At 60.2% G+C, this 114,069-nt stretch carries 106 protein-coding genes and 1 tRNA gene (1 of these 107 cut by a window edge); 60 read left to right on the top strand and 47 right to left on the bottom strand.

Translation table 11 applies throughout. The features are described from left to right. Positions 1 to 18: 18 nt before the first annotated feature. Positions 19 to 1,131 (bottom strand): site-2 protease family protein, encoded by a 1,113-nt coding sequence (locus KCG45_RS04825; protein ID WP_218315945.1) that lies wholly within the window; start codon positions 1,129 to 1,131, stop codon positions 19 to 21. A 7-nt stretch (positions 1,132 to 1,138) separates the two neighbouring features. Next, entirely contained in the window at positions 1,139 to 1,399 is a 261-nt protein-coding gene (locus KCG45_RS04820) for a hypothetical protein (protein WP_218315944.1), read from the bottom strand. Here KCG45_RS04820 and KCG45_RS04815 point away from each other — a divergent pair. After that, positions 1,398 to 1,991, top strand: a complete 594-nt coding sequence (locus tag KCG45_RS04815) for a hypothetical protein (RefSeq protein ID WP_218315943.1) — start codon at positions 1,398 to 1,400, stop codon at positions 1,989 to 1,991. The two genes, KCG45_RS04820 and KCG45_RS04815, sit on opposite strands and share 2 nt — an antisense overlap. A 6-nt stretch (positions 1,992 to 1,997) precedes the next feature. Here KCG45_RS04815 and KCG45_RS04810 read toward each other — a convergent pair whose 3' ends face one another. Together KCG45_RS04810 and KCG45_RS04805 are read right to left on the bottom strand one after the other, a co-directional pair. After that, positions 1,998 to 2,666, bottom strand: coding sequence for a response regulator transcription factor (locus KCG45_RS04810; RefSeq protein ID WP_218315942.1), 669 nt, complete (start codon positions 2,664 to 2,666; stop codon positions 1,998 to 2,000). Next, positions 2,659 to 3,816 (bottom strand): sensor histidine kinase, encoded by a 1,158-nt coding sequence (locus KCG45_RS04805; RefSeq protein WP_218315941.1) that lies wholly within the window; start codon positions 3,814 to 3,816, stop codon positions 2,659 to 2,661. The genes KCG45_RS04810 and KCG45_RS04805 overlap by 8 nt, the downstream gene beginning before the upstream one ends. A gap of 99 nt (positions 3,817 to 3,915) precedes the next feature. On the opposite strand from KCG45_RS04805, the gene KCG45_RS04800 reads away from it, so the two are divergent. The 12 genes from KCG45_RS04800 (at position 3,916) to KCG45_RS04745 (ending at position 15,443) form a co-directional block, all read left to right on the top strand. Further along, complete coding sequence (locus tag KCG45_RS04800) at positions 3,916 to 4,491, top strand: NAD(P)H-dependent oxidoreductase (RefSeq protein WP_218315940.1); 576 nt, start codon at positions 3,916 to 3,918, stop codon at positions 4,489 to 4,491. A 62-nt stretch (positions 4,492 to 4,553) separates the two neighbouring features. Next, positions 4,554 to 5,504 (top strand): zinc-dependent alcohol dehydrogenase family protein, encoded by a 951-nt coding sequence (locus KCG45_RS04795; RefSeq protein ID WP_255547950.1) that lies wholly within the window; start codon positions 4,554 to 4,556, stop codon positions 5,502 to 5,504. Further along, positions 5,501 to 6,718: a L,D-transpeptidase family protein gene (locus KCG45_RS04790; RefSeq protein WP_218315939.1), complete on the top strand. Its 1,218-nt coding sequence runs from the start codon at positions 5,501 to 5,503 to the stop codon at positions 6,716 to 6,718. Before KCG45_RS04795 ends, KCG45_RS04790 begins: the two co-directional genes overlap by 4 nt. Then, on the top strand, positions 6,706 to 7,281 hold the full coding sequence (locus KCG45_RS04785) for a GNAT family N-acetyltransferase (RefSeq protein ID WP_218315938.1): 576 nt from the start codon (positions 6,706 to 6,708) through the stop codon (positions 7,279 to 7,281). The genes KCG45_RS04790 and KCG45_RS04785 overlap by 13 nt, the downstream gene beginning before the upstream one ends. A gap of 15 nt (positions 7,282 to 7,296) precedes the next feature. Then, the gene (locus KCG45_RS04780; protein ID WP_218315937.1) at positions 7,297 to 9,936 is read left to right on the top strand and encodes a cation-translocating P-type ATPase; all 2,640 of its coding nucleotides are present in this window, start codon (positions 7,297 to 7,299) and stop codon (positions 9,934 to 9,936) included. 168 nt (positions 9,937 to 10,104) lie between these two features. After that, positions 10,105 to 10,608 carry an Hsp20/alpha crystallin family protein gene (locus KCG45_RS04775; protein WP_218315936.1) on the top strand — a complete coding sequence of 168 codons (504 nt, stop codon included), beginning with the start codon at positions 10,105 to 10,107 and terminating at the stop codon, positions 10,606 to 10,608. A 136-nt stretch (positions 10,609 to 10,744) separates the two neighbouring features. Next, a complete protein-coding gene (locus KCG45_RS04770) occupies positions 10,745 to 11,080 on the top strand; it encodes an ArsR/SmtB family transcription factor (protein WP_218315935.1) in 336 nt (111 codons plus the stop codon). 72 nt (positions 11,081 to 11,152) lie between these two features. Further along, complete coding sequence (locus tag KCG45_RS04765; protein ID WP_500793902.1) at positions 11,153 to 12,082, top strand: MBL fold metallo-hydrolase; 930 nt, start codon at positions 11,153 to 11,155, stop codon at positions 12,080 to 12,082. Between the two features lie 14 nt (positions 12,083 to 12,096). Next, positions 12,097 to 12,537 (top strand): YeeE/YedE family protein, encoded by a 441-nt coding sequence (locus tag KCG45_RS04760; protein ID WP_218315933.1) that lies wholly within the window; start codon positions 12,097 to 12,099, stop codon positions 12,535 to 12,537. Between the two features lie 4 nt (positions 12,538 to 12,541). Next, positions 12,542 to 12,979 carry a DUF6691 family protein gene (locus KCG45_RS04755; RefSeq protein WP_218315932.1) on the top strand — a complete coding sequence of 146 codons (438 nt, stop codon included), beginning with the start codon at positions 12,542 to 12,544 and terminating at the stop codon, positions 12,977 to 12,979. A gap of 9 nt (positions 12,980 to 12,988) precedes the next feature. Then, the gene (locus KCG45_RS04750) at positions 12,989 to 14,761 is read left to right on the top strand and encodes a SulP family inorganic anion transporter (RefSeq protein ID WP_218315931.1); all 1,773 of its coding nucleotides are present in this window, start codon (positions 12,989 to 12,991) and stop codon (positions 14,759 to 14,761) included. 91 nt (positions 14,762 to 14,852) lie between these two features. After that, positions 14,853 to 15,443 carry a CC0125/CC1285 family lipoprotein gene (locus KCG45_RS04745; protein WP_218315930.1) on the top strand — a complete coding sequence of 197 codons (591 nt, stop codon included), beginning with the start codon at positions 14,853 to 14,855 and terminating at the stop codon, positions 15,441 to 15,443. 2 nt (positions 15,444 to 15,445) lie between these two features. On the opposite strand, the gene KCG45_RS04740 is transcribed toward KCG45_RS04745, so the two are convergent. The 4 genes from KCG45_RS04740 to KCG45_RS04725 are packed head-to-tail and all read right to left on the bottom strand — an operon-like array spanning position 15,446 to position 20,784. Then, a complete protein-coding gene (locus KCG45_RS04740) occupies positions 15,446 to 16,603 on the bottom strand; it encodes an efflux RND transporter periplasmic adaptor subunit (protein WP_218315929.1) in 1,158 nt (385 codons plus the stop codon). Further along, the gene (locus KCG45_RS04735) at positions 16,603 to 18,966 is read right to left on the bottom strand and encodes an ABC transporter permease (protein WP_218315928.1); all 2,364 of its coding nucleotides are present in this window, start codon (positions 18,964 to 18,966) and stop codon (positions 16,603 to 16,605) included. Before KCG45_RS04735 ends, KCG45_RS04740 begins: the two co-directional genes overlap by 1 nt. After that, a complete protein-coding gene (locus KCG45_RS04730) occupies positions 18,963 to 19,730 on the bottom strand; it encodes an ABC transporter ATP-binding protein (protein ID WP_439648904.1) in 768 nt (255 codons plus the stop codon). The genes KCG45_RS04735 and KCG45_RS04730 overlap by 4 nt, the downstream gene beginning before the upstream one ends. 34 nt (positions 19,731 to 19,764) lie before the next feature. Beyond that, the gene (locus KCG45_RS04725) at positions 19,765 to 20,784 is read right to left on the bottom strand and encodes a sodium:calcium antiporter (protein ID WP_218315927.1); all 1,020 of its coding nucleotides are present in this window, start codon (positions 20,782 to 20,784) and stop codon (positions 19,765 to 19,767) included. Between the two features lie 227 nt (positions 20,785 to 21,011). Here KCG45_RS04725 and KCG45_RS04720 point away from each other — a divergent pair, with 227 nt between their 5' ends. From KCG45_RS04720 to KCG45_RS04705, 4 genes are all read left to right on the top strand, one after another. Continuing rightward, entirely contained in the window at positions 21,012 to 21,452 is a 441-nt protein-coding gene (locus KCG45_RS04720; protein WP_218315926.1) for a DUF2267 domain-containing protein, read from the top strand. Next, positions 21,453 to 23,870 (top strand): phosphoenolpyruvate synthase, encoded by a 2,418-nt coding sequence (gene ppsA, locus KCG45_RS04715; protein ID WP_218315925.1) that lies wholly within the window; start codon positions 21,453 to 21,455, stop codon positions 23,868 to 23,870. Then, complete coding sequence (locus KCG45_RS04710; protein ID WP_218315924.1) at positions 23,870 to 24,802, top strand: 1-phosphofructokinase family hexose kinase; 933 nt, start codon at positions 23,870 to 23,872, stop codon at positions 24,800 to 24,802. The genes ppsA and KCG45_RS04710 overlap by 1 nt, the downstream gene beginning before the upstream one ends. A 90-nt stretch (positions 24,803 to 24,892) precedes the next feature. After that, complete coding sequence (locus KCG45_RS04705; protein ID WP_218315923.1) at positions 24,893 to 25,969, top strand: NAD(P)-dependent alcohol dehydrogenase; 1,077 nt, start codon at positions 24,893 to 24,895, stop codon at positions 25,967 to 25,969. Here KCG45_RS04705 and KCG45_RS04700 read toward each other — a convergent pair. Beyond that, positions 25,959 to 27,185 carry a DUF8173 domain-containing protein gene (locus KCG45_RS04700; RefSeq protein WP_218315922.1) on the bottom strand — a complete coding sequence of 409 codons (1,227 nt, stop codon included), beginning with the start codon at positions 27,183 to 27,185 and terminating at the stop codon, positions 25,959 to 25,961. The genes KCG45_RS04705 and KCG45_RS04700 overlap by 11 nt on opposite strands. A gap of 274 nt (positions 27,186 to 27,459) precedes the next feature. Then, positions 27,460 to 27,777, bottom strand: a complete 318-nt coding sequence (locus tag KCG45_RS04695; RefSeq protein ID WP_218315921.1) for a TraR/DksA family transcriptional regulator — start codon at positions 27,775 to 27,777, stop codon at positions 27,460 to 27,462. Between the two features lie 117 nt (positions 27,778 to 27,894). Between KCG45_RS04695 and KCG45_RS04690 the strand changes: the two genes are divergently transcribed. Both KCG45_RS04690 and KCG45_RS04685 read left to right on the top strand, forming a co-directional pair. Continuing rightward, positions 27,895 to 28,302: a DUF6544 family protein gene (locus KCG45_RS04690; protein ID WP_218315920.1), complete on the top strand. Its 408-nt coding sequence runs from the start codon at positions 27,895 to 27,897 to the stop codon at positions 28,300 to 28,302. Between the two features lie 22 nt (positions 28,303 to 28,324). Next, the gene (locus KCG45_RS04685) at positions 28,325 to 28,681 is read left to right on the top strand and encodes a hypothetical protein (protein ID WP_218315919.1); all 357 of its coding nucleotides are present in this window, start codon (positions 28,325 to 28,327) and stop codon (positions 28,679 to 28,681) included. A gap of 9 nt (positions 28,682 to 28,690) precedes the next feature. Here KCG45_RS04685 and KCG45_RS04680 read toward each other — a convergent pair whose 3' ends face one another. From KCG45_RS04680 to KCG45_RS04660, 5 genes are all read right to left on the bottom strand, one after another. After that, complete coding sequence (locus KCG45_RS04680) at positions 28,691 to 29,395, bottom strand: endonuclease/exonuclease/phosphatase family protein (protein ID WP_218315918.1); 705 nt, start codon at positions 29,393 to 29,395, stop codon at positions 28,691 to 28,693. Positions 29,396 to 29,416: 21 nt separating this feature from the next. Continuing rightward, entirely contained in the window at positions 29,417 to 30,865 is a 1,449-nt protein-coding gene (gene cls, locus KCG45_RS04675) for a cardiolipin synthase (protein WP_218315917.1), read from the bottom strand. A gap of 256 nt (positions 30,866 to 31,121) precedes the next feature. Then, positions 31,122 to 31,385 carry a hypothetical protein gene (locus KCG45_RS04670; protein WP_218315916.1) on the bottom strand — a complete coding sequence of 88 codons (264 nt, stop codon included), beginning with the start codon at positions 31,383 to 31,385 and terminating at the stop codon, positions 31,122 to 31,124. A 29-nt stretch (positions 31,386 to 31,414) separates the two neighbouring features. Next, positions 31,415 to 32,164 carry a VIT1/CCC1 transporter family protein gene (locus KCG45_RS04665; protein ID WP_218315915.1) on the bottom strand — a complete coding sequence of 250 codons (750 nt, stop codon included), beginning with the start codon at positions 32,162 to 32,164 and terminating at the stop codon, positions 31,415 to 31,417. Positions 32,165 to 32,169: 5 nt separating this feature from the next. Beyond that, positions 32,170 to 32,511, bottom strand: coding sequence for a hypothetical protein (locus tag KCG45_RS04660; RefSeq protein ID WP_218315914.1), 342 nt, complete (start codon positions 32,509 to 32,511; stop codon positions 32,170 to 32,172). A 229-nt stretch (positions 32,512 to 32,740) separates the two neighbouring features. On the opposite strand from KCG45_RS04660, the gene KCG45_RS04655 reads away from it, so the two are divergent. The 4 genes from KCG45_RS04655 (at position 32,741) to KCG45_RS04640 (ending at position 37,888) form a co-directional block, all read left to right on the top strand. Beyond that, a complete protein-coding gene (locus KCG45_RS04655; RefSeq protein WP_218315913.1) occupies positions 32,741 to 33,412 on the top strand; it encodes a sensor histidine kinase in 672 nt (223 codons plus the stop codon). A gap of 186 nt (positions 33,413 to 33,598) precedes the next feature. Then, complete coding sequence (locus KCG45_RS04650; protein WP_218315912.1) at positions 33,599 to 34,483, top strand: AraC family transcriptional regulator; 885 nt, start codon at positions 33,599 to 33,601, stop codon at positions 34,481 to 34,483. Between the two features lie 34 nt (positions 34,484 to 34,517). After that, positions 34,518 to 35,402 carry an AraC family transcriptional regulator gene (locus tag KCG45_RS15595; RefSeq protein ID WP_218315911.1) on the top strand — a complete coding sequence of 295 codons (885 nt, stop codon included), beginning with the start codon at positions 34,518 to 34,520 and terminating at the stop codon, positions 35,400 to 35,402. Between the two features lie 347 nt (positions 35,403 to 35,749). Beyond that, the gene (locus tag KCG45_RS04640) at positions 35,750 to 37,888 is read left to right on the top strand and encodes a tetratricopeptide repeat-containing sensor histidine kinase (RefSeq protein ID WP_218315910.1); all 2,139 of its coding nucleotides are present in this window, start codon (positions 35,750 to 35,752) and stop codon (positions 37,886 to 37,888) included. Between the two features lie 91 nt (positions 37,889 to 37,979). On the opposite strand, the gene KCG45_RS04635 is transcribed toward KCG45_RS04640, so the two are convergent. The 4 genes from KCG45_RS04635 to KCG45_RS04620 form a co-directional block, all read right to left on the bottom strand. Beyond that, positions 37,980 to 38,861 (bottom strand): helix-turn-helix transcriptional regulator, encoded by an 882-nt coding sequence (locus KCG45_RS04635; protein WP_218315909.1) that lies wholly within the window; start codon positions 38,859 to 38,861, stop codon positions 37,980 to 37,982. 887 nt (positions 38,862 to 39,748) lie between these two features. Next, positions 39,749 to 40,465: a DUF6270 domain-containing protein gene (locus KCG45_RS04630; RefSeq protein WP_255547949.1), complete on the bottom strand. Its 717-nt coding sequence runs from the start codon at positions 40,463 to 40,465 to the stop codon at positions 39,749 to 39,751. Between the two features lie 360 nt (positions 40,466 to 40,825). Next, positions 40,826 to 41,758, bottom strand: coding sequence for a DUF5996 family protein (locus KCG45_RS04625; protein ID WP_218315907.1), 933 nt, complete (start codon positions 41,756 to 41,758; stop codon positions 40,826 to 40,828). Between the two features lie 38 nt (positions 41,759 to 41,796). Then, positions 41,797 to 43,002 carry a M20 metallopeptidase family protein gene (locus tag KCG45_RS04620; protein WP_218315906.1) on the bottom strand — a complete coding sequence of 402 codons (1,206 nt, stop codon included), beginning with the start codon at positions 43,000 to 43,002 and terminating at the stop codon, positions 41,797 to 41,799. Positions 43,003 to 43,242: 240 nt separating this feature from the next. On the opposite strand from KCG45_RS04620, the gene KCG45_RS04615 reads away from it, so the two are divergent. Both KCG45_RS04615 and KCG45_RS04610 read left to right on the top strand, forming a co-directional pair. Further along, entirely contained in the window at positions 43,243 to 44,283 is a 1,041-nt protein-coding gene (locus tag KCG45_RS04615) for a diacylglycerol/lipid kinase family protein (protein WP_255547948.1), read from the top strand. Positions 44,284 to 44,308: 25 nt separating this feature from the next. After that, complete coding sequence (locus KCG45_RS04610) at positions 44,309 to 45,226, top strand: hypothetical protein (RefSeq protein WP_218315905.1); 918 nt, start codon at positions 44,309 to 44,311, stop codon at positions 45,224 to 45,226. A gap of 7 nt (positions 45,227 to 45,233) precedes the next feature. Here the strand turns inward: KCG45_RS04610 and KCG45_RS04605 are convergent, their stop codons facing one another. Further along, the gene (locus KCG45_RS04605; protein ID WP_218315904.1) at positions 45,234 to 45,752 is read right to left on the bottom strand and encodes a DUF2141 domain-containing protein; all 519 of its coding nucleotides are present in this window, start codon (positions 45,750 to 45,752) and stop codon (positions 45,234 to 45,236) included. Between the two features lie 230 nt (positions 45,753 to 45,982). Here KCG45_RS04605 and rpe point away from each other — a divergent pair, with 230 nt between their 5' ends. The 7 genes from rpe to dxs all read left to right on the top strand — a co-directional run bounded on the left by rpe (position 45,983) and on the right by dxs (position 53,943). Beyond that, positions 45,983 to 46,645 (top strand): ribulose-phosphate 3-epimerase, encoded by a 663-nt coding sequence (gene rpe / locus KCG45_RS04600; RefSeq protein WP_218315903.1) that lies wholly within the window; start codon positions 45,983 to 45,985, stop codon positions 46,643 to 46,645. Further along, positions 46,642 to 48,546 carry a heparinase II/III family protein gene (locus KCG45_RS04595; protein WP_255547947.1) on the top strand — a complete coding sequence of 635 codons (1,905 nt, stop codon included), beginning with the start codon at positions 46,642 to 46,644 and terminating at the stop codon, positions 48,544 to 48,546. Before rpe ends, KCG45_RS04595 begins: the two co-directional genes overlap by 4 nt. A 21-nt stretch (positions 48,547 to 48,567) precedes the next feature. Then, entirely contained in the window at positions 48,568 to 50,190 is a 1,623-nt protein-coding gene (purH, locus tag KCG45_RS04590) for a bifunctional phosphoribosylaminoimidazolecarboxamide formyltransferase/IMP cyclohydrolase (RefSeq protein WP_218315902.1), read from the top strand. A gap of 283 nt (positions 50,191 to 50,473) precedes the next feature. Next, entirely contained in the window at positions 50,474 to 50,653 is a 180-nt protein-coding gene (locus KCG45_RS04585) for a hypothetical protein (RefSeq protein WP_218315901.1), read from the top strand. Beyond that, positions 50,650 to 51,348 carry a peptide-methionine (S)-S-oxide reductase MsrA gene (gene msrA, locus KCG45_RS04580; protein WP_218315900.1) on the top strand — a complete coding sequence of 233 codons (699 nt, stop codon included), beginning with the start codon at positions 50,650 to 50,652 and terminating at the stop codon, positions 51,346 to 51,348. Before KCG45_RS04585 ends, msrA begins: the two co-directional genes overlap by 4 nt. Before the next feature lie 59 nt (positions 51,349 to 51,407). Next, entirely contained in the window at positions 51,408 to 51,875 is a 468-nt protein-coding gene (locus KCG45_RS04575; RefSeq protein ID WP_218315899.1) for a Fur family transcriptional regulator, read from the top strand. A gap of 142 nt (positions 51,876 to 52,017) precedes the next feature. Then, positions 52,018 to 53,943: a 1-deoxy-D-xylulose-5-phosphate synthase gene (dxs, locus tag KCG45_RS04570; protein WP_218315898.1), complete on the top strand. Its 1,926-nt coding sequence runs from the start codon at positions 52,018 to 52,020 to the stop codon at positions 53,941 to 53,943. A 48-nt stretch (positions 53,944 to 53,991) separates the two neighbouring features. Here dxs and KCG45_RS04565 read toward each other — a convergent pair whose 3' ends face one another. After that, positions 53,992 to 55,119, bottom strand: coding sequence for an MlaA family lipoprotein (locus tag KCG45_RS04565; protein WP_218315897.1), 1,128 nt, complete (start codon positions 55,117 to 55,119; stop codon positions 53,992 to 53,994). A gap of 217 nt (positions 55,120 to 55,336) precedes the next feature. Between KCG45_RS04565 and KCG45_RS04560 the strand changes: the two genes are divergently transcribed. Further along, positions 55,337 to 56,374: a serine hydrolase domain-containing protein gene (locus KCG45_RS04560; RefSeq protein ID WP_218315896.1), complete on the top strand. Its 1,038-nt coding sequence runs from the start codon at positions 55,337 to 55,339 to the stop codon at positions 56,372 to 56,374. Between the two features lie 19 nt (positions 56,375 to 56,393). Here the strand turns inward: KCG45_RS04560 and KCG45_RS04555 are convergent, their stop codons facing one another. Next, positions 56,394 to 56,852 (bottom strand): PaaI family thioesterase, encoded by a 459-nt coding sequence (locus KCG45_RS04555; protein ID WP_218315895.1) that lies wholly within the window; start codon positions 56,850 to 56,852, stop codon positions 56,394 to 56,396. Positions 56,853 to 56,933: 81 nt separating this feature from the next. Between KCG45_RS04555 and KCG45_RS04550 the strand changes: the two genes are divergently transcribed. The 3 genes from KCG45_RS04550 to KCG45_RS04540 are packed head-to-tail and all read left to right on the top strand — an operon-like array spanning position 56,934 to position 58,879. Beyond that, on the top strand, positions 56,934 to 57,266 hold the full coding sequence (locus KCG45_RS04550; protein WP_218315894.1) for a winged helix-turn-helix transcriptional regulator: 333 nt from the start codon (positions 56,934 to 56,936) through the stop codon (positions 57,264 to 57,266). A gap of 10 nt (positions 57,267 to 57,276) precedes the next feature. Further along, entirely contained in the window at positions 57,277 to 58,074 is a 798-nt protein-coding gene (locus KCG45_RS04545; protein WP_218315893.1) for a crotonase/enoyl-CoA hydratase family protein, read from the top strand. A 7-nt stretch (positions 58,075 to 58,081) separates the two neighbouring features. Continuing rightward, positions 58,082 to 58,879, top strand: a complete 798-nt coding sequence (locus tag KCG45_RS04540) for an alpha/beta hydrolase (protein WP_218315892.1) — start codon at positions 58,082 to 58,084, stop codon at positions 58,877 to 58,879. Positions 58,880 to 59,026: 147 nt separating this feature from the next. On the opposite strand, the gene KCG45_RS04535 is transcribed toward KCG45_RS04540, so the two are convergent. Genes KCG45_RS04535 through KCG45_RS04520 form a run of 4 tightly spaced genes read right to left on the bottom strand, consistent with a single transcriptional unit; the run spans position 59,027 to position 64,297 of the window. After that, positions 59,027 to 59,701: an NnrU family protein gene (locus KCG45_RS04535; protein ID WP_218315891.1), complete on the bottom strand. Its 675-nt coding sequence runs from the start codon at positions 59,699 to 59,701 to the stop codon at positions 59,027 to 59,029. Positions 59,702 to 59,749: 48 nt separating this feature from the next. Beyond that, on the bottom strand, positions 59,750 to 61,123 hold the full coding sequence (locus tag KCG45_RS04530) for an amidohydrolase family protein (protein ID WP_218315890.1): 1,374 nt from the start codon (positions 61,121 to 61,123) through the stop codon (positions 59,750 to 59,752). Then, positions 61,120 to 62,511 carry an amidohydrolase gene (locus KCG45_RS04525; protein ID WP_218315889.1) on the bottom strand — a complete coding sequence of 464 codons (1,392 nt, stop codon included), beginning with the start codon at positions 62,509 to 62,511 and terminating at the stop codon, positions 61,120 to 61,122. Before KCG45_RS04525 ends, KCG45_RS04530 begins: the two co-directional genes overlap by 4 nt. 28 nt (positions 62,512 to 62,539) lie before the next feature. Continuing rightward, a complete protein-coding gene (locus KCG45_RS04520; RefSeq protein ID WP_218315888.1) occupies positions 62,540 to 64,297 on the bottom strand; it encodes a peptide MFS transporter in 1,758 nt (585 codons plus the stop codon). A gap of 178 nt (positions 64,298 to 64,475) precedes the next feature. On the opposite strand from KCG45_RS04520, the gene KCG45_RS04515 reads away from it, so the two are divergent. Together KCG45_RS04515 and KCG45_RS04510 are read left to right on the top strand one after the other, a co-directional pair. Beyond that, a complete protein-coding gene (locus tag KCG45_RS04515; RefSeq protein WP_218315887.1) occupies positions 64,476 to 64,814 on the top strand; it encodes a GntR family transcriptional regulator in 339 nt (112 codons plus the stop codon). 215 nt (positions 64,815 to 65,029) lie between these two features. Then, complete coding sequence (locus KCG45_RS04510; protein ID WP_218315886.1) at positions 65,030 to 65,311, top strand: integration host factor subunit beta; 282 nt, start codon at positions 65,030 to 65,032, stop codon at positions 65,309 to 65,311. Between the two features lie 31 nt (positions 65,312 to 65,342). On the opposite strand, the gene KCG45_RS04505 is transcribed toward KCG45_RS04510, so the two are convergent. Further along, the gene (locus tag KCG45_RS04505; protein ID WP_218315885.1) at positions 65,343 to 67,025 is read right to left on the bottom strand and encodes a cation:proton antiporter; all 1,683 of its coding nucleotides are present in this window, start codon (positions 67,023 to 67,025) and stop codon (positions 65,343 to 65,345) included. A 143-nt stretch (positions 67,026 to 67,168) separates the two neighbouring features. Between KCG45_RS04505 and KCG45_RS04500 the strand changes: the two genes are divergently transcribed. The 5 genes from KCG45_RS04500 to KCG45_RS04480 all read left to right on the top strand — a co-directional run bounded on the left by KCG45_RS04500 (position 67,169) and on the right by KCG45_RS04480 (position 72,038). Further along, positions 67,169 to 67,253: transfer RNA gene (locus KCG45_RS04500), tRNA-Leu, on the top strand. Between the two features lie 122 nt (positions 67,254 to 67,375). Further along, positions 67,376 to 68,002: a PilZ domain-containing protein gene (locus KCG45_RS04495; protein WP_218315884.1), complete on the top strand. Its 627-nt coding sequence runs from the start codon at positions 67,376 to 67,378 to the stop codon at positions 68,000 to 68,002. A gap of 148 nt (positions 68,003 to 68,150) precedes the next feature. Then, a complete protein-coding gene (locus KCG45_RS04490; RefSeq protein WP_218315883.1) occupies positions 68,151 to 69,767 on the top strand; it encodes an NAD(P)/FAD-dependent oxidoreductase in 1,617 nt (538 codons plus the stop codon). A 26-nt stretch (positions 69,768 to 69,793) separates the two neighbouring features. Continuing rightward, positions 69,794 to 70,234, top strand: coding sequence for a GtrA family protein (locus KCG45_RS04485; protein WP_218315882.1), 441 nt, complete (start codon positions 69,794 to 69,796; stop codon positions 70,232 to 70,234). A gap of 4 nt (positions 70,235 to 70,238) precedes the next feature. Further along, entirely contained in the window at positions 70,239 to 72,038 is a 1,800-nt protein-coding gene (locus KCG45_RS04480) for a hypothetical protein (RefSeq protein ID WP_218315881.1), read from the top strand. Positions 72,039 to 72,052: 14 nt separating this feature from the next. Here the strand turns inward: KCG45_RS04480 and msrB are convergent, their stop codons facing one another. From msrB to KCG45_RS04460, 4 genes are all read right to left on the bottom strand, one after another. Continuing rightward, on the bottom strand, positions 72,053 to 72,553 hold the full coding sequence (msrB, locus tag KCG45_RS04475) for a peptide-methionine (R)-S-oxide reductase MsrB (protein WP_218315880.1): 501 nt from the start codon (positions 72,551 to 72,553) through the stop codon (positions 72,053 to 72,055). 92 nt (positions 72,554 to 72,645) lie between these two features. Next, on the bottom strand, positions 72,646 to 73,983 hold the full coding sequence (locus tag KCG45_RS04470; RefSeq protein WP_218315879.1) for a cytochrome P450: 1,338 nt from the start codon (positions 73,981 to 73,983) through the stop codon (positions 72,646 to 72,648). Positions 73,984 to 74,076: 93 nt separating this feature from the next. Then, entirely contained in the window at positions 74,077 to 75,381 is a 1,305-nt protein-coding gene (locus tag KCG45_RS04465) for an ABC transporter permease (protein ID WP_218315878.1), read from the bottom strand. After that, positions 75,378 to 76,376 carry an ABC transporter ATP-binding protein gene (locus KCG45_RS04460; protein ID WP_439648903.1) on the bottom strand — a complete coding sequence of 333 codons (999 nt, stop codon included), beginning with the start codon at positions 76,374 to 76,376 and terminating at the stop codon, positions 75,378 to 75,380. Before KCG45_RS04460 ends, KCG45_RS04465 begins: the two co-directional genes overlap by 4 nt. Positions 76,377 to 76,422: 46 nt before the next feature. Here KCG45_RS04460 and queG point away from each other — a divergent pair, with 46 nt between their 5' ends. Further along, entirely contained in the window at positions 76,423 to 77,484 is a 1,062-nt protein-coding gene (gene queG / locus KCG45_RS04455) for a tRNA epoxyqueuosine(34) reductase QueG (RefSeq protein WP_218315877.1), read from the top strand. On the opposite strand, the gene KCG45_RS04450 is transcribed toward queG, so the two are convergent. The 5 genes from KCG45_RS04450 to KCG45_RS04430 all read right to left on the bottom strand — a co-directional run bounded on the left by KCG45_RS04450 (position 77,468) and on the right by KCG45_RS04430 (position 86,334). Next, positions 77,468 to 78,718 carry an NAD(P)/FAD-dependent oxidoreductase gene (locus KCG45_RS04450; RefSeq protein ID WP_218315876.1) on the bottom strand — a complete coding sequence of 417 codons (1,251 nt, stop codon included), beginning with the start codon at positions 78,716 to 78,718 and terminating at the stop codon, positions 77,468 to 77,470. The two genes, queG and KCG45_RS04450, sit on opposite strands and share 17 nt — an antisense overlap. A 51-nt stretch (positions 78,719 to 78,769) precedes the next feature. Beyond that, complete coding sequence (locus KCG45_RS04445; protein WP_218315875.1) at positions 78,770 to 83,482, bottom strand: NAD-glutamate dehydrogenase domain-containing protein; 4,713 nt, start codon at positions 83,480 to 83,482, stop codon at positions 78,770 to 78,772. Positions 83,483 to 83,723: 241 nt separating this feature from the next. Then, positions 83,724 to 84,737, bottom strand: a complete 1,014-nt coding sequence (locus KCG45_RS04440) for an LLM class flavin-dependent oxidoreductase (RefSeq protein ID WP_218315874.1) — start codon at positions 84,735 to 84,737, stop codon at positions 83,724 to 83,726. Continuing rightward, a complete protein-coding gene (locus KCG45_RS04435) occupies positions 84,734 to 85,582 on the bottom strand; it encodes a tetratricopeptide repeat protein (RefSeq protein WP_255548027.1) in 849 nt (282 codons plus the stop codon). Before KCG45_RS04435 ends, KCG45_RS04440 begins: the two co-directional genes overlap by 4 nt. A gap of 20 nt (positions 85,583 to 85,602) precedes the next feature. Further along, positions 85,603 to 86,334, bottom strand: a complete 732-nt coding sequence (locus KCG45_RS04430; RefSeq protein WP_218315873.1) for an alpha/beta fold hydrolase — start codon at positions 86,332 to 86,334, stop codon at positions 85,603 to 85,605. Positions 86,335 to 86,414: 80 nt separating this feature from the next. On the opposite strand from KCG45_RS04430, the gene KCG45_RS04425 reads away from it, so the two are divergent. Beyond that, the gene (locus tag KCG45_RS04425) at positions 86,415 to 88,079 is read left to right on the top strand and encodes an alkaline phosphatase D family protein (RefSeq protein ID WP_218315872.1); all 1,665 of its coding nucleotides are present in this window, start codon (positions 86,415 to 86,417) and stop codon (positions 88,077 to 88,079) included. A gap of 116 nt (positions 88,080 to 88,195) precedes the next feature. After that, entirely contained in the window at positions 88,196 to 88,453 is a 258-nt protein-coding gene (locus KCG45_RS04420; protein WP_218315871.1) for a hypothetical protein, read from the top strand. Positions 88,454 to 88,520: 67 nt separating this feature from the next. On the opposite strand, the gene KCG45_RS04415 is transcribed toward KCG45_RS04420, so the two are convergent. From KCG45_RS04415 to KCG45_RS04405, 3 genes are all read right to left on the bottom strand, one after another. Next, positions 88,521 to 88,712, bottom strand: a complete 192-nt coding sequence (locus KCG45_RS04415) for a helix-turn-helix transcriptional regulator (protein ID WP_218315870.1) — start codon at positions 88,710 to 88,712, stop codon at positions 88,521 to 88,523. Continuing rightward, entirely contained in the window at positions 88,709 to 89,107 is a 399-nt protein-coding gene (locus tag KCG45_RS04410) for a hypothetical protein (protein WP_218315869.1), read from the bottom strand. Before KCG45_RS04410 ends, KCG45_RS04415 begins: the two co-directional genes overlap by 4 nt. Before the next feature lie 64 nt (positions 89,108 to 89,171). After that, a complete protein-coding gene (locus KCG45_RS04405; RefSeq protein WP_218315868.1) occupies positions 89,172 to 89,762 on the bottom strand; it encodes a hypothetical protein in 591 nt (196 codons plus the stop codon). Positions 89,763 to 90,294: 532 nt separating this feature from the next. Between KCG45_RS04405 and thrS the strand changes: the two genes are divergently transcribed. Then, positions 90,295 to 92,310: a threonine--tRNA ligase gene (thrS, locus tag KCG45_RS04400; protein WP_218315867.1), complete on the top strand. Its 2,016-nt coding sequence runs from the start codon at positions 90,295 to 90,297 to the stop codon at positions 92,308 to 92,310. 3 nt (positions 92,311 to 92,313) lie between these two features. Next, positions 92,314 to 93,057 (top strand): sulfite exporter TauE/SafE family protein, encoded by a 744-nt coding sequence (locus KCG45_RS04395; RefSeq protein WP_218315866.1) that lies wholly within the window; start codon positions 92,314 to 92,316, stop codon positions 93,055 to 93,057. A 3-nt stretch (positions 93,058 to 93,060) separates the two neighbouring features. Here KCG45_RS04395 and KCG45_RS04390 read toward each other — a convergent pair whose 3' ends face one another. The 3 genes from KCG45_RS04390 to KCG45_RS04380 form a co-directional block, all read right to left on the bottom strand. Then, positions 93,061 to 93,810: a DUF1223 domain-containing protein gene (locus KCG45_RS04390; protein ID WP_218315865.1), complete on the bottom strand. Its 750-nt coding sequence runs from the start codon at positions 93,808 to 93,810 to the stop codon at positions 93,061 to 93,063. A gap of 256 nt (positions 93,811 to 94,066) precedes the next feature. Continuing rightward, positions 94,067 to 95,053, bottom strand: coding sequence for an agmatine deiminase family protein (locus tag KCG45_RS04385; RefSeq protein ID WP_255547946.1), 987 nt, complete (start codon positions 95,051 to 95,053; stop codon positions 94,067 to 94,069). A gap of 31 nt (positions 95,054 to 95,084) precedes the next feature. Then, positions 95,085 to 96,791 (bottom strand): M28 family metallopeptidase, encoded by a 1,707-nt coding sequence (locus KCG45_RS04380; protein WP_439648902.1) that lies wholly within the window; start codon positions 96,789 to 96,791, stop codon positions 95,085 to 95,087. 87 nt (positions 96,792 to 96,878) lie between these two features. Between KCG45_RS04380 and glnE the strand changes: the two genes are divergently transcribed. From glnE to KCG45_RS04340, 8 genes are all read left to right on the top strand, one after another. After that, positions 96,879 to 99,602, top strand: a complete 2,724-nt coding sequence (glnE, locus tag KCG45_RS04375) for a bifunctional [glutamate--ammonia ligase]-adenylyl-L-tyrosine phosphorylase/[glutamate--ammonia-ligase] adenylyltransferase (protein ID WP_369410732.1) — start codon at positions 96,879 to 96,881, stop codon at positions 99,600 to 99,602. 45 nt (positions 99,603 to 99,647) lie between these two features. Next, positions 99,648 to 100,121, top strand: a complete 474-nt coding sequence (locus KCG45_RS04370) for a peroxiredoxin (protein WP_218315864.1) — start codon at positions 99,648 to 99,650, stop codon at positions 100,119 to 100,121. 12 nt (positions 100,122 to 100,133) lie between these two features. Continuing rightward, positions 100,134 to 100,925, top strand: coding sequence for a ferritin-like domain-containing protein (locus KCG45_RS04365; protein WP_218315863.1), 792 nt, complete (start codon positions 100,134 to 100,136; stop codon positions 100,923 to 100,925). 157 nt (positions 100,926 to 101,082) lie between these two features. Next, positions 101,083 to 101,781: a M23 family metallopeptidase gene (locus KCG45_RS04360; protein WP_218315862.1), complete on the top strand. Its 699-nt coding sequence runs from the start codon at positions 101,083 to 101,085 to the stop codon at positions 101,779 to 101,781. Positions 101,782 to 101,999: 218 nt separating this feature from the next. Next, positions 102,000 to 103,550, top strand: coding sequence for an acyl-CoA synthetase (locus KCG45_RS04355; protein ID WP_218315861.1), 1,551 nt, complete (start codon positions 102,000 to 102,002; stop codon positions 103,548 to 103,550). Then, on the top strand, positions 103,550 to 104,845 hold the full coding sequence (locus tag KCG45_RS04350) for a cytochrome P450 (protein ID WP_218315860.1): 1,296 nt from the start codon (positions 103,550 to 103,552) through the stop codon (positions 104,843 to 104,845). Before KCG45_RS04355 ends, KCG45_RS04350 begins: the two co-directional genes overlap by 1 nt. Positions 104,846 to 105,040: 195 nt before the next feature. Beyond that, entirely contained in the window at positions 105,041 to 105,691 is a 651-nt protein-coding gene (locus tag KCG45_RS04345) for an OB-fold-containig protein (RefSeq protein ID WP_218315859.1), read from the top strand. A 74-nt stretch (positions 105,692 to 105,765) separates the two neighbouring features. Beyond that, positions 105,766 to 107,520: a flotillin family protein gene (locus KCG45_RS04340; RefSeq protein WP_218315858.1), complete on the top strand. Its 1,755-nt coding sequence runs from the start codon at positions 105,766 to 105,768 to the stop codon at positions 107,518 to 107,520. A 64-nt stretch (positions 107,521 to 107,584) separates the two neighbouring features. Here KCG45_RS04340 and galU read toward each other — a convergent pair whose 3' ends face one another. Continuing rightward, positions 107,585 to 108,466: a UTP--glucose-1-phosphate uridylyltransferase GalU gene (gene galU, locus KCG45_RS04335; RefSeq protein ID WP_218315857.1), complete on the bottom strand. Its 882-nt coding sequence runs from the start codon at positions 108,464 to 108,466 to the stop codon at positions 107,585 to 107,587. A 130-nt stretch (positions 108,467 to 108,596) separates the two neighbouring features. On the opposite strand from galU, the gene murA reads away from it, so the two are divergent. Continuing rightward, complete coding sequence (murA, locus tag KCG45_RS04330; RefSeq protein WP_218315856.1) at positions 108,597 to 109,880, top strand: UDP-N-acetylglucosamine 1-carboxyvinyltransferase; 1,284 nt, start codon at positions 108,597 to 108,599, stop codon at positions 109,878 to 109,880. 15 nt (positions 109,881 to 109,895) lie between these two features. Here the strand turns inward: murA and KCG45_RS04325 are convergent, their stop codons facing one another. Together KCG45_RS04325 and KCG45_RS04320 are read right to left on the bottom strand one after the other, a co-directional pair. Then, on the bottom strand, positions 109,896 to 110,312 hold the full coding sequence (locus tag KCG45_RS04325) for a GNAT family acetyltransferase (protein WP_218315855.1): 417 nt from the start codon (positions 110,310 to 110,312) through the stop codon (positions 109,896 to 109,898). Continuing rightward, a complete protein-coding gene (locus KCG45_RS04320; RefSeq protein WP_218315854.1) occupies positions 110,305 to 110,547 on the bottom strand; it encodes a ribbon-helix-helix domain-containing protein in 243 nt (80 codons plus the stop codon). The genes KCG45_RS04325 and KCG45_RS04320 overlap by 8 nt, the downstream gene beginning before the upstream one ends. Before the next feature lie 337 nt (positions 110,548 to 110,884). Here KCG45_RS04320 and KCG45_RS04315 point away from each other — a divergent pair, with 337 nt between their 5' ends. Genes KCG45_RS04315 through KCG45_RS04305 form a run of 3 tightly spaced genes read left to right on the top strand, consistent with a single transcriptional unit; the run spans position 110,885 to position 112,920 of the window. Further along, positions 110,885 to 111,259, top strand: a complete 375-nt coding sequence (locus tag KCG45_RS04315) for a hypothetical protein (RefSeq protein ID WP_218315853.1) — start codon at positions 110,885 to 110,887, stop codon at positions 111,257 to 111,259. 5 nt (positions 111,260 to 111,264) lie between these two features. Further along, positions 111,265 to 112,350 carry an alpha/beta fold hydrolase gene (locus KCG45_RS04310; protein WP_218315852.1) on the top strand — a complete coding sequence of 362 codons (1,086 nt, stop codon included), beginning with the start codon at positions 111,265 to 111,267 and terminating at the stop codon, positions 112,348 to 112,350. After that, entirely contained in the window at positions 112,351 to 112,920 is a 570-nt protein-coding gene (locus KCG45_RS04305) for a GNAT family N-acetyltransferase (protein ID WP_255547945.1), read from the top strand. Between the two features lie 18 nt (positions 112,921 to 112,938). On the opposite strand, the gene phbB is transcribed toward KCG45_RS04305, so the two are convergent. Then, entirely contained in the window at positions 112,939 to 113,661 is a 723-nt protein-coding gene (gene phbB / locus KCG45_RS04300) for an acetoacetyl-CoA reductase (RefSeq protein ID WP_218315851.1), read from the bottom strand. A gap of 127 nt (positions 113,662 to 113,788) precedes the next feature. Then, positions 113,789 to 114,069 carry the 3' end of a hypothetical protein gene (locus KCG45_RS04295; protein ID WP_218315850.1) on the bottom strand. The gene runs 472 nt beyond the window's last position, so only the last 281 of its 753 coding nucleotides appear in the window; its start codon lies off the right edge, out of view; it ends in the stop codon at positions 113,789 to 113,791.

The following is a 114,069-nucleotide window of genomic DNA, read 5'->3' as shown; positions in this document are numbered from 1 at the left end:
GGAGCGTGGGTTCCACAGCTATAGTGGAAAGCGCGTTTGCCTATTTCGATGCTGCTGTCTCAGAGCTTCGTCGATCGCCAGCGCATCGAGCAGGTTTCGCCAATTCACCAATCCAGCGAATCGCCCCCGACTATCGATCACGCCAACAATCGGCGCTCCTCCTGCTATCGTCTCCGCCACTTTTTCTGCCCGGTGCTGCAAGGATACGACCGGCAGGTCTGTGCGCATGATCGTGCAGATGGAAGCCTCCGGACCGGCATCGCCTATACTTTCGAGGACGTCGGCACGCAGGACAAATCCCGCTAGCCTACCGTCGAGTTCGAGAACGGGAAATTCCTCATTGTCGGACGCGAGGATCGCGTCGGCGGCCTTGCCTATATGGTCCGTCACCAAGAACTGAGCCTGCCCCGTGACCATCACGTTGCGAACCGGCGTGCCGCCGATTGCATGCCGGATTTTTTCAAGGTTCGCCTCTGATGTGGCGGCCAGAAAAACGAATACCGCAATCGCGGCGAGCACAACGTTGCCGGCCATCAGCCCTACGACCCCGAGTACGACCGCTAATGCCTGACCCACACGAGCAGCGATACGCGTTGCTTTGTGATGGGGCATGGCAAAGGCCAGCAGCGCTCTAAAAATACGTCCGCCATCCATCGGGAATGCCGGCAGCAAGTTGAACAGCCCGACGACGAGGTTGAAGATCGCAAGCTGCTCCACAAAATTTATCTCACCTTGAGCGAGGCCTGCCAAAGTGCCCCAATCGGGCCAGCGACCAAGGAAGAGTATGAGCAGCGCAAACAGGGCGAAATTCACTGCCGGTCCTGCGATCGCGATCGCCAGTTCCTGTCTGGGATCGCTCGGAATTCGTTGGAGCTTTGCGAGCCCGCCCATGGGGAGCAAAATCACCTCCGGGGTTTCTATTCCGAACTGGCGGGCAACAGTGATGTGGCCAAACTCATGCAAAACCACACAGACAAAAACCAAGCTGACAAGCAGGAATACTTGGGCCGCTGCCAAGGCGCCGTTGGAAATGAGAACGATGAGCGTGATGAGCGCGAGCACCAGAACAAACGTCCAATGCAGTCGGACCGCCGTGCCTTTGATCGACGCGATCGGGAAAGACCGTGGCATGACCAGGCTATTCCTCGTCGTTCGATGCGTTTTCTGCGGGAGAATCGCTTTCGGGTCGGACAGCGCGGATCGGCGTTTCGGGAAGATTCACTTCGACGCCGCCTTCGGGTGCAGTGGTCCATTCGTCCGAAGGTGGTTGAACATCCTGCGATGCACGCTCGCCACCTGTCAGGACATCGCGAAACAACACCAGTGTTCCCAAGATGAGAAGAAGCACGATGACGATGATCCAAAAGGGGGTGTAATTGCGTTTATTGGCGTCGGCCATGGTTGCATCCTCTTTTCCTTACGACGCTGGATGTATCGCTGTTCGTGAGGATTGGTCTCATCCGGAAACCCCCGTAGTTCATGCGCGGCGCATCGCCATTCCATCTGCCCGATCGGAAACTACGGGGGTTTCCGGAACGATTTCTGACTTTTTCGTGCGATTGTTAATTGTGGATCAGGATATTCCGTCCGGGTCGATGCGGTTTGCAAGCAGGAGCCGGTTACAGACGATGCCGTGGCGACTCATCAGGTTAGAACATGCTCCGACAATTGAGCTGCCAACCGGCTCTCCCGTTCGAACCTACTTGTTGCGGCTCCCCTTGAAAGTGAGCGGCCATATCGACGCCGATATCCACTCTCTCAATCCGCTTCGTTCTACCATGCGACGGTTTTGGCCGAGCAAGCCGGATCGCTCCGGCTACGTGACGAGAGCGGCAACATGTTGGCAGCTCGTCACAAAGCTGAACGCGGGCTTTGAGGACACGATCGGGCGGTTTGAAGACTGCGCCTTCGTCCTTGCGGCGCCGGTCTCAATCACCGAACGCAGGAACGGCACGATTCCCTTCGAGGTTATCGACATCCGCCTCAACTGAAGAACTCTAGACTGTGGGCGGCTCATTCACGGAAGGTGCATCCGCCTCAGTCTGCCATTCCTCGCCAACTCCCGCAGCGAAGGCGATCCGCAGCAAATCCGATAGATTGTAAACATTAAGCTTCTTCATCAGGTTTGCTCGATGAATCTCGACCGTTCGTGGGCTGATATCGAGATCATAACCGATCGTTTTGTTCGGGTAGCCCTTGGTCAGTCCGACAAGCACTTCGTGCTCGCGGCGAGTAAGGCCTTTCACCAGCAATTCTGCCTCTTCGCGCCGCTTGCTCTTTTCGCCCGACCTGTCGAGCCGGTCGAACGCTTCGCCAATCGCCTCAAGCATCGTTTCCTTGGCGAAAGGTTTTTCGATGAAGTCGACTGCGCCCGCCTTCATCGCCCGCACTGCTACTTCGACATCTCCGTGACCGGTCATCACCACAACCGGGAACGGCACTCCGCGTTCGCGCAATTCGGATTGGACTTCCAGCCCGTCGATTTCGGGCATTTGAATATCGAGCAGCACACAGCCCGGCTCGCGCGAGCGAACCTCTTTCAGGAATTCGACCCCGTTGACATAGCTCTCGACATGGTGGCCGGAAGTCTTGAGCATGAATCCTACCGACCGACGGACAGAATCGTCGTCATCCACCAGATAGATCGGGTAATCACTGTTAGTCATTATCGGTCTCCGCGAGTGGAACGGTGAAATGGAAGGCGGTGCCTCCGAGCGAGGACGGTTCCACCCAGATCTTCCCCTCATGCGATTGCACGATCGAGTGGCATATCGACAGCCCAATGCCCATTCCGTCTGACTTGGTGCTGTTGAAGGGATGAAACAGCCGTTCAGCGATTTTCTGGTCGAGGCCCGGGCCGCTATCGATGATCGAAACCTGCGCGAAACCCGGATCTTTCCGCTGCGTGCGAACCCGCAATTGTTTATGACGGGATTCGAGCATGGCCTCCAACGCATTGCGGATCAGGTTGAAAACAACCTGCTGCAATTGGACAGGATCGACGATCACTTTGTCTGCGGCCGGGTCGAGCCCGGTTTCAAAGTCCACGCCTTTGCCGTCGCCATTCATCAGCGCGAGCGCGGAAGCCTCTTGAATTATCCGCCCGAGGCTGACGATTTGGCGCTCGGTTTCGCCGCGCTTGATGAAGTCGCGCAGCCGGTGGACGATCTGGCCCGCTCGCAGCGCCTCGGCTGCGCACTGGTCGAGCGCTTCGCGGACGAGCTCGAGTGTCTCGGGGCTGGGGTCGGCCAACAGATCTTGCGCCGAGTGCGCGTAGTTCGCAACAGCGGTCAGCGGTTGATTGAGCTCATGCGCCAATGAGGTGGCGAGCGAGCCCATCGAGGATATGCGCGAGACATGCGCGAGTTCGCTTTGCAGCGTATGCAATTCACGCTCGGTCTTGCGGCTTTCAGTCAGGTCGCGAATGAAACCGACGAAGCCCCGCTGCGCGCCCGAATTGAATTCTCCGATGTCCAGTTTGATCGGGAATGTGCTCCCGTCGCGGTGCCTTGCGGTCATCACTCGTCCGACGCCGATGATCTTAGCTTTGCCGGTCTTCAAATACTCTTGCATGTAGAGATCGTGTCGCTCACGATCCGGCGAAGTCATCAATATGCTGATATTTTCTCCGAGCAAATCTTCTTCGGCATAGTCGAACATTTCCGAAGCGCCTGAACTGAAAGACCTGATCCGGCCTTGTTGGTCGGTAATTACCATGGCGTCGGGCACTGTATCGATCAGCGCGTGCATTTGTTCTGCATCGTACAGAGAGATAAACTGCGGAGATGCGCCCGTCATCGTATCGATATCTTTCATCGTACTCTCCTACGCCAAGCGAAGGGCCGTCCGCGGGACCATTCCAGCTTAGGGTATTTACGCATATCTGACGAGTCGGGATTTGGGCATCTCGAGTCCATGGCACGCATCACTATCATCGATGGTCACCCCAGTGGGGAAGGAGACCATTACGTCCATGCGCTGGCAAGCGCATATCAACGGGCCGCAGAGGAACTGCACGAGGTCAGGCGACTGGATATTGGCAAACTCGAATTTGCCTTCGTGCGAGAACCGCGGGTGTGGACCCAGCTGGAGCCGGAAGAGGACATACTCAAGGCACAGGAAGCGATTGCATGGGCGGATCACCTTGTCATCGTCTACCCGCTCTGGCTGGGCGATGTCCCGGCACTGCTAAAAGCGTTTCTTGAGCAAGTCATGCGTCCGGGCTTTGCAATGGAGATCAAGGCCAACGCGAAATGGCGCCCACTGCTTAGGGGAAAATCGGCCCGCATCATCGTCACGATGGGTATGCCTGCGCCGATGTACAGGCTGTTCTTCCGCTCGCACAGCGTGAAGAGCCTTAAACGTAACATTCTGCATTTCGTCGGCATAAAACCGGTGCGCACGACAATAATCGGTCGTGTCGATAGCTGGCCGGGATACCGCAAGAAATGGCTGAGGCGCGTCGAAAGACTTGGGCGTTTTGCGCGATGAATATGGTCATGCCAAAAGCCAAGGCTCGGACGATGCGGGCGATGCAATTTGTTGAGCCTGGGATGCCACTCGAAGTTATCGAGCGCCCGATACCCTCGACCGACGCTGATCAGATATTGGTCGAAGTTTCTGCATGCGGTGTTTGCCGGACGGACCTCCACATTATCGATGGCGATATTCACGGACGGTTGCCGATAGTGCCAGGCCATGAGATCGTAGGCCGGGTCATTGCGAAAGGCGATAATGTCGCCCGTTTCGATTTGGGCGACCGGGTCGGGATCCCTTGGCTTGGCTCGACATGTGGCCGTTGTCGTTATTGCAGAAAACGGCAGGAGAACCTCTGTGACGATCCGACGTTCACCGGCTTCTCAGTCAATGGAGGCTATGCATCGCATGTCCTCGGCGAAGCGAACTTCTGCTTCGCAATTCCTCCTACGATCGATGCCGCTCATGCTGCTCCGCTGCTCTGCGCAGGTCTGATAGGTTATCGTGCTTTCTCGATGTGCGGAGACGCTCAGCGGATAGGGTTCTACGGCTTCGGAGCCTCGGCTCATATTCTGGCCCAGCTCGCCACGGGTCTCGGCTGCAAGATTGCGGCTTTCACCCGCCCTGGCGATGACGCAGGTCAATCGTTTGCGCGCAAGATGGGCTGCGTCTGGGCGGGCGGGAGCAACATGATGCCCCCTTTCGAACTCGACGCGGCGATCATCTTCGCTCCGGCGGGCGAATTGGTCCCACAGGCGCTCGCCGCAGTTCGCAAGGGAGGCACAGTCGTGTGTGCCGGTATCCATATGAGCGATATCCCGGCGTTTCCCTACGAATTACTCTGGGGTGAGCGAAAGCTGCTCTCGGTCGCCAACCTGACCCGCGCCGATGGCGAGAGCTTCTTCACCGCGATTGCAGGGTTCCCTCTGAAAACAGAGGTCGAGACGTTCGACCTCACCGACGCCAATTTAGCTTTGGACCGGCTTCGTGCCGGACAAATTACCGGTGCAGCGGTGCTTCTTCCATGATGCGGATTCTACTCGCGCTCTTGCTGGCAGCTCTCCTTGTCCCCGGTTCGACAATTGCGCGGCCGGCTTGGTCGCCGGTCCAGGCGGAGAGCTTGCTCCAACGGGTAGAGCGAGCACCAGACGAAGGGCTTGCGCTACCTCCCGAGATTGCCCCGCAACTTCGGCGCGCAATCGATGCGGGCGAACGTGAAAGGCTGGATCCCATCGCGGATAAGGCAGCGCTTACACTGATGCGAGCTTGGCGCGGCCGCTGCTGCGGACAGAAACGTCCTTCGTGGTGGCATATCGATGGAAGCACGAATGATGACCAACTGCGCTCGGGTCTCCTACGGGCACTCCAGAACAACCAACTGGATCTTTATCTCCGATCGATCCGACCCTCGCATCCCTATTATGCCAGACTTGTCGACGCGCTGAGCGAAGAGAAGGATGCGGACAGGCGGGCAATCATAGTCTCCAATCTTGCCCGCTGGCGCTGGCTCCCTGCGCGAATGGGAGAGCGCTATCTTCTGGTCAATATCGCCGCGCAACAGCTGACCTTGTGGGAAGGAGGAGTGGTCAAGGGGCGTTGGCGAGTAATCGTCGGTAAGCCAGTCACCCGCACTCCAGTCTTCACCAGTCAAGTCACCGGCGTCGTCCTCAATCCCTGGTGGGAAATCCCGTCCAGCATTGCAGCCGAGGGCATTGCGAGTTTTGTGCGGCGTAGTCCGTCAGCGGCGCGAGCACGCGGCTACATCTTCCAGAACGGCAGATATCGCCAGATGCCGGGTGACAACAATGCACTGGGCCGGATGAAGCTGGTGATGCCAAATCCATACAGTGTGTTTCTTCACGACACGTCGAGCCGTGAGCTGTTCGAAAAGGATCGGAGATTTTTCAGCCACGGCTGTATTCGTGTCGACCGAGCGCTTTCCTTTGCGGCGACGCTGCTGAGGCGTGATGGCTGGGACTTGGCAAGAATTGAGGAAGAGGTCACCGGTGGCAAAACGCAAACCGTTTTTCTATCCGAGCATATACCGCTTTACGTAGCCTACTTCACTGCCGAACCCTCGCTTTCGGGCGGAGTGCGGATTTGGGAAGACGTATATCGGCGGGATCCTGTGACGGTGACATCCCATAGCGATCATGAGCTTACGGACATATACGGATCGCGTCTCTCCTCTTCGTCATCCAATTCTGGTGTCGTTGAAGGAGGTCAGACATGTCTGAACTAAGCGCTAAACATTCGCAGAACGAGGCACTGACACGGTTCTCAAATCGCGAAGCTGAAAAGGAATGGAGCGGAGTTTCCACCACTCGGGCTGGCGAGAAGATACTCATCAGGCCAGCCACGCCTGAAGACAAGGACGCGCTCGCGAGATTTTTCGAAGGCGTAAGCCGCCGCGATCTCTTTTTCCGCTTCCTTTCGGGCATGCGTAAGGTCGATGAAGAACGGCTGGCGCAAATGGTCGATGATACCAACGACCACACGATCGATTTCCTTGCTGTCGATCCCGATAGCGGCGAGATACTGGCAAGCGCGATGCTCGGCGCCGATGAGAGTTTCGAGAACGCCGAGTTCGCAGTATGCACGCGCGAGGACATGAAGCAGCGCGGGATAAGCTGGGCCATGCTGGATCACGCAGCGCGCTACGCCGAATCGAAGGGCATTGCGAAAATCACCTCGCTCGAGAGCGCACAGCAGAGAGATGGTCTCGAACTGGAGCGAGGGATGGGTTTCAGAATTCTTCCCTGCCCTGATGAACCTGCTCTGATCATTGCGGAAAAGACGTTCTGACCGGTTTTTCGGGCGATGGCCGCAACGGAGTACGCCTGGCACGCACTCACCGCTGAGCAGGCGCTCTCGACCTTGAAGGCTAGGACGAGTGGGCTTTCCGAAGCTGAAGCTGGCGACCGCCTATTAGAGTGCGGACCTAACAAACTACCCGAGGCGAGACTGACCGGGCCGTTGCAGGTGTTCCTTCGCCAGTTTCGCAATCCGCTGATCTACTTGCTGCTGTTCGCGGGCATCTTGTCCCTGGTGGTGGGCGATCGCTGGGATGCTCTTTTCATTTTTGGGGTCTTGTCGCTCAACGCGGTCATCGGGGCGTTCCAGGAACTGAAGGCAGATGCGAGCGCGCGCGCGCTCCGTTCGCTGGTTCCTCAGATTGCCAGGGTCCGGCGTGGCGGCGTGACCCGCGAAGTCGCCTCGCAGGACCTCGTACCGGGCGATGTTGTCGAACTTGAGAGCGGGGTATCGGTCACAGCCGACATGCGGTTGATCGAGGACATCGGCCTTGAGGTCGATGAGTCTACTTTTACCGGCGAATCAATGCCGATTACAAAGCGCGCTGCGGACTGTCTGGATGCAAAGACAGTCGTCGCCGAGCGCATCAATATGCTGCACGCCGGAACGTCGGTGGTCGAGGGCAGAGCCTTGGCTGTGGTCACTCAGACCGGTCCTGCGTCGCAGCTCGGGCACATCGATCGCACACTGTCGCAGGCGGCGAGCTGTGCCGGCGCGATCCCGCTCGTCAGGCGAATGGCGGTGCTTGCGCGTCAAATTGCTCTGATCGCGGTTGCACTGATCCTGGTACTGGGCGCCTTGCTGGCTTTGGAAGGACAGGCCTTGCGCGACATAGTGTTGCTCGCGATTGCGCTAGCGGTGGCAGCGATCCCTGAAGGTTTGCCGATTGCGGTCACTGTTGCGCTTTCTACCGCGGCGAACCGAATGGCACAGCGCAATGTTATCGTGCGTGCCTTGCCCGCGGTCGAGGGGCTGGGGGCTTGCACTCTGATAGCCAGCGACAAGACCGGAACGCTGACCGTCAATAGGCTGACCGTCGAGGCGGTCGCGCTTCCGACTGGCAAGAGGATTGCTCGTGCTGATTGGCAGTCTCACTCTTTGAGCAAGACGATGGCCCGGCTGGCCGAAGCCGCAGGGCTCTGCAACGAGGCAAAGCTCGCTGTTCATGGCAGCCCGGTCGGCGACGCGGTGGATGTAGCCTTGCTTGATTTCGCGCGGGAAAATGGGGGCGATGTCGAGCGTCTTGTCGCCGCTGATCGCCTGTCGATCGTGCCTTATGAGCCGACACTTCGATACGCTGCGGTGGAGGCCGATTTCGGGTTGGAAACGCGTACAATCGTCAAGGGTGCTCCGGAAACCGTGCTGGCCATGTGCAGGGACACGGACGCGTATACACTGGACATTGCCGAACGCTTGGCTGGCGAAGGATACCGCGTGCTCGCGCTCGCGGAGGGGAGCGGGCGTCCCGGCGACGGACACATCCACTCTCATTTGCACGATCTCGTATTGCTTGGTTTCGTAGGCCTAACCGATCCGCTACGGCACGGAGTGATCGAAGCGGTGGCCAGGTGCCGCGAAGCCGGCGTCGCTGTAACGATGATTACAGGCGATCATCCTGCCACCGCACTTGCGATAGCCCGTCAACTCGGGATGGACGCAGACGATTGTTCTGTGGTGACCGGCGAACAGCTTGAGGCGCTTGCAGATGACCGAGATGGCTTCGCAAGACGCGTAACGTCCAGCCAGGTCTTTGCGCGCACTGAACCTGCGCAAAAGCTCGCAATCGTGAGAGCGCTTGAGGAGGCAGGGCACACCGTTGCTGTCACTGGCGATGGCGTCAATGACGGGCCAGCATTACGTATGGCCGATATCGGTATTGCCATGGGCCGCGGCGGCACCGATGTCGCGCGCGGGGCTGCCGACCTGGTGCTAGCCGATGATAACTTCGCAACGATTGTTGCAGGAATCGAGGAGGGCCGTGTCACATTTGCCAATATCCGCAAGATCGTGTTGTTCATGCTCGCGACCGGTGCGGCAGAAATCCTGATGTTCCTGCTCGCCATCTCGCTTGGGATGCCCATGCCGCTGACCGCAGTGCAGCTGCTGTGGCTCAACCTCGTGACCAATGGTGTCTTGGACGTAACGCTCGGTTTCGGGCGCGGGGACGGCGATGAGCTCAAGCATCCCCCGCAACAAAAGCTTTCCTCGCTGATCGACAAGGATGCGCTTACTCTCATGTTGCCCGGGGCAGTGTTGATGACGGCAATAGCAGTTTGGGTCCTCCAAGAGAGATTGGCGCTCGGCTTTTCGATCGAAGATGCGCGCAATCACGTGCTTCTAATCGTGGTGACGTTCCAGATCGCCTTCCTTCTCGGCATCCGCAACCTGAAGCTCCCTTTCTGGCGGTGGCACGCACCCGAAAACGGCTGGATGTTCGTTGGCATGGCGATCGCGATCCTGCTGCAAATCGCCGCGATGACAGTTCCGCTGCTTCAGCGTTTCCTCGATACCGAGCCTGTCGAAGCCGAATTCCTTTTGCTTTGCGCAGGTGCAGCGCTGGTGGTGCTGCTGGTAACCGAGGTCGCGAAGCGTTGGCTGATCGGGCAGCAGCGCGCCCGGGCTGCGTATCAGCCAGCGACTGCGTAATACCGTAGCGATCCTCCGAATTGGCGCACCTTGGGACAGGCCAAATCGGGTCGGCATGTGAGCAGGTATCGTGTTGCCGAGGCTGCGGCTTACGGAGGTTTCCGTATCGGTGGCCTCCCGTCGACCCCGTAGAAGCGTGCTTTCGGCGAAATCTACGGAGGAGAAATCATGGCTGAAGAATCGCTTGTTGCCACAAAGCCTCGTCACCAGACCGGATTATCGGACTATTTGCGTGAGCCCTTTACCCGCCTGCGCGGCGAAGTCGACCGGATGTTCGATGAATTCCCGCCACGTTTCCCGGCGACCAATCTGGGCATCCGCTATCTTTCGTCGCTCCCTATGCCAGCGCTCGAAATGAAAGAGACCGACGAGGAATATCACCTCACCGTGGAATTGCCCGGTGTTTCTCAAGAGGATGTCGATATCTCGGTCGAAGGGGATATGCTCGTTTTGAAGGGTGAGAAAAAGGAGGAGCGCGAAGAGAAAGAGCGTGACTATACGATCTCGGAGCGCAGCTACGGCGCATTTGAGCGCCGCGTCTCGCTCCCGAAGGATTGCGTAGTAGATCAGATCCAGGCGAGTTCCGATAACGGCGTGATAACAATCGCAATTCCCCGCGCCCAGGGCGTTTCCGAAGGAGCGCGAAAGATCGAGATTTCGACAAAAGCGTAAGCCCAGTTTGGTGAACCTCAGAGGCTGTCTTGCGCTGGTAATTGCCCGCGTGGGGCAGCCCGATCTTCGTACGGGAAGAACCCTCGTTTGAAATATTAGATATTGCTAAATTAGATGAATCGCATATATAGAGGTCATGGCTACGGTACGACTTCTAGAACTCGATGAGATGCGCGCCAAAGCGGGTGAAGCGGCCGAATTTTTGCGCGCACTTTCAAATCGTCCGCGGCTGTTGGTACTGTGCCACCTAGTCGAGGCACGTGAACTCTCCGTGGGGCAATTGGTCGAGCGAGTGGGGATTAGCCAGTCCGCGTTGTCGCAACACTTGGCCAAGCTGCGCGAACAGGGCCTCGTGGCCTATCGCCGCGAGGCGCAGACTTTGTTTTATTGCATCGCAGACCCCCGCGCCGAACGCATTCTCGAAACCCTGCATGATCTGTTTTGTCCAAGCGAAGAGCACGACGATCGATAAGGACCAATCCGTATCGCGCGTGGCCCCAAGGTCGGGCGATGTGACCGTCACGAACTATGGAATTTGATGAAGATGAAATCCGATCCCAACATAGCGCAAGCGGCCGACCTCGTCGCTCAGACTTTACGCGGCGAGCAGGATGCTCCGGTCGTGAGAGGTTTCTTTCACGAGCCGACTTTCACTGCATCCTACGTCGTGCACGATCCCGCCACCAAAAGCGCAGCGATCATCGATTCAGTGCTCGATTTCGACCAACCTTCAGGTCGCACTGCGACTGAGTTCGCAGATCAGATGATCGCTTATATTCGTGAAGGCGGTCTTGAAGTCGACTTTATCCTCGAAACTCACGCACACGCCGATCATCTTTCGGCTGCGCCCTATTTGCAGGGCGAAGTGGGCGGTGAGATTGTGATCGGGCGCGAAATCCTGACGGTGCAGGAGGTTTTCGGGAAAGTCTTCAATGAGAGCGCCGCGTTCGTCCGCGATGGCTCGCAGTTTGATCGGCTAATAGAAGACGGTGAAACCTTGTCGCTAGGCGAGCTTGAGTTCATTGCGCTCCATGTTCCGGGCCACACCCCTGCTGACCTCGCCTATGTCGTCGGCGATGCGGTGTTTGTGGGCGACACCATGTTCATGCCGGATTACGGCACCGCGCGCGCGGATTTCCCTGGTGGTGATGCTCGAACGCTGTTCCGCTCGATCCGCCGATTGATGGCGCTCCCTGAAGACACCCGCGTGTTCCTCTGCCATGATTACAAAGCGCCCGGTCGCAACAAGTTCGTTTGGGAGACGACGATCGGCGCTCAGCGTGCGCGTAACGTCCATGCGCATGATGGCATCGACGAAGACGATTTCGTAGCCATGCGCACCGCGCGCGATGCGACACTTGGCATGCCGCGTCTGATCTTGCCCTCGATACAGATCAATATGCGCGCAGGACACCTGCCCGAGCCAGAAGATAACGGCACACGCTATCTGAAGCTGCCGCTGAACAGCCTTTAGGGGAGACAGAGACAATGACGACACCCGCACCCCTCGATCCGTTGGTCGCTTTAGGAGGCGGCTTGCTAATCGGCTTGGCAGCGGCAGTGCTGCTGTTGTTTTCCGGTCGTATCGCGGGGATCAGCGGTATGGTCGCCCGTGCTACTGGCATCGCCGACACCGGCATTCCGCGGCAACAAGCTCTCGCCTTTGTTCTCGGCCTGCCGCTTGGCGCGCTCATTGTCGGTTTCTGGATCCGGTCGCCCGATATTGCTGTGACCACGTCTGTGCCCCTGTTGATCGTAGCGGGTCTGCTCGTCGGTTACGGTACGCGCATGGGCAATGGGTGCACGAGCGGGCATGGCGTGTGCGGTGTCTCGCGTCTTTCCCCGCGATCGCTGGCAGCGACGGCCTCATTCATGCTGGCAGGTTTTTTCGTCGTCGCGGTCGCGCGGTACATGGTGGTGGGAGCATAGGATCATGCGGCAGACAGTGATCGCTCTCGCTACGGGTATCCTGTTCGGCGCCGGACTTGCGGTTTCGGATATGGTCAATCCTGCACGCGTGCTCGCCTTTCTGGACATCTTCGGAAGCTGGGACCCTGCGCTCGCCTTCGTAATGGCCGGGGCGATTATTCCCTCGGCCATCGCTTACTCCATCTCAAACCGCTTGCGCCAGCCGCTGCTCGACGGTCGCTTCTTCATACCGGAAAACCGGATTATCGATCGCAAATTGATCGCTGGAGCGACGATTTTCGGTGCGGGGTGGGGACTGGTGGGATACTGTCCGGGTCCAGCCATAGCAGGCATCGCTTTCGGAGACTGGCAGCCGATCGTGTTTTCTGCTGCGATGCTCGCAGGCATGTTTCTGCATCGATTTTCGACTGATCTCATCGAAACCCGGAAATCGATCGCCTGACGCTCGTGCATGGATAGATCCTCCATTCTGGCGCGCTATCTGCCGATCCTCGATTGGGGCAGGCGCTATGATCGCGCTGCACTAGGCAGCGATATGATGGCCGCCGTGATCGTAACCATCATGCTGATCCCGCAGAGCCTTGCTTATGCGCTGCTTGCCGGACTGCCGCCTGTGGTTGGGTTGTACGCGTCGATCCTGCCGCTCGCTGCGTATGCCTTGCTTGGCACAAGTCGGACACTGGCAGTCGGACCCGTTGCGGTGATCTCACTGATGACGGCATCGGCTGCGGGAAGCGTCGCGGCGCCCGGAACGCCGGAATATCTCGAAGCCGCCATCGCGCTCGCGATGCTGTCGGGCATTATGCTTGCCATCCTTGGCTTCATACGCGCCGGATTCCTCGCCAACCTCTTGTCGCACCCCGTGATATCGGGCTTCATCACTGCAAGCGGGATGCTCATCGCGACCAGCCAGCTGCGCCATATTCTCGGGATTCCAGGGGGAGGGGACAACTTACCTGAATTGGTCGAAAGGACCGTTTCAAATATCGGCACCTTCAATGTTTCGACCATCATGGTCGGGGTCTCCAGCCTCGTTTTCCTGTTCTGGGTACGCAAGGGTGCAAAGCCTGCCTTGATCCGCTTGGGCCTGAAACCGGGCGTGGCCGATATTCTCGCCAAGGCCGGCCCTATTCTGGCGGTTGTTGCTGCGATCTTTGCAGTCGTTTTTGGTGAGCTCGAAGAACGCGGCGTTGCGGTCGTTGGCGCCATCCCAAGCGGCTTGCCTCCCTTCGCCGCTCCGGTAGTAAATCTCGGATTGTGGAGCCAGCTATGGCTGCCCGCGCTGCTGATTTCGATCATAGGCTTCGTTGAAAGCGTCTCGGTCGCGCAGACACTTGCAGCGAAGCGCCGCCAAAGGATATCTCCGGATCAGGAATTGCTGGGCCTTGGTGCAAGCAATATTGCGGCGGCCTTTTCCGGCGGGTACCCGGTTACCGGCGGCTTCGCTCGGTCGGTCGTCAATTTCGATGCCGGTGCGCGCACCCCTGCCGCAGGAGCCTATACTGCTGTCGGTATTGCGCTCGCGTCGGTATTCCTGACCCCGCTGTTATTCTCGCTCCCAGTCGCCACTCTTGCCGCGACCATCATCGTAGCGGTGCTCGGCCTGATCGACGTGAAGACCCCGTTCCACCTGTGGCGATATTCCAAAAGCGACTTTTCCGCCCATATAGCCACCATTGCGATGACTTTGGCGATGGGTGTGGAAATTGGTGTCATTACCGGCGTCTCGACAGGTTTGATCCTCTATTTATGGAAGGCATCCAGACCCCATGCGGCGGTAGTCGGCAGGGTTCCCGGCACTGAACATTATCGCAATATCGACCGGCATGAGGTGATCACCTGGCCGCACATTCTGTCGATCCGGATCGACGAAAGCCTCACCTTCCTCAACGCCCGCTGGCTAGAGGAATACGTTCTTGAAAGAATGGTGGAGAAGCCCGAGCTGCGCCACGTGGTGCTGCTGTGTTCGGCAGTCAATTCGATCGACGCCTCGGGCCTCGAAAGTCTCGAGGCAATCAATCACCGTTTGGCCGATGCAGGGATCAGCCTTCACCTTTCCGAAGTTAAGGGTCCGGTGATGGATGGGCTCAAGCGGAGCGGAATTCTCGAGGAACTGCACGGGAAGATCTTTCTTTCTCAAGACAAAGCGATCGCGCAGCTGATCCAACAGGCGGACGCCGATCCGGAGGGCGAGGATCATTGGCATGCTCGCGGGCTGATCTAATCACATCGCTACCGGAGATTTACCTATAGGCCCCGCGTGAGGGGCGGCGCACACTTTTGCTCGGTTTTGCAGAACCTGAGGAGCGCGAGCCATGCCTTCGATCAAGCGCCGGATTGCCGCCACAACCGCAAGCGCCATCATCTTGGCAACGACCGGCTGCGCGATGAGCAGTACACCATACCAGCCGTTGAGCGCGGGGAGCCGGGTGTCGGGCGGTTATGCCGACCTGCGCATTGATGAGACGCACTACCGGGTTAGCTTTGCCGGCAACCGTCTCACCTCTCGGGAGCGGGTCGAAAGCTATTTGCTGTTTCGCGCAGCTGAGCTAACTTTGCTCAAGGGCTATGACTACTTCATCATCCAGGATCGCGAAGTCGAGCATCAGATCGAGCGGCAGATTCGGCGGGATCCGATCTACGACCCTTGGTATTCGCCCTATCATACTCATTGGCGGCCCTATTGGCGGTATTACCGCACCGGACGCGGTTGGTACCATTGGTATCCCTATTTCGGTGATCCTTTCTGGGCGGACCGCTACAGCGTCCGCATGATCGAGCGGTTCGAAGCGAATGCCGACATCGTGATGGGCAAGGGTGAAAGGCCTAATGGAAACCTGCGGAGTTTCGACGCGCTTGAGGTGCGCGACCGCCTGTCTCCGCAAATCGAATATCCTAACGATTGAGTCTAGCCGCGCGGGGCGACGCGCATTCCGTCCTCGATAGTGCTGCCTGGATTGATGATGACAGTGGCGCTTTCATCCAACCCATCAAGAAGCTGTGCATGCTCATCGTTGATCTGCCCGAGCTTCACGGTAACCACACGGGCTCGCCCGTCTTCGACAGCGAAGACCTGCCATTCGCCATTCGGTCCGCGAAACAGCGATCCTATGGGCACTCGAAGCGTTGCTTCCTCTCGCCAGAGCTCGATCGTCGCATCGACCTGATAACCGTGGCCCAAGCGGGCACCCTGAACGGCGGATTCTGTCTCGAACCCGATGATGACGTTCACCCGCTGCTCTTCGATCCCCAGTGCTGAAATCCTTAGCTGGCCGAAGGGTTCGATGCGCTCGACCATACCGATCAGTGGATTGGGCCCGCCCCATTGCGTTATGCGGACGCTATTTCCCGCCCTCACCCGCACGGCCTCGCGCGAAAGCAGATCCACGACCACTTCGATCGTTTCAGGATTGCCGATCGTCATCAGCGGGGTCCCTTCGATGATGACGCCCTCGCTTTCATTGATCACCGACAGGACTTTGCCCGGCGCAGGCGCGCGTATAGTGACAGGGCCCCCACTTCCTGAGCCGCTGGGATCAGCCAGCATTGAGCGGAGGCGTGCAACTTCTGCGCGTGCCTGTTGTTGCTGAGAACGATTGGTGGCGACCAGTGTACGTGCTGCTTCAAGCTGCGCTTTTGGCAGGAAGCCGCGGTTGAAGATCGCTTCCGCACGGGCGAGATCTCGCATGGACTGCTCGTAGGCTGCACTCGCACCGCTTTCAGCCGCACTTGCCGCGGCCAAGGCACCGCGCATTTCGTCCCGGGTGCGCTGGTCCAGCGGACTGGACGGCCGCCCCGTCATCCGTGTGATCAGCGTGCCTCGGCTGACCGTATCGCCCGGCTCGAGTTCGATGCGTGACAAGAAACCCGTGACGGGGGCGGAAACGACAAACATTTCCTCCGCCCGCGTCACCCCGTCATCTGTAATGCCCACCGACATTTCCCCGCGTGACACCGTGTCCGTATCGACTGCCACCGCTTCGGGCCACAGCGAATATACCAACCCTGCGATCAGCAATACCGCGATCAAAATGGCCCATCGCCAGCTCTTGATCCGTTCGATCATCAGTCGCGCGCCTTCAACACTCGAACCATATCGAGCCGCATCACCCGCCGCGCCACAATGACCGCAGTGAGCAGGGCGGCGATCAGGACGACTATTGCGGCTTCGCCATAGGTCGCATTGGCAGGGGCAAAGGGTAGGCGAAACAGGTCGGACCCGAACATACGCAGCATCAGCTGGGCGAGCCAAAATCCGATCATGAGACCCACGGGTACCGAGATCACAACCAGCAGGGCAATCTCGCCGATCAAGACTACCGCCACTTCTAACCGGTGGTAGCCGAGCACCCTCAAAGTCGCGAGTTCATGTGCGCGCTCGGAAAAAAGGATGCGCGCGCTGTTGTACACCACCCCTACGGCAATCGCGGACGCGAAAGCGATATAGAACGTGAGCATGGTGTTGATGTTGTCGTCGATCATCTCTTCGAAACGCGACATTTCAAGATCACGGTCGCCAATGCTCAGCACTGCTGGCATTGTTTTGAGCACTGTAAGGATATTATCGCGTTCAGCGGGATCGATGAGCAGCAACGCAGCGCCAACCGGCGCACCATCGCGGGCGAGCTTTTCGATCGTCTCGTTCGTCGCATATGCGCGCGCGCCAATGAATTCGTCTACCGTCGCGCCGACGGGAAGCATCGCCTCGGTCCGCCGGCCGCCGAGCATTTTCACATATACACTGTCGCCCGGATCGACTTTGAGCTGATCGGCGAGTTGGCGGCTGAGCATGAGCCCGCCTGGCGGCATTGAAATCACGTTCCCATCCTGGTCGATCCGCGCGGTCAGTTTTGCACTTGGCGGGATCGCTTCGAGTGCGGTGCGTTCAAGGCGATTTCCATGGTTCATCTCGACGCTGAGACCGCGCACCGGCTCAACGCGCAAAACGCCGGGCATCTGTCGCAATTCAAACAGCACGTCCTCATTCCGCGCTTCGGTGAAGGTGACAGAGATGTCCTGTTGTTGCGACCGGAAGAAGTAGGACTCGAGCATGAATTCGCTGGAATCGATAAATTGCAAGGTGGAGAACAGCAGCCCTATCGAAAGCGCCACCCCGCCAATCGTCATTGAAGAGCGTGCGGGCCATCGGGCGATATGCCGCACGATCATATGCCCGATTGCGGAGAACCCTGCGTTCTGGCCAATTCGCTCCACCATCCCCGCACGGTAGACCGGCGGCGGGGGAGGCGACATGGCGACGGCAGGAGTGAGCCGCGCGGCCGACCAAACCCCGCTGACCGCGCCGACCGCAGCCGAAGCGACCGCCAAAGCGCTGGCGCCAAAAAAGACGCTCGGTTCGAAGCTGAACCGCAGGATCGGGAAGTGGTAATAACGCGCATAAAGCTCTGTCAGTTCGCGAGCCATCCATACGCCCGCTATCGCACCCAGAATGGTAGCCAGTATCGCAATGGCGATCGCGAATTTGAGGTAGTGGCCCGCAATAGCCGCATCCGAATAGCCGAACGCCTTGAACAGTCCGATAAGCGAGCGCTGCGTTCGGATCATTCGGCCAAGCACAACATAAACTAAGAACGTGGCCACCAGCAGGAAAACGGGCGGGAATATCTTGACCATGGCTTCGAGCTGGTCGAGCTCGCTGTCGAGAAAAACGTGGCTGGGATGGTCGTCACGGTCGAAGGCTCCCGTCCCGCCGTAAGGTTCGAGAATGCGATCGATGGCGCGGATCACGTCCGCTTGCGATGCGTCGCGCTGCAGCTTTACGGACAGTGTGTTAATCGCCTCGGTCCGGTCGGTCGCGGCCTCAAGCGCCTCTTCGCCCATCCAGAACACCCCGAAGCGCGTATCGTCGGGAATAATGTCGCCGGGAGCCAGAGCGTTGACGTAATTTGGCGCAAGTCCAATTCCCACGACCTTCAGGCGTTGCATGCGGCCGTAGATGATTGCATCGAACTCGTGACCAAGGACGACATTGTTCGCCAAGGCAAAGGCCTCGTCAGCGACGACCTCTTCGGGTTGGCCGGGCGCCGGCATTCGGCCTGTCTTGAGGCTGACGAGATTGATCCTGTCGCGGCCGCGCTCATCGACCGATTGCAGGAGCGCGCGCACCGCTTCGATCCGGTTTGGGAAATCGAGGATTGCATATTGCACGATCGACCCCTGAGCCTGCTGGACGCCTTCGATCGCCGAAACCTGGTCAAGAACGCTTCGCGGCGCACGGGTCATGTTAGCAAAGACGTCACCGAAATTGTTTTCCGAGTAATAGGCCTCGCGCGTTTCATAGAGCGACCGATGGACGCCCATCGAAAGGATGAATGTCGCTGAGGCCGCAGCCAGCACGACCGCAATGGCCAGCGCCTGTCCCCGCATGCGCCACAGGTCGCGCATAAGCTTGAGATCGAGCGCTCTCACCAGCTGATCTCCGATGGGCTGATACGGTGTGTATTGGTCTCGATCCGCGCGATCCTGCCGTCGAGAAAGTGGAACACGCGATCGGCCATCGCGGCGATCCCGGCATTGTGAGTGATAATGAGCAAAGTGGTACCAAGTTCGCGATTGGCCTGTTCAAGTGTCTCGAGCACGCGCACCCCGGTCCGACTGTCGAGAGCGCCGGTGGGTTCGTCGCAGAGGAGCACGCTGGGCTGCTTTGCGATCGCGCGGGCTACGGCGACGCGCTGTTGTTCACCGCCTGAAAGCTGGGCGGGGTAGTGATGTTTGCGGTCCGCAAGCCCGACAAGAGCCAGCGCCTCTCCCGGGTCCATAGGGTTGCTGGCGATGTCGGTGACCAGGCGCACATTCTCTTCTGCCGTGAGGCTGGGGATGAGGTTGTAGAACTGGAAAATGAAACCGATATTCGCGCGCCGAAACCGCGTAAGATCGCGATCGTCGAGTGCGGTCAGCTCGATCTCGTCATAATGCAGCGTGCCCGAGGTTGGCCGGTCCAGCCCGCCAACGATGTTGAGCAGTGTCGATTTCCCGCTCCCGGATGGTCCCAGCAAAACGAGGCTCTCGCCCTTCTTGATGTCGAAATCGACGCCCCGCAAGGCATGCACTTCGGTCTCGCCGGTGACATATATCTTGCGCAGGTCGTGTCCGGAAAAAGCATTCCGCTCCAACTGCATGGTGCTGTTTTCCGTATTGGCCTGCATGACGCCAGAATAACCGGCACGGGTCACAGCGCCTTACGTAAATGCCGAAGGTTCATTGCTATTACGCTAGTGACAAAAGCGCAGCCACGCCTCCGAAATAGACGAGAATTGCAGCGATTGAATCCTGCCCCATACGAAGGACGGTCCTGTCGCGCCTTTCGATCAGGCCGATCACGAAGATTCCCGTCAAGACCAGCGCCAGCATGGCTGCGGCAATTTCAAAGCCTCCCGCTTGCTCGATGACTCCCTGGCCTGGTGCGACCAGGTCGATTGCGAGAATGATCGCGAGATTGAACATGTTCGACCCGAATATCTCGCCAATCGCCAGTTCGTAGCGCTTGTGACGCATCGCCCCGATGATGGCGCTCGCTTCAGGAAGCGAAGTCGCTGCCGCGATGATCAACAGACCGACGACGCCTTCGCCCAACCCGGTTTCTCTGGCAATCGCTTCACCCGCATTGGCGAGCGTCACTCCCCCGACGAGAATAACCGATGCCAGCCCGATCAGTATCAACGCCAGCCTTCTCGTCGATATCGATTTCTCACGCGTTTCTTCGGCCACCTCTAGATCCGGTGGATTGATGACTTGCCACATCGGTCGGCGTTCCGCTCGGCCGGAAATAAAGAGCGCAACCAAAACTGCGGCAAAGACAGCGATCGACCAAAGACTGACGGGGCCGCCGAAATCGCCGCCACCAATACCGATCGCCGCACCGACGAACGCGAACAGGGTCATACCCAGGACGCCCTGGATCAGCGTGACCGGCCTTGCGACGACAGACGTCAGCGACTTTTTCCCCAGCGTCATATCTGCAAGTGCGAGAAGGAGAAGGTTGAGACTCGCGCTGCCCAGAATGTCGTTGAGCGACAAAAGCGGCACGCCGATGGCCGCCGCCGTGGTCCCGGTGGCCAATTCCGGCAGCGAAGTAATGCCGCCGAGCACCAGCATTCCCGCAAGCCCCTGTCCGACGCCGGTTTTTTCGCTCAGCGCGACAACATAGGCGGGGAGCCGGGTGCCTGCCCACCAGACCGCAGCCGCCGCGAGCAGGAAAACGAAGGCCGTTTGCCACAGCACGCTCATGGGCAGTCGCGTCCAGCGACTTGAATTAGGGCGGAAGCGTCCACGTATCGAACATCATGCCTATGTCGGTTCCGCAATATCCGTAGATGTCCCGAGCACGGACCTATCCGAGTTAGCGGCTTTGTCCTCGGGTCACGACCTTGGGAGGTTTGCGTAGTTACGCGCAGGCGCACCGCACATAGCGTTTGGTCTCCTCCAATCAATCGAGAGAGATTCAGGAGACTATCATGAGCACCACGATCCTCCCGCTTTTCGACAAATCCTTGCAGAGTACGGCAATCTGGCTCGAGGAGATCCAATCGGAGATTGGCCCTGATCGGGCATTTGCCTGGCGAGTGCTTTCAGTGGTCCTTCAGAATCTGCGCGACAACTTGCCGCTGGAGCTATCGGCACATCTGGGCGCGCAATTACCGATGATCGTGCGGGGCACATTCTACGATCGGTTTGATCCCACTGGCCTCCCGAAGCAGTCGCATAGAACCGACGAGTTTCTGGCATCCATTTCTGACGGGCTGCATGGCAGTCGTGGCGTCGATCCTCGGGAAGCCGTGCATGCTGTGTTCGGCGTACTCAACCGACATTTGTCGCGCGGGCAGATTGATAAAGTCATCCGTTCGCTGCCGCGCGAAATTCGCGCGATGTGGCCGGAGACTGAGGTGGCAAACTAGGTGCGGCCATCAAATCGGACAATCCGCTGGTTTGAGACGCTCTCGCACGAAGATGTCGCAATCGTCGGTGGCAAGAATGCCTCTTTGGGCGAGATGATCGGCGCGCTCGTCGACAAGGGCATTCAAGTTCCACCAGGCTTTGCGACTACAGCTGACGCGTTTCGCGAATATGTATCTGCGAACGATCTAGACGATGTTCTGGAAGCGCAACTGACACGCTATCACGATGGCCGACTGACCGTGTCCCAGGCGGGCATGGCAATTCGCACGGCTATCCTCGACGGCGAATGGCCGGACGACATCGCGCAAGCGATCCTCGTAGGATATCGAGAGCTGAGCGCGCGCTCTGGCGTGGATACCGTAAGCGTCGCCGTCCGATCCAGTGCCACCGCAGAAGACTTACCGAATGCAAGCTTTGCGGGGCAGCAGGAAACCTTCCTCAACATTTGCGGTGAGCAGGCTCTGCTCGAAGCGTGCAAGCGCTGCTTCGCTTCGCTCTATACCGACCGCGCGATAGTATACCGCGAGCTCAAGGGCTTCGCTCACCAAGCCGTCGCACTCTCTATCGGAGTGCAGCTCATGATCCGGTCCGACGAAGCCGGAGCAGGCGTGACGTTTTCGATCGATACCGAGACGGGATTTGACCGTGTAGTGCTCATCAATGCTGCCTGGGGCTTGGGTGAAAGCGTAGTGCAGGGTGCAGTCGAGCCTGATGAGTACCACGTCTTCAAGCCGCTGCTTGAGGACACTTCTCTCGTGCCAATTATTGAGAAGAAGTGCGGGCTCAAACAACGCAAACTCGTCTATGGTGAGGAGGGGGCTGGCACGAGCTGGGTCGAGACAGGTACCGCCGACCGGCAAATCTATGTGCTGAGCGATCAGGAAATCCTTACCCTCGCGCGCTGGGCCAAAATCGTTGAGGAGCACTACGGCTTCCCGATGGACATCGAATGGGCCAAGGATGGCCGCGATGGCGAGCTATACGTCGTACAGGCGCGTCCAGAAACTGTGCAGGCTCAAACCCGCATCGATGTTCTGCATACTTCCAGCGTCGTCAATGCCGGCGCAGTGATGGCTTCGGGACAGGCAATCGGATCAGGCGCAGCCTCTGGTCCAGTCTGCGTCATTTCCAGCGCTGATGAGATTGCGCGCTTTGTCGATGGCTCGGTGCTCGTCACGGGTGTGACCGATCCCGACTGGGTGCCAGTGATGAAGCGCGCCGCCGCTATCGTCACCGATCATGGCGGCCGGACTTCCCACGCCGCGATCGTAAGCCGCGAACTCGGCGTGCCCGCAATCGTGGGCTGCGGAGATGCGACTTCCAAGCTTCGCGACGAGCAGCTCGTAACGGTCAATTGCACGCGGGGAGATCGCGGCACTGTCCATCAAGGCGAGGCGGAAATCAGGGAAGAAAGCATTGATCTTTCCGCGTTGCCGCACACCCGTACAAAGGTGATGCTAAACTTGGCAGATCCCGGCGCCGCCTACCGCTGGTGGAAGCTCCCTGCGGATGGCGTGGGCCTTACTCGGATGGAGTTCGTCATATCGAACCGTGTTAGAGTACATCCGATGGCCCTGCTGGAACCCAGGCGCGTGGCAGATCCGCGCGAGCGAGTGATCATCCGGCAACTGACACGAGGGTTTTCCAGCCCTGCCGAATATTACGTTGACCGCCTCTCACGCGGGCTTGCGCGGATCGCTGCCGTCTATTTCCCCAAGCGCGTCATCATCCGATTCAGCGATTTCAAATCGAACGAATATGCCGACCTGATTGGCGGCCGTGTGTTCGAGCCGCATGAGGAAAACCCAATGCTCGGCTTTCGCGGTGCCGCGCGCTACGCATCACCTTTGTTCCGCGATGCTTTTGCGCTTGAATGCCAGGCGATCCAGCGCCTGCGGGAGGATATGGGCTTTACCAATGTCGCGGTGATGGTGCCATTTTGCCGCACTGTGCACGAGGCAGACCAAGTGCTCGCGGAGATGGCGGCCAACGGGCTTGAGCGCGGCAAGGCTGCGCTCGACGTGCTCGTTATGTGCGAGGTGCCGAGTAATGTCGTGCTGGCTGCGGAATTTGCCAAACGCTTCGATGGCTTTTCGATCGGAAGCAACGATCTCACACAATTGGTGCTCGGGATAGACCGAGATTCCGAACTGCTCGCCGATCAGTTCGACGCTCGCGATCCGGCTGTAAAGTGGATGATCCAGCGCGTCATCGCCGAGGCCAGGACATGCGGTTCCTCGGTCGGCCTGTGCGGGCAAGCACCGAGCGACCATCCCGATTTCGCAGAGTTCCTCGTCGCGTGCGGGATCGACGCGATTTCGGTTACACCCGATAGCTTCGTTGCGGTGAAGGACCATGTCGCAAAAGCAGAAGCAACTGGTGTGGCCGTCAACCATTCGAAACACGGTTCCGGCTAATGATGAACATCGCGACACTCACGCTCAACCCAACCATCGACATCGCCTATGTGGTGGAGAAATTGGAGCACACCGACAAGCTGCGAGCGCCTCCGCAAACGGTCGATCCTGGCGGCGGGGGTCTAAATGTGGCGCGCGTGTTCGTGAGGATGGGGGGAAACGCGCGCTGTATCTATCTGTCAGGTGGATCAACCGGGATTGCGCTCGATGCGCTGCTCGACCTTCATCAATTGGTGCGTGAGAAGATCGCGATTGGTGGCGAGACGCGGATCAGCCCGGTGATCTACGAGAAATCGAGCAGTCACGAATACCGGATCGTCCCTGCGGGTCCGCAAGTCAGCCAAGCAGAATGCGACGCGTGCCTCCAGCGGGTCAGTGAAATAGACTGCGACTACCTTGTGATGAGCGGTTCGCTCCCGCGCGGTGTCCCTTCCAATTTCTACGCTCAAGCAGCTGCCGTCGCGCATCGCCGTGGGATCCGTACTGTGCTCGATACATCGGGCGACGCTCTGGCCGCGGCCATCGCTGATGGGGGATTTGAGCTGATCAAGCCAAATCTAAAGGAGTTTCAGGATCTTATTGGCGAGAAACTGACGGACATCAATGCGATTTGCGAGGCAGCTGGAAAAGTCGTCGCGCAGGGCGGTGCAAGGCTCGTGGCCGTAAGCATGGGCGAGTTCGGCGGGGTGCTAGCAAGCGAGGCAGGCACGGTTGTGCTGGGAGCGCCAGAGGTCGAAACAAATAGCGCGGTCGGCGCCGGCGACAGCTGCGTCGCCGCGATCGTACACGGATTGGCCTCGGGCAAAAGCGACGAGGACGCATTCCGGCTCGGGATTGCTGCGGGTGCGGCGGCCTTGATTACATCTGGAACTGGCTTGGCTGCAGCGGATGATATCGAAGACCTTTATCGGAAATCGCATCCGCCTTCCTGACGCCCCGATATCGCTACGGCAATCTGCGTAATTACCCGATGGCTTCAAAGCCGCACTTTTGCTTCGCAATATTAACGACGGAGCGAAACCATGGCCGAACTCATGAAAGCCGCGATCTTTATCAAACCTGGGCGGATAGTGCTGGGTGAAAAACCGATCCCCGATGTGGGGCCGCTCGACGCACTGCTCCGCATCACCACCACGACGATCTGCGGAACCGATGTGCATATTTTGAAAGGGGAGTATCCGGTCGAGGCAGGACTGACCATCGGACATGAGCCGGTGGGCGTGATCGAAAAGCTCGGCTCGGCGGTTACGGGCTATGAAGAAGGGCAGCGCGTCATCGCCGGCGCGATCACTCCTGCGGGAACGTCTTACGCTTCATTGTGCGGCTGCCATGCGCAGTGCGGCGGGCAGGGCAAACACGGCTTCAAGGCCATCGGTGGTTGGCGGTTTGGCAATACGATTGACGGGTGTCAGGCAGAGTACCTGCTGGTTCCCGATGCGATGGCGAACCTTGCGCCGGTGCCTGATGGGCTGACGGACGAACAAGTGTTGATGTGCCCCGACATCATGTCGACCGGTTTCAGCGGTGCGGAATCGGGCAAGATCAAGATCGGCGATACGGTCGCCGTTTTCGCGCAAGGGCCGATCGGACTATGCGCAACCGCCGGCGCTCATATGATGGGCGCGACCACCATCATCGGGGTCGAAACCGTCCCCGAGCGTCAGGAAATGGCCCGGAGAATGGGTGCGACCCATATTGTCGATTTTAACAAAGTCGATCCGGTCGACGAGATCATGAATATCACCGATGGACGAGGCGTTGACGTGGCGATTGAGGCGCTGGGCATTCAGGAAACTTTCGAAGGGGCGATGCGAGTTCTGCGCCCCGGAGGAACGCTGTCCTCACTGGGTGTATATTCTGGCGATCTCGCTATTCCGCTCGAACCCTTCTCTGCGGGTCTCGGGGATCACACCATCCGCACCACGCTCTGCCCGGGGGGCAAGGAGCGGATGCGGCGCTTGATGGATGTGGTTGCCTCGGGCCGGGTGGATGCGGGCCAACTGGTCACGCACCACTACCCACTCGATTCAATTGAAGACGCCTACGAACTGTTTTCCCATCAGCGCGACGGCGTGCTCAAGGTGGCGATCAGGCCGTAGCGGTCGCAGGCGCGGATGCGGGAGCTGGCGAAGAAACCGAAAGGGCTCCCGCCATTTGCCGAATAAACGCTCCCAGCCCGAACAGCATGGCGAACAATAGGGCAAGGAGACCGACCAAGGGGATCATTGCGACGGCCAACAGGAGCAGTACACCGCCCAGCGGCCAGGCGATCCGCTCCCAAGTCGTCTCAGGTGGGCCTTCTTTCTTCGTCACGATCCGGCGAGCCGCCATTCCTACGAAATGCGCACTCACTGCGACTGCTATCGGAGTGAGTGCAAGCGATGCGAACAGCAGCAGGGCGGCGAGCGGGATTCCCAGCGCCGTCCAAAGCAGGACCACGCCAAGCACGGGCACGATAAGTGCATAGAGCACTCCGACGCCTAACGCCTTGAGCGGCGTGGACTGCAGCATTGCGGAAGTTTTTCGCATCAGGCCCGGCACGGCAATCACCAACAGCGCGACGATCACGAAATAGCTCACAATCATGGATAGGCCGAAATACAGGAAGAAAGCCCCGACGCCTGCGCCGACTTCCTCTGCGGTGTAGCTCTCCAAAGCAGGAAGCTGAGTACGGCTGCCTTCAATGACCGATGCAGGGTCTACAGTGAGGTTCTCCCCGCGATAGAACAGATCGCCCTGAATTCGCGCATTCGGACCAAGAACGATTGTATCGCCCGATAGACGCGCCGTGCCCGCGACGGCCGAGTTGACGAAGATCTCGGCTGCTCCAATCCTGAGGTCTTGCCCGACAGGCGCTTCAAAATGGACGTTGCCTCCGGTGATCACGGCTGTCCCGCCGATCTCGAAATCCTCAGCAGCGACAATGTCTCCGCCGGCGACGATAATGTCATCGGCCACATTTGCCGTATTCAACCTGATCTCCCCGCCGACGGCGATAATATCGCTGACCTGTGCATCGGAAATTGTGAGATCGCCGCCTGCGAGGAAGAGATGGTCGGCGCGGGCTCCTCTCACATCAACCATACGGCCCGCAGCAAAAAGGTCGTCTGTTGTGTTGTCCGAAGCGACGACTTCTTCGCCTGAAAGGAAGATCATGTCAGTTTGTTCCGCAGCCTCGGTGTTTTGCACAGAAGCCTGCGCTTTTGCTTGCGTCACATCCTGAGCGGAGGAAACCGCCGGCGCACCCAACGCGCTGGCCCCGAACATCGCCACGATGGCGAAGCGCTTGAATGATCCTATTGGTGCAAGAGACATGTGCTGATCCTCCCTGATCCGGCGATGCGCCAGTCGAGGCAGGACATTGACGGGGAGAGTGGAAAGCCGACATCCGTAAATGCCCGGAGGTATGACGCCGCGTTCGTCGGCTGAACATGTGCGCGCTGCTCTTGTTATCTCGCAGTCCGATGACGCATCGCGGCGCTGCGATATGGCGCGCGCTAACGATCGATCCGTCGTTGATCCCGCTAGACACAAGCAAGATCGCCTCTTCCGGATGAACAACTCAACGCTCCGGCGTCGCAGCGCAGTCTCAGGCTGCGCAATCGATACACCGCGTAGCAATCGGGCGTGCTTTGAGGCGCTCGGCACTAATGGCATTGCCGCACTGCGCGCAGGTTCCATACGTATCGTTCTCTATCTGTGCGAGAGCATATCGGACCTGCTGGATCTCAGCGCGCAGCGTTTCGTCGACACCTTCCAGAGCTTCGTCATCGGCGAGATCGACCGCCTGTTCGCTCCAGTCCGCATCGAGCGGATGGCGCAGGTCATCCTCGATCACTTCAGCGCGTTCCAACAGGTTATCGAGCCGTTCGCGCAGCTGTTGGACCATCTCGGTTCGATCGATCATTCGCAACTCCTGTTCAATGCTCTGTGCATGATGAACCACACATCCATCATCCAGAAACTACGGCAATTTCCTTAGTCTCATGACGATTTCTTCCGACTATCTCGAACTCTCAGCATCATGGGAATAACAGTGGGCAGGAACGCGATCATTTGGCTTATGGGTGCCGGATTGCTGACTGGCTTCGGCGGCGGGCTTTACGCTTGGTCGACAGGCCTTTCACGTGCCTTCGATATGCGAAGGACCGAAGCAGCAGCGGTACCGATCGCGCAGTTGCCTGTGCTCACTGAGGAAGACCTTGCCCCGCTTCCTGAACCTGTTCGGCGCTACATCGCCCTCACGGGTTCGGTCGGACGCCCCGTCGTTACAGAGATCGCGATGGAGTTCGAGGCGACCATGTATGACGCGCCGGGTGCCGACGGAATGACCGGACGCGCCAAACAATATGAGCGTTTCGATGCGCCTCACCGTTTATTCTTGATGAGTTCACGAATGAAGGGCCTTTCGCCTACGGTCATCTTCGACTGACGCATTACGAGGCGCGCTAGCGATGAGGTCGCATCGTAGCATAGGATTGGCCGCCTTTGGCAGCGTCGTTACGCTGGGGTTCGCAGCGACGATCATCGCCAATCGCGCCGCCGATGCAAGGCGTTCCGAACTAGCGGGAAAGCAGTCGCTTTGCGAGACCTGTCACGATCCGATCGAGTACGTCAGCTGGGGTGAGGGTCCGACAGTGCTGGTGATCCATGGCGCAGGCGGCGGGTTTGACCCAGGTCGGTTGCTTGTCGAGCAAAGGTTGCTTCAAGAGCGGAATGCTGTGGGCCGGAGTGCCGATCTCGTCTTGTTCGATGACAATCCGCTAGAGAATTTTGCCACGGTATCGGACCTACTCGAAGCTGCACAATGATGTGGGGCGCTAGAATCGGAACCTTGCCCAAACAGGCAGATGGTCGGACGCGATGGTCGCCAGCGAACTGTGATGAACACCCCATTCCAGCGCCTCGACCTTGTCGCAGTGCATGATCCGGTCAAGCCGAGCGACTGGTCGACGGCTATGGAAGCTGCGCCCGCAATCCAGTACCGAGAAATGGCGTCCGAAGATCCTGAGGCAACCTGCATCCCGGCGCCATTCATTGAGGTCGCCAGTGAGGATGGTGGGACTTAGTTTCTGTTGTTCCTGAGCAAGCTCGGCAATCACCTGCGCCTGGCGGTTGCGCCATAAACCGGACAAGTCGAGATGCATGCCGAACACCGAAAGAGTGTGACCCTTGAAGCCCAAGGTGGTCATAATGACGCCGCGCGGTTCAAGGTACGGTATGTGAATTATATCCTGATGGTCGATCACGATGTCCCTGCGCACCAGGATCCCGTTGCCATGCCAGCCCATCGAATCGTGCTGCACATCAAGCGGGACATGGCGGTAATCGGTGTGGCCTTCGACTAGAAACTTGGGCAGCGCACGTTGCCTTTTGCCGAAGCGGCGATCGGCTTCCTGCAGCACGACAATATCCGCGTCGATCTCTTCAAGGACCCTGAGAATACGCAATGGTTTGCGCAGCCGGTCGGTGCCGATCGCCTTGCGAATGTTGTAGCTGGCGACTTTGAACTCGGTGCCCGGCATGGGTCCGCCTCTCCTTTGCGTTCAGATCAGATCGCTCATCAGCCTCGCGGAATTCTCCAGCACCTTGGTCCAAAGCGAGCGCCTGTTCCATTCACCGAAGGTAAGACGTTTGCAAAAAGCGAGGTGGCTTTCCTCCAATTGTTGCACATCTCTTGCAAAATCAGCGTCGTAAGAGATGAAATCAATCTCTGCGTTGAGTTCAAATGAACGCACGTCCATATTGCTCGTTCCAACAACCGCGACTTCCTGGTCCACCCGGAGATGCTTCGCGTGAAGGAAATCCGGAGCGAACAGGTAAATTTCAACACCGGCCGCCAGAAGCTCGCTGTAATAGCTTTTCTGAGCAAGCCCCACCAAGCGATGATCGCTGCGAGCCGGAGTGATGAGACGGACTTTCACCCCGCCAAGCACCGCAGCCTTGATCGCCGATATCAAAGCGCCGTTCGGGATGAAGTAAGGCGTTGTAATGACGATTTGCTCGGCGGCGTTGTACATCGCCTGAGTAAAGATCAGGTCCATGCCCGTCTCAGGGTTCTCAGGGCCGGTGGGCACAATCTGGGCCGGGTGTTCGAAATCTTGGGTAAGGCGGGGGAAATAGTCACCATCCACCAATTCTTCGAGCGTTTCCAGATACCAGTCCGACGCAAAGACCGCCTGAAGCTGCAAGACAGCGGGGCCGCAAATGCGGAGCAAGATGTCCCTGTTGGCCCGACCTGAATGAAGTGTTGGATCCCACACATTCTGAGATCCTGTATACCCGATACGGCCATCGACGATCACGATCTTCCGGTGATTGCGAAGGTCAAGACGTGAGCTTCTGAGCCGACGGCGTAAAGGCAGGATATCGTGCACTTCTGCTCCGCACCGCTTCAACCTGCGCTTGATCGCGCGAATCCAGCGATAAGAGCCAAGCGCGTCGATAAGCACACGGCACTGAACACCGCGTTCGTTTGCGCGTTCGATCGCCGCGAGGATCCGGTCACCCACCGCATCGTTTGCGAAGATATAGAATTCGATATGCACGTGGCTCTTCGCGGAATCGATATCGGCGATGATCCTGTCGTACGCTTCATGATAATCGCTCAGCATTTCGACGCAATTACCGGCAACCGTGGGGAATAGTCCGACACCCTGCGCGAGGCGGGCAACGGCGCGGTTGTCAGACGACAGTGCGGGTACTGCTTCGGTGTTACCGATTTGCGCGGGAATCCGCATGGCTAGGTCAGGCAATCGCCCAATCCTCTCTAAACGGCCCTTCGCAAAGTATGGACGACCGATTAGCCAATAGGCAACTGCCGCGAACCAAGGCAGAGCGAAGAAAATCAGCAACCAACTGCGCGCCTCGGCAGGAGTGCGGCGAAAGGGCACCAGTACAAAAGCGATAATCGCGATCGTCCATCCGGCAATCGAGACCTTGTTGGTCCAGACCCAAGATAACCAGACATCCAGTGGAACTGTGAGATCACCCACGGGTGTGGCCCGGTCTGCTCGAGCTGCATGTTTGGCTGGCAGGCAAGCAAAAGCCTCCTTAGATCTGTTTCACTTGATTCTAGCTCCGTCCGTGACGTCAGCAAAGCGATCCGCACGAGAAGCACGACTTGATCGAGATCTTTTAAGCGGAAGGCGCGTCACGCGTTCTGACTTGTACGAGCATTGCGAAGCCGGGAGACGCTGACAGCTTGCGCCGGATTGCGCTCCCCGAATTGTATCGATGAACCTTCATTGTTCAGACTGCCTCGATGTGAATTGCTGTGGCCTCGTAATCGGGTGCGCCGACCAGGCGGCCATCGATCGAGACAGGAATTGCTCGCGTGAGCTTATTGAGACCTATGCCGGTAAAATGACCGCCGCCGCTCGTGATTGTCGTTCGAACCTTTGCATTGGCCTCGTATCGCTCAAAACAGATTGCGAGAAACACGGCCTCACCTGACACAGCGTTGTTGAGCAGCGTCATTTGGGCTGTGTGTGCCTCGTCCAGCCTGATTTCCAAGCATGATGCCTTCGCGGGCAGCCGCACGATCATGCCTCGATAAGCAGGCGGATCAAGTGGCCGGCCGAATAAGCGAGGATTGCTGCGCCTCCGCCGATTCCGAGAGTTCGAATGCCAGATACAAGGCCGGAGGTCCCCAAGACCCATCCGTTCCCCACGCCGAGAATGAAGAAGATCGCGAGACCTAGCAGAGAGCTGGCAAGGAACATTGCAGCGAAATCGCCAAGGCCGAGAAGAAACGGAATCAAGGGGACGAGTCCGCAGATTGAGAAGGCAAAGTAGGTGGTGACTGCCGCCCGTATCGGACGCGCTGCCAAATCGTCCAACCGCAGTTCCTCGACCATCATGGTATCGACCCAGACCTTGCGGTCGGCTGTGACCACGTCAACGACCTTTTCCAAGATAGTGCCCTGAAGTCCCTTTCGAGCAAAAATCTCCCTTATTTCACGCCGCTCACCTTCCGGGTAGGTTCTGATGTGATCTTCTTCATCCTGACGGCCTTTCTTTACCTCCTCTTGCCGAGCACGAGTTCCCAAATAGTTGCTCACCGCCATGCTGAAGCCGTCGGCTATAAGGTTGGCGATGCCGAGAATAATGACGGTCGCGGCAGGCAATTGCCCACCGGCACTTCCTGCCACTACGGCGAATGTGGTGACAACTCCATCGACCCCGCCGAGCATGAAATCGCCAAGTGGGCTGGGTCCGCGCGGGTGAGCCAGCCTTTCTCGAATGCGGGGTAGCGAGTGATCGGTGATGTGATCCTGGAGGCTTTTCACCATCACTGTTAAGCTCCTACGGTCAGCGAGCTTCTGGTTGGGTGCGAGGCACGCACAGTGAGATCAGCCTTGATTCTTCGAGCAAGGGTGCAAATGCCTTCGGCAATATTGCCCGCTTCTTTTTCGAAGCTTTCGGGATTTTGCTGCCCTGCCACCAGCGGCCATGTACGCGCCGCCGCCATGGTCTCATTGTAGGCCGGCTTTAGAAAAGGAGCACCGGCAAGCGCTCTCTGGTCGAAAACACGGATGGAGAGCGTCGCGCTCGCACCAATAGGTCGCGAAATTGCCTCCCGGACAGATGCCTCTTCTTTCCAGGCAACGGACCTTTTTCGATGGACTGGCACCAGCATCTGGGAACACATATCTGACCTCCGCTCGAGCGTTAGGCTGATGCTCCAGCCTTTGCGGATATCGGACTATACGTATGTTACCGCACCGTCGGCCCAACGCGCGGGGGCACTCCCAGGCGAGTTCTGCCGGATCCCGATGCTCTTTCGGGAAATCACCGTCTTCTGCGCAAGAATTTGAAATTGGACAAATGTGGAAGAACTGATCGGATAAGTTTCCCATGATGATGGTATGAATGAATGTTCACGAATCGGGGTCGATGGGTGCCAGCGCTCGCAGATCGGTGTGCTCGAGGAGCACCAACCGTCGTGCTTCCGTGAATTCAGCCATCGGATCGGGTCGAGCTTGCAGACGGTAGCGGCGCTCGCCCGACGGTCAGAACGCGAAATTCTGCGCGGTACCGATCCGCAGACCGCCCTCGATGCTCTGCGCATGGTCCAGCGCAGCGTATCGGCGATCGCTTACGTCCAGCGATTGCTCTACATCGACACACCGGCATCCGGTGCGACGCGGGATCTTGTCGAAACGCTGGGCGCGCATTTGAAGGCGATATACGATCGCTCCGGGATCGACATCGTCATTGCGGATGCCGCCGACCTCCCGATTGCGCATGCCCAGACCATCGGCCTGATATTGTGCGAATTGATCACCAACTCCCTGCGCCACGGCTTCGCCGATGGTGAATGCGGACAGGTGGCGGTTGCGGTCACGCACTTGCCGCCGGGCACGATCCGGTTGACGGTGGCAGACAATGGCAAGGGCTTCCCGGGAGAGATGCCTCCGGTTGCACCAGAGCGGGGCCTCGGTCTGGTGAGTGAATTCATCGGCGACGCTTGTGGGAGGATCAAATTGCTCAAACGCGATCGCGGCATCGCCTGGCAAGTCGATCTGCCGCTGCGGTAAGTATCGCCGCCGATGGAGTCATCCTCGCGGCGAAACGGCGGCGATTCGGCAAATATGGGTGGGCGTGGTAATCCTGCAAGAAATTGAAAGGTAGCTTTTCATCGAGAATCAATTCCCCTTTTTCGGATTGTCCCGGCCAAACATTAGCGCGGCGTCCCGACGGCTATCTGGGTCAAGGTGGCTGCTTTGACCAAGTTCGCAGGCGATAGCTTGTCTGATGCTATCTTGGATGGCAACGAGCACGGCATGCTCGATCTGGATCGATCGGGTTCGGTGTTCGATGGCGGTATTCGGCAGGTTCGCTTTACCGCTTCGGATCACCAGTCTGCCATCCGTGATACACATTCGGCCTCTCTCATACATACGCAGGGGTCGCACGGGCGTCTGTGGTCGGATTACGACGGCGAACGCGCCGAAGATAACGTTAATCCAGGCATATTTTATTTCATTCCCGCCGGTGTGTTGCAGGAATATGATTTTCGCGGGACAACCACCAATATCGGGACGAGCCTTCCCCCTGGCTTGATTACGCAGCTGCGCGAGCAAAACCCTGAGCTTTCGGACATACGGCTCGATGAACCAATGCGCGCATTTAGCCACCCCCGGCTGGCCCGGTTGATCGTCAATCAGGACCGCCTGATCCGCTCGGGCGAGATGGGCTGGCGCAGTCTCGCCGATGCCAACTTGGTGCAGCTTGGCATCGAGCTGATGTGCCTGGTCGCCAGACGCAAACCCAACGCCGCCACCCCGTTGACCGAGCATGAGGTCGCGCAGGCCGAGGCCTATCTGCGCGCCAATCTCGATCAGAACATCCCGCTTTCCGACATCGCTGAACTGCTCGGCCGCGACGTGTTCGGGTTCGCCCGCGCGTTCAAATCGGCGACGGGATCGACCTTCCACCAGTTCTCGCTGCAATTGCGCGTGACCGAGGCGATACGGTTGCTGCGCGACACTACGCTGCCCATCGCCGGTATTGCCTACGCCACCGGCTTTTCCAGCCAGGCCCATATGACCACCACGATGGGCCGGATCGCGGGGCATACTCCCGGCGCAGTGAGGAAAACGGCATGAGCTGGTCGTGTACACCCCCGATAAGGCTGCTGCTGTGAATAAGCTCCGCGGCGATACCTTTGTCGAAGCTGTCGAGGAAGGCGGCGAGCACGGCATCTTCGATGTCGATCCATCGGGCTCCGTGTTCGATGGCGGTATTCGGCAGGTCCGCTTTGACGCGTCAGATCACGAAGCTACCATCCGAGATACAGACTTTGCCACTCTCATACTCTCGCAGGAATCGCACGGGCGCCTGTGGTCGGATTACGACGGCGAAAGCCGCGAGGAGGCAATCAATCCCGGTATCTTTCACTTCATCCCGGCGGGCGTGCTGCAGCAGTACGATTTTCGCGGGACAACCACCAATATTGCGACGAGCTTCCGCCCTGGCCTGATTGCGGAATTGCGCGAACAGAACCCTGAGCTTGCTGGTGTGCGGCTCGATGAACCGATACGAGCCTTCACCCATCCGCGTTTGGCCCGGCTGATCGTGAATCAGGACCGCCTGATCCGCTCGGGCGAGATGGGTTGGCGCACGCTTGCTGATGCCAACATGCTTCAGCTCGGTATCGAGCTGCTGTGCCTGGTCGCCAGACGCAAACCCAACGCCGCCACCCCGTTGACCGAGCATGAGGTCGCGCAGGCCGAGGCCTATCTGCGCGCCAATCTCGATCAGAACATCCCGCTTTCCGACATCGCTGAACTGCTCGGCCGCGACGTGTTCGGCTTCGCCCGCTCGTTCAAATCGGCGACGGGATCGACCTTCCACCAGTTCTCGCTGCAATTGCGCGTGAGTGAGGCGGTGCGAATGCTGAAAGATACCTCGCGCCCAATTGTTGAGATAGCCTATGCGACTGGCTTTTCCAGCCAATCGCACATGACCACCACGATGGGTAAAATGATGGGCTTTACCCCGGGTAGCCTGCGTTCAAGGACCTGAAAGGCCAATCGAAATTGCAATCATCTTTGCGCCTTCTGTCTGGAGAGTTTCCGATGTCTCTTTCGTCAATGTTTTACCGCTTGCCGAGGCTTCGTGCAGCTGTTTCGACAACCACTCTGCATTGCTCCTTGCCTGAGGCCTGTTTCGCTTCGGAGCGGCGTACGGCGACCGGGTGCCACGAAGTCTGATGCTGTAGCGGTCTAGCAATTTCTTCATCGAGCAATGCTGGCGGACATTGAGTTGAAAAAGCTCTCAACAGAAATTCAATTGGGTCGAGCGTTCAAATGGTTCTCCGTTCGGTTGGGGATCTTTGAAGGCAATTATTGGTCGGGGAAGGGTCCCGAAAGATGACTGTAAAGTACGGCCTTTTGTTGCTTCCCGCATTCGTCCTTACTGCGTCAACCACAGCACTCTCCGGCCCTGTCGGTCAGGCGCACGGTGCGATGGCGCTACACGACGATTCGCCTTGCTATCCCAGCCTATCCGACCTTGATCGCGCGCAAGAAAGCGCGACACAGGGAGAACCCAACCGCGCCGAAAAATGCATGAAAGCGCTTTCGACCAGTCCAGTAGACCAGCGGGGTTATCATCTGGCCGCAGCGATGCAGGGGCTTCTCGAAATCTCTCGCTTGCCGCATGAAAAACTCAGCCAACTGAGTTTCAGGAAAAAGGATGAGGCCAAGGTACGCGCGCTGAAGCTAACCGGCAGGTCGGGCGATACCAGCGAGGCGTTCGAAGCCGAAATTATCGCAGCGCGTGACGTCGCGATCAGTCAAGGTGATCTGCTCGCTGAAGCTTATGCTCTCAATTTCCTAGGCCGGATCTCTGTCCGGCAAGATAATCTGGGCGAGCTGGAAGAAGTCATCGAGCGTCTTTCCCAGCTTGAAAGCCAGTTGAGCGCCCCTCGCATCAAACGCGATCGTCTCCATTATGCTGGGCAGCTGGCCAAGGCTCGCGGTGATACAGTCGATGCAATTGAATTTACCCGGCAGCTTGCCGACTATTATGGCGATCATGAGGGAGCGAGGGTTCTGTCTGCTCTCAGCAATATCACCTTGGGAAATATCGTGTACGACCTGGGTGATTACGAAATGGCACTGGGCTTTTACGAGGAAGGCCGCCAAGCGCTGGAAGAAAGCGGGCGAACCGATACGCACAATTACGCTGCCATCCTCAAGAATATCGGGTCCAGCTACACCGATATGCAGAAACACGAGGATGCGTTGCCCTATTATGAGCGTGCAACGGCGATCGACCTGAAGAATGGGAACTCTGCCGGGCTCGGATACAATTATTTCTGGCATGCAAGATCACTCGATGCCTTGGGCCGTCGCGGGGAAGCAATCCGGATGGCACGCGAAGGCGCAGCTTTGAGCGCCGAGTTTGGTAGTCCGATGGAGGCGGCCAATTCATACGTCTGGCTTGCGGCGCGCGAACTCGATGAGGGGCAAAGGGATGCGGCGCTCGATTCGCTGCTCAAGGGCGCTGAGCTGGCTGGAATGAAACCCGGTGACGATCCCCGCGAAATGCTGAACGGCGAACATCGCTATTGGGCGGTCTCATATGCGCGAACCATGGCCGATGTGCTTGAGCGAACAGGGCAGCGTGACGAAGCGCTACGCTATGCGAATTACGCGCTCGATATGCATTCCGACTGGCTTGAGGCCGAGAAGGTCAAGGCTTCCGTCAACACGCAAACTCTGTTCGAATTGCGTAACCGCGATCGGAATATCGAACTGCTTGAACAGCAGAATGCGCTGCGCGCGAGCCAGCTCGACAGTCAGCGCATGGGGACCATATCCGCGCTTGGCGGAGCGCTGGCGCTCGCGATCATCGCTGGCCTGCTTGCCCACGCCTGGCGAACCCAGCAACGGGTAGCGCGGCTCCAGCAGGTGCTGATGCGCGAAGAGCATCACCGCACCCGGAACGCACTGCAGCTCGCCTCCAGCCTTACGCGCTCACACGAACGCAGCGGCTCGAACAGTATGCGCGACATCCGCCAAAGGCTGCAGACGATGGCGCTGCTGCACGACCATCTTTACACCGATGATGCTGAAATCCGGGTCGATCTATGCGCCTTTATGCGCGAATTGGCCGATCAGCTTGAATCCGCGATGGCGCCTGAAGGGGTGTCAATCGGCGTGGATTGCGAAAAGCTCAGCGTCCCGCCCAGCATCGCGACCCCGCTTGGCCTGATGATCTGTGAAATGGTCATCAATTGCTGCAAATATGCATTCCCTGACTCTTCGGGCACGGTCACCATGCGGTTTGCCAGGGATGAGCTGGGCCTCAACATCTCCGTCTGCGACGACGGTGTCGGCAATGCGGAGAGTGATGCGCCGCCCATTCCGGGTACGGGCACGCAATTGATTCATGACCTTGCAGACCAGATCGGTACGAGCGCGCGGTTTGACCAGTCGGCGGATGGCTCATGCTGGTACCTTGGCCCGATCCCCTTGCGGTTTTCACGCGTCGGTGGCGACTGATCGCCTTTCGCGGGAAGGTTGCGCTGCCCAATTGCGCAGCGCGGGCCAATCGAGCTTATTCGAAACTATCGTTCTCAATCGAAACGGCGGCTCAGCCGCTCACCTCGCGCCGATAGCGCGCGGGCGTGATGCCGAGGTGCTTGGTGAAGGCGCTGGTCATGTGCTGCTGGCTGGAGAAACCGCAATCATAGGCGATATCGGCGATGCCATCGTTGGCCGCTTCGAGCGCCCGCTTCGCGCGTTCGAGCCGCCGCTCCATCAGATAGCCGTGCAGCGTATCGCCGGTCTGCGCCTTGAACTGGCGGGCGAAGTGATAGGGCGAGATCCCGATCTCGGCGGCGATTTGCGGAATGGTGAGCTTGTCGGAGAGGCAATCCTCGATCATCGCGCAGGCGGCATTTATCTCCTCGGCGGACAGCCTGGCATTGCTGTCGTTCTTGAGCGCCGCGCCGGACAATTCGGTCAGCCGGATCAGCAGCAGCTGAAACAGACTGTCGACCTTCAACCCCGCCATCGGCCCTTCGCGCGCGGAGGTGTCCCACAGCGAAAGCACCAGGTGCCGGGTCTCACGGTCGCGGAACGTAATGTCTCTCGTCAGCGGAGCAAAATCTAAGCCTGCTGTCGCGTCTTGACCCAATAACCTGTCGCAAGATGAAGCCGGAAATGCGAGCATAGTCAGAGAATGACGGCCTTCGATGCGCATTTCCGGCGCACTGGTCGCAGGCTGAACCATGAGTGCGTTGTCGGTAGCAAGAGCTTCGCTCTTGCCATATCCAAAATCCCAAACGGAATTGGACGGCCCCTTATGAACCAGCACCAAGGCATGGTTGTCACCCATTTCATCGACGGTTTCGTGGCTATCCTGCTCGACATGGAACATTTCCAGCCCGGATGCGCCCGCTGCGCGGTGCTCCTGCGGGAAGCCGGCATAGGCCTGCTTGTACCAATCGGCGAAGCTAGGCTGTGTCGTCATGCGTGCGGCCTCCTTCACCCTTCGCTTGGATACATAAGCTGAGTTTATAGCATCGCTCGGCTCTGCGGCCTTACATAATCTTGCTCGGCATATCCGGGGCGGTTGACGATGGGCGAAGCGCGCCGTGGTCAACGTCCTCACTCTTCGCAAGGGCGGCGCCAAATTCTGGAACGCTCTGCACACCGGCCCGATCCCCTTGCGGTTTTCACGCGTCGGTAGTGACTGATCGCTTTTCGGGGGAAGGTTGCGCTGCCAATTTGTACAGTGCGGGCCAGTCGAGCTTATCCGAAACTGTCGTTCGCCGCCTCTAGCGCGCGCTTGGCGTGTTGGAGCCGCCGCTCCATCAAATAACTGCGCTGCCATTGCTGCCATCGCCTACGCCATTGAGTTTTCCAGCCACGACAATCTGACTAAGACGATGGGTCGCATCGCGGGGCACACCCTAGGCGCGGTGCCCAATTCGCAGGGCGTTGCCTTGGCGAGTGCCTTCTACCCGACACTATTGTTCAGGAAATGCATTGCGATCATGCCGTTGAAGGCAACGGTGTGATTAGATCAATGAAATGTCAGTGGAGGAGGTGTAAAATCAGAACCGAAAATGCGAGCCATAAACAATTACTTAGAATGCACTTAATACAGTACAAAAATTTAGTGTGCACATTCTGGTATTGTTAAGTTACACCTTAATGCGCGTTTCTGGCGATTCCGAAGGCAGGAGATACAGACTCGAGTCTTGTTCGGCTTGCCTGTCTTTTTCTGCAGTTTGATTTACGCCTTGTCGCTTTTTTGAACTGAGCACATAAAGCGAGGATCGCTGGAAAGCGGTGATGGCTAAGCAAGGTGCGGCGAGCTTCACGAGTTTTTCGCCCCATATTTTGGCTTTCAACTTAGATTCGTTGGCGGACCTGCTCAACAAAGTGGCGGTAGGCGTCTTCCGAGTAATGGTAAGGCGCTAGCCCCCATTTATGGCCCGCATCCGTTGCCAGCAGTGTATCGGGGTACTCAATGAGAGCATCATCACCAAAGCGCGAACGGAATAAATCATAGCGATTCTCCAAGTATTTGTTCATCATTTGTGTTTGTTGTGCACCGTTAATGCCGTCCGGGGCGGTCGGTAAAAAATACACGCAATTAACCAACAATTGGATGTTTGCGGAGCTCTCGACCAGCTTCGATAGTTTTTCAAAACCCTCCGACCAGAAATTCTTGAATTTCTCATCGCTAAATCTCAAAACATCACTTTTGTCTTTGGACCAGTATTTTTTTGCTTTGGCATATTCTGCAGAGATGGTGTGGCCAGTGCCATCTTCGAAACGGCGCAGGAAAAAGCGATCATCCACCAAGTCGACAATCAGCACGCTTTCTTGATAACTTGCCGCCCGATGCCAGAATTGCTTGGACATGTCGCGTTTAACCATCCTTCGTTGGAAACTGGACGGGATCTGATTCAACACCGGCTGTTCGATCCGAGCATTGCATACGAGCGATGCTAGACTGGTTCGGGCGGTGTAGTCCAAAAGGTCAAGACAGTCTGCAAACGGATAATCGAAAGCATCACGTGTTGCGCAGCTTCCGAGAATTTGAACCGGCACTCTTGAGGACATTGCGAATCCATTTTTTGCGGAAGATAGATACGCCTAGCGCCTCGATTGAGGCTAAAAAACCATAAAAGTCCTTTGTAACCCGATTTCAAAGCCGCGAGAGGCGCGGTCGTCGGGGGCACGTTGCCATTGCAAACGGTGCGGCCCGCGCAGCCTTTTTGCTGCCGCCATGCGTGCGATATTCTCGCCGGGGTAATGGGCGCAATTGAGCGCGGAAGTATGGGCGCATCGCCCTCAGTCCTGGGCCGCCGGTGCGGACGGTAGGTTCAATATATAGCCGGAGTGAATGTCGCCGGGGTGGGTTCGGTGGGACACCTGGATCAACCTGTTGGTTGCCGTCGCAGTTCCAAGTCTCGCTAAGGCTCAAACCGTGCGGGGAATGCCCGGTTTCTGAAGCGATGTGTTGAGCGCTGCGTCCCAGTCCGCGCACCGCGATGCGGCGGTGTAGGTCGACTGGAGAAACGCCAACAGCGTCGCTTCAGGATCTTCGGAGGTGCGGACGGCTTCGTAAGGGAGCACGAATTCGCCCAGCTCACTATCCCATCGCGCGCTGTCCGGTTCGACAGTTTGGGCCGAGAACCCTTCAGGCACCGGGTAGGCGTAGGAATAGAACATGGCTTCACCCGCACCCCCATTGCCCGGCCAGAAACCCGCCGATGACACTTCATGACTGTACGCCTCCCGCGTCACTGCATCCGGCAAATACGGCACGCCGCCCGGATGTTCGGGCGCGGGCTGGCCCGAAAAGCGCGTGACGGCGAGATCGAACGATCCCCAGAACAGGTGCACGGGCGATGTCTTGCCCAGAAAAGCGGTGCTGAAACGCGAAAAGACCCTGTCGATCTGGAGAAGCGCGTCATGAAATCGCTCGACCGCGTCCGCATCGTAGGGCCGCTGGACATGATCCTCGGCGAACGGAACGGGATCGGGTATTTCGTTGGGCGCGCCGTGGATATCGAACACAGCCCCGGCCCCCTCCACCAGACGACCTACGCCGGCCGTGAAATCGGAAATGCTGGTGGGGCCAAGTTCGGTGCTGGCTCGCCACCCGCTCGCATTCTCGCAAACGAGCAAGTGGTCTTGCAAATCGAACGAAAGCGTCAGGCAACCATTCTCATGATGGATCGGGCCGGTCGTGAGACCGCGCGGCGTCACATAGAGCGTGGCATGCCAGGAATGATTGACCCACGGCGTGTGGGCGATCCGTACCTTGCCCACGACTTGGCTCATCAGGTGAAGCGCAGCGCAGGTTTCGGCCCAGGGTTCGTAGGGGATATCGGGCCAGGGTCTGCTCATGGGGGGCTCCAGATTGCGTCGGAATTGCGCGTCGTCGATCAGCTGAACCCGTTGTCGAAATATTCCAGAGCGCAGCCTGCAAGCATCGCCGCGCCTTGCGGCAATGCTGTTTCATCGACATGCATGCGCGGCGAATGGATCGCGCAGCATTGCGTCCAGTCTTCGCCCTGAGGCGCGACACCAAGGAAGAACATCGCGCCAGGCACTTTCTCAAGGATGTAAGAGAAATCCTCCGCGCCCATGATGGGATCGGGCAGGTCGCGCCAGCCGTCCGCCCCGCCGATCTCGCGCGCGACTCTCTGTCCGAGAGCAACGGCTCGAGCGTCGCAATTCGTCACTGGAAAGCCGAATTCGATCTCGCATGTCGCAGAGACGCCGTAAGCCGCTGCGGTCTGGCTGGCGGTTTGGGCGATCAGGCCGTGCAGCTTGTCACGGTGATCGGCGCTCAGCGTCCGCATCGTCCCGCCTAGTGTCACTTCGTCCGGGATAACATTGTGCGCGGTACCGGCATGTATCTGAGTGACGGTAACGACGACGGCATTGGTCGCCTTGAACCGCCGCGTGACCATCGCCTGGATCGCGCCGATGATCGCGGCTGCAGCGGGGACAGGGTCGGCGCAGTCATGCGGCATGGAGGCGTGCCCGCCCTGGCCTTTCACCGTGATCGTGAACTGATCGGCAGCGGCCATCAGCGGCCCAGCGCGTCCTGCCAGAACACCGTGCGCGGCGTTGGGCATGATATGCAGCGCAAACGCCGCATCGGGCAGCGGGTCGATCAGGCCATCGTCCAGCATGAAGCGCGCGCCGTGATGCCCTTCCTCGCCCGGCTGGAACATGAAATCTACCGTGCCGGTAAGCTCGGCCTGGATATCGGCCAGCAGCCGTGCGGCTCCAACCAGCATCGCGGTGTGGGTATCGTGACCGCAGGCATGCATGCGCCCCGGAATGGTGGAAGCAAAATCAAGGCCGGTTTTCTCATCCATCGGCAGCGCATCCATGTCCCCGCGTAGCAAAACGCGCGGTGAGTTTGCGTCGGCCTTGCCCCCGGTCAGCGTAGCGACCGCTCCGGTCGTGGACGAGCCCTCGCGCCATTGCAGCGGAAGGTCGGCCAGCGCATCGCGCACCTTGGCCATCGTCATGGGGCAATGCAGGCCCAGCTCGGGTTCGGCGTGGATCGCCCGCCGCAAGGCGACGATATCGGGGGCGAGCGAGCGGGCGGAGTCGAGCAGGGAAGTTGTCAGCATCTTCTCAACCTAGCGGCCAGACGCCATGACGCCAGCACGAAAATGGAGCCGACCCTCCTGACAGGTCGCACCCGATTACCGCCCTATCTATAATCTGAACGGTTCCGTAAAGAATATCCTGCGGAAGGCTTGCCAAATCCGCGATGGTAACCGATGTAACCAAAAAGGCCTTGCAAACGAATGTGACAAATGAGGCATTTGGTGGCAGAGGAGCGTTCGCGAGGCAGAGCGTTAAGGATAATGATGGCAACTCCGATCTACGAATTTGCGCAGATGCCGCGCCCAGCGTCGGGCCGGATGGCCGATGCTTCGCGGCGCCCTGTGCGGCTTCCCGGAGAGGCCCCCAGTGTTGGCGTAATCTACAACCCGCGCAGCCACGGGAACCAGGGTGCCGACTTCGATTGCGGCGTCTCCCCGCACGTTCATATTGCAAAGCCGGGCGATCGCTCGCAGCTTCCGATTGCGCTAACCGAGTTTGCCAGCCGCGGCATCGAGCTGCTCGTCATCAACGGCGGAGACGGTACTGTTCGCGACGTCCTCACATCCGGGCTCGCCATCTTTGGAGACGATTGGCCCGCAATCGCCGTACTTCCCAAAGGCAAGACCAACGCCCTCACGGTCGATCTGGGCGTTCCGCCAGAGTGGAACCTGCAGGATGCGATCGACGCGCTGGACAACGGATCGCGTGTGTATCGCCGTCCGATCGAGATCAATGCAGCCAACGACCTTTCCGCTTCGAAAGTCCTCGGTTTCATCCTTGGCGCAGGGTCTTTTACCAAGGCAACGCAGGCGGGCCAGAGCGCGCACCGGCTAGGCGCTTTCAACAGCCTCGCGGTGGGCGTCACCACGGCGTGGACGATCGCGCAGGCGCTGTTTGCCGGATCCGAAAATCCTTGGCGCAAAGGCTCGCGGATGAAGGTCGAACTCGGCGCGAACCGTACGCCGATGGCGCACAGCGGACGCGGCGATACCGATTACCGCCAATTGCTGTTCGCCTCGACCCTAGAGCGCCTGCCCGCCGGCACGCATCCCTTTGGCAAGCTTAAATCAGGACTGAAAATCGTCGCGCTCGACCAGATCTCGAGGCGGACCGCCGCCCTTCTGCCGATTGCGATCATGGGCCGAGAAATCGCCAATCCGCGCGAACGCGGCATCCACCAGCTCAGCGCTCCGGAATTCACGCTCGAAATCGACGATCAGTTCATCCTTGACGGAGAGGCTTTTCCTGCGGGCAAATATCACATCGGCCAAGGGCCCGAATTGCAATTCATCGCACCCTGATCTTTGACGGGTGGGGCCTGTCCACGTGACCGATCCGGCTTCCGAAAACCTAACTCGCCGACTGGCGCACCAGATTGATGCGGCGGTCGACCCGGCGGTCGCGGAGTTCGCGCGCGCGCTGGCGGAGGGTGCGGATGCGCGCGCAGTGGTGTTTTACGGGTCGAACTTGCGGACCGGGTCGCTCGACGGGGTGCTCGACTTCTATATCCTTCGCGCAGGGACAGACGAACCCGCGATCTGGCCGATTGTGAGTTATCACGAACGCGGACACGAAGACACCATGCTGCGCGCCAAGGTGGCGACGATGACGCTCGCTACGTTTCGAAAGGCCGCTGCGGGCGAGCTGAAGGACACAACCATCTGGGCCCGGTTCGTTCAGCCGTGCGCGCTGGTCTGGCAGAACGACGAGCGGGCGCGCGGCAAGGTCATCGATGCACTCGGTTCCGCTGCAAGAACCGCCGCGCGATTGGCTGTCGGTCTCGGTCCGAACAGCGGTACGGCAGCGGATTACTGGCGCGCTCTGTTCCAGGCGACATACAAGGCGGAATTCCGGGTCGAGAGAGCGGGACGGGAAAACGATATCCTCAGCGTGAATGCCGCGCATTTCGACGGTCTCCTCCCCCTTGCGCTGGAGGCGGACGGCATCGCTTTCGCTCAGGACGGCGACCAGATCCGGCCTGCATTGCCGGAGCAGCGCAGGCGCGACATTCTAAACTGGTGGAAGGTCCGGCAGCGCCTCGGCAAGCCGCTCAATTTCATCCGCCTGCTCAAGGCAAGCACCACGTTCGACGGGGCGACGCGCTATGCTGCGTGGAAGGTCGAGCGGCACACCGGCATGCCGGTCGAGGTTACGCCATTCCGCGAGAAGCATCCGATCCTCGCCGCGCCCGGCGTGCTTTTGTCGTTATGGCGTCACAAAAGATCGCAGCGAAACGGCAGCTGATCGCGGCTCAGCCGAAATACTTCATTGTGATCGTCATTGAATCGACGCCCGACCCGATATTGAAACGGGTCTTGTCCACGCTCGGCTTCCCCAGGTTGAAGATGCTGATCGATGGATCGTTCGACATCGCCCCGCCATCTTCGCGCAGGTCGGTCGATCCGTTGCCGTTGACATCGTGCCGGGCGGCGATGGCATAAGTCCCGCTCGCGGGGACGGGCACACAGAACGTCATGCGGCCGCGGCGCGCCGGAAGCTCGATCCGGTTGAGCCAGCGGCCCTTTTCGAGCCAATCGGCCTTGGTGCCCTGATAAACCTGTACCCGGACCTTGCCCGAGGAATTCTTGACGCCGTTAATCGTGACGCGCACGGCAGGTCCGGCTCCTGGCGCGCAGGCGCGCATATTGTTGGCGATCGTGTTGCGAAAATCGCTCGTGCTCGTGGCCTGCGCAGCCGCCGGCTGGCCCGTGATGGAGGCGCTCGCAGCGAGGATCGTGATCGCGGCAAGCCCTGTCGCAAAGGTTTTCATGTCAATCAGCCCAAAATGTCTCGTTGATCGGTGCGAACCGTATACCAACATCGCGCTGGCTCGGCCCGGTTTCCGCAATATTAGCCAGCGTTTGCCGAAATTGCGCTGAATTCCACCTGAATTGACCGTACATCCACCGGTGCGCCGTGGAAAAGAGTTAACCGGACGCTTGTCCAGTGATTCGCCGCTGCTTTACTGCAGGCAAGCCCAAGGAGGGCGCGCGACCAGCCATGCCAGCACCACTCATTTCTCCATCTATCCTGTCAGCCGACTTTGCAAAACTTGGCGAGGAAGTGCGCGCGATCGATAGGGCAGGTGCTGACTGGATCCACGTCGACGTGATGGACGGGCATTACGTGCCCAACATCACCATCGGTCCAGCGGTGGTGAAGGCGCTGCGTCCGCATACCGACAAACCGTTCGACGTTCACCTCATGATCGCACCGGTCGACCCTTATCTGGAAGCCTTCGCCGAGGCCGGTGCCGACATAATCACGGTTCATCCCGAGGCGGGACCGCACATACACCGCACGCTTCAGGCGATCCGATCGCTCGGCAAGAAGGCGGGCGTGGTTCTCAATCCCGGCACCCCTGTGGAGGTGCTCGACAACCTCATGGACCTGGTCGATCTCGTCCTCGTGATGAGCGTCAATCCCGGTTTTGGCGGCCAGAGCTTCATCCCCTCGCAGCTGGAAAAGGTGCGCCGCATCCGCACCTTGATCGAAAAGGAGGGCCGCGAAATTCACCTCGAGGTCGATGGCGGGGTCAATCCCGAAACTGCGAGGCAGTGCATTGCAGCGGGTGCAGATGTGCTTGTCGCAGGGTCTGCGACGTTCAAAGGCGGGCCGGATCGCTACGCAGCCAACATTTCCGCTTTGAAGGGTGAGGCATGATGGAAAGCCTGTTTCGCGAAACGGACGAAAAGCAGGAAAGCGCTGATTTCGGGATCGCCGACGATGTGCAGGAGCAAAGCGCGCTGCCACTTGCGCGCGAAGAGACCATGGGGCGCGGGGCTGTTCCAACGCGCGACGACGAAGCGGCGCCAGTCCCCGGCCAGGTCGAGACTTCGCGCGCTCTCGCGCTGACCGACGTCATCGCTCCGCGTACGAACCCGGGCGAAGCGCTGATCCGGCTGGCTTACCGGATGGGCGTGCCTGGACATGCGCTCGCGGCCCCGTTCCGCCGCCCGACGCCTCTGCGGGTTCTGGCGACCGTGGAAAGTCCGGTTACGGGCGACCGCATGGCGGGCACGGCGCTGCGGGCCGGTCATTTTCTCGTGCACGGAGTAAAACTCCCCATCGGTCAGCTCGACTATGAGAGCGCGGGGCGGCTCAGCCCCGGGCTGGAGCGGGCAGTGCATTGCTTCTCATGGCTTTATGATCTCGCCGCGAGCGCGCCTCGCGCGGATTGCGTAACCGTTGCAGAGCGGATCACGTCTCACTGGATCGCTGCCAACCCCGAACCGGGCAAGGGGCCTGCTTGGGAAGTCGAACATGCCGGGCTGCGCCTGATGGCCTGGCTGATCCACGCGCCTTTGGTCCTCTCGGGTCAGGATCCCGCGCTCAAACCGAAACTGCTCGCAGCGATCGCTGAAACCGCTGCCTGGCTCGACCGCAAGGCCCCGCGCGACGGAGCGGGGCTCGGCCAGATCGTAGGTCTCGCCGCCGTGACCGCCGCCGGGCTGCTGCTGCCCGAGGGAAAACCGCGCCGTTTGTTCGGTGAGGCTTCGCTCATCCGCGCGCTCGGCGATCTCGTGGGCGAAGATGGCGGTGTGCTGTCGCGCTGCCCCGAGGCGCAGATGCAGGCGATCGCGGTGCTGACAGATCTGCTCGCCTGCTACGACGCAGCCGGGCACGAACCGCCAGAGGCGCTGTTCGTAATGCGCGAGCTGCTGGTTCCGCCGCTGCTGTCACTCCGCCATGGCGATGGCGCGCTCGGCAATTGGCAGGGTCAGGGCGCCGTGCGCGCCGACCGGGTCGCTGCGCTGATCGAGGCGACCGGTGTGCGCACGCGGCCGTTGAAAGACGTACAGCACTGGGGATTCCAGCGGCTGCGCGGCGGCAAGACAGTCGTGCAGTTTGACGCGGCGCCGCCCCCGAGAGCGCGCCACGCGCGAATGGGATGTGCATCGACGCTGGCATTTGAAATGTCCGATGGCCTCTCGCGCCTGATCGTCAATTGCGGCGGCGCGGCGCTCGCCGGGGGGCAGGTGCCCGCGCGGATTGGTAAAGGTCTGCGGGCAACCGCCGCGCATTCCACGCTTGTGCTCGACAACGCCAATTCCACCGCTGTGCTGCTCCACGGGAAGCTTGGCAAGGGCGCGGAGAACGTCGAGGTCGAGCGCCAGGTGGTGCGCAAGAATGGCGGCGAGGCCACGCGCGTCGAGGCAAGCCATGACGGGTATGCTGCCCGCTTCGGCCTGACCCATCGCCGCGTGCTCAGCCTGCGCGGCGATGGCAGCGAGCTTGCCGGCGAAGACATCCTCCTGCCGGTCGCTCGCAAGGGCAAGCGCGGCAAGATCGGCCTCGCCATCCGTTTTCACCTCGGGCGCGGGGTCGAGGCGCATCTTTCCGAAGACGGCCGCGGGGCCAGCCTGTTGTTGCCGGATGGCGGGCTGTGGCAATTCCGCCTGCGCGGCGACGGTACGGGCGCGTCCGAAATGGCTCTGCGCTGCGAGGACAGCCTGTGGGTCGATGGCGATGGCCGTCCCCACGCAACCGAACAATTGGTGATCGAAGGTCTGACATCGCGCGGTGGGGGGCAATTCTCCTGGCTGCTCAAGAAAATGGGGTAGAGCCCCCAAAAGGATAGACACTTGGCTTCGACGACGATCAAACGGGCACTGCTCTCGGTGTCCGACAAAAGCGGCCTTGCCGAACTCGGCAGCGCGCTCGCCGCGCGCGGGGTGGAACTGGTCAGCACCGGCGGTACGGCGCGCACCCTGCGCGAAGCGGGGCTCGACGTTCGCGACGTGTCCGATCTCACCGGCTTTCCGGAAATGATGGATGGGCGGGTGAAGACGCTGCATCCGAAAATCCATGGCGGCCTGCTCGCACTGCGCGACAATGACCAACACGTGGCGGCGATGAACAGCCACGATATCGCCGCGATCGATCTCGTCGTGGTCAATCTCTATCCGTTCGAGGCCACGGTCGCGAAAGGTGCGAGCCGCGAGGAAATAATTGAGAATATCGACATCGGCGGGCCTTCGATGGTGCGCTCGGCGGCCAAGAACCACGGCTTCGTCACGATCATGACCGATGCCGCGGATTACGCCGAACTGCTCGCAGAGCTGGATGCCAATGACGGCGCGACGTCGGATGCGTTTCGCATTCGCATGGCGGGCAAGGCCTATGCGCGCACGGCGGCATACGATGCGGCCATCGCCAACTGGTTCGCGTTCGGCGATGCCTTTACCCACCCGCTCGGCGCCGACGCGCTTCGCGCAACCACCTTTACCGAGACCATGCCGCTCGCGTTCAAGCGCGAGGATACGCTGCGCTACGGCGAAAACCCGCACCAATCGGCTGCGATCTACGTGCCTCAGGTCGCAGGCACATCGGGAGTGGCGCAAGCCGCGCAATTGCAAGGGAAAGCGCTCAGCTACAACAACCTGAATGACGCCGATGCCGCGCTGGAACTGGCTGCCGAATTTGCCGGGCAGGACCCAGCCGTCGTCATCGTCAAACACGCCAATCCGTGCGGGGTCGCTCAGGGTGGATCGCTGCTCGATGCGTGGAACGACGCGCTCCAATGCGACAGTGTTTCCGCGTTTGGCGGGATCGTCGCGGTGAACACCGAACTCGATGGTGCAACGGCAGAGGCCATCGCCGGCATCTTTACCGAAGTGGTGATAGCGCCGAAGGTGAGCGCAGAAGCGCGAGATATCTTTGCGAGGAAGAAAAACCTGCGCCTGCTCGAAACCGGCGGTCTCCCCGATCCGCGCCGCGGCGGCTTCGCGATGAAGACTATCGCGGGCGGCATGCTGATCCAGGGGCGTGATAACGGTGCGGTGACACGGGACGACCTGAAAGTCGTGACCAAGCGCGAACCGAGCGAGCAGGAGCTGAAGGATTGCCTGTTCGCCTGGACCGTCGCGCGCCACGTCAAATCCAACGCCATCGTTTATGCGAAGGACGGCGCGACCGCTGGGATCGGTGCCGGGCAGATGAACCGCCGCGATTCGGCGCGCATCGCCGCAATCAAGGCGAAAGAAGCCGCTCAGACCTACGAATGGGACGAGCCGCGCACCGTCGGCAGCGCGGTCGCATCCGACGCATTCTTTCCCTTCGCCGATGGTCTGATTTCGGCTGCTGAGGCTGGCGCGACGGCGGTGATCCAGCCGGGGGGGTCGATCCGCGACGAAGAGGTCATCGCCGCCGCCGACGAAGCAGGTCTGGCGATGGTCTTCACCGGGATGCGGCATTTCAGGCACTGATCGCGCCCGCGCTCACCACCATGGGTGAGAGCTGCGTTCATCGGATCGCCGTTTCATCTAGTTCGCGCCTCGCGCGCGCATTACCGACTGTATTGCCTGTGCAAACGAGTCCTTCTCGGCCCCCAAGAGGTTCTACCCGCCGCGCATCTTTTTTGTGCGTGTGGGTGTAACTAAATGACCTCCTGTACCGAACAATAACCTGAAGGACCCATTCACTCCCGCGCAAGCGAGCAGCATTTAGAGGGTCCGCATTATATACGAATTTGACCCCTAGAGAACGCTTATGACCCTATTCAGCCCAGATCTTTATCGCAATTTCGCCATTGGTTTCGTTGCCGGAACATTGATGGTTGGTGCCGCGTCATTCGATCACATCAGCGATCTCATTTCGCCGCCTGCACAGGCTGCGCAGAGCTTCGAAGCGCCGCAACCATCCGACGATTTCTGGGTGATCGAGGAATGATCCCTGGCGCAAAGCGCGGTTTCACACTCGCTCTGGCCGCCGGATCGCTCACTCTCAGCAGCTGCGCGTCACCCGCGCATGCGCTGGATGAGCCCGTCAATGCGCCAGCGCCCAAGCGTATCGCCAAGGAAGGCGCCGGTCTGAAGACCGCGATCTTCGCCGGTGGCTGCTTCTGGGGTGTCGAGGGTGTATTCAGCCACGTCAAAGGCGTGAAATCAGCTGTATCGGGTTTCCACGGCGGCTCCGCTGGAACCGCGACCTACAACCGCATCATTTCCGGCGGCACCAGCCACGCCGAAGCGGTTATGATCACGTATGATCCCTATGTCGTGCGGTATGACGAGCTGTTGCAGATATTCTTCTCGGTCGTCGCGGACCCCACGCTCAAGAATCGTCAGGGCCCGGATGTTGGCTCGCATTATCGCAGCGCTCTTGTGCCGGTGAATGCCGAGCAGCAGGCAGTGGCCAAGGCGTATCTTGCGCAGATGAACAAATCGGGTGTGTGGAACAGGCCGATCGTCACCAAGATCGAGAAGCACCGCAAATTCTACGCCGCAGAGCCCTATCATCAGGACTTCATGGCGAAGAACCCGCGTCACGGTTACATAATGCGTTGGGACGCTCCCAAGGTCCGCGCTTTGAAAGCGATGTTCCCGACCGATTACCAGCCGAAATTCCTCCGCGACGACGCCTGATCGGCAAACATCAGGCCGCCCGCTTGGCGCTGGCGTCTTCCGGGCCTATATCTGCTTTCATGGCAGAGACACACGCACACGCTCACAAGGAGCATAGCGGCGAGACCCTGATCGAAGCGGCTCGCAATGCGCTGACCAATTCCGGCGAGCAGTGGACCGGCATGCGGGAATCGGTGTTTGCCGAGCTGGCCCGGCATGAACGGCCCGCTTCGGCCTATGATATTGCCGACAACCTTTCGAAAACGCGCGGCAAGCGCGTGGCCCCGAACAGCGTTTATCGCATCCTCGATCTGTTCGTGACGAACAACCTGGCGCTTCGCGTCGAAAGCTCCAACGCGTATCTCGCCAACACCCATCCCGGTTGCGAGCACGATTGCATCTTTCTTGTCTGCGACGAATGCGGCGAGGCCACGCATCTCGACGATGAGGAGGTCAGCCGTACGGTTCGCGGCCTTGCCAGCGCGCGCGGTTTCAAGCCGGAGCGTCCTGTGCTCGAGATTCGCGGTCTGTGCCGTGCGTGCGCCTGAACATCTTTGCTGAACGCGTTCTGTCAGGTGCGCTTGACGCAAGGGTCGTCGAGTAAATGTGACGAACGGGCGGTGAACCGTGCTTACCGAGCGTTAAAGCGTTCATCGACAGTTTCGTTTCGAAAGTGTAGAGCGAATCTCTATGACTTCGAAGCCTAACACCCCCCTGCTCGATACGGTTCCGACGCCCAACGAGCTTCGCCAACTTAAACCGGATCAGCTGCGCCAGCTGGCCGATGAATTGCGCACCGAAATGATCGATGCGGTCAGCACTTCGGGCGGACATCTGGGTTCGGGGCTCGGTGTGGTCGAACTGACCGTGGCGATCCATTACGTGTTCAATACGCCGGACGACAAGCTCGTGTGGGACGTTGGCCACCAATGCTATCCGCACAAGATCATCACCGGACGCCGCGACCGTATCCGCACGCTCCGCCAGGGTGGTGGACTTTCCGGATTTACGAAGCGTGCGGAGAGCGAATACGATCCGTTCGGCGCGGCGCACTCTTCGACCTCGATCTCTGCGGCGCTTGGCTTTGCCATGGCCAACAAGCTGAATGACAAGCCGGGCCGCGGCATCGCGGTCATCGGCGATGGCGCGATGAGCGCGGGCATGGCCTATGAGGCCATGAACAACGCGGCGCAGGCGGGCAACCGGCTGGTGGTGATCCTGAATGACAACGACATGTCGATCGCGCCGCCGGTAGGCGGGCTGTCGGCGTATCTCGCGCGCATGGTCTCTTCGAGCGAATATCTCGGCCTGCGCAGCCTCGCATCCAAAGCGGTCAAGAAGATGAGCCGCCGCATGCACGAAATGGTTGGCAAGGCAGAGGAATACACCCGCGGCATGGTGACCGGTGGGACGTTGTTCGAAGAACTCGGCTTCTACTATGTCGGTCCGATTGACGGGCACAATCTCGATCACCTCATCCCGGTGCTTGAGAATGTCCGCGACACGTCCGAAGGGCCGGTCCTGATCCATGTCGTCACGACCAAGGGCAAAGGATACAAATACGCCGAGGAAAGCGCTGACAAATATCACGGCGTTCCCAAATTCAACGTCGTCACCGGCGAGAAGACGAAAGGCGCGTCAGGCCCGCCCGCGTACCAGAACGTCTTCGGCGATACGCTCGCGAAACTGGCGGACGACGACAGCCGCATTTGCGCCATCACCGCGGCGATGCCTTCAGGCACGGGTGTTGATAGGTTCGCGCAGGCGCATCCTGAGCGCAGTTTCGATGTCGGCATCGCAGAACAACACGGCGTGACCTTCGCCGCAGGGCTGGCTGCGCAGGGGATGCGGCCGTTTGCGGCGATCTATTCGACCTTCCTGCAACGCGCATATGATCAGGTGGTGCACGATGTCGCGATCCAGAACCTCCCGGTTCGCTTCGCAATTGACCGTGCCGGGCTTGTCGGAGCCGATGGCTGCACGCACGCAGGCTCGTTCGACATCACCTATCTCGCCACACTGCCCAATATGGTCGTGATGGCGGCCGCCGATGAGGCGGAGCTTGCGCACATGACCTACACTGCGGCTGAATATGACGAGGGTCCGATCGCTTTTCGTTATCCGCGCGGCAATGGTACGGGCGTGACGATCCCGGAAAAGCTTGAAAAGCTGGAGATCGGCAAGGGCCGCCTGGTGCGCGAAGGAAGCAAGGTTGCAATCCTGTCGCTCGGCGCGCGCCTGGAAGAGGCAAAGAAAGCCGCCGACACGCTCGAGGCAAAGGGGTTACCGACCACGGTCGCCGACATGCGGTTTGCCAAGCCACTCGACGAAGAACTCATTGCGCGGCTGATGCGCACACACGAAGTGGTGGTGACCGTCGAAGAGGGCGCAATCGGCGGGCTCGGGGCGCATGTCCTGACCTATGCCTCGGACGAAGGCCTGACCGATACGGGCCTCAAAGTGCGCACGATGCGTCTGCCGGACGCGTTTCAGGATCAGGACTCGCCCGACAAGCAGTATGAGGAAGCGGGGCTTAATGCGCCGCAAATCGTCGACACGGTGCTCAAGGCGCTGAAGCACAATTCGGCTAATGTCGACGAAGAGGCGCGCGCCTGACAGTACGCCCGGCGCGGTTTCGCGCCCGGCGGCCGTTGAACCTCTGCGTCAGCGTGTGCGCGGCTTGGTTATTGCCAGTGTCGGAATAATCGGCGGCAGTTCGCGCGGGCTGATGGCGGAAATCTGCGGTACGTCCGCGTCCTCTTGCGCTTCGTTCTGCTGAGGGTCGCCTTCCGTAGCCTCCGCTCCGGCCGCGTCTTCCAATTCCTCTTCACCGATCATTGGATCGCCCGGCTCGATATCGCCGTCGATCTCTTGCAGGATGCGCGGCTTTTCGGGCATTTCCTCGCCGCGAAGCGCAGCGATCTCGCGCTCACGGCGCGCGAGATATGTATCGCGCCGGGCAGCATAGGGATCGACAGTATCTTCGATCCGCTCGAGCTCCTCGTCCACCTCAAGCCGGGATTCCAGATTGCTGATGACGAAGAAGGGTGCGGCATATTCGAAAGTGTTGAACGGCGCGCCGAATGCAACCGGGAGGACCGCCTGGTCTAGCGTGCTTCCGATCAGGTCGCGAACGGTCGTCGCACCGGTGATCGGCAGGTACAGGTAAGCGCCCGTGTCGACACCGTAAAAGCCCAGCGTATTGGCAAATCCGTTGCGCCGATAGGGCAGGCCGATCCCCGGCATGCCCGCGACATCGATCAATCCGGCGAGCCCGAAAGTGCTGTTGAGCGCAAACCGGCCGAGTGTTTCGAATGCCTTGCCTATCTTCAACTGCAACAGGAAATTCAAAAAGTTGGCAGGCTCCCTGAGGTTCCGGACCACGTTGCCCAGCCCATCGCGGATCGGACCCGGCAGTCCATCCCGATATCCATAAGCCAGTGGCTCGACGAGAACGTCGTCCAGTTGCTGTGTGATGCGGTAGCTGGTCTCATTGACCGCGCCCATCGGGTCGCCTTCGGTCGGACCAACCTCCCCTTGGACGACGATGACATTGTCATCGGTCTCGCTTTGGGGATCGGGCGGCCCCTGCTCCTCGCCGGACTGCGTCTCCGTGCTGTCCTGAACCATGGCGAGCGACCATGACAGCGGCATCACGGATGTCGCCGGATCCGTATATGCGGCGGCAATCGCCGGCCGCGGCGCGAGCGCAGCAGTTTCTACCGCTTCTGCAGGGGGGACCGCGCCAATCAGCATCGGTGAAGTCAGAACGGCGAACGAGGCGTGGGGCATTCAAATTCTCCAAGGGGCCGAATGCAGTGCGGGGGGAGGATTCGGCAAATTCCTATAGTACACATAATCTTGTGAAGGAATTCAGGTTCCTGCCGAGTATACGCAATCCCGGAAAAATCAAACGCTTCGTTGTCGCAGACGGAACATGCCATTTTCACCGCTGATCGCGGACCGACCAGTCATTGAAGCGCAAGATAGGTTGCGTTAGCGATGGGCCATGACGACAATCTCGCGCGCACTCACCGCTCTCGCTGCACTGCTGCTGCTGCTGCCCAACGCCGCAATGGCAGAGGATACGATTGAACGGATCGCGCGTGTGATCGACGATGGCCAGGTCGGCGAAGTCAAGGCGATCATCATCGAACGCGGCGGCGAGGTGCTCTACGAGCGTTATTTCGATGGTGCTGCCCCCGGCGATCGGTTCGACATCCGTTCCGCCGGAAAATCCATCACCGCGCTCGCTTTGGGTGCGGCACTGGAGGATGCGTTTGTCCCCTCGCTCGACGCCGCGCCGCTTACGGTTTTCGGCGGATCGGGAGGGCGCGAAAGCATCACACTCCGCGATCTGGTCACGATGTCATCGGCGCTCGATTGCAACGATTGGGACCAGTCGTCGCCCGGACAAGAGGACAAGATGTATCCGAAGCGGGAATGGACGCCTCACGCTCTGGGCATCCCCATACAGCAGGATTATGTCCGCGATCGCGACGGCTTTGGCCGGTTTTCCTATTGCACTGCGGGGGTGTTTCTGACCGGTCAATATATCGAGCGGCAGGTAGGCGAGCGTTTCGATAGCTATGTTCAGCGGCGCCTTTTCGATCCGCTCGGCATTACGGACGTCAAATGGAAACGATCGCGGTCCGGAGAGATACAGGCGGGCGGCCAGATCGAAATGCGCCCGCGCGATCTGGTGCGGATCGGCAGGCTGGTGCTGGATGGCGGCGCTCATCGGGGCCAGCAAATCGTCCCCGCCAGCTGGATCGACGAAATGTTGACGCCGTATGTCCGTGCGACCAGCAACGCCGATTACGGCTATCTATGGTGGCTGCGCGCGTTCCGCAGCGGCGAATACGCGACCACCGGGTGGTACATGTCAGGCAATGGCGGCAATGTTGTCGCGGTGTTCGAAGAGCTCGATGCTGTCGTCACCGTTGTCGCCACCAATTATAACAAGCCTGATATGCACCAGATTTCAAACGACATAATCGAGCGCGGCGCCTTGCCGCTTCTCCTGAAAATGAAGCCTGCCGAATAGAGCATATGGGTTCGGCCCGCTAAGCCGTCTCTTTCGATGTCTTGATACCGGTCGGCACAATTGTCGCCTGCGCTACGGCCACCAGCGTTGGCTCTTCATCGGCGCTTTCCGACCAAACCTCTGCGCGGACCACCACCTGACGCCTGCCTGCCTTGATCACGCTCCCTCTCGAGCGGAGCCGGTCACCTTTGGCGGGCGCAAGGAAATTGATCGTATAGCTTCCCGTCACGACATCACCGACAGCGCTGCTCGCGGCCCACGCGCAGGCATTGTCCGCCATAAGGCCGACGATGGCTCCATGTGCAAATCCGTGATGCTGAGTCATTTCCGGGCGGACCTCCATCACGATTTCAGCCTCGCCTTCCCAGCAGCGGACCGGTTCCAGCTGGAGAAAGCTGCTGAAGCCCGATCGCCCGACCGCGATGCGTCTCATGTAGTCGAGGACTTGTTCTTCGTTATCGAAACCAGGGCGGGACATCAGTATTCTCCACAAGTCTCGAAATAAGACGTAATGCTTTGGCGCTTGCCTATTGCCTGGTCAAGTCTAAAATCCAGACCCATGGAAAGGTTCAAGCCATCTCGCTCCCCCTGCCCCGTTGGGCGCGCGTCGCGCATTCTCGGCGATCGATGGGTCATACTGATCCTGCGCGAGGCGTTTCTGGGCGCGACCCGGTTCGAGGAGTTTTTGCCCAACACCGGCATAAACAGGGCGGCGTTGACCTCACGGCTGACCGCGATGGTCGAACACGGAATTTTTGATCGCGACCCGCCCACGGGAAAGCGCGCGCACTACCGGCTGACCGAGGCTGGACAGGCTCTGGCCCCGATCATGGCGGCGATGCGCGACTGGGGCGATGAATGGCTGCTCGACGAAGCGGCGGCCCGCCGTTAATCCCTTCCCGATGACTATGCTCAAAATCACCACCGACGGACCCGTCACGACCTTCATGATCGACCGGGCGGATACGATGAACCCGCTCGGCGCGCCCGGCGACGGAGAGGAGTTTCGTGGCGCGTGCGACGCGATCAATCGCGACATGAATGTCCGCTGCGTCATCCTGACCGGCGCGGGGCGGGCGTTCAGCGCTGGCGGCGATATCAAGGCAATGCGAGACAGGACCGGCACATTCGGTGGTTCCACCCCCGCCATATCCGACGGGTATCGCGACAACATCCACATGATGCTGCGCGCCTTGCACGGCCTGCGCGTGCCGGTGATCGCTGCCGTCAACGGGCCCGCAATCGGCCTCGGCTGCGATGTCGCATGCCTCGGCGACATCCGCATCGCGAGCGAAAAAGCGAAGTTCGGCGTGACCTTCCTCAAGCTGGGGATCATACCGGGCGATGGTGGCACGTGGATCCTGCCGCGCGTTATCGGCATGAGCCGCGCTGCGGAGCTGTTCTACACAGGCGACGTGATCGACGCGGAAACGGCGCGCGAATGGGGGCTGGTGAGCCGGGTCGTCGCCCACGATGCGCTGCTGGGCGAGGCTCAGGCGCTTGCGACGCGGATTGCGAAAATGCCGCCGCATTCGCTGCGCCAGTCCAAGATGCTGCTAAGGCAGGGACAACAGATCGGGTACGACACCGCGCTGGAACTGGCCGCCAACACGCAGGCGATGATGCACACGACGGGCGACCATGCCGAGGGCGTCGCAGCGCTGATCGAAAAGCGCGAGGCAAGCTTCAAAGGCGAGTAGCACGCCAGTGAAATCTCTTCTGCCGCGAATGCTGATTGTCGGTGCAGGCGTCTATGTCGCCGCGCTCCTGTTGCTTGCGGTCACCCAATCGGCGTTCATTTATCCCGCTCCTCAGACCCGTCACGCCGCCCCACCGGGTTTCGCGGAGGTGACGCTTGCGACCGAAGACGGGCTCGAGCTGTTGGCGCATTGGCGCGCGGCCGATGCGGGCCGCGACACGGTCGTCTGGTTCCACGGCAATGGCGGCTCGCTCGCTGGTGCGGCCTCCGAAACACGGTCGCTGCGACGGGAAGGATACGGCCTTCTGCTCGTTTCATACCGCGGATATGGCGGCAATGCGGGGAATCCTTCGGAAGCTGGCTTTTACGAGGATGGGCGCGCGGCGATGCGGTGGCTGGCGGCGCGGGGCATAGCGCTCGATGATACGGTCGTGGCCGGCAACTCGATCGGATCGGGGACGGCGACACAGATGGCAATCGAATTCGGGTCGGCGGGGCTGATCCTGATTTCGCCGTTCGTTTCTTTGGTCGAAGCTGCGAGCGAGCGCATGCCGATCTTTCCCGTAAGCCTGCTCCTCCGCGATCGGTTCGACAATATCGGCAAGCTGCCTGCGCTTGATATGCCGGTGCTGATCCTTCACGGCACGACCGACCGGGTTGTTCCATTTTCGCATGGCGAACGCCTGGCGAAGGCGGGCCGCAATGTGACATTCAAGCGCTACGACGGGATGGGGCACGACATGTCGTTCAGGGATGCCGCGCAGCGGGCGCAGCTTGAATGGCTTGAGACGCTCGGCGGACCCTAGCCGCTTTCCTACAGCGGTGCGTTCACGATACGATGTGATCGCTCTTTGACATCGCCAGCCCTGAAATAATTTTCTGGCGCGAAATCAGGCGCTTTTTCGGCCTTAGGACCGTGTAACATGCGGTCCATGTCTCCGCTCCGCCCGGCGTTAGAACCAGCGCCAGATGCCCGCATTGACCGCGCCGAGCGGCCCGTGGAGCCAGCTGAGGAAGACGAACAGGATGAGGCCGACCGCCCAGGGAAATGCGCCTGCGGTGAAAAGCGCGCCCCAGCGCGGCCAATAGCTTGTCTTGCTTTCCCACTGCACCCAGGCATCCCCCATCAACGCCTCCTTCTTGCGGTCCTGAAGCCGCGCACCGACCAGCGCGAGCACTCCCATGGCGAAGGCGGTGATGGTGGTGCGCAGGCTGTAATGGATCACGATGTGCGACAATGCCCATAGCGCGAAGCCCCACATCATCGGGTGGCGCGTGACTTTAAAGACGCCCTTTGGTTCCGCGCGAGCCTGCTCCTGCGCCTGCGGTGTTGGCAGAGCGGGGTTGCCGAGGAGCGACCCTGCAAACAGGATCAATGCCGGCAGAGTGAGGATCGTGCCGATGATCCAGCCGATATCGCCGCTTCCCGGAAGGTCGGCGGGCGGAGCGGCCTTGAACGCGAAGTAGATCCACGCGAGGGTCACGATGCTGACGATCGAATAGGCGAGCTGGAAACCCGTCCCGCCCAGCGCTTTCACCATCGGCATGCGCAAGGGATGCGACATCGCAAAATGCGTTCCGACAAACGCAGCGTTGGCGGCGATCAGGTTAAGCAGAGCCTCGTTCAATGTACTCTCCCTCCATTGTGGAGGAGGCTACACCAAAGCGGGACGGAATTACCAGTCGTAAGCCTTTGGCAGATCGCTCTCGTCGAGATCGCGGTAGCGGTCCCGCAGACGGCTCTGGTGGTTGCCGAGCGGTTGTTCCACCCCCCCGATGAAGACACGGGTCGGGACCGACGTCACCTCCAGCGGATCGCCGTCCCAAATCACCACATCGCCGAGCGCGCCAGCGGACAGCACACCCGCTTCGCCGCCCATCCCGCTGATGTCTGCCGGGACGGAGCTGATGGTGGCAAACGCTTCGCCCCAGCTCAGTCCGGTGGCTCCCGGTACCTTGGAAAGGCCGACAAGATTGCCCGCCTGCTGCGCTATCCGGCGGGGACTGGAAATGCCTGCAGCGTTCAGGCCGACCTTTACTCCGGCGCGCTTCATACGGCCGACATTGCTCTGGGTTGCGGCGAGTTGGTCGAAGCCGGTCGGCAATGCGTCCAGCGGATCGGCCAGTACGGGCACGCCCGCCGCTGCGATCTCGTTCGCGACCAGCCAGCCTTCGCTTGCCCCGACGAGCACCATGTCGAGATCCGGAAACTCACTCTTCAGCGCCAGCACGCTGCGTATATCCGCGGCACGCTCAACAAGGACATAAAGCTTCTGTTCGCCGCGAACGACGGGCACCAGGGCCGCCGCATCGAAACGGGTCAGCAGCGTGTCAGATGACCGTTCGGTGTCTTGGCCAACCATGCGCGGGTCGACGGTGATGTCGTCCCGCGCCTGCGTGCTCTGCGGGCCAGTGCCTCCGCCCGGAATGCGCGCAGCATCGCCATAGCGACCGGCTTCGCGCAGGGCGTTGCGGAACAGCACATGCGCCGCTGCCCGGCTTCCCCCGGCGATCCGCCCGCCCGCTTCGCCAAGGTCGACCAGCTGGAATGCCCTTGCGCGCGTGACCGGATTGCTGTCGCTGTCGAGATCGATGATTGCGCCTTGGCCTGCAAAGATCGAGGCCGACGGCATCGTCGTCGTCGCCGCGCGCGTGATACCTGCTGCGCGGTGGACGAGCATGTGCTGCGAATTGGGATTGACCACGGGTGCGACATCGAGCGCCGCGCTGAACGGTGATCCGCCGGACCGGGTGTCGTTGGACTGGCTGACCGCGCTCACGTCCACGATGCCGAGCGTCGTTACCGTTGCGAAAAGGCCCGGTGTCACCCACGCACCGCCCGCATCGAGCGCCTGCATTCCCGCGGGCACTTCCACCCCGGCTCCCGCAGCGACCACGCGTCCGCTGCGAACGACGATCGTGCCGCCTTCCACCGGCTCGCTGCCATCGCCCGTGACGACGGTCGCGTTCGTAATGGCGACATCCTGAGCGGTTGCCGGAACGGCCGAGAGCGCGAGGGCGCTGGCTGCTAAAGTCAGAAGCCGCTTCATTTCACGTCTCCTTCACCCGGCTGACCAAGCTCGAAATCGCTGACCGGTCGGCGCTTGGGATCCTGCGCATCGTACAGCAGCGCGCCGTCGATCCAGACCTTTTCAGGCCGCGAGTAAACCGACAACGGATCGCCGTTCCAGAGCACCACATCGGCCATTTTGCCCGGCTCAAGACTGCCTGTCATATCGTCGATACCCATTGCCTTTGCCGCGTTAAGCGTAATCCAGCCGATGGTCGCCGCGTCGGAGATCTCGATCCCCATGCGCGCGCCCGCCGCCTGAGCCTTCGCAGCCTCCTGATTGAGGCGCTGGATGTCGTCTTCGCTGTCGGAGTGGATCACCACGCATGCGCCGGCCTGCTGCAGCAGAGCGGCATTTTCCATGATGCCGTCATACGCTTCCATCTTGAAGCCGTACCAGTCGGCCCAGATCGCGCTGCAGACGTCGTTTTCGCGCAGCAGATCGCCGATCTTGTAGCTTTCGACAGCATGATGAAAAGCGGAAACCCGGTATCCGATCTCTTTCGCCATATCCATCACCAGCGCCATTTCGTCGGCGCGGTAGCAGTGGTTGTGGACGAGAATATCGCCTTCAAGAACACCTTTCAGCGTTTCCTTGCCGAGATCGCGTTTCGCATCGTCATCGTTTGCGTAATTGATCGCGTCGTACCACGTCTGGCGATTGACGGCGAAGTTGCCCATGCGGGTAGAGGGTTTGCGATTGCGGCCCCCGTAAACGCGCTTGGGATTCTCGCCGCAGGCCATCTTGAACCCGTAAGGCGCGCCGGGAAATTTCATGCCCTGCACTGTGCGGCTTGGTACGTTTTTCAACGTCACCGAGCGCCCACCCATGAGATTTGCCGATCCGGGGAGGATTTGCAGCGCCGTTACGCCGCCATTGGCGAGCGCGCGGCTAAAGCCAGGATCCTGTGGCCACACCGAGTGCTCCGCCCAGACATCAGGCGTGGTCGGTGCAGTCGCCTCGTTACCATCGCTGTGCGCCGGAACCGAGGGCGATGGGTAGTCGCCGAGATGGGAGTGAATGTCGATGATGCCTGGCGTCACGAATTTGCCGGAGGCGTCGATCACGCGGTACCCTTCAGTGGACACATCGCTGGCGCCAACCGCGACAACCTTTCCATCGCGAAACAGGACGATGCCGCCATCGATCCGCTCGCCCGCACCATCGAATACGGTCGCCCCCACCAGCGCTGTCGCTTCACCTGGATAAGGCGAATAGGTCGATGGGAAGGGCCCCTCAGCCTCGGTCTTGGCAGCGAAGCGCGTCGCGTCGTCGCCGTTCTTGCTCTCTTTACCAGAGCTTGCAGAACCTGTTGTGGCACATCCGGCGAGTGCGAGCGCGCTTGCTGCGGCGATCAGGGCTTTCATCGTGGTCACTCCGTTATCGCTCGCTCGCTTACTCTGCTGGACGGGTTGCGGGGCGGATACCGGCAGCCTGCGGTTCGCCGACTTCGTCCTGGCCAAGAAGATCGTCATCGACCGTGTCATCGGCCAGCGTATCGAGGTGCATCAGCTTCTTCACCAGCGGGCTCAGCACCATGACGGCCACACCGATCCCGACGGCGAACATGCCGACTTCCCAATACACGTCGAGCACGACCTGTTTGCCCGCTTCTTCGCCGACGCCTTCCGCCCCGGTAGCGGCAGCGATGAGACCCGCGGCGAAGTTGCCGGTCGCCGAAGCGAAGAACCACGTGCCCATGATCAGGCTCGCGATCTGCGGCGGCGCAAGCCGGTTCATGGCCGACAGACCGACCGGCGAGAGGCACAGCTCACCGGTGGTGTGCAGCAGATAGATTAGGAAGATGAAGATGACCGGCGTTGGCACATCGATGCCCACGCTGTTCGCACCCCAGACCAGGACGAGAAAGCCCAGGCCGACCTGGATCACACCGAGACCGAACTTCATCGGCGTCGAGGGCTCCATCCCCTTGCGCCCGAGAACGGTCCAGACAGTCGCGAAAACAGGGGCGAGCAGGATGATGTAGATCGCGTTGATCGACTGGAATGTCGATGCCGGCACGCCGCCGCGATCCACGTGGCGATCGGTGAACAGGTTGAGCGAGGAACCCGCCTGTTCGAAAAGCGCCCAGAAGATGATCGAAACAATGATGAGGAACATGGCGGCGACGATCCGGTCACGGTCGTGATCGGTCTTTGCGATCATCTGTAGGACCATGACGGAAATCACACCGCCCAGACCGATGACTGCAGGCAGGCGCCAGAATGCATCCCCGCTCGACACGAAGAACATCGAGACGACGAGGAGGACGCTGAGAGCGATATACGCTGTCAGCGCAGGCTTAGGTGCCCGGTCATAGCTTCCATAAGGGAGCTGGAACGTTGCGATCGCGAGAACATAGCAGACCAGCGCAGCGCCGAACGTGCCGAGGAACACGCCGACCGCGTCCTGGAACTGGATCGCGACCCAGCAGAAAGCGACCAGCAGCACGCCCACGCCGTAGACGCCGAATTCCTTGCCTTTGGCGAGGATTGCGGGCGGTTCGCCGCGGCCCAGCAGCAATGGCTTACCCCAAACGAATACAACGAGGCCGAGCAGCATGCCGATCCCGGCAAGGCCAAACCCGTAGGCCCAGCCATAAGTCTCGCCGATATAGCCGCACAGTAGCGAGCCGATCGCCGCGCCCAGGTTGATGCCCATGTAGAAGATCGTATAGGCGCCGTCGCGGCGAACATCGGTGCGCGGATACAGCTGCCCGACGATCACGGAGATGTTGGCTTTGAGGAAGCCCGATCCCACGATGATCAGCGCCAGCGCCAGCCAGAACACATAGATGATGGGATTGCCGTCGTTACCGGCGGCGGGTTCCCCCTCGAACGCCATGAAGAAGTGCCCCAGCGTCAGCAGGACGGCCCCGAACAACACGGCCTTTCGCTGGCCGAGATATTTGTCGGCGAGATAACCGCCGATGACCGGTGTGATGTAAACGAGAGCAGTGTAAGCGCCGTAGATGACGCCTGCGTCGCTGTCCGAAAACAGCCAGTGCTTGGTAAGGTAGAAAATCAGCAGAGCGCGCATGCCGTAATAGGAGAACCGCTCCCACATTTCGGCGAAGAAAAGAACGAACAATCCTTTTGGATGTCCCAGCAGTGTTCCTGCGCTATCCCCGTGCGGAAGCTCTTGCGTTGCCATTGTCGTATTTGATCCCGTCATTTGCGCGGTCGCGCGCGTCCCCGAAAGTCGCGCACCCTAACGCCTGTTTCGCCTCTGTGAAGCCTTAGTTGCATGTGAAACCTGAATGCTAGTGGAAAGCCGGGAACCTTGACGCGCCTCGCTGTATTATGTCACTGATGCACTTAGCGAGGGAATCATGAGCCAAAGCCGACCCGTCTACCTGAAACTGCGCGATCAGATCGCCGCCGCCATCATTGAGGGTGAGTATCCCGAGGGGAAGATGCTGCCATCGGTTCGCGCGCTTGCGGCTGAGCAGGGCGCCAACCCGCTCACCGTCGCGAAAGCATATCAGCAGTTCCAGAATGACGGACTGGTCGAAGTCCAGCGCGGCGTCGGCATGTACGTGGTTAAAGGCGCGGCAGAACAGCTTCTTAGACGCGAAAAAGAGCATTTCCTGCAGGAAGAATGGCCGGAAATTCGTGCAAGAATGGACCGGCTCGGCCTTGATCTCACTGAACTGGCCGAATGCAATTAGGTCGATTTCACCTTATCTATCTGAATTACTGAGATAATTCCCGAAATCCATCCCGCTGAAGTTATTTCCGGCCCTTCGGTTGCGGGATTCGCATCCCTCTGGCACACTTCTGATTGGAGTGTTGCCCGTCGGGTCCGGGTAATTTGGGGAAAATCGCGAGGAAACTCGCCTTTGGCAGACCGGCCCTGCGACGTCGGGATTGCCAGGAGATCAAAATGATCAGATCCGAGCTGCTGCAAGAGCTGCATAAGGATAACCCGGAGCTGCGAGCCGAAGAGGTGGAGCAGGTTCTCGACATCTTCTTCGATGAAATTGCGCAGCGTTTGGCTGAGGGCGGGCGCGTTGAATTGCGTGGCTTCGGAGCTTTCTCGACACGCGAGCGCGAGGCGCGAACCGGACGCAATCCGCGCACCGGCGAAGCGGTTGAGGTACCGGCGAAAAGGGTGCCGTATTTCAAATCGGGCAAGGAAATCCGTCAGCGCCTGAATGACGATTAGGCGCTGAAACAAGGGCCAATGCCCGCGTCGGTCAGGCGGCTTCCCTAGCAGATAGATCTTCCGCTCGGCTCGGCACGGGCCGTTTGCGTTCGACGTTGAGCGCGGCGAATACTTCCTCGACCACGCGGTCGGGGCCATGCTCGCCGCCGCTGACCACCGGCGTCATGCCCATCTCGGCAAATTCGCTTTCGGCCTCAGCAGTTGGCAGGGCGATGATGCGGTGCATTGCGGGGAGGCGCTCCTCGACCAGGGGGGTCAGGTCACGGGTGAGCGACACGTTGCCGGTCGCCACGACGAGAACCTGTCGCCGCTCCATTCCAAGCGCATCCCAGCTGCGCGGATCGGCGGGGTGGGCGTGATGCGCTTGATAGCCATCGGCAATCGCTTTTTCGAACTTCGAATGATCGGGTTCTACGGCCAGGAAATCGACATCGTTGTATGTGAGCGCGTCAGCCACCGCGCGTCCGGCGGGACCGAGCCCGATGATCATGACCGGTGCATTGTCGCCATCCATCTTCTCGTCTGCGGGTCCGGTGCGGAGTTTGCCTGCAAGCTTGCGGCCGATAGTGGAGACCAGAGGAGTGACAGCCATGCTGATCGCGATCGCCGTCACCAGAATGGCGAGCGGTTCGCTCTCGACCAGACCGGCAACGGCGGGAATCGCGAAGAGGACCAGTGCAAATTCGCTTCCCTGCCCCAGCAGAAAACCGAGCTGGATCGACCCTGGAACCGACCAGCGATTGGCAAGCGCGGCGATAACGTTGAGGACGCATTTCAGGACAATCAGGCCAACAGCTGCAGTGATGATGGTCACCCAATTATCCGCGACGATAGCCGGATCGATCCCGAGCCCGACCGATATGAAGAAGAAGCTGAGAAACAATCCTCTGAAAGCGTCGATCTCCGACTGGACCAATATCCGGTAACGCGAATCCGCCACGGCCATCCCGCCGAGGAACGCGCCCAACGTCAGCGACAATCCAGCAATGCCGGTCGCCCATCCGGCAGCCAGCGCGATGAACAGCGCGGTGGCGGTGTAGACCTCGCTGCTTCCAGCGCGGGCAATCAGGCGGAACAGCGGCCCCGTAAGATAACGAGCAAAGATGACGGCGACACCGAATGCGGCGAGCGCTTTCAGTCCGGCCATGCCTAGCGCGGGTGCCATCGTGCCCCCCGTGCCTAGCGCTCCCGCGGCGACAAGCAGCAAGATTGCGGCGATGTCCTGAAAGATGAGAATAGATTGCGAGGCCCGGCCCACCGGGCAATCTTCCTGATCGCGCTCCCGCACGAGGCCGATCACCACCGCAGTGGAGGACAGGCCCATGGCAAATCCGCCGATGATCGCGAACTCTGTCGGCAATCCGATTGCCCAGAACAGCAGCGCGAAGGTTCCGCCCGCGACGAGCATCTGGAGGCTGCCGAAGCCGAATATATTGGCCGCTTCGGCGCGAATCCTGCCGAGCGAAAAATGCAGTCCCAGATTGAACAGCAGGAACATGACGCCTGCTTCCGCCATGGCAGCCACAACTGGCCCGCTAAAGTCGTCCGCATAGCCGAGCGTGGCAATGCCAAGCCCCAAGCCAAGGTATCCTACGATTGGATTCAGCCTGCATGCGCGCGAAACAAGCGCCGCGCCGATGCCCAGACCGAGCAAGGTAATCGCGGGCTGAATGGTGGCCACCACCGAATGCGCGTCGTGAATTTCGCCTGCCATCTTACCCCGGATCGCTGATTGGTTCGCGTGACGCAAATGGGCCATGGCGCTGCAGCTTGCAAGCGACGGGTCGGTAATGCGGTTTGTCCGGTTGCCGATATGCGCACGGCTGGCTATCGCGCGGTTTGCTCACGCAAAGCGAAGCGGGTGTGGCGGAATGGTAGACGCCGGGGACTTAAAATCCCCTGATCTTTGATCGTGCGGGTTCGAGTCCCGCCACCCGCACCAGCACCCGGGCGCTTGAGCCAATTGTTAACGGATGCCGCTGTAGTGCTCACGATCTGCGCTTAATATCAACCTAGGCTGAAGGCACCATAAGTGCCGCCAGGCAAAGGGCAGGATAAAGCACCATGGAGCATTCGGCGATTTCTTCGCACACTCAAACCGCAATCGTCGATGCGAGTGACCTACGTGACTCCCCGCGGTTTACGCTGCTGGTTCGCGCCGCGAAACTTGTTGGTCCGCAAGGCGAATTCGTCTGCGTAATCAGGGACGTGTCGGAAACGGGGGTGAGCGTCCGGCTGTTCCACGAGATTCCTCAGGGGGAAACACTCGAATTGCAGATGCCGGGAGGTGGGGCCTATCCGATCCGCCCGGTCTGGGCGCGTGACAACCAGGCTGGCTTCGAATTCCTTCAGCGCGTCGATATCGCGCAGCTGATCCATGAGGCTGCAGAATATCCGAAGCGCGGATTGCGCGTCGGTGTCTGCTTTCCCGTGGCCATGACTTCACTCGACCGGACGTGCGAAGGCATCGTCGAGAACCTGTCGCAGCAGGGGGCAAAGATCGAATGCAACCAATTGTTCGCTATCGATCAGGCCCTGCTCATCCACGGTGAGGATTTCGCCGAAGTGCGGGCCAAGGTGCGATGGCGCCGCAATTCGCATTACGGGCTGGTCTTCGACGATACACTGACGCTGGGCGAATTCGCGCGGCTGACGGCCGAACTTCAGGCACCGGGGCTCATCGTCGCCTGACGAGGTCTGGCCGAGATCGCCGGGGAATTCGTCCATACCGTGCCTGAATTAAACAGGCATGTTTACGGCTCGCTAACCATTTTCCTTCACTCCGGTCCTTGCATGGAAGCTGTTGCTAAAGCTGCGGCGTGCAAAACGGGGGCCGTTAATGACTGTGGTTGGCGAAAAGCAGCCTGGAATTCTCGATGTTGATGTCGCCATTATCGGCGCTGGACCGGCGGGCCTGACCGCAGGGTATTTGCTGACAAAGCAGGGCAAGTCGGTCGCAATTATCGAAAAAGACGACACCTATGTCGGCGGGATCAGCCGCACGGTCGAACATGAAGGTTACCGTTTCGATATCGGCGGACACCGCTTCTTCTCCAAATCACAGCAGGTGGTCGATCTCTGGAACGAGATCCTGCCCGACGACTTCATCCAGCGTCCGCGCATGAGCCGCATTTATTATGAAGGCAAATTCTACAGCTATCCGCTGCGCGCATTCGAAGCGCTAGGCAATCTTGGCATCTTGCGTTCTACGGCGTGCATGGTCAGCTACCTCCGCTACAAAATGTTCCCGATCAAGGACGTGAGAAGCTTCGAGGACTGGACCACCAACCAATTCGGCAAAAAACTCTATTCGATCTTTTTCAAGACCTACACCGAGAAGGTGTGGGGTATGCCGTGCGATGAAATGAGCGCGGACTGGGCGGCGCAGCGGATCAAGGGTCTGTCGCTGTGGAACGCCGTGACCGACGGACTCAAGCGCTCGCTCGGATTGAATAAGAAACCGAATGACGGACAGGAAGTGAAAACCCTGCTCGAAACATTCCGGTATCCTCGGCTTGGCCCAGGCATGATGTGGGATGCTGCACGCGATCACATCCAGGTGACCGGCAAAGGCACGGTGCTGATGGGCCATGCGCTCGACAGGCTTGCCAGCGACGGAAGCGGCGGCTGGTCGATGACTGCGGACGGGCCGGACGGCAAAGTCCAGATCCGCGCCAAGGATGCGATCAGCTCTGCGCCAATGCGCGAACTGTCGAAGCGTGTGCACCCGCTCCCGCAAAGCAGCTTGCAGGCGACCAATCTCAAATACCGTGATTTCCTGACCGTCGCACTGATGGTGAAATCGGACGACCTGTTCCCCGATAACTGGATCTACATCCACGATGACCGGGTGCAGGTGGGCCGCGTTCAGAACTTCCGCAGCTGGTCGCCCGAAATGGTGCCGGACGAGGACATGGCCTGTGTTGGCCTCGAATATTTCTGTTTCGAAGGCGACGGGCTCTGGTCCTCGTCCGACGAAGACCTTGTCGCGCAGGCGACGCGGGAGATGGAAATCCTCGGCCTGTGCGACCCGAGCAAGGTCGTCGGCGGCACGGTCGTTCGTCAGGAAAAGGCGTACCCTGTCTATGACGACGAGTACGAGGCCAATGTCGAGGCGATGCGGATCGAACTCGAAGAGAAATATCCCTCGCTCTACCTTGTCGGCCGCAACGGAATGCACCGCTACAACAACCAGGATCACGCGATGATGACCGCGATGCTTACGGTTGAGAACATTCTTGCAGGCGAGCGGATTTACGACACCTGGTGCGTGAATGAGGACGCGGAGTACCACGAAGCGGGCGACGAAGGTGCGCAAGCATCCCTTGCGGCCCGAGACGTACAGTCGGACACGAAACCGCTTAGCGACGATCAGGTGGCAGCGCTTACCTCGCTACGCGGAGTGCCGGAGCGCATCGCGCCTGAGGCCGACGAACCCAAACGTAAATCGGCCTAGGTCACAGGTTGGGGAGCTAGCCACGCATGCCGCAGATGATCAGCACCGTGTTTGCCAAACTGCGCGACGTCCGCTTCGTGCGGTACGTGTTGGCCAGCGTCGGCGCGCTCGCGGTCGACGTCGGAGCATTCCTTGCGCTGCTTTCTCTCGGGATGGCGGGGGCCGGGGCATCGGCGATCGGATACTCGCTGGGCATTCTTGCGCATTGGCTGATGTCGAGCCGCGCGGTCTTTCAGGACAGCGTTGCTTCCGCCGGAGTGGCTCGCACCCGGCAGAAAGCATTGTTCGTGATCTCTGCATTGGTCGGTCTGGGCCTCACTACGGCGATCGTTGGACTGGCCGATTACACCGGCGGTGATCCGCGCATTGCCAAGCTTGCAGCGATCGCAGTCAGCTTTACCGCCACATGGTTGATCCGTGCTCGCATCGTGTTCAGGCCGCTGGCCGAACCGGCGAAGGAAGGGTGAATCGATGTTGGTCGAACGCCGCCGGAGCGCTGTGCCGCTCGAATTCCTCGCCCGGGTAGGAATTGCGTGGGCGCTCGTCTGCACTCTCATGATGGTGGTTCACTGGAGCCGCATGAGCAGCGGAGTTTTCCCGGATCCCGACGATATTCTGAGGCTGGTTCAGGTCCGGGACCTGATCGCTGGTCAAAGCTGGTTCGACATCAATCAATACCGGATCGATGCCGCGGGCGGCGGCGTCGCCATGCATTGGTCGAGACTTGTCGATATTCCCCTGGCGCTCGTCATTCTTGCATTGACGCCCCTGACCGGGACAGCGGCCGCTGAAACAGCGGCTGTTGTTATCGTCCCGCTGGTTACGCTTGGTCTCGCCATGCTGCTCGCTGCGCGTGTCGCGTGGAAACTGCTCGGTGATGAGGAAGCAACGCTCACATCGCTGATCGTCGTCATTTCGGTGCCGGTCCTGTTCCAGTTGAGCCCTATGCGGATCGATCACCACGGCTGGCAGATCGTGTGCGCGCTCGTGGCAGTCAATGGCCTGATGGCGCGTTCGAAATGCGCTGGCGGGTGGGTTGTCGGCGCTTCGCTGGCGACGTGGCTTTCGATCTCAATGGAAGGGTTGCCGCTGGCTGCCGCGATCTTCGCAGTGCTTGCATGGCGTTGGCTCAGAAATCGCGGGGAGAGCGCATGGCTTGTCAGTGCGATGCAATCCTTCGCAATCATCGGCGCGGGGCTGTTTGCAGCTACCCGCGGCATCGCCGATCTCGCCAGTTATTGCGACGCGATCAGCCCAATGCACCTTGCAATGTTTGCATGGGGCGCGGCGGTGCTGACCGTGCTCGCCAAGATGGAGCCGCTTCCGCGTGGGATTGTCTTTGCTGGTTTTGCCGTTGCAGGAGGCGGCGCACTCGCAATGATGCTTGCCACCGCACCGCAATGCGCGACCGGCGGCTTTGCCGATCTCGATCCTGTCGTGGCCCGGAATTGGCACGCTTATGTCAGCGAAGGCATGCCGATGTGGCGGCAGACCCTCCCGGTGGCCCTGCAATATGTCGTGACGCCATTGATTGGCCTGGTCGCAGCTTTCAATCTCGCCCGTCAATCGCATGACTGGCTGGGCCGGTTCTGGTCCGATTATGTCCTGATCCTCTTCGCAGCCTTCCTGATATCGCTCTTCGTCGCGCGAGCAGGTGCAGTGGCATGTGTGCTCGCAGCGCCGCCGCTTGCATGGCAGGTGCGCTCATGGCTTCGCACCATTCGCGCCATGAAGCGCCCGGCTCCGCGTGTGGCAGCAATGCTCGCAGTGGCCTGCGCGCTGCTCCCGACTTTTCCTCTGGTGCTGCTGACGAATGCAATGCCGGCACAGGCAGCCCTGGGCAACGGCACCATTGCGGCCATCGTGCCCGACCCGCCCAAGCCTGAGACGTGCGAGGTGAAAGACGTCGCACCGCAGCTGACCGCGCTTGAGCAAGGCGAGTTTTACGCTTTGATGGATTTCGCGCCGCACATCCTGCTCACCACCGATCACAGCGTTGTCGCCACCGGGCACCATCGCGGTGACAAGTCCATGAAGGTGCTCATCGAAACGGCGCTCGGATCGTCTGACGAGGCGCGCGCCGTCTTGCAGGATCGTGGCACCAAATACGTCATGATCTGTCCAACCGTCGACGAAATCGAAATTTACGCCGCGAATGCGCCCGATGGCTTCGCTGCCGATCTGCTGGCGGATACGCCGCCCGATTGGCTGCATCCGGTCGCTCTTGACGGAGATAGCGGCCTGAAAGTCTGGGCCATCACCGCGCAATAGATCCGCGTGCGAGACTAGGTCGCGACGAAATCCATAGCGAGGCCATTGATACAGTGGCGCTTCCCCGTCGGACGCGGGCCATCCCCAAAAATATGACCGAGGTGTCCGCCGCAATCGGCGCAGTGCACTTCGGTTCTCGGATATCCGATCTTGTAATCGACCGAGGTGCCAACGGCCCCCTTGTCGATGGGCTTGTAGAATGCGGGCCAGCCAGTTCCGCTCTCATATTTGTGCGCTGATGAATACAGGCGGTTGCCGCACCCGGCACACGTATAGACGCCGTCGCGCTTTTCATCGTTCAGTGGAGAGGTGAAAGCGCGCTCCGTCCCCGCTTCGCGCAGAATACGATATTCGCCGCGGGTCAGCTGACGCCGCCATTGCGCATCGGATTTACGGATGCGAAAGTCCTTGCGAGCCTGCGCAGGCGCTGCGCCGCAGCTCGCCAGAACGGGAATGCTGGCGGTCGCAGCAGCAGCCGCCATAAAGCGGCGGCGGGTCGGTTTCTTGGTCGTCATTTTTGCAATTCCGGTAAAACTATAGGGTGTCCCACCATGTTTTACGTTGGAAACGGGCAAAAAGTTTCACTTCGCCACGGCGCCGATAACATCTAGAAATCGGTGATCTCGACCTCGAGCTTGCGGAAGCCATGGACGAAGTTGGCGCGTACCCGCTCCACATCGCCCGCGACATGCACGCGCATCCGGCGTTTATGCATTTCCTCCAGCAGCACACGGAGCTGCAATTCGGCAAGGCGCGCACCGACGCAGCGGTGGATGCCGTAGCCGAACGCGATATGACGCCGGGCATTTTCGCGCGTGATGTCAAGCTTGTGCGGGTTCTCGAAGACGCTCTCTTCGCGGTTTGCGCCTAGATACCAAAGCACGACCTTGTCGCCTTTCTTGATCGTTTGCCCGAACACCTCGGTGTCTTCGGTGCAGGTGCGGCGCATATGGGCGAGCGGCGTCTGAAAGCGCAGGCACTCCTGCACCGCGTTCGGGATCAGTTCGGGCTGCTCTTCGAACAATTTGCGCTGGTCGGGGAATTTGTCGAACGAATGGATGATGCCGCTCATCGTATTGCGGGTTGTGTCATTACCACCGACGATGAGCAAAACGAGATTGCCGATGAATTCCTCCGGGCGCATCTGGTTCATCGCTTCGGAATGAATCATCATCGAAATGAGGTCGTTACCCGGTTCCTTGTCCTGGGTCCGTTCGATCCAGAGCGCTTGGAAATACGCGCCCATCTCGTGAAGGAATTCCCACCGCATTTCGTCAAGCTCGCGGACGCCTGCAAGCTCGGTATCGCCCGACCAATCGGACCAGAAAGTCAGCATGCGGCGGTCTTCCCAAGGGAAACCGAACAGGATCGCCAGCATGCCGGTCGTCAATTCGATCGAAACCTTGTCGACCCAATCGAACACTTCGCCGCGAGGCAGCGTGTCGAGCAATTCACCGGTGCGCTGGCGGATCTCCGGCTCCATCTCTGCCATCGCGCTGGGAGTGAATTTCGGCGCCACGGTACGGCGCTGGCCGGTATGCTGCGGGCGGTCCATCGCGATGAACATCGGAAGTTCTCGGCGGTCCGCCTTGCTTTCCGCGAGTTCTTCCTCGGTCAGGCGCTCGAGGATGGTAATGCCGCCATATTCCCAGCTCGATGAAAACGTCTCGGGAAGCGCCTCGATATGCTGGATCGCCTTGTGACCGACGACTGCCCAGTACGGGCCATACGGGCTTTCCGGGATGTAATGCAGTGGGCCGGCGTCCTGCATTTCCTTGAAGATGGGCTGCCACCGATCCTCGAAATAGATATCCGAACGGCTCACGTCCCACTTATGCGGATGCTGCGGACGTTCTTCAGGATGCTTTTCGTAGTGCTTCGTCAACGCCTCATAGGCGGTTGGCGAAGTGCGAACTTGTGGACGCTCCGGTGCCGTCGTGGCCATGTCTCTCTCCCATCCGGCGGGCTCCAGCCCCGCCGGTGAGTCGCATCCTGCCGTAACTGACACGCGTGTCAATAGTCGGTTTCGATTTGCGACTTATTCAGCTGGCTGGGTAGAAGAATGTTGCGTGGAAGAGCGATTGAAAAGCCTGCGCTTTTTCTTTTCGCGCCCGGCGCCGCCTGATTTCATCACGCGCTTGCGGAACAGCGCCGAACCGGCCTTGATCAGCAGGAATGCTGCCAGCGCCTGCCAAGCGACAGCGGCAATGTGCACCCACAACGTCTCGTCGAGCGCCGCGCGTGCCAGCATCGCGAAAGGCGACGAAAGCGGAAACAGGATCGCGAATGTTTCGAGAGCCGAACCGGGAAGCGTGATGGTATAGGCGGCGAGGAAAAACACCATCAATTGCATCATCGTAACCGGCATCGACATGGTCTGCACTTCGCGCACGGTCTCCGCCATCGCGCCGATCGTAAGGAACAATGCGCCGAGCAGAAGATAGGCCATCGAAAAGTAGATGATCCCGAAAGCAAGGAACATCGGCCATCCCACTGCGGGTCCGGGCAGGCTTCTGAAATCGGTCTGTGTGATAACGACGATGGCATCTTCGGCCAGGGCCCAGAACCCCCAGCCCAGCGCTCCCCAAACCGCGATCCCGACGAAGGATACGCCCAGCATCGCAAACAGCTTGCCCATGAATACGGCATCCATCGGCAGCGCTGCGGCGAGAATTTCGATAATCTTGTTGCCCTTCTCCTCGGCCAGGTTCGACAATACCATCCCGGCGAGGAGCATGGTCAGGAGGAACAGCACCATTTGGGAAGCCTGCGCGGTGCGAATACGGTTCGTCCGTTCAGAGGCAGCGCTGCTCGCAACGACGCTGCTCGTGCTGCGCGGGAATGTGCCTGGCGAGGCTTGAAGCGCGGTGGCGGCTATCAGTTCGACGGGGCCTCTCCAGCGGTCGATCTGCCCTCTCGTGCCGACGATTTGCGGCGCCGTCGGGGTCCCGGTCACGATCGCTGCGTAGTTACCTTTTCGTTCATCCATGAATGCGCGCGCATCGAATCCGCCATCGCGGCGCGCCTCCGGAACGATCTTCACATTGGGGATCGATCGGCCCAGCTGCGGGCGCAGCTTTTCAGCGGCGGAGATCATTGCGAAATTGTCTTCGGACTGCATGGCAAGCCCGATCTCGGTCGATACCGCGGAACGCGAAACCTGTCCGCCAACGCTTCCCGCCAGTCCGCCGACGAGTACAGGGAAAAGGGGGCCGACGAGGAAAAACAGGAAGGCGCGGCTGAATAAAACCGCGACGAAATCCCGCCGCGCGATGACCCAAGCAGCCTCGAGCCGCGACAGGCGCGGACGAGCGTCGATTGCAGCCTGGTCATGATCACTCACGATGCATCTCCTGCCTGGTCTGCTTCGAGTTGGCGCGCAGCGGCTTCACCTGCGATCGCAACGAAAGCATCGTGCAGTCCGGCACGTTCGATGGATAGTGAGAGGATGCCTGCCTCGCCTTCGATCAGCTGCTTCAGCAAGGGTTCGACACCCGCTTCGGGAAGAGAGAAGTAGAAGAAATCGCCTTCGCGCCGCGCGTCATCGGGAAGAGCTGCGGTCCAAGCGCCATCACGGGCACGGGTTTCCAGCCTGACCTGCGCCGGAATGCGGTCACGCGCGGCCTCGACGCTACCGGTGTAAGGAACTTTGCCTCCTGCGATGATGGCGACGCCTTCGCACAGGCGTTCCGCATGGTGGATGACATGGGTCGAGAAGATCACAGTCACCCCGTCCTCGGCGAGCGCGCGGATCATCCTTTCCAACTTGCCTTGGTTGATCGCATCCAGGCCGGAGAACGGCTCATCTAGAACCACAAGACGTGGGCGGTGCACCAGTGTGCCGAGCAATTGCACAGTCTGCGCCATCCCCTTGGAAAGCTGTCGGATCGTGCGGTCGGCGGCATGGGCGAGATCGTGCTTCTCAAGCAGTTCCAGTCCGCGCTTGCGTCCCTCGGCAAGAGGCAACCCGCGCAGTGCCCCCATGAAAGCAATCGCTTCGATCGCCTTCATTGCCGGATAAAGACCGCGCTCTTCGGGCAGGTAGCCTATCAGCCGTCCGATGTCGTGAGGGCGGTCATGGCCGAACACGCGGCGTACCCCCTCGTCCGGATCGATGATGCCCAGCAGCATACGCAAGGTCGTCGTCTTGCCCGCCCCATTGGGGCCAAGCACACCGTAGATCGCACCTTCGGGCACGCTTAGGTCGATTCCCTTGACCGCCATCGTCCCATCGAAGCTCTTGACCAAGCCGCGCGCTTCGATGGCGAGCGGCCTGTCGCCGGGTGTTGGGGCGGAGACATTGCTCGCCGACATCTGTTCGCCTACCTGCATATGCATGTGCGCGGGGCTTAACGCGCGAAACTGAACGGGAGCAACCCCAAGCGTGGTTAACAGGCCGGCAACGCTTAACCTAGAGGCGCGTCTTGAAAAGGAGGCGCGCGCATTGGGTTTCGTCTCGTTCGGCGTTGCAGGCGCGGCGGAGGACCCCGTGCGCTCGCAGCGGCTCGAAGAATGGCTGGGCGAGGGCCGGCATGGCTCGATGGAGTGGATGGAGGCACGGCTGGAGCAGCGCCGCTCGCCCCAAGGGCTGTGGCCGGAAGCGCGCAGCGTGATCGCTCTGGGGATGAGCTATGCACCTGCGAACGATCCGATGGCGCTCGATGACGCGGGGAGCCATGCTAGGATTTCGGTTTACGCCCAAGGCAAGGATTACCACGATGTCGTCAAGAAAAAGCTCAAGGCGCTGGCCCGCTGGCTGGTGGCAGATCAGCCGGACGCGGAGGTAAAGGTCTTTGTCGACACCGCGCCCGTGATGGAAAAACCCTTGGGCGAGGCCGCGGGGATCGGCTGGCAGGGCAAGCATACAAATCTCGTCAGCCCGGAGCATGGCAGCTGGCTGTTTCTCGGCGCGATCTACACCACGCTCGAGCTGAGCCCGAGCGAGCCGCAGCGCGACCAATGCGGGTCATGCCGCGCATGTCTCGACAGCTGCCCGACCGATGCGTTTCCGAACGCCTACCAGATCGATGCGCGGCGCTGCATTTCCTACCTCACGATCGAGCATAATGGGCCGATCCCGGGGGAATTCCGTGAGGCGCTCGGCAACAGGATCTATGGCTGCGATGATTGCCTCGCTGTTTGCCCTTGGAACAAGTTTGCGAACGAAGCGCACGCGATGCGGGAATTCTTGCCGCGCGCGGAATTGGTCGCGCCGAGACTCGGCGAGCTTCTTGCGCTCGACGATGCAGGGTTTCGTTCATTTTTCTCCGGCTCCCCAATCAAGCGGATTGGACGAAACCGGTTCGTGCGCAATTGTCTGTACGCCGCTGGCAACAGCGGAGATTCGAGATTGGTGCAGCAATGCGAGGAACTGCGGAGCGATCCCGATCCGGTGGTTGTCGAGGCCGCCGAATGGGCGGCCAAGCGGCTCAGATCAGTTCCTTGATCGGGATTTCGGGATCGGCCAGCAAGTCGCGGTCTACCCTCTCGGTTCCCGCTTCCAGCATTTTTCGGCCCTGAACGTAATCCTTCATCGTGCCGACGCAATCGAAGGCGATGGGCCTGCCCTCCTTCAAATAGGCAACGGTGAACTTGCGGTCCTGCGGATCACCGCGCAGCACGGTGTCGTCATAGCCGAGGCTGAGGCCTGCGGTCTGCAGCTTGAGATCATACTGGTTCGACCAGAACCACGGCAGCGCCTCGTAATCATGCTTGTCGCCCATGATCGCCTTGGCCACAGTGTTCGCCATGTCATGCGCGTTCTGGACGGATTCGAGCCGTATCACCGCGTTGCCTGCGTACGGATTGGCGTGCGCCGCGCAGTCGCCGATCGCATAGATGTCATCGAGCGTCGTGCGGCAGCAGAAATCGACATCGACGCCATTTGATCCTGCCGCGCCAGCGGCAATGAGCGGCGCAACCGCCGGTACGATGCCAATGCCGACCACCACCATATCGCACGGAACGGTTTCGTCGTTATCGAGGACGACGCCCGAAACCTTGCCATCCTCGCCGAGTATTTCGTTTACCGCGGTATGCAGGCGAATATCGACACCTTGCCTGCGGTGTTCCTCTTCGTAGAAACGTGACAGGTCTTCGCCCGCCACGCGGGCGAGGACCCGGTCCTGCATTTCGACCAGCGTGACTTCGCTCCCGAGCTTGCGCAGCACTGCTGCTGCCTCCAGCCCGATATATCCACCGCCGATGACGAGCGCGCGTGTCGACCCCGCGTCCAGTGCGGCCATCATCGCGTCCGCGTCGCGCTTGTCGCGGACATAGAAAACGCCTTTCAGGTTTGCCCCGGTGCAGCCGAGCCGGCGTGGATCGCCGCCGCCCGACCAGATCAGTTTACGATACCCGATCGTGCCTCCGTTCGAGAGCGTCAGCAAATGCGCGGCGGGATCGATTTCGACAACACCGCTGCCCAATCGCAGATCAATATCCTTCTCCGCCCAGAACTTTTCGGGCCGGATCATGATCCGCTCGAACCCCTTGTCGCCTGCGAGATATTCTTTGGACAGAGGCGGCCGTTCGTAAGGCGGCGCGGTATCGCGTCCGATCATCAAGATCGAGCCTTGGTGACCTTGCTGGCGCAGGGCTATCGCTGCTTGTGCGCCGCCATGGCCCGTTCCGACAATTACGATATCGGCGCTGTCCCGCGTGGTTTGCTCTCGCTCCATGGCTCGGTGGGTCGCTTCAAAATCGCTTCGCGTCAAGCCGCGAAAACGTGTTCAGCGTTCCAGAAGATTGCGGGCCTGACTCGCGATTTGCGCAAGAACCGCAGGAGCGACCGGTGGACGTTCCTGTGCGCGGATCACCATCCGGCGGAATTGCTGGACAGCGGCTTCGTTACGATCCGCCCATTCTGCAATGGTGCCTTGAGGATCGATCTTGCCCGTCTTGCGCCGCATCAAGCGTTTAAGGAATTCCAGCCGCATATGCTGGAAATCGCGCGCCAAGCCATCGACCAAAAGACGCTCCCAGATGTCCGATGGGGACATATGCGCTGCCGTACCTTGCGCCCAGTCCAGGCCGATCCGCTCGCCGATATCGGTGAAAGCGAGGGTAAGTTTCTCCGGGTCGATTTCCGTTTTGCGAGCCAATTGCGCCAGCCCGACGGCTCCGTCGTAATCGAACAGATTCGCGACCCTGACGGCCAAGGCTTCGGGCGCGCCATTGTCGGTGAAGTACTTGCGCAATTTGTCAGATCGCTCCCGGTTTGCCGCCGAAAGCAGTGTTTCGCGCGCGGTAGTCAAAGTCGCCACGCCCCCCGCGAGGTTTGTGATCATTTCGCCGGCCTCGATCTGTCCGGCGGAAGTCCGAAGGACGTCCGACATGAGGTTTCCGACCGATGCCGCAAGGCGGTCGAACAGGATCAAGCGTGCGTCTTCGCTCATCGCGGCATTGTCGAGATCGTCCCAGAGATCGGGCAATCCGAACAGCCTTTCGACCACGACGAAGGCGGCTGCGACATCGGCCAATCCAACACCCTCTTCCTCCGCCAGTTCGAATGCATGGACAAGGCCCAGCCGGTTGACCATGCGGTTCGAAAGGTCGGTCGCGACAAGCTCGCGGCGTAGCCGGTGATCGCGGATCTGATCGGCGAAAGTGATGCGCATCGGCTGCGGGAACAACGCGATCAGCGAGTCTTCGAGGATGGGATCATCCGGCAGGCCGCTCGCCTCGATCGCATCCTGCAACACCAGCTTGGCCGATGACAGGAGCACTGCGAGCTCGGGGCGTGTCAGCCCCCGGCCGTCTGCAGCGCGGCGGCTCAGCGCCTCTCCATCGGCAAGGCCTTCCGTCCGCCGGTCGAGATCACCGGTGTCTTCCAACTGTTCGATCAGCCGAACATAGGATGCGGTCGCATCGGGCCCACCTGCTTCCGCAATCGAGAGGGCCAGCGCCTGCAGCCGGTTGTCTTCGAGCACGATATGGGCAACTTCGTCCGTCATCTTGGCGAGCAGCGAGTTGCGCTTCTTTTCGGTCAGCTTATCGTCGCGGGTCGCCGCGGCGAGTGCGATCTTGATGTTCACTTCGTTATCGGAGCAATCGACACCGGCCGAATTGTCGATGAAGTCGGTGTTGATCCGCCCGCCGCCAAGCGCGAACATGATGCGCCCAGCCTGCGTTATGCCCAGATTCGCGCCTTCGCCTATCACCTTGGCCTGCACATCGCGCGCATCGACGCGCAGCGCATCGTTTGCGGGATCGCCGACCGCGATATGACTTTCAGTCTCAGCCTTGATGTAAGTGCCGATGCCGCCGAACCAGATGAGGTCCAGTTCGGCTTTCAGGATCGCGCTGACCAGCGCATCCGGTTCGATTTCCTTCTCCTCGACACCCAACATCTCGCGCGCTTTTTTTGGCAGCTTGATCCGTTTGAGATCGCGCGAATAGACGCCGCCGCCGCGCGAGATCAGATCGGGATTGTAATCCTCCCAGCTCGATCGCGGCAGGTCGTAGAGGCGTTTGCGTTCTTTCCAGCTTGCGGCCGGATCGGGATCGGGATCGATGAAAATATGACGGTGATCGAAAGCCGCAATCAGCTTGATTGCCTTCGATAGCAGCATTCCGTTCCCGAAGACATCGCCGGACATGTCGCCGCAACCGGCAACGCGCACGCTGTCCTTCTGAACATTGATGCCCATTTCAAGGAAATGGCGCTGGACTGAAACCCATGCACCGCGAGCGGTGATGCCCATTGCCTTGTGATCGTAGCCATTCGATCCGCCGCTGGCGAAAGCATCGTCGAGCCAGAAATCCTTCGATTCCGCGATTGCGTTCGCAACGTCGGAAAAACGGGCTGTCCCTTTGTCGGCAGCGACCACAAAATAGGGGTCTTCACTGTCGTGGATTGCTACCTTATCGGGATGGACGACTTTGCCATCGACGATGTTGTCCGTCACGGACAGCAAAGTCCGGATGAAGACCTCGTAGCTGGCCTGACCTTCAGTGGCCCAGCCTTCGCGGTCGATCGCGGGAGAGGGCAATTCCTTCGGATAGAAACCGCCCTTCGCCCCGGTTGGCACGATCACGGCGTTCTTCACCCGCTGCGCTTTCATCAGGCCGAGGATTTCGGTGCGGAAATCATCGCGCCGGTCGGACCAGCGCAGCCCGCCACGCGCGATAGCCCCCGAGCGCAGATGGATACCTTCGACGCGGCGGGAATATACGAAAATCTCTCGCCACGGCACCGGCTTCGGCAGATTGGGAACGAGACTGGAATCGATCTTGAAGGCGAGCGCTTCGGCTGCGGCTGGCGCGAAGGCATTGGTTCGCAGGACCGCGTCGATGACCGCGCGATAAAGGCGCAGCAAGCGATCGTCATTGATCGCCGAAACCTTGGCAAGGCCCTTTGCGAACGCGCTTTCGGCTGCTTCGATAGCACCAGCCCGGTCGCCGCCGAAATCGGGATCGTGCCGAGCTGTGAACAGATCGATCAAGGCTCGGGTCACGCTGGGTGCACGGCCCAGCGCATCGACGACCGTGTAGATCGTGAAACTCACCCCGGTCTGCCGCAAATAGCGATAAATGGCGCGAAGCCAGCCGGTGTCTCGCGCAGCGAGCGCGGTACCTACGACAAGCCGGTTGAACGCATCGTCTTCGGCCCCGCCATTCAGCACTTCGGCGACCGCGGCCTCGATGGCGGTCGCCCGGTCCAGGATCGCGTCGGCCTCGTCACCCGGCAGGAGGCGTAACGTGAAATCGTGGACAGTGCCGAGAGCGCCGGCTTCCAGCCGCGTCGCCGTTTCGCCGATCACCCGGAAACCGAAATTCTCAAGCGCCGGGACGGCATCAGAAAGCGCCAGCTCGCCGCCGATATGGTAGACTTTCAAACGGAGACTGTCTGACGGATCGCTTGGCAGGCGGTAAAGGCGAGCATCGCGCGCTTCGCTCTCCCGACTTCCAAGGGCGCGCAGACGAACGATGTCGGCAGCGGCCTCGACTGGTCCGTAAAGGGTGCGGAACATCGGCGGAAACGCGTTCGCATATCGGCCGGCAATCGCTGCGGAGCGCGACGCATCGTCGATCTCCGCGAGATGGCTTTCCACCGCGTTGCTCCATCCGCGAAGCATGTCCTCGAGCTGCGATTCGATCGCTTCGGCGTCCGGCAGCGCTTCGGCGCTGCGAATATCGAGAAGGTATTGCAGCATCGCGAGCGCGCCGCCTTCCACTTCCAAGGTCCAGTCGAGCACCTCGGTTCCCGGTGCCATGACGAGCAGACTTTCGATCTGCTGGCGGACATCGGTCGAAAGCATGTCGCGCGGCAGCCAAACAAATGCGAACAGGTGCCGTCCCAAGGGTGATTGGATCATCACCAGTCTTGGGCGCGGCCTGTCGACCAGGCTCATCATCGCGGTCGCGAGGGTGCGGATGTCGTCGTCGCTAAAGGCGATCAGAACGTCATGCGGAAGGGCCGTAAAGGCATGGATCAGCGCTTTGCCCGCATGGCCGCCAGGATCGAAGCCGAGGTCCTTGTTCAGAGATTTGAGCGCGGCTCTCAGGACCGGCACTTCGCTTGGCGGAGAGGCGAGCGCCGCGCTGGTCCAGACGCCCGCGTGGATGGAAAGCGCTGTCACCTTACCCTTGCTGTCACGCACCGGAACCACGAACAGGTCGAGCGGCACGCGCCGGTGCACCGTAGACAGCCGGTTGGACTTTATCACCAGCAGTTCGCGCAGCTCCGCATCGGATTTGTGATTGTCGAACCATTCGAATGCTCGGTCGTAAGAGCTTTCAGCGAGCAGCTGGCGCGCGCTCTGGCGGCAGATGCCGAGAATATCGGTTTCGCTGCCGTCGCGGTGCAGAGTTATGTGACCGAGCTGGGTGAGCATGCCGGTGTTGAGCCAATCGAGTAGCGCAGCTGCCTCCGGATCGGACGAGCGGATCAGGTCGGCATCGGCCTTGTTCGCTTTTTGCACCTTCCGCCAGTCGCCCACTGCGGCGCGAACATCGCCGAGCGTGATGCGGAGCTGGTTGACCAATTCGCGGCGTTGACGCGCATCGACTCTCGGCGTCTCAATGTAGATCAGCGACTCACTCGCTGTTGCGTCCGCTTTAGTATCGGCAAATTTCACGAGGTCGCCGGTCTGATCGCGCTCCACTCCAATGACCGGGTGGACAAGGCGGTCGATGCTCAGTCCCTGCGCGGCAATCGTCGCGGCGATGGAGTCGACCAGAAATGGCATGTCGTCATTGACGATGGCAATACGAAGGCGGCGACGCTCCCCTGTTGCGGATTCAAGCTTCAAGGCTGAACGAGCGGGCTGACGCGACTCGGCTGCGGACAGAAGGAATTCGGTGGTCTCGCTGAGCTGTTCGCCCTCGAGCTCATCGTCGCTCGGCAGGATTGCCGCCTTGAGGTGCTTTTTGAGAGTCTTGTGCAACGCGGTCTCGCCAGAACGCGCCGCCGGGGACTTCCGCTTGGGCTTCGCCACCATATTCCTGCTCCGGGTAATATAATTATGCCGGTTTATTCTTATCCTGTTCGCGATACTCGCTTTGGACGGGGCGGCGCAAGCACGATGATCGCCGTCCGCTCTGCGCTCACAGAATTTTTTATGCAAGCAGCGCCCGGGATCGGGGCTCACTGTCTATAAGGGATATGCGGCGAGTGCTCCGGCCCTCTGTATGGGCAACTCCGCCGCTCTCGGTGCCCACGTCCCGGGTCCGTGCGCTGCATCAACGGCTCGCTGCCAAACCCCCATCGGCAGTCTCGGCCAGACCTTGCATGGTCAGTTGCAGCGACCGGATCCGGGCTTTGGGATCGAAAGTCGAACCGCAGAGGATGATCTCGTCGGCCCCGGTTCGTTTCACGAAAGCGTGCACAGCATCGCTGACCTCCCGCGGCGTCCCGACCGCAGCGGCTTGACTGAGATTGTCGAGCATTGCGCGGTGCGGCGCGGGCAATGTGGCGGCGTATCCTTTTATGGGCGGTGGCAGCTTGCCGGGCTTGCCCGAGCGCAATGCGACAAAGCTTTGCTGCTGGCTCGAGGCAAGCGTATCGGCGGCGTCTTTGCTGTCCGCGGCAAACACATTCATCGCAACGCTCACATAGGGCTCTGCGAGGGCATCGGACGGCTGGAAATCGCGGCGATAAAGGTCCAGCGCGGCATCCAGATGGTCCGGCGCAAAATGCGCTGCAAATGCGTAGGGCAGGCCGAGTTTGGCCGCGAGCTGCGCTCCGAACAGGCTTGACCCCAGCATCCACAATTCGACCTTCGCGCCAAGGCCGGGCGTCGCGGTGACTGGCAGTTCGATATCGCCGGTCAGCAGCGCCCGCAGTTCCACGACATCGTGCGGGAAGTACTCGGAGGCCTGGTGCAAATCCTTGCGCAGCGCGCGCTGCAGTTCCGGTCCTGCACCCGGTGCGCGGCCCAGCCCGAGGTCGATCCGGCCCGGAAACAATGCGTCCAACGTACCGAATTGCTCAGCTATCTGGAACGGCGTGTGATTGGGCAGCATGATACCGCCCGACCCAATCCGTATTGTGCTGGTTGCGTTACCGATATGAGCGAGCACCACCGAGGTCGCCCCGCCTGCGATTCCTTCCATCGCATGGTGTTCCGCGACCCAGAACCGTTTGCAGCCGAGCTGCTCCGCTGCTTGTGCCAGCTCGACGCTGGCTGCGAACGCTTCGCTCAGGGTGCCGCCTTCGCGAACGGGGACCAGATCGAGAACCGAGAAAGCGGTCATGGCTTGGGGGCCAGGCTCGGTCCGGATGGTGGCCCGAGCTGCTCGAGATAGCTCTGCGCGGTCTGCGCGGCAGGGCTATCCGGCTGGGTATCGACGACCGATTGCCAGCTTTGCCGCGCGGCATCCTCACGGCCCGACAGCACTGCGATCAACCCTGCCTCCAGCCCGATCGCACCCTCCAGAGGCGCGAGCCGCGCCGCTTCTTCGATCGCCTCCTGTGCGTCGTCCAATCGCTCGAGCCGGCGATACAGCGTCGCGGTCAGGAGCCATGGTTCGGCTTTTTCGGGCTCCAACAGGGTCGCGCGCGAAAGCGGGACGAAGGCATCGTGCGGGCGTCCGAGCGCGACGAGTACACGTGCCACATCCATCGCCGCCAGCGCCTCCAACGTGGCCGAGGCCGCTTCCTGAGCATTACGCTGTGCGGTCTGGAGCAAGAGCAGCGCGGCCTCTTGATCGCCTCCGCCGAGCGCGGCGTTGCCTGCCATCAGGCCGAACCGGGCCTTGGTCCGCGGTTCGTCCACCGGAGTTTCGTCGCGAGCCGAGATGAATGCGCCGCGCGCATCGTCCCACAGGCCGAGCTCGGTCGCTGCAAGGCCGAGGCAATGATTGGCGATGATCCGGTCGGGCCCGCTAGTCTCGGTCAGCCTGATCTGCGCCTTCGAATGCGCACGCGCCGGGTCTTCAGCAAGCTGGTCCAGACAATCTTCCAGCCACGCTGTCGTCGGATTTTGAGGTGCCGTGATCGACGACTCGCGCGGAGGGCGGTTCAAGAGTTCGTCGGGGAGGCCGAGATTGTCGTTTGCGGCCGGATTGGGACCGACCTGGATCAAGAAGGCGAGGATCATGGACACGTTGGACAGTTCCGTCAGTAAAAGCTGGCGACGAGGCTTTTGAGCAAAGCAATGTCGCTTTCGCGTGAGAGCCTGTGGTCGCCGTCCTTAACCAGCGTCACCTGTACCGCATCCGAACGCAGCTCCTCCGCGAGTTTCAGGCTCGTCTGCCAAGGTACATCCGCATCGCGCTGGCCATGCAGCAGCTTGACAGGGCATGAAACCGAGATGACTGCCTCGAGCCGCATGTGATGCGCGGCATCGGCGTAGAACCCCGGATGCGTCGGAGTTGGATCGGGTCCGTAAGGATTGTCTTCGTAGATTATCTCGCCCGCAGCCAGTTCTGCGCACTGGCTTTCGGAATACCCCCAGCGCGTGAAATCCGGCGCTGCGGCGATGCCGATCATTCCCGCGAGCCGGTCGCCCAGCTTCTCGGCAACGAGCAGCATCAGCCACCCGCCCATTGACGAGCCGACCAGCAAGATCGGCATGACGGTATGCTGCTCGATCAGAGCCAGCACCTCGTCGCGCCATTTCGACAAGGTTCCGTCGGCGAAGTCACCACCGCTTTCGCCGCAACCGGAATAGTCGAGCAGCAGACAGGCCCGACCCTGTGCGCGTGCTTCATCGAACAGGGCGGTCGCTTTTCCGCCTGCCATGTCGGACATGTATCCGGGCAGGAAGACAAGAGCCGGGCCATCACCCTTGATGTACCGATACGCGATCCGCGTTCCGCCGGGCATTTCGTGATGCTTGATATCGAACATGCAAACCCTCTTGCCCGCTGGACGCGCGCGGGCGCAAGTCTTGTCATTGCCAAGACGCGCTTGATGCCTAATGTCGCCTTATGATCAAAAACGATTCCGCGCACTTGCCCGCCCGCAGCCCCACAGACCTTTCTCGCAGAAACCTGTTTCGGCTCGCCGGTGCGTCCGCTGCGCTCGGAACGGTTCCGCTCGCGGCGCGCAGTTTCGGCAGCGGCTTCACGCATTCGGTTGCGAGCGGCGAGCCCCATGCGGACAACGTCCTGCTCTGGACGCGTTACGTTGCCGAAGCGGAAACGATGGTGGAATGGCAGGTCGCAGAGGACGTTGAATTCGCTCGGGTCGTATCCGAAGGGAGCGCGACTGCCTCTCCGAATCGCGATTGGTGTGCCAAGACCATTGCAAACGGATTGAGCCCCGATACCTGGTATTTCTATCGCTTTACCGCGCCCGACGGCACAATGTCCGACACCGGGCGCACCCGCACGCTGCCGCAGGGGCCAACCGGCTCGTTCAAGCTCGCTGTATTCTCGTGCTCGAATTTCGGCTTCGGGTATTTCAATGCCTATGGTCATGCTGCCGAAGCGAACGACTGCGACCTCGCCGTGCATCTGGGCGACTACATCTATGAATACGGCGCGGGCACTTACCCTTCGCAGGAACAGGCTCACGCTCTGCGCGCGCTCCATCCCGACACCGAGATCGTTGCGCTGACCGATTACCGGCTGCGCTACGCCACGTATCGGGCCGATCCCGATTTAAAGCGACTCCATCAGGTCATGCCGATGATAGCTGTCTGGGATGATCACGAAACCGCCAACGACAGCTGGAAAGACGGCGCGCAAAATCACCAGAGCGAAACCGAAGGTGAGTGGGAAGCGCGCAAGGCGGCCGGAAAGCGGGCCTACCGCGAATGGATGCCGGTCTCGGACGAGCCCTATGCTGCGTATGACATTGGCGATCTCGCGACCCTGCTCCGGCTCGACACGCGTCTTGAAGGGCGCGAGGAGCAGTTCAGCCTCGCCACGATACTGTCCGGTTCGAGCGACGCCGATGCCGCAGCAGCGGCGCTGGTGAATTTCCGCGACGGGGATTGGGCCGACCCGGACCGGCAATTGCTTGGCGCAGCGCAGGAGCAATGGCTCGCCGAGCAACTGGCCGCGTCGAAGGCGCGCGGCGCGACATGGCAAATTCTCGCCCAGCAGGTTTTGATGGGCAATCTCAAGACCCCACCAAGCATCGTCAGCGCGATCAGCAGCGAGATGCCCGAGTTTATCCGCACCCGATTACTGGCGGCTGCGCTGGCGAGCCAGATCGGCCTGCCTGCCAATATGGATGCGTGGGATGGCTATCCTGCAGCGCGGGCAAGAGCGCTTGCATCTTCGCTTGAAGCTGATGCCAATCTGCTGGTGCTTGCCGGGGACACCCACAATGGCTGGGCGTTCGAACTGGACCACGAGGGAGCCAAAGTCGGCATCGAATTCGGGGTGCCGGGGGTAAGCTCACCGGGCCTGGAAACCAATCTGAGCGCGATCCCGCCACAGGATTTCGCCACCGCCGCCGTCGCTGCCAACGATCAGCTCAAGTGGGCCGACACTGCGCAGCGCGGATATATGTCGGTCGAGCTGACGCCGGAGCGAGCGACGAACGAGTTTCGCTTCGTCGATACCATCAAGACGCGTTCTACGCGGCTTGCGGGCATCAAGCGGATATCGAGCGAGGCCGGGTCGCGCAGTCTGTCGATCTGACGCATCAATTCTTGGCTGTTTCCCCTGTCATCGCGGCGAAGTGTGCTGCGCGACAAGACGGATTGTCGGAACTTAGGACTTCTTCTTTCGTTGGGTAAGCAACAAAGGAGATTGAAATGCTTGGTAAAATTATTGGAGCCGCAGTTGGCGGCAAAGTTGCGCAGCAGACAAAGAGTATTGGCGGTCCAACCGGCGCCATGATCGGGGCGGCCGTTCCCTTCGTTCTCAGCCGGATGAGCATCCCTGCCATGATCGCTCTTGGCGTGGGCGGATACGCCGCAAAGAAGTTTTTCGGCAAATCGGACGATAAGATGCCAAAACCGGCGGCTAAAACCGCACCCGTCGCGAGCATCCCGCAGCCGACGGCTGCCTGACCCGCATCAAAGTTAATGGAAAAGGGCCTGCACCTCGGTGCGGGCTCTTTTTGCTTCTGGAACGTGGTCAATCGCGACTGAAGATTTCCTCGATCGGCAGGCCGAAGACTTCCGAGATGGTGAACGCCAGCGGAAGTGAGGGGTCATAGCGCCCCTTCTCGATCGCGTTGACGCTCTGGCGGCTGACCGAGAGGCGATCCGCGAGGTCCTGCTGGCTCCAGTCGCGCTCTGCGCGCAGCACTTTCAGGCGATTTTTCACCGCGCGATGCCCCGCCAGCGGAACCAGTAATAGCTCAGAACCAACGCAAGTACGGTGACCCCGACCATGTTTTCTGCTGACATGTCGGGAAGGTCGAAGGCCTTCATACCGATCACCCAGAACAGGTTAACCAGCATCGTGGTCCCCACCGCAACCAAAGCGGAATTCGCCAGTACCTGATACATGTACTCTTCGCTGCAGCGCCGATCGATCGCCGATCCTGCGGCGACTGCCATGGCGATGACAAGTGTTGCGGGCACGAGGATCGCGCCCTGTGTGAATTGGGTGATGGTAGTGACCGATTCCCGCGGGCCATCGATTTCCGCAATCATGGTTGCCGACGCAAACAGCGGCAAGATGAAGAACCAGTCGAGACGTCCGATATTCTTATTCATAGGTAACACTCCGGAAGCTGCATCACCGTCATCTGCGGTGTTCGCGATGCTTGAAAACGACGTTTCATCCGCCACGCACCTTCATCACGAGCTGCGCTACGCCCAGGCCGATTGCCCAGACGGGCAGAACCCACCATGCCCAGATGTGCGGAACGAGTTCGAACGTCTCTAGGAAGCCCCAGAAAATTCCGATGGCCAACACGAAACCAAGGCTGATCAAAGCGGCCTGCACTGTGCGAAACCTGAGATATTTGTCGTCTTCGTCGATCAGGTAGCGGCCCATGGCCCAGATCATCATGAATGTCGGCAGGGTTGGTAACAGGGCAAGAAAAAACACGACCGGGCCGGACGGCTGGTAAGTGTTCCAGACCGCCATCGCGATGCCGAGGCCAAGCACGTAGCCGAACGATGCGATCAATATCCTGCGATTGTATTTCACCATCGCTTGGCTGGCGCAGCCCCGCCTTTCTCCGGCCAAGACGGCAGGAACCATCAATCCCATGGATGCCAGACCGAGTATCAGCAAGGCTGGCCCCTCTATTGCTCCCGTCAATTTCAGTGTGGCGAGCGCCGCGATACTGACAACGAACATGGCCATCCAGAACACCGGTCCCCGCCCTAGAAATCCGGCGGATTTTTGCGCTTCGGCATTCATTGGAGACAGTTCCTGCCAGTATACAGCGATGCACAGGCGGCACTCGATAAACCGGCCGTGATACCGAACGACGCATTGTCATTCAGCCCAAGCGATACCGAAACCAGCGCGGCTATGATGATGATCGCTGCCCAGAGCAGCGCCTTCACTCGAACAGTCATAAGACAAGCTCCCTTTCATTTATGGAAAGCATACTTGTCATTGATTCGCGCTATTGTCAAGCTCCCTTTCCATAATGGAGCGCGTACTTTCCGTGGCCTGACCCACTTGCTCTAGGTGGGTGACAACCGTGCTGCGCATCGCTATCTCGCAAGACATGGCCAACCGTGTGACAACCACCACCACTACCACCACCCCGGTTTTCCGGGGCCGGTTGCTGTTGGTCTGATCCAGCCACACGCCGCGCCCCGATTTTTCGATTTCGGGCGGCGCCGGTGCCAGCTTCCCGAAAAAACGGTTTTCCCTAGGCACCGCTTTTCTAGCGCGCTCATGGCTGTGTCATGGGCGCGGACAAATAAGACGGACGAAACGAATGACCGAACTGCTCAAGATCAGCTTGCCGGATGGATCTGTGCGCGAAATGGAGCGAGGGAGTACGCCCGCTGACGTTGCTGCGGCGATCGGGCCGGGACTTGCGAAAGCTGCGCTGGCCGCCCGCGTCAACGGCGAGGTGCGCGACCTTGGCCGCCCGTTCGAAGGCGATAGCGAACTTGCGCTGATCACCTCGAAAGACGAGGCCGAGGCGCTCGAGCTGGCGCGGCATGATTATGCGCACGTCCTCGCCGAAGCGGTGCAGGCGCTCTATCCCGGCACGCAAATCACGTTCGGTCCGGCGACAGATGACGGCTTTTACTACGATGTGAAAGCGCCCGCGGATCGCGCTCCGTTCAGCATGGAAGACCTCCCCGATATCGAGGAGAAAATGCGCGAGATTATCAAAGCTGACAAACCGCTTGTGCGCGAGGCGTGGACGCGCGAGCAGCTGATCGAGAAATGGGAGTCAGAAGGCGAGAGTTTCAAGGCGGAATGGGCGAAAGAATTGCCCGAGAACGAAGAGCTGACGGTGTACTGGTCGGGCGAAGACTGGCTCGACATGTGCCGCGGCCCGCACCTTCCCTCCACCGGGAAGCTCGACCCGCAGGCGTTCAAGCTGATGCGCGTCGCCGGAGCCTATTGGCGCGGTGATCAGAAGAATGCCCAGCTGACCCGCATTTACGGAACGGGCTGGCTCAACAAGAAGCAATTGAACCAGCATCTCATGCGGCTGGGGGAGGCGGCCAAGCGCGACCACCGAAAGCTCGGGCGGGAGATGGATCTCTTCCACTTGCAGGAAGAGGCGCACGGATCGGTATTCTGGCACCCGAAGGGCTATCGGATCTGGCGCGAGCTTGAAGCCTACATGCGCCGCAAGATGGACGCGGCGGACTACCGCGAGATCAAGACGCCGCAATTGATGGACGTGCGCCAGTGGGAGCAATCGGGCCATTGGGGCAAATATGCGGAGAACATGTTTGCCGTGCCCGACATGGTTCCGGAAGTCGACGATGACAGTGATGGTGCGGCAAAGCCGACCGTTGAAAGCGATGCCGACTGGATGGCGATAAAGCCGATGAACTGTCCGGCGCATGTGCTCGTATTCAAGCAGGGCATTACATCCTATCGCGACCTGCCGATCCGGCTTGGGGAAATGGGCTGCTGCCACCGCAACGAACCGCACGGCGCGCTCCACGGTCTGATGCGGGTGCGTCAGTTCACGCAGGACGATGCGCACATTTTCTGCACTGAGGATCAGGTGGTCGAAGAGGTCCGCAGGTTCTGCAAGCTTGCCGACCAAGTGTACCGTGATTTTGGCTTCAGCTACCACGTGAAGCTCGCCACCCGTCCGGAAAAACGGTTCGGGTCGGATGCCGACTGGGACAAGGCCGAGCAGGAATTGCGCGATGCCGTGGCAGAGGCCGGCATGGATAACGAAGAATATGGCTGGGAAGAATTGCCCGGCGAAGGCGCGTTCTATGCACCCAAGCTCGAATGGCACCTGACCGATGCAATCGGCCGGACCTGGCAGGTCGGCACGATCCAGTCGGATCGCGTGTTGCCGGATCGGCTCGACGCGACCTATGTTGGCGAGGATGGCGGCAAGCACCGCCCGGTGATGTTGCACCGCGCAATCTTCGGTTCGTATGAGCGCTTCATCGGAATTCTGATCGAACACTATGCCGGCCGCTTGCCGGCGTGGCTATCGCCGGTTCAGGCTGTTGTTGCACCGATCGTGTCCGACATCGATGACTATGCGGGAGAAGTCGAGGCGAAGCTGACCGGCGCCGGTCTTCGCGTGAAAAGCGATCTTCGCAACGAAAAGATCAACTACAAGGTCCGCGAACACTCCCTCGCCAAGGTTCCGCACATTCTCGTTGTGGGCAAACGCGAGGCGGAAGAGGGCAAGGTAACTATGCGGACGCTGGGCGAAAAAGAACAACGGGTCCTGACGCTCGACGAGGCCGTTTCGATGTTGAGCGAAGCGGCGACCCCGCCTGACCTGCGGGACTGACGCTTGGACTTCCTCGCGGGGTTCAGCGCGGCGCAGATCGCAGTTGCCGTCGCAGCAACTTTGGGTGCCGCATTCATCCGCGGACTGACGGGATTTGGCTTTGGCATCCTGCTGGTTCCGATCCTCGCGCTCGCGCTTTCCCCGGTCGAGGCAGTGCTCGCCATCAACATCATGGCGGGCCTGCTGGCGCTGACCGAGATCCGCCTGATCTTGCGCGAGGCCGAAAGGAGCGCCGTGATGATTAGCGCGCTTGTCGTTGTCGGCACTGCGCCGGGATTGATGCTGCTCGCCGCCACGCCGCAGGACGTCGCACGCTTCTTGATTGCACTCGTGGCGCTATCGGCGTTTGTCGCTATTCTGCTTCCGAGAAGAGGCGCCGCGCAGCCCAAAGCGGGGACCACCGCTGCTGTCGGTTTGTCCGCAGGGCTTCTGACCGGCTTCGCCGCCATGCCCGGCCCACCGGTCGTACCCTACTATGTCGGACGCGATATTCCTCGCATCACGGCCAAGGCTTCGATGATCGGGATCTTCGGCATTGCGGCAATTGCGGGCATTGGATCGGGCACGGCAATCGGCGTCTTGGAAGGCAAGACCGTAGCGTTGGGGCTGGCGCTGTTCCCGCTGGTCTTGTTCGGCAATTGGATCGGGAGTCTTGCTTTCGGCAAAGTCAGCGACCGGCTTTGGCGGAGTTTCGTCGGCACAGTTCTTGGCGCGGCGGCCATCGCTGCGCTCGTCAAGCTGATCTAGCGGTCAAAGCCATTGCGCTGCGAGAACGGTGCCGCCAGCTCTTTCACGGAGTACAAGAGCATACCGATCCGCTCTCGGCATCGCGAGTTCGGCGGGTCGGATCACGCGGCTTGCTTTGCCGCCAGCCCAATTCGCGATGACGCGCTCGCCGACCAGAACATTGGTGTAGGTGATGCCCCTACCACGGTTTTCGCCGCGCTCGATCGTCACTGTCGGGCTGGTTTCGACGCCCACAAGGACCAATTCCCCGTTGGCATTTGCGCGACCCGCAATCCCGATGGCATACCCGGTCTCATAATTTCCGCGTACGCGTATCGCGGTGGATTGTTGCTGCACCGCGGTTCTGACGAATGCACGAATCTCGCGTTCGTCCGATCCGACTGTTCCAAACGCACCGGCCACCACCGATTGCGGGGTGTATACGCCGTTATAACCTGAGAGCCCGCGTCTCGCATAAGCGCGCTGAAGCGCCGAATTCTCGGGACTGGCGAGAGTGTCTTTCCAGCCAAGACGGTCCCAGTAATCGACAGGCTTGGAGATAACGACCAGCCCCGATTCGCGTTCGAGCCGCTTTGCCAGCCTGTCCGCCGGAGGGCACGACGAACAGCCCTGGCTGGTGAACAGTTCGATGAGCACGGGCTCGCCGCCCGCGGGCGAACGGTCGATCTGTGCGTTTTCGGCAACGACAAAGGTCGAAGAGGCGACCGCCACCGCCGCAAGCCCGGTCAACAACGCAAACAAAATTCTGATCATGGTCACCCCCGCATCGACTGTTTTTCACAATCAGGTTCGGGAGCGAGCAAGGTTCGGTTACGGCGTCAGCCGCAACGCGCTTATATCGGAAGGGGTTTCCCTGCCAGGATCAGCGCAAGACCGCATCCGAGCACAATGGCACTGCTAAGGATGTCCAGCTTGCGCGTGCGCGCCGCATCCATGGCGGTTTTAGAAAGGGCAGCGATCTTTGGCATCGATCGCAATTCTCGCGGTCAAATCCTAATGCGAAGTTAATTCACGCAGGAAGCCAAGGCATTTGCTGGCTTGCGCAATGAAACCCACCGCCGCCTGCGAGCACGGCATCTGCAGGCAGGCCAATCGTGTCCCGGTCCGCAAACAGCGCACCAATGGCTGCTACACCGTCTGCATCATGTTTCGAGCCGAAGGTAGGGACGACAACCAGGTTCGATGTGATCGCGAAATTCACATAGCTTGCCGGTTCGATCTGGCCATCGCGTTCGACCAGTCCTGGCGACGGTATGCGTACGACGTCAATCCCGAACTGCTTTGCTCGATGCGCTGTATCGGCGTAGATTCCGCCATTCGGATCGTCGGCGTCTGATGGCGATGGCACGACCAGGCGGTTCGGCGCGACGAACCGCGCCAGGTTGTCGACATGGCCATCGGTGTGATCGTTGATGAGCCCGTCGCCCAGCCATAACACTCTGTCGAACCCGAGCGTTTGGGCAAGCTCGGCCTCGATGCTCCGGCGGTCCATGTGCGGGTTGCGGTTCGGGTTGAGCAGGCATTGCTCGGTCGTCGCGGCAAGACCCGTTCCGTCGCCGTCGATCGCGCCTCCTTCAAGGATCATGGGTGAGGTTTGCACCGGCACACCGGCGTCGTGCGCGAGTTCAGCGCCGACCGTCTTGTCGCCGGGCATTTCGTACTTTTCGCCCCAACCATTGAAGCCGAACCGGCGGGCTGCTCGCTTGCCGTTCTCACTGACGATCAGCGGCCCCGTGTCGCGTAGCCAGATATCGCCGTAGACGCGACTTTCGAGGGTGACCTGGTCACTCACAAGCTTCGCTGCGATTGCTGCATTGGCTTCGTCACGGACCAGCAGGCGTACCTCCTGACCGCTTTCTGCAACCGCGTTCGCAAAGGCTGCGATTTGCCTCTGAGCGGCTTCCAGATATCCTGGCCATTCATCGGTCAGATGCGGAAAGCCGATCCACAGCCAATCCTGCGGCGCCCATTCGGGGGGCATCAGGGTATTGGCCATAGACCGGCTTCCGTCTGTTATTGACGCGTTATCAGCAACCGGTTTCGGCGCTGGCGCAGCTTTCATCGCGGATAGCCCGGAACTCGTCGCCGTCGTTCCAGTTCGGCCAGCTCGTGCTCTGCGCGATGCTGCGACCGATCCGGTAATAAAGCTGCAAGTCACCCATCACGCCCGACCAGTCCCATTCTTCGTTGAACTCGTCTTTCGGACCATGATAGCGGTTTTCGGTGTAATCCTTGGCTACTGCAGCGCCAGCATCGCGGCCGCCATCGACCAGATCCTCGCCACCGTCGATGTAGAGCATCGGAACGCCCTGTTTGGCGAAGGCAAAGTGGTCGGAGCGATAATAATACCCGGCCTCGGGATTGGGGTTTGGCGTCAGCGCGCGGCCATCGGAGTCCAGAGCCGCGATCAGAAACGCATCAAGCTGCGATTTGCCCGGTCCCACTACGGTTACATCATTGGCTGGACCGGCCACCTGAAATGCGTCCATGTTGATGCCGCCGACCGTCTGATCGAGCGGGAAGATTGGGTTGGATGCGTAGTAATACGCGCCCAACAGGCCCGATTCCTCGGCCGTTACCGCCAGGAACACCAGGCTGCGCTTGGGCGCGCCAGCCTTTGCGTGCGCTTCGGCCAAGGCAACCAGTGCAGCGGTGCCGGTGGCATTGTCGACCGCGCCGTTGCAGATGTCATCGCCATCAGGCGCTGGTTTGCAGCGGCCAAGGTGATCCCAGTGCGCGGTGTGGATGACATACTCATCAGGCGCTTCGCTGCCTGGCAGGATGCCGATCACGTTCTGCGAGGCAAATGTGCGAATGTCGCTTTCAAAGCTGGTCGATGCGGAAAGGCCCAGTTCAACGGCCTGGAACTCGCCTGTCTTCGCTGCGACCGAAAGCTCGTCAAGATCCTGTCCGGCGGCGGCGAGGATTTCTCGCGCGACCTCTTTCTGGACCCAGCCATTCATGGTGGTACGCGGCGGCGGGTTTTCGCCATATTGAGGGTAAGCTTGCGGGCCAGACCAGCTGCTTTCCACCACGTTCCAGCCATAGCTCGCCGGCTCGGTATCGTGGACGATGATTGCACCCGCTGCACCCTGACGCGCAGCTTCTTCATACTTGTAGGTCCAGCGGCCATAGAACGTCATCGCGCGGCCATTGAACGGCCCTTCAAGATCGACGCTCTGCCAGTCAGGATCGTTGACGAGGATCACTACGGTCTTGCCGGTGACGTCGACGCCTTCATAATCGTTCCAGCCTCTCTCAGGCGCGTTGATGCCGTATCCGACAAACACCATTTCGCTGTTAGCAAGCTGCGTGCTGGCATCCTCGCGATAGGTGACCCCCACCCATTCAGCCCCAAAATCGTAGACCAGATCGGTTTCGCCATTGGTGATCGTGAGCGGGGCGAAGTTCTTGCCGGTAATCTCCACCAGCGGCACTTCCTGTACCCAGCTGTCGCCATTGCCCGGCTGCAATCCAGCGGCTTCGAACCGTTCCGTCAGCAGCGCGACCGTTTTGGTCTCGCCTTCGGTGCCCGGCATGCGCCCTTCGAATTCGTCGCTCGACAAAGTGCGAGTGATGTCCTTCATCGTGTCTTCGGAAATCTCGACCGGCTCCACTTCGGGAATGTCCATCCCGTCCATGCCGTCAGTGCTACCAGCCATCATGCTGTCGCAGCCCGCCAATGCGAGCGCGCCTGCAACAAGGCCGCCTAGACCAATTGCGCGTTTCATCATCTGAGTTCGTCCTCTCGTCCATTGCCCATGGCAAATTGATGCGCGCTTCTCTTGCAGAGCGCGGGGGTCACTGCAAGAGAAGCGGGTATGAGCGGTATGGGCGGGGCAGACTGGAAAGACGCGATCACGCGCGCCGAGGCGCATGCGCCTTTCCTTGGGCGCGCGCTGGAGAAAGAGCCGGACCTTCGCGCTGTGCTTGCCGCAGGCGAATTCGACGCGGCGCTGGAATACGCACGCAACAGAGGCGTTCATGAGGATGTCGGCATCGGTTTGCGGCGAGAACGACTGGCGTTGGCCGCGAGTGTCGCAATCGCAGACCTCGCGGGCGCGCTGCCGCTTTCTCGCACTGTCGGTGAGCTGTCCGATTTTGCGGACCGCGCGCTCGACCGCGCCATTCGGGCCGCAATAACGGATCGCACGGGCGATCCCGATGTGTCGGGCTTCATCGCCTTGGCACTGGGAAAACAGGGTGCGCACGAGCTGAACTACTCGTCCGATATCGATCCGATCCTGCTGTACGAGCCGGAGTCATTGCGCCGCAGAGACAGCGATGATCCCGGCGATGCCGCGCAGCGTTATGCGCGACGGATCGTCAAACTGCTCAGCGAAAACACCGCCGAAGGATATGTCCTGAGGGTCGACCTGAGGCTGCGACCTGCGAGTGAAATCAGCCCGATGGCGGTCCCTTATGGATCGGCATTATCCCATTACCAGGGGCAGGCGCTCGCATGGGAACGCGCCGCTTTCATCCGTGCTCGCGCTGCGGCGGGTGATGTCGCGGCGGGCACACGGTTTCTCGGCGAGATCAAGCCGTTCATCTGGCGCAGTGCGCTCGACTTCGGAGCGATTGAGGAGATACGCGAGCTGACCCGGCGTATCCGCGAGAGCTACACCGGGCCGGTGCGTCCGGGTCCCGGTTTCGATGTGAAGCGCGGGCGCGGCGGTATCCGCGAGATCGAATTCTATGCTCAGACACATCAGTTGATCCATGGTGGACGCGATGTGAGCCTGCGCGTGCGCGGCACTCGCGCTGCGCTTGACGCGCTCGCGGCTGCCAGCCGGATCGATCCCGAAGACGCAGCGACGCTGGGCGAGGGGTATGATCGGCTGCGGGAGATCGAGCACCGTTTGCAAATGGTGAACGATCGCCAGACGCATATGCTGCCCGATGGCGATGCACTGGATCATGTGGCGCGGCTGGACGGCCTCCCATCGGGCGCAGCCTTGGTCCGTGAGCTCGACGCTCTGACCGAGCGAACAGGCGCCATTTACGAAAGGCTGATCGGCGATTCCCCGCGTGAAGGAGTGCGGGTAACAGTTCCGAGCGAATTGGTAGGCCGGCTTGCATCGAGCTCGCTCCCGGACCCTAAAAAGCTTGCCGAGCGGATCGAAAGGTGGCGCGACGGCAGGTTTCAGTCGCTGCGGTCGGCACAGGCGCTTGCGGCTTTTGACAGCATGCTACCGCGCTTGCTCAATGCTGTCGCGGCCAGCGATGATCCCGAGCGGGCGATCGTGCGATGGGAGGGTGTGCTCGAAGGGGCCTCGTCTGCGATCACGCTGTTCCGCTTGCTCGATGCGCGGCCCGACCTACTGGACCGGCTGGTCGCGACGCTGACCTTGACGCCGACCCTGTCCGATGAACTGGCGCGGCGTCCAGAACTGCTCGACGTTCTGCTGGATCAGGAGGCGCTCGATCTGCCCGGTTCGATCGAAGACATCATGTGGCGCATTGAGGGCGCTGCGCAGCGTGACGATTACGAGGCGCTGCTCGATGCAATCCGCGTGATCACGGGTGAAATCCGGTTCGCACTCGGTGTCCAGCTGATCGAGGGTATGGCCGATCCGCTCGACATCGGGGCCGCTCTGTCGCGCACGGCCGAGGCGGCCTTGAAGCTCGCTATGCGTGAAACGGAGATCGAATTTGCCCGAACGCATGGCCGGATCGAAGGCGGCGAGTTGCTCGTCCTTGGCCTCGGCCGGCTGGGCGGAGGCGCGCTTACGCATGCCTCCGATCTCGACATCATCTACCTGTTCACTGGCGATTTTTCCGCGCGATCGGATGGGAAAAGGTCACTCGGCGCGACGCACTATTTCAACCGGCTGGCGAGCCGCGTAAGCGCGGCGTTGTCCGTGCCAACGGCGCAGGGCGCGCTTTATGAAGTCGACACCCGGCTGAGACCGCAGGGCGCGCAGGGCCCGCTGGCGGTCAGCTGCGAAGCGTTTGCCAAATATCAGCAGCAGACAGCCTGGACTTGGGAGCATATGGCCCTCGCCCGGTCGCGCGTGCTCGCAGGGTCTGATCATGCGCGGGGAAATCTCGAAGCGATCGTGAAGGCGGTAATCCGAAAGGAGCGTGATGAAGAGGCGCTTCGAGAGGCGGTGGCGAACATGCGTGCCGAGATGGCGGAGCACAAGACTCCCGGCGGCCCGCTCGATGTGAAGCTGCTGCGCGGCGGGCTGGTCGATGCGGAGTTCGTCATCCACTTTCTCCAGCTGCGCGGAGGAGAAACCTTAGCTCGCGCACATCCGGATGCGTTCGATCCGGATCTGGGTATCGCAATTCCCAGCCTGGTCGAGGCGGATTTGCTGACACCGGCATTTGCAGCGGCGTATGATCTCATGACGCGAATGCTTGTGGCGGGCCGCCTTCTCGCACCTGGCGGCGCGGTTCCTCCGGCAAGTGCGGCGCGCGCTCTGGCCAAGGCCTGCGGAGCGGAAACCTACGGCGCGCTGCGTCAGCAATTCGAGGACGCGCGGCAATCAATCGCGGAAAGCTGGAACCGCTATTTGGGGCATGGCAAAAGCGCCTGAGCACTTTTCGAATCGAATATCCCGAATTCAATATGGAGCGCAGCAATGACTGATTTTCCCGCCGCCGGTGACGCGATGCCGGATATCGCAATGGACACGCCCGATGGCGGCACCGTCAAGCCATCCGATTTCAAGGGCAAGAAACTGGTCGTGTTCTTCTATCCCAAGGACAATACCCCCGGTTGCACGACCGAAGCCAAGGACTTCACCGCGCTCAAAGGCGACTTCGATGCAGCGGGCGTCGAATTGCTCGGTGTGAGCAAGGACAGCGCGAAAAAACACCAGAACTTCATCGCCAAACATGATTTGAAGACGCCGCTCGCCACCGACGCGGAAAAGGGTGGGTTGTCCGACGCGCTCGGTATCTGGACAGAAAAGCAGATGTACGGGAAAACCTATATGGGCATGGTTCGGACCACTTATCTCGTAGATACCAAGGGAAAAATTGCTCAGGTCTGGAACAAGGTAAAGGTCAAAGGGCACGCTGAAGAAGTGCTCGAAGCGGCCAAGGCTCTCTAGTCCCGATCGTTGATGGAAAGCGTAGCCACTGCCATTCGCGCGGCACTGCTGACCGCCGATCCGCGCGCGAAATGCTTCGCTGCGCGCGGCACCGCGCGGCGATGGCGCAAGGGCGAGCTGGTCTGGCGCTTCGACGTCGACATGCCGGATCAACCGGCGCGGCCCGAACGCCCGGAACTGCTTGCGCCCAACCATATGCCGAAGCGCGGGAAGTTTGGTTCGGAGCGGGCGCGGATCGCCTTGTGGCACAGTCTTGCACACATAGAGTTCGTCGCGATCGATCTCGCACTCGATATGGCCGGACGGTTCGGTGAGGCTATGGGGACGGAGTTTGTCTCGGATTTTCTGTATGTTGCGGCGGACGAGGCAATGCATTTCGCACTTCTGGCGCGCAAGCTGCGCAGCCTAGGGAGCGATTACGGGGCGCTGCCGGCGCATGGCGGTTTGTGGGAGGCGGCGCATTCGACCCGGCACGACGTCGCCGCGCGCCTGGCCGTGGTTCCGATGGTGCTTGAGGCCCGCGGTCTCGATGTTACCCCCGTAACGCTTGAGAGGGTAACGGCGGCCGGCGATCATTCCGGCGCAAGAATTCTTTCACGAATTCTTGACGACGAGATTCGCCATGTCGGATTCGGGACCAAGCATTTTCTTGAATGCGCCAAAAAGGCCGGGAAACCAGCAGATTCGATGTGGAAAGATCTGGTCCGGGAACATTTTCGAGGCGCGCTAAAGCCGCCTTTTAACGACTCAGCGCGTCTTGCAGCCGGTCTGTCGCGCGAATTTTACGAAGAAGTTGCTCTTTAACTTTTGAGCCCGATAACTGCTTCCCAGACGAAGGGCGCATTGGGGCGCAGTCACAGTGTTGTAACTTGTGAGCCACGGGACGGTTCCACGGATCTTGCAAAAATTTTGCGACAACGCATTCAAATAGCGGCATTAAGCCGCACAAGGACGGGTCAGTATGTTCACGCTTTCCAAGCGTTATCTTTCAAAAGCTGTTGTTGTTTCGAGCGCCGCTGCGATTCTCGCCGCCGCCGCTCCGGCCGCGGCCAACTCCTCTGCCAATGCCGCAGCGGACGTAACTCAGTCGATCGACGAAGCGCAGACGGAAAGCCTGACGACCGGTGATCAGCGTTTTCGCCAGCTGTTCGCGAGCTGGACCGCGCTCGACACTGCGGGCCCTGGCGGCCCGGCCGAACAGCCAGTCGTGGCCATCCCTTCGCGCATGCCGCTGGCTGGTGCGAAAATGACCAGCGCCTATGGTATGCGCAACCATCCGGTTCTGCGGAAGCGTGCGCGGCACAAGGGCATCGATCTGGCAGCGCCAACCGGCACGCCGATTTACGCGACCGCCGATGGCATCATCGAGCGCGCCGATTGGTTTTCGAGCTACGGGCTGTATATCGCGATCGATCACGGCGCGGACCTTGAAACCCGCTATGCGCACATGTCCAAGCTCGCGGTCGCTGCGGGTGACACGGTGCGCAAAGGCGATGTGATCGGCTATGTCGGCTCGACCGGACGCTCAACCGGGCCGCACCTTCATTATGAAGTCCGTGTTGACGGGGTTGCAGTGAATCCGATTCCCTATATGGTAGAGACCGAAACGCAGGTGGCGCTCTCCAATTCGAGCGAGCTGACCGGCGCGGGCGGCAAGTAACGCTCGATATTGATAACCCGCCTGGAAGCGGGTCGGACATTGGAGAGGGTGTCCGAGTATGGGCGGCGGGTTTTCCCGCCGCCTTTTTTATTGCGCTGCCGATTGATGGCAGAAAAGCGCATGGCGGCGATTTCGCTTGAGTGCCGCCGCCCTCCCGCTAGATTTCTTGATGAGAGAAAATTGCGCCGGCCCAATCGGCCCGCGCTTGGGAGATAGATATGAGCTTGCATCCGATTGCGCACGCAGAGGCCCGCCCGGACCACCCGGCGGTGATCATGGCGGGTAGCGGCGACCAGATAACGTTTGGCGAGATGGATGCCAGTTCGAACCGGTTCGCCAATTTGCTCCGCGCGCGCGGTCTCCGAAACGGCGATGCGTTCGCGGTGCTGCTCGAGAATCGGATCGAGTATTTTACGCTAATCTGGGGCTCGCAGCGTGCTGGCACCATGCTTGTGCCGATCTCCACACGCCTGACCGCGCCCGAAATCGCATACATCCTGCGCGACAGCGAGGCCAAGTTCCTCATCACATCGACTGCTTTCGACGAGGTATTGCCCGGTGTTCGCGCGGAATGTCCCGACCTTCCCATGCTGGTCATGGATGCAGACGACGACTGCGACTTCACTGCGGCCCTCAACGCAAACGGCACCGATCCGATTGCGGATCAGAGCGCGGGTATGGTGATGCTCTATTCTTCCGGTACCACCGGCAGACCGAAAGGCATTCGCCCGGCCCCACCCGAAGATCCTGACCCTCAGGCAGCCAACCCGCTCATGGGGCTCGCCATCATGGGTGCAGGCATGCCTGCCGATGGCTCGATGGTCTACCTTTCACCGGCGCCGCTCTACCATGCCGCGCCAATCGGCTGGGCATCGACCGCGCACCGCCTGGGCGCGACCGTGGTCGTGATGGAAAAATTCGAACCGGAAGCCGCGCTGAAGGCGATTCAGGATTACAAGGTCACCGATAGCCAGTGGGTGCCGACCCATTTCGTACGTTTCCTGAAGCTCGATCCGGAAATTCGCGAAAGATACGATCTAAGCAGCCATCAACGCGCACTTCACGCCGCTGCTCCCTGCCCTGTTCCGATCAAGCGCGGGATGATCGAATGGTGGGGGCCGATCGTGAACGAATATTATGCCGGGAGCGAGAGTATCGGCATGACGATGGTTAAGTCCGAGGACTGGCTCACCCATCCCGGCAGCGTCGGCAAGGCGATTTATGGCACCCTGCACGTATGCGGCCCGGAAGGAGAGGAACTGCCCGCCGGCCAGGACGGGCTGATCTATTTCGAGAACGCACTGCTTCCGACATATCACAACGACCCGGAAAAAACGCGTGAGGCCATGCATCCGAACGGCTGGATGACGCTCGGGGATATTGGTCATCTGGATGAGGATGGCTTCCTGTTCCTGACCGACCGCAAGAGCCACATGATTATCTCGGGCGGGGTCAATATCTACCCGCAGGAGATAGAGAACCTGCTGGTCACGCATGACAAGGTGATGGACGCAGCAGTGATTGGCGCGCCAGATCCCGATCTCGGCGAAAAAGTCGTGGCAGTGGTGCAGCCTGTCGACATGGACGCGGCGGGCGATGCTTTCGAAAGCGAGCTGCGAGACTTCCTTGCGCCGCAACTCGCCAGGATCAAGATGCCCAAGCTCTTCGACTTCCGCCCCGATCTCCCGCGAGAGGCGAATGGCAAGCTGTATAAGCGTGAGCTGCGCGACGAATACGAGGCCAAGGCCAGCGAAGGCGCGAGCGCCTGATGGGGGTCGATCCCGCCATCCTGCCCACCCCCATCGCAAAGCGCGTGATTGACCCGCATGCCTATGCGGAATGGGACACGCTCCTCGATACTTTCGACAAAATCCGCGAGGACAGCCCTGTCGCCAAGATCGTGCCCGAAGAGGAAGGGTTGTTCGAACCGTTCTGGCTGATCACGCGGTATGATGATGTGATGCGCATATCCAAGGACAATGCGGCCTTCCTGAACAACCCCAAACCAGTCGTATTCAGCTTCAACAAAGCGATCGAATTCAGCCGCGCGGCCACCGGGTCGAACATGCTCGTGGATTCGCTTGTCGTGTTCGATGCACCGATACATCCAAAGTATCGCAAACTTACGCAAGACTGGTTCATGCCGCGCAACCTGGCCCGCATCGAAGGCGAGGTTCGCGAGCTTGCTCATCGCACCGCCGACCGCATGATCGAGCGAGGGCCTGAGCTCGATTTCGTGAAGGAGGTTGCAGGCCCCTATCCTTTGCGCGTGGTCATGCAGATATTGGGAGTTCCGCCCGAAGATGAGCCGCGCATGCAGATGCTAACCCAGCAACTGTTCGGCGGACAGGATGCCGATCTCTCGGGCACGGGGATGGACGATATGACGCCCGAACAGGTCGTCCAGCTGGTGGCAGGCGCGGTCACGACTTTCGAGGATTACTTCGCCGCGCTGGCAGAGCAGCGCCGCGCGAACCCGACGGACGACGTGGCGAGCGTCATCGCGAATGCGACAGTCGACGGCAAGCCGCTGCCTCCGCGCGACATGGCCGGATACTACATCATCGTGGCGACCGCCGGTCATGACACGACTAGCGCTTCGACTGCGGGGGCGATGCAGGCCCTCGCGAGCGATCCGGAACAGTTTGCTCGTGTGAAAGCGGATCGGTCCCTGCTTCCCGGAATAGTCGAGGAGGCCATTCGCTGGACATCGCCGGTGCAGCATTTCATGCGCACGGCGGCTGACGATGTCGAAATCGGCGGGCAACAGATCAAAGCGGGCGACTGGATGATGATCAATTACGTCGCGGCCAACCATGATCCGGCACAATTCGAAAATCCGCGGCGGTTCGATGCGGCCCGTTCGCCCAATCGTCATCTCGCATTCGGAGCGGGGGCGCATCAATGCCTCGGCCTACATCTCGCGCGTATGGAAATGCGGCTTCTCTTCGAAGCGCTGCTTGATCGGATAGAGACAGTTGAACCGGCTGGCGAGGCGAAGCGGGCCACCAGCACTTTCGTTGGCGGATTGAAGTCTCTGCCGCTGCGGATCACATCTGCATAGGCTTTTCATGTGGGGACGATCGAGAACAATTCAAGCGTGATCGTGCAATTATCGATTGTCTTGCGTATTTATCGAACTCTGCAAGCGATTTTCCTGTTATTTTCAAGAAATATGTGCTAGTTCTACAGTCATGGATAAAAGAATGAAATCGAACGCAGCGGTCTCTGCGGCGCCAGTCGTTGCGACAAAAATCCGATGACATTGCTTGAACCGCACAACTTGCCTTTTGCTGCTGCGATCATCCTTTTGATCTTCGTCGCGCTCGCGCAGGTCATTGGTATGGGCGACCTATTCGACGGTGTCGATGTTGATGCCGATATGAACGTTGATGCTGCAGAAGGACTGAACCCTGCTGATGCCAATGGCGTCATCTCAACCGCATTGAGTCTGTTCGGAATTGGCCGCGTGCCGTTCCTTATCTGGTTCGCCATGCTGTTGTTCCTTTTTGCCGGCACTGGTGTTGCGATCCAGCAAATGACGATTGCCGCCACCGGCAGCCCGCTGCCGATGTTGCTCGCCGCAATAGGCGCGGGAGCGGCCGCATTTCCTCTCAATGGCATGGTTGCGCGTCCGCTCGAACGGTTTCTTCCAGCGGATGAAACAAGCGCAGTCGGTTTGGGAAGCCTGGTCCGGCGCGATGCGGTGATCCAGGTCGGCACCGCTCGGCCCGGTTCTCCGGCGCGGTCGAAAGTCCTCGACATGCACGGCCATCCGCATTTCGTGATGGTCGAACCGCACGATCCCGGAGCCGAGCTGACCGAAGGCGAAACCGTCCTTCTGGTTCGCCGGGAGGGCGAAACGTTCTACGCAGTTCAATATGAAAACCCGCTTCTGGGTCTCGATTAGGGCTGGCATCTTCACGCGCGACCGGCTCCTCGCATCTGCCGGATGGACCGCGCTTCACACCAACGGGAGGGAAAATGGAAAGTTTAATCGAAGTCGCAATCTGGATCGGTCTGGCGTTTATCGTCGTACTGGTAATCTTCGTCGTACTCACGAGCCTGTACAAACGTGCATCAAAGGAAACCGCCTTTGTGCGGACCGGTGTGGGCGGGGAAAAAGTCGTGATGAATGGCGGCGCGCTGGTGCTGCCGGTCTTTCACGAGACGATGCCGGTCAACATGAACACGCTGGTGCTGGCAGTCATTCGCCGCGACGCCGAGGCGTTGATTACGCTCGATCGGCTGCGGATTGACGTGAAGGCGGAATTTTACGTTCGCGTGCGCCCTGATGCTGGCGCAATTGCCATGGCAGCGCAAACGCTCGGCCAGCGCACGATGCAGCCGGAAATGCTGAAAGATCTTGTCGAGGGTAAATTCGTCGATGCGCTCCGCTCGGTCGCGGCAGGCATGAGCATGAACGAACTGCACGAACAGCGCGCGGATTTCGTGCAGAAGGTGCAACAGGTCTCCTCGAACGACCTTGCGATGAACGGGCTGGAACTGGAATCGGTCTCGCTGACCGGGCTCGACCAGACCAGCATCGAACATTTCAACGCCAACAACGCATTCGATGCCGAGGGTCTGACCAAGCTCACCGAGCAGATCGAAGCGCGTAAGAAGCTGCGTAACGATATCGAGCAGGACACCCGGGTCCAGATGGAATCGAAAAACCTCGAAGCCGACCAGAAGAGCTTCGAGATCGGGCGTGACACCGAATATGCGCGGCTCCAGCAGGAACGCGAAGTCGAAGTGCGGCGCGCCTCTCAGATGTCCGAAATCGCCCGCGAACAGGCCGAGCGCCAGCGCGAGGCCGACGCAGCGAAGATCGAGGCGAAGAAACAGGTCGACGCACAGCAGATCGAAGCCGATCGTCTTGTCGAGGAGGCCCGCATCGACCAGCAGCGGGCACTTGAAATCGCCCGTCAGGAACAGCAAATCGCCGTTCAGAACAAATCGCGCGAGGAAAGCCAGGCCAAGGCGGAAGCCGACGCCGCACGCGCGAAGGCGGTCGCTGCCGAAGAACAGGTCGCTACCTCCCGTGAAAGCGAAATCGCAGAACGTCAGAAAAAGATCGAACTGATCGAAGCCGCCAAGCAGGCCGAGCGCGATGCGATCGGCGTCAAGGTCGAAGCGGAGGCTGAGCGCGATGCGGCATCCAATCGTGCTGAGGCCCTCCGCCGCGAAGCCGAGGGTGAAGCCGAGGCCGAAAAACTTCGTGCCGAAGCCGCGCGTGTGCGGTTTGAAGTCGAGGCCGCTGGTCAGCAAGCGATCAACGAAGCCGCCAACATCCTCTCGATGGACCAGATCAGCCTTCAGACGAAGCTCGCCTTGCTGAAGGTGCTGCCTGAGGTCATCCGCGAAAGCGCGAAGCCGATGGAAGCGATCGATTCGATCAAGATCGTGCAGGTCGACGGGCTTACGAACAATGGCCGTGCATCCAATGGTGCTGGCGCTGGTGCTGGAGGAGGGGGCAGCAATGGCTCAGGCAATCTTGCCAGCGATGCCGTATCGGCTGCGCTCGCCTACCGCGCTCAGGCGCCGGTATTGGATGGCTTGATGAAAGAGCTTGGCCTCGACGGCTCTTCGCTCGGAACGCTGGTTCAAGCAGCGGCTCAGGAACCTTCAGGTGATACCGACCAAGGCACTTCTGAACTTGCATTCGAGAACGATGTGGCCGCGCCCAAAGGACTGGGTGTGCAAGGAGAAGATCCGGCTGACGAAGCTGCGCAATAAACGCGTCTGGACCAACGGATGATACAGAGGGCTCCGGGCCGTCATTGCGGCGGTCCGGAGTTTTCTACTTCAGGAGGCGCTCGGCCATGGCGCGTACTTCTGCGCCCATATCGGGGCGTTCGAGCGCCAGAGCCAACGTCGCTTCGACAAAGCCGGTCTTGCTCCCGCAATCGTAGCGATTGCCGTCAAAGGTGACGGCATGGAATGGCTGCGAACCGATCATCCGCGCCATCGCATCGGTCAGTTGGATCTCTCCGCCCGCACCTTTGCCCTGGGTTTCCAGCGTCCGCATCACTTCTGGCTGCAGGATGTAGCGGCCAGACACGATCTTGTTGGACGGCGCTTGGTCAACAGGCGGTTTTTCAACCAGTCCGGTCACTTCTGTAAGCGCGCCGTTTTCTGCTCCTGGCGCTATCACGCCATAGCTCGAAACCTCCTCTCTCGGCACTTCGAGCACGCTGATGAGGTTTCCGCCCACTTTCTCATACGCGTCGACCATTTGCTTCATACAGCCGGTGCCCCCCGCTCTTCCGACCATCAATTCATCGGGAAGGAAGATGGCAAATGGCTCGTCGCCGACGATGGCGCGTGCGCACCAGATCGCATGGCCAAGGCCCAGCGGCACCTGCTGGCGAACCGTGATGATGTCGCCCGGCGTCGCGCGCGTCGGCTCTAGCACGGCCATGTTCTTGCCGCGCTCACGCATCGTGTCTTCCAATTCGTAAGCGACGTCGAAATGTTCGACGATTGCGGTCTTGCCGCGGCCAGTGACGAAGATCATCTGCTCGATCCCGGCTTCGCGTGCCTCGTCGACCGCATACTGAATCAGCGGCCGGTCCACGATGGGGAGCAGTTCCTTCGGGATAGCCTTGGTCGCCGGGAGGAAGCGCGTGCCGAGCCCTGCAACGGGGAATACGGCCTTCTTGATCGGTTTGTGGCTGGTCATAATGCTGGGGTTAGGGATTTCGGGATCGCCTCGTCAACTGGGGGGTTAGGGTTGCATTCGTATGACAGGGCGGACTGCAGTGCCAATCCGGGACATTTGCGATCACCTGCAAAAGGGGTAAGGGCACGCCATGGACAAACTCATCATTCGCGGAGGCAATCGCCTCTCAGGGACCATTCCGATTTCAGGCGCGAAGAATGCGGCGCTGACGCTGATACCCTGCGCGATACTCACCGAAGAGCCGCTGACGCTCCGCAATTTGCCGCGGCTTGCCGATATCGACGGGTTTCAGCACCTGCTGACGCAGTTCGGCGTTTCGGTGAGCATTCAGGGCAAGCGCCCGGAAGATTTCGGGCGCGTCGTCACGTTCGAGGCGTCGCGCCTCACCTCGACGGTTGCCCCCTATGATCTGGTGCGGAAAATGCGCGCATCGATTCTGGTCCTCGGCCCGCTGCTCGCGCGCGCGGGTGAAGCCACGGTTTCGCTGCCGGGGGGCTGCGCGATTGGTAACCGTCCGATCGACTTGCATCTGAAGGCGCTCGAGGCATTCGGTGCCACGATCGAAATGGCGCAGGGATATGTGAAGGCGGTCGCGCCCGACGGCGGGCTGCCCGGTGGCGACTTCGATTTCCCGGTCGTCTCGGTCGGTGCGACAGAGAATGCATTGATGGCGGCAGTTCTGGCAAACGGTACGAGCCGGTTGACCGGGGCGGCGCGTGAACCGGAGATCGTCGACCTGTGCAACCTGCTTGTAGCGATGGGCGCCGAGATCGAGGGGATCGGCACATCCGACCTTACCATTCACGGCGTAAAGCGGCTCAACGGCGCAACTTACAAGGTCATGCCGGACCGGATCGAGGCGGGTTCCTATGCCTGCGCAGCCGCAATCACTGGCGGTGAGGTGCGGCTCGAAGGCGCAAAGGCAGCGGACATGATCTCATCACTCGCTGCGCTCCGCAATATCGGGGTCGAAGTGGAAGAAGATCCCAAGGGGATTTCGATCAAGGCCAATGGAGCACTGAAGCCGGTCGATCTCACGACCGCCCCTTTCCCCGGTCTTGCCACCGACATGCAGGCCCAGTTGATGAGCCTGCTGTGCAAGGCGGAGGGTACCAGCGTACTCAAGGAAACGATCTTCGAAAACCGGTTCATGCACGTGCCCGAGCTCACGCGGATGGGCGCGGATATTGCAACCGAAGGGCGCACTGCCATCGTCAAGGGGCCGGTGGATTTGACCGGTGCGGAGGTCATGGCGACCGACCTGCGCGCCTCGATGAGCCTGATCATCGCGGCGCTGGCTGCGGAAGGTGAAACACAGGTCCGGCGCATTTACCACCTCGATCGCGGATATGAACGGCTCGAAGAAAAGCTTCAGCTGGTCGGCGCCGACATTGAGCGGGTCGGCGATGATTAGGGCCTTGCCGTTGGCCTAGATTTCGCGGCCCATGCTTGTCCGCTGCTCGATTTCGAAGCCAAGCTCGCGGTAGAACGCTGTGACGGCTTCATTGCCCGCACGGATTTGCAGATTGACCTTGCCGCATCCTCGCTTGCGAAGCTCAGCCAGGGCATGGCGGACGAGGTCGCGTCCGACCCCGCTGCGCTGCTGCGATGGATCGACTGCTACCGCATAGAGCCATCCGCGATGGCCGTCCCAGCCAGCCATGATCGATCCGATCACTGCTCCGGACGGGCTTTCCGCTACCCAGAACAGGTCATCTTCCATCGCGACCTTCTGCGGTATCGCATGTTCTGCCTGGTTCCGTGCAGGATCGCCGGGAAAGACGGAGCGCCACAAGCGCTCGACACCGCCAAAATGGTCCGGGCGGTATGCGGTTATCTCAGCCATCGCTGTCAAGCCTGCTGACCAGCCAGACGCGGATTGCGCTGGCGAGGCCCGGTGCGAGTTCGGCCCGGATGCGCTGCCCGTCGATCTGCGCGACCAGGGCGTTGATCGGGATACCATCCTCCTCTGCCGCGCGGCGGAGCATATCCCAGAACACCGGCTCGAGACTGATCGAGGTCTTGTGGCCGGCAATCTCGACCGAACGTTTGACAGGCGGGTGATAGAGCGGCGTGGCCATGGCGCAGCTTGCTATCAGATGTTGGGAACGCATGACAGATCACGCAATGTGTCATGCGTATCCAACACGGCAACCCACTGATTTTCATGGAAAATCGTCTGTTGGATATGGGTGACACATTTCCAACATGAAACCGGCTGTTGGATCCCGGGCTTGGAGCAAGCGAACGGCGCGCGGGGAAACGGATAAACACGCTCGCCCCTAACCCGGACCTCGCGTGTAGGAAAGCGCGAGCCTGCGCTGCGCAACCGCTCTCCGCCTTGCCCCTTCTTTGACAGTGCCGTTTGTCCTTCCTTTGGTCTATCGATGCGAAACGCGCTGATTTGGGAGAGAAATCATGGCGAATGATATGGATCCGATGGACGCGATGCGAAAAGCCATGGGCGACCTCGAATCGCGGTTCGACGAAATGGCCAAAGCAGTGTTCGGCACCGATGCTTTCGCCAAGGCGAGCGGCACCGCGACGGAGCTTGGCGTCAAGGCGCAAAAGCAGATGGCCGATCAGATGTCGCGGAATCTGGAATTCTTCAACATGCCGAGCAGGGAGGACGTGACCGCGATCGGACAGCGCCTCATGACGATCGACGACCGCTTGATAAGGATCGAGGCGGCATTGGAAAAGCTCGCTCCGCCAGACGACAAGCCCGCGACGGGGCCCAAACGAACACGCAAGCCGCCTGCCAAGAAGGCACCAACCGCGAAACGGGAGTGACGCAGATGGCAGATGCGAAAGAGGCCGAGCAAACAGCAGACGCAGCCGGTGCAGTCCGGACGCTGGTCGAACGCACGATCCAGCGCAACATCAAGGGGGTCGAATACTTTGCCTCCGCAGCGCCGCCGGTCGGACTGACCCCGAAAGACACGATCCACAAACGCGGGACGCTCAACCTATATCATTACAAACCGCTGGTTGACGAGGTCTACCGCGTACCGATCCTGATGGTGATGGCGACAACCAACCGCGGTTATGTCTTCGATGTTGCCGAGGAACACAGCTTCGTGCGGTTCCTGCTTAATGCGGGATACGATGTCTTCGTGATGGACTGGGACTATCCGCGACCGGAGGAGAAGACGCTGAACCTCGATGACTACGCCAGCCGGTTCTTCGATGAGTGTATTCGCAAGGTGCAGCAGGCGTCGGGCGAAAAAGAGGTCTCGCTGATGGGATATTGCATGGGCGGGGTGCTCTCCACCATCTACGCCGCCTCGCATCCCGAAGCTCCGATCAAGAACCTCGCCTGTTTCACGACGCCGATCGATTTTTCCCAAATGACGATCTTCGCTCACATGGCACAGCCCGAATATTTCGATGTGGACCGGCTGGTCGATAATGTCGGAAATGTCTCGCCCGAATTGTTGCAGACCTCGTTCGATATGCTGCGACCGTCCGGGCGCGCGGCGAGCAACAGAATGCTGTGGGACAATATGTGGAACGATGACTTCGTCGAATTCCACCGGAAGATGGATCGCTGGGCGAACGATATGCTGCCGCTGGCCGGCGAATATTTCCGCGATACGATCAAGAAACTGATGTGGGACAACCAGCTGCTGAAAGGCACGCTGCAGGTCGATGGGCGCGTCGCCGATCTGGCCAATATCACAATCCCGGTGTTTCACGGGGTTGCCCAGCACGACCACATCGTTCCTTACGAAGCGAGTAAGCCGTTGATCGCCAATGTCGGATCAAAGGACAAGGAAGAGATTGTGATGAAGGGCGGGCATATCAGCCTGATCGCCGGCCCCAATGCGGCCCGTCACCTGTGGCCTGCCCTCGACGTCTGGTTTGCCGAAAGGTCTGTCTAAATGAACGATACAATCACTCTTCGCGGCGCGGACTTCACGCTGCGTGAAATGACGGCGGACGATAAGGACGCGGTGCTGGCCTTTGCCGGTTCCCTTCCCGATCACGACCTGCTGTTCCTGCGCCGCGATATCCGGAAACCGCGCGTGGTCGATGCCTGGATCGAAGCGACGGAGAGCGGCGCATTCAGTACGCTGCTGGCCGAGCGGGAAGGCAAGATCGCCGGGTGCGTCGCGCTTTATACCGATCCGCTCAGCTGGTCGCCGCATGTCGGCGATCTGCGAGTTCTTGTGGCTGACACCGCTCGCAAGCACGGGCTGGGGAGGCATTTGGTTCAGCAGGGATTCCGGATCGCGCTGGATAAGGGGCTGAGCAAGCTTACCGCGCAGATGACCGCCGACCAGAAGGGCGCAATCACCGTGTTCGAGGAGATGGGTTTTCGCGGTGAAGCGCTGCTGAAAGATCAGGTGCAGGACGCGGACGGGACGGCGCACGACCTCGTCACGCTGTCTTGTGATGTCGCCAATGCTGCCCGCCGACTGGAGGCTTACGGTATCGGTGAAAGCGCCTGACCTTTCGGCGCGACCGCATCAATACATGTGTTGACCGCCATTAATGCTCATCGTCGATCCCGTGATGAAACCCGCTTCCTCGGAACACAGGAAGCTGACGCCGCGAGCGATCTCACTCGCCTGACCCAGTCTGCCGACCGGGATTTTCGCAATGATCTTGTCCAGCACGCCTTGCGGGACGGCGGCGACCATGTCGGTGTCGATATAGCCGGGCGCGATTGCGTTTACCGTCACGCCAGAGCGTGCGCCTTCCTGGGCGAGCGCTTTGGTAAAGCCGTGAATGCCCGACTTGGCAGCCGCGTAGTTGACTTGGCCGTATTGGCCCGCCTGTCCGTTAATCGACCCGATATTGACGATGCGGCCCCATTCCCGCTCCCGCATTCCCGGAAAACATGCCTTGGCCATGTTGAAACATCCGCCAAGATTGATGCGCATCACCTCGTGCCAATCCTCGTAAGACATCTTGGTCAGCGTGCCGTCGCGCGTGATCCCGGCATTGTTGACGACGACCTCGATGGGGCCGATTTCGTCGTGGATTTGCTGGCACCCTTCCAACACCGCCTGGTGATCGCCGACGTCGAATTTGTAGCAGCTGATCCCTGATTCTTCGGCACATTCCTGTGCGGCTTTGTCATTTCCGGCGTAATTGGCGACGACATTGAAGCCATCGGCTTTGAGCTGCTCGCAAACGGCGCGCCCGATTCCGCGCGTCCCCCCGGTGACTACGGCAACACGGTTCATGGCAGATTCTCCCAAGCTGTTGTTTAGGATGAACCCTAGACCTGACGTTACGGAACGCAAAGAAAAACCCCGCCGAAGCGGGGTCTTACATACGAATGTCTAACGCGGCTAAGCCTGCAAGCTACGCTCAGAAACGAATCTGCGTTCCGACATAGACCGCCTGACTGTCCTGCACCGAATTGGTCAGCGGATCGAGACGCTCACGCTCTTGCGAATACCGGACACCGGCGGTCACATCGAGATTGGGTGAAAGGCTGAAGCTGCCGCCCACATCGACAGTCTGGGACCCCAGTGCATCGAGCGTGTTTGGCGAACGACCCGCGACAGCTTTGTCTTCAAGCTCGATCCGCGGTTGAAGGCGGCTTGGCTTATCGACGGCCTGAGGCTTGGCGGGCTCAAACTCTGTCA

Origin of the sequence: Erythrobacter ani (genome assembly GCF_019204025.1) — a bacterium.
In the GTDB taxonomy this organism is placed as follows: domain Bacteria; phylum Pseudomonadota; class Alphaproteobacteria; order Sphingomonadales; family Sphingomonadaceae; genus Erythrobacter; species Erythrobacter ani.
Note: the sequence above shows the minus strand (reverse complement) of the source record. Positions and strands in the feature narration are given on the sequence as shown.

Bases quoted from the DNA above. Each gene is read 5' to 3' on its own strand.
- KCG45_RS04795 (WP_255547950.1), top strand. From the start codon at position 4,554: ATGCCACTCGAAGTTATCGAGCGCCCGATACCCTCGACCGACGCTGAT.
- KCG45_RS04305 (WP_255547945.1), top strand. From the start codon at position 112,351: ATGAACGATACAATCACTCTTCGCGGCGCGGACTTCACGCTGCGTGAA.
- KCG45_RS04365 (WP_218315863.1), top strand. From the start codon at position 100,134: ATGGAAAGCGTAGCCACTGCCATTCGCGCGGCACTGCTGACCGCCGAT.
- KCG45_RS04420 (WP_218315871.1), top strand. From the start codon at position 88,196: ATGCTTGGTAAAATTATTGGAGCCGCAGTTGGCGGCAAAGTTGCGCAG.
- KCG45_RS04545 (WP_218315893.1), top strand. From the start codon at position 57,277: ATGACTATGCTCAAAATCACCACCGACGGACCCGTCACGACCTTCATG.
- KCG45_RS04510 (WP_218315886.1), top strand. From the start codon at position 65,030: ATGATCAGATCCGAGCTGCTGCAAGAGCTGCATAAGGATAACCCGGAG.
- KCG45_RS04725 (WP_218315927.1), bottom strand. From the start codon at position 20,784: ATGAGCGTGCTGTGGCAAACGGCCTTCGTTTTCCTGCTCGCGGCGGCT.
- dxs (WP_218315898.1), top strand. From the start codon at position 52,018: ATGACTTCGAAGCCTAACACCCCCCTGCTCGATACGGTTCCGACGCCC.
- KCG45_RS04445 (WP_218315875.1), bottom strand. From the start codon at position 83,482: ATGGTGGCGAAGCCCAAGCGGAAGTCCCCGGCGGCGCGTTCTGGCGAG.
- KCG45_RS04815 (WP_218315943.1), top strand. From the start codon at position 1,398: ATGGTTGCATCCTCTTTTCCTTACGACGCTGGATGTATCGCTGTTCGT.
- KCG45_RS04525 (WP_218315889.1), bottom strand. From the start codon at position 62,511: ATGAAAGCCCTGATCGCCGCAGCAAGCGCGCTCGCACTCGCCGGATGT.
- KCG45_RS04800 (WP_218315940.1), top strand. From the start codon at position 3,916: ATGGCACGCATCACTATCATCGATGGTCACCCCAGTGGGGAAGGAGAC.
- KCG45_RS04585 (WP_218315901.1), top strand. From the start codon at position 50,474: ATGACCCTATTCAGCCCAGATCTTTATCGCAATTTCGCCATTGGTTTC.
- KCG45_RS04555 (WP_218315895.1), bottom strand. From the start codon at position 56,852: ATGTCCCGCCCTGGTTTCGATAACGAAGAACAAGTCCTCGACTACATG.
- KCG45_RS04765 (WP_500793902.1), top strand. From the start codon at position 11,153: ATGAAATCCGATCCCAACATAGCGCAAGCGGCCGACCTCGTCGCTCAG.
- KCG45_RS04695 (WP_218315921.1), bottom strand. From the start codon at position 27,777: ATGATCGATCGAACCGAGATGGTCCAACAGCTGCGCGAACGGCTCGAT.
- KCG45_RS04360 (WP_218315862.1), top strand. From the start codon at position 101,083: ATGTTCACGCTTTCCAAGCGTTATCTTTCAAAAGCTGTTGTTGTTTCG.
- KCG45_RS04355 (WP_218315861.1), top strand. From the start codon at position 102,000: ATGAGCTTGCATCCGATTGCGCACGCAGAGGCCCGCCCGGACCACCCG.
- KCG45_RS04550 (WP_218315894.1), top strand. From the start codon at position 56,934: ATGGAAAGGTTCAAGCCATCTCGCTCCCCCTGCCCCGTTGGGCGCGCG.
- KCG45_RS04700 (WP_218315922.1), bottom strand. From the start codon at position 27,185: ATGTCTCTTGCACCAATAGGATCATTCAAGCGCTTCGCCATCGTGGCG.
- KCG45_RS04495 (WP_218315884.1), top strand. From the start codon at position 67,376: ATGGAGCATTCGGCGATTTCTTCGCACACTCAAACCGCAATCGTCGAT.
- KCG45_RS04630 (WP_255547949.1), bottom strand. From the start codon at position 40,465: ATGTCCTCAAGAGTGCCGGTTCAAATTCTCGGAAGCTGCGCAACACGT.
- KCG45_RS04485 (WP_218315882.1), top strand. From the start codon at position 69,794: ATGCCGCAGATGATCAGCACCGTGTTTGCCAAACTGCGCGACGTCCGC.
- KCG45_RS04655 (WP_218315913.1), top strand. From the start codon at position 32,741: ATGAATGAATGTTCACGAATCGGGGTCGATGGGTGCCAGCGCTCGCAG.
- KCG45_RS04790 (WP_218315939.1), top strand. From the start codon at position 5,501: ATGATGCGGATTCTACTCGCGCTCTTGCTGGCAGCTCTCCTTGTCCCC.
- KCG45_RS04685 (WP_218315919.1), top strand. From the start codon at position 28,325: ATGAGGTCGCATCGTAGCATAGGATTGGCCGCCTTTGGCAGCGTCGTT.
- KCG45_RS04740 (WP_218315929.1), bottom strand. From the start codon at position 16,603: ATGATCGAACGGATCAAGAGCTGGCGATGGGCCATTTTGATCGCGGTA.
- KCG45_RS04620 (WP_218315906.1), bottom strand. From the start codon at position 43,002: ATGCTGACAACTTCCCTGCTCGACTCCGCCCGCTCGCTCGCCCCCGAT.
- KCG45_RS04720 (WP_218315926.1), top strand. From the start codon at position 21,012: ATGAGCACCACGATCCTCCCGCTTTTCGACAAATCCTTGCAGAGTACG.
- KCG45_RS04350 (WP_218315860.1), top strand. From the start codon at position 103,550: ATGGGGGTCGATCCCGCCATCCTGCCCACCCCCATCGCAAAGCGCGTG.
- KCG45_RS04565 (WP_218315897.1), bottom strand. From the start codon at position 55,119: ATGCCCCACGCCTCGTTCGCCGTTCTGACTTCACCGATGCTGATTGGC.
- KCG45_RS04680 (WP_218315918.1), bottom strand. From the start codon at position 29,395: ATGCCGGGCACCGAGTTCAAAGTCGCCAGCTACAACATTCGCAAGGCG.
- KCG45_RS04780 (WP_218315937.1), top strand. From the start codon at position 7,297: ATGGCCGCAACGGAGTACGCCTGGCACGCACTCACCGCTGAGCAGGCG.
- KCG45_RS04320 (WP_218315854.1), bottom strand. From the start codon at position 110,547: ATGGCCACGCCGCTCTATCACCCGCCTGTCAAACGTTCGGTCGAGATT.
- murA (WP_218315856.1), top strand. From the start codon at position 108,597: ATGGACAAACTCATCATTCGCGGAGGCAATCGCCTCTCAGGGACCATT.
- KCG45_RS04690 (WP_218315920.1), top strand. From the start codon at position 27,895: ATGGGAATAACAGTGGGCAGGAACGCGATCATTTGGCTTATGGGTGCC.
- KCG45_RS04440 (WP_218315874.1), bottom strand. From the start codon at position 84,737: ATGACCGCTTTCTCGGTTCTCGATCTGGTCCCCGTTCGCGAAGGCGGC.
- msrB (WP_218315880.1), bottom strand. From the start codon at position 72,553: ATGACGACCAAGAAACCGACCCGCCGCCGCTTTATGGCGGCTGCTGCT.
- KCG45_RS04750 (WP_218315931.1), top strand. From the start codon at position 12,989: ATGGATAGATCCTCCATTCTGGCGCGCTATCTGCCGATCCTCGATTGG.
- KCG45_RS04425 (WP_218315872.1), top strand. From the start codon at position 86,415: ATGATCAAAAACGATTCCGCGCACTTGCCCGCCCGCAGCCCCACAGAC.
- KCG45_RS04805 (WP_218315941.1), bottom strand. From the start codon at position 3,816: ATGAAAGATATCGATACGATGACGGGCGCATCTCCGCAGTTTATCTCT.
- phbB (WP_218315851.1), bottom strand. From the start codon at position 113,661: ATGAACCGTGTTGCCGTAGTCACCGGGGGGACGCGCGGAATCGGGCGC.
- KCG45_RS04625 (WP_218315907.1), bottom strand. From the start codon at position 41,758: ATGAGCAGACCCTGGCCCGATATCCCCTACGAACCCTGGGCCGAAACC.
- KCG45_RS04530 (WP_218315890.1), bottom strand. From the start codon at position 61,123: ATGAAGCGGCTTCTGACTTTAGCAGCCAGCGCCCTCGCGCTCTCGGCC.
- KCG45_RS04560 (WP_218315896.1), top strand. From the start codon at position 55,337: ATGACGACAATCTCGCGCGCACTCACCGCTCTCGCTGCACTGCTGCTG.
- galU (WP_218315857.1), bottom strand. From the start codon at position 108,466: ATGACCAGCCACAAACCGATCAAGAAGGCCGTATTCCCCGTTGCAGGG.
- KCG45_RS04760 (WP_218315933.1), top strand. From the start codon at position 12,097: ATGACGACACCCGCACCCCTCGATCCGTTGGTCGCTTTAGGAGGCGGC.
- KCG45_RS04820 (WP_218315944.1), bottom strand. From the start codon at position 1,399: ATGGCCGACGCCAATAAACGCAATTACACCCCCTTTTGGATCATCGTC.
- KCG45_RS04380 (WP_439648902.1), bottom strand. From the start codon at position 96,791: ATGATGAAACGCGCAATTGGTCTAGGCGGCCTTGTTGCAGGCGCGCTC.
- KCG45_RS04460 (WP_439648903.1), bottom strand. From the start codon at position 76,376: ATGCATATGCAGGTAGGCGAACAGATGTCGGCGAGCAATGTCTCCGCC.
- KCG45_RS04450 (WP_218315876.1), bottom strand. From the start codon at position 78,718: ATGGAGCGAGAGCAAACCACGCGGGACAGCGCCGATATCGTAATTGTC.
- KCG45_RS04785 (WP_218315938.1), top strand. From the start codon at position 6,706: ATGTCTGAACTAAGCGCTAAACATTCGCAGAACGAGGCACTGACACGG.
- KCG45_RS04435 (WP_255548027.1), bottom strand. From the start codon at position 85,582: ATGATCCTCGCCTTCTTGATCCAGGTCGGTCCCAATCCGGCCGCAAAC.
- msrA (WP_218315900.1), top strand. From the start codon at position 50,650: ATGATCCCTGGCGCAAAGCGCGGTTTCACACTCGCTCTGGCCGCCGGA.
- KCG45_RS04660 (WP_218315914.1), bottom strand. From the start codon at position 32,511: ATGCTGGTGCCAGTCCATCGAAAAAGGTCCGTTGCCTGGAAAGAAGAG.
- KCG45_RS04390 (WP_218315865.1), bottom strand. From the start codon at position 93,810: ATGATCAGAATTTTGTTTGCGTTGTTGACCGGGCTTGCGGCGGTGGCG.
- KCG45_RS04705 (WP_218315923.1), top strand. From the start codon at position 24,893: ATGGCCGAACTCATGAAAGCCGCGATCTTTATCAAACCTGGGCGGATA.
- KCG45_RS04410 (WP_218315869.1), bottom strand. From the start codon at position 89,107: ATGAATAAGAATATCGGACGTCTCGACTGGTTCTTCATCTTGCCGCTG.
- glnE (WP_369410732.1), top strand. From the start codon at position 96,879: ATGAGCGGTATGGGCGGGGCAGACTGGAAAGACGCGATCACGCGCGCC.
- KCG45_RS04505 (WP_218315885.1), bottom strand. From the start codon at position 67,025: ATGGCAGGCGAAATTCACGACGCGCATTCGGTGGTGGCCACCATTCAG.
- KCG45_RS04775 (WP_218315936.1), top strand. From the start codon at position 10,105: ATGGCTGAAGAATCGCTTGTTGCCACAAAGCCTCGTCACCAGACCGGA.
- KCG45_RS04430 (WP_218315873.1), bottom strand. From the start codon at position 86,334: ATGTTCGATATCAAGCATCACGAAATGCCCGGCGGAACGCGGATCGCG.
- KCG45_RS04520 (WP_218315888.1), bottom strand. From the start codon at position 64,297: ATGGCAACGCAAGAGCTTCCGCACGGGGATAGCGCAGGAACACTGCTG.
- KCG45_RS04325 (WP_218315855.1), bottom strand. From the start codon at position 110,312: ATGGCTGAGATAACCGCATACCGCCCGGACCATTTTGGCGGTGTCGAG.
- KCG45_RS04745 (WP_218315930.1), top strand. From the start codon at position 14,853: ATGCCTTCGATCAAGCGCCGGATTGCCGCCACAACCGCAAGCGCCATC.
- KCG45_RS04470 (WP_218315879.1), bottom strand. From the start codon at position 73,983: ATGGCCACGACGGCACCGGAGCGTCCACAAGTTCGCACTTCGCCAACC.
- KCG45_RS04615 (WP_255547948.1), top strand. From the start codon at position 43,243: ATGATGGCAACTCCGATCTACGAATTTGCGCAGATGCCGCGCCCAGCG.
- rpe (WP_218315903.1), top strand. From the start codon at position 45,983: ATGCCAGCACCACTCATTTCTCCATCTATCCTGTCAGCCGACTTTGCA.
- KCG45_RS04635 (WP_218315909.1), bottom strand. From the start codon at position 38,861: ATGACGACACAGCCTAGCTTCGCCGATTGGTACAAGCAGGCCTATGCC.
- KCG45_RS04640 (WP_218315910.1), top strand. From the start codon at position 35,750: ATGACTGTAAAGTACGGCCTTTTGTTGCTTCCCGCATTCGTCCTTACT.
- KCG45_RS04480 (WP_218315881.1), top strand. From the start codon at position 70,239: ATGTTGGTCGAACGCCGCCGGAGCGCTGTGCCGCTCGAATTCCTCGCC.
- KCG45_RS04605 (WP_218315904.1), bottom strand. From the start codon at position 45,752: ATGAAAACCTTTGCGACAGGGCTTGCCGCGATCACGATCCTCGCTGCG.
- KCG45_RS04770 (WP_218315935.1), top strand. From the start codon at position 10,745: ATGGCTACGGTACGACTTCTAGAACTCGATGAGATGCGCGCCAAAGCG.
- KCG45_RS04345 (WP_218315859.1), top strand. From the start codon at position 105,041: ATGACATTGCTTGAACCGCACAACTTGCCTTTTGCTGCTGCGATCATC.
- KCG45_RS04825 (WP_218315945.1), bottom strand. From the start codon at position 1,131: ATGCCACGGTCTTTCCCGATCGCGTCGATCAAAGGCACGGCGGTCCGA.
- KCG45_RS04595 (WP_255547947.1), top strand. From the start codon at position 46,642: ATGATGGAAAGCCTGTTTCGCGAAACGGACGAAAAGCAGGAAAGCGCT.
- KCG45_RS04490 (WP_218315883.1), top strand. From the start codon at position 68,151: ATGACTGTGGTTGGCGAAAAGCAGCCTGGAATTCTCGATGTTGATGTC.
- KCG45_RS04810 (WP_218315942.1), bottom strand. From the start codon at position 2,666: ATGACTAACAGTGATTACCCGATCTATCTGGTGGATGACGACGATTCT.
- KCG45_RS04385 (WP_255547946.1), bottom strand. From the start codon at position 95,053: ATGGCCAATACCCTGATGCCCCCCGAATGGGCGCCGCAGGATTGGCTG.
- KCG45_RS04665 (WP_218315915.1), bottom strand. From the start codon at position 32,164: ATGGTGAAAAGCCTCCAGGATCACATCACCGATCACTCGCTACCCCGC.
- KCG45_RS04370 (WP_218315864.1), top strand. From the start codon at position 99,648: ATGACTGATTTTCCCGCCGCCGGTGACGCGATGCCGGATATCGCAATG.
- thrS (WP_218315867.1), top strand. From the start codon at position 90,295: ATGACCGAACTGCTCAAGATCAGCTTGCCGGATGGATCTGTGCGCGAA.
- KCG45_RS04515 (WP_218315887.1), top strand. From the start codon at position 64,476: ATGAGCCAAAGCCGACCCGTCTACCTGAAACTGCGCGATCAGATCGCC.
- KCG45_RS04755 (WP_218315932.1), top strand. From the start codon at position 12,542: ATGCGGCAGACAGTGATCGCTCTCGCTACGGGTATCCTGTTCGGCGCC.
- KCG45_RS04340 (WP_218315858.1), top strand. From the start codon at position 105,766: ATGGAAAGTTTAATCGAAGTCGCAATCTGGATCGGTCTGGCGTTTATC.
- KCG45_RS04310 (WP_218315852.1), top strand. From the start codon at position 111,265: ATGGCAGATGCGAAAGAGGCCGAGCAAACAGCAGACGCAGCCGGTGCA.
- KCG45_RS04710 (WP_218315924.1), top strand. From the start codon at position 23,870: ATGATGAACATCGCGACACTCACGCTCAACCCAACCATCGACATCGCC.
- KCG45_RS04405 (WP_218315868.1), bottom strand. From the start codon at position 89,762: ATGAATGCCGAAGCGCAAAAATCCGCCGGATTTCTAGGGCGGGGACCG.
- KCG45_RS04315 (WP_218315853.1), top strand. From the start codon at position 110,885: ATGGCGAATGATATGGATCCGATGGACGCGATGCGAAAAGCCATGGGC.
- KCG45_RS04575 (WP_218315899.1), top strand. From the start codon at position 51,408: ATGGCAGAGACACACGCACACGCTCACAAGGAGCATAGCGGCGAGACC.